The organism is Sphingopyxis sp., from assembly GCF_036675685.1.
Taxonomy (GTDB): Bacteria; Pseudomonadota; Alphaproteobacteria; order Sphingomonadales; family Sphingomonadaceae; genus Sphingopyxis.
Window position 1 is genome coordinate 1 of sequence record NZ_JAKFEM010000020.1, and the last position, 112738, is coordinate 112738.

Sequence of the window (112738 nt, forward strand, 5' to 3'; positions counted from 1 at the left end):
ATCGCCATCGTCGCGCTGAGCGAATTCGAGACAAGTTCTTCAGTGCGCATAGTCGCTTCCCCTTCAGGAACAGCCCCGCTTTAGCATTAGCTTGGTTGGCGCGGCAACGTCCGCAATCGGTCGCTTGCAGTCTTTCCTGCAGGTAAGGGGCGATTGACTGAAACGGGCGTTTCTATGCCATCCCATCCAGAATCGATTGCGCTTCAATGCGGATTTCGCTCATCTCGGGCGCGGCCAAGATTGCCTCGACATTCCCTGAAGTCTCATCGACAAGACTACAAAATTTTTCTGCCAAGGCGACGATCCTAACGTCCCAAGTCCCGAAAACGGGTCGTCCAGCTTTGACGTTGAGCGACAGGTTGCTGCTGAAAAGTATCGAATGGCATAGCTCTTCCGGCACGCACATCACACTCTGATCGCGTCCCATCCAGTAATAGTCTTGGAAGTCTTTGTCGCTCAGCTCCTGAAGAGCCTCCAGCACAATCCCTTTGTTCGGTTTGGGCATGTTCGAAGTGCCTTGCTGCGATGGTTCTCGGCGGCATCTTGGCCAATAGGCCGAATGTCCGCAAGCGGTCGAAAGCAGTCTTCATTTTTCGGACCACCAATCGCCAAGCAAGTGATCAGCGGACGCCGTCGGCAGCGACGACCGCCTTGACTAGGTTCGCAATGTCGAGGCGGTTCTTGTCGTCGTCATAGCCCTGACGGACGATCACGAGCCCGCGCGACGGGATGACGACCAGATATTGGCCGCGATTGCCGAAGGCACCAAAAGCGTCGGCGGGAATGCCCTCCGATTTGTTGAGCAACCAAAAGCCCGCGCCATAGCCGAACGCGCCATCGGGTTGCGGTCCGCTGGGCGTCGTGACGAAGGTCCGCCAGTTTTCAGGTAGCAGGCGCTTGCCGTCCCACAGACCGTCGTTCTGGTAGAGCAGCCCGAGCCGCGCGAGGTCGCGCGCGGTCGTCCAGACCTGGCTCGACAGGATATAGTCGCCGTCCTTGTCGTGCTCGGCGAACGTGCGCGTCATGCCGATCCGGTCGAAGAAGGCGCCGGGGTTCAGCGCCCCTCCCGCTTTTGCCTGCGCGGCTTTCAGCGAAAGTATCGCGAGCATCGTATCATTATTGGCATAGCGATAGCGCGTGTTCGGCGGGTTCAGCAGCGGCCATTGCGTGGTCCACTGCCGAACCGATGCGCCGCCCATATAGATCGCATCGGTGCGATTGCCCGCGGTGTCGCTGGTCAGCCCGCTCGCCATGCGCATCAGCTGTTCGGTGGTGATCGCCGCGCGCGGGTCGCCGGGCGTCTTCCATTCGGCGATCGTCGCGGGCTTCGTCACGTCGATCTGACCCTGATATGCTGCATGACCGATCAGTGTGGCCGCCATCGACTTGGCGACCGAAAAGGTCCGCTGCGCCGTGTGCCTGTCATGGCCGGCCCGATAGCGTTCGACCGCGATCTTGCCATCTTTGACGATCAGCACCGCGCTCGTCCGCCCGCCAAAACGCGCTGGGTCCGCCACGGCATTTTCCAAGGCGGCGGGCGCCCGCGGTTTCTCGGCGTGGTCGCCCAGCGGCCACGGCCGGTCATCGATGTTGGGGCGCTGCTGGTTCGAGAGACCTTCAATCTTCGTGGGCTGTGCGCCGATCGGCAGCGTGACGCAGCCTTCGCGGCTATCCCATGCTGCGATGCGCGGCGGCATGTCGTCGCGGTAGCGCACGCTCACGCGCTTTGCCTTGTTGTCGACGTCGGCCTTCAGCGCGCGGACGTCGGGCTCGATCTCGGGATAGATGCCGGTGAGTTCGTCGCGTTCGATGTCGGCGAGCGATTTTCCGCCGCCGTTCCACAGCGACGAACAGGTGAAAGCCGCGCGATAACCTGCCGCCCAGGCCCGGTTGAGTTCAGCATTCGCCGGCGGGGTTTGCGCCTGCGCCGGGAGCGCGCAAGCGGCGAGCACAAGACCCAAGGCCAGCCGCCGCAGCATATCAGGGCTGCTCGCCAAAAGCTTGCCGCTGCGCCTTTTTCGCGCGCGCCCACCAGGCGCGGCGAATGACGTTGGCGACGCGTTCGGGATCGTCCGAACCGAAGCGGACGAGCAGCGCGTGCCAGCCTTCATAATGCGGGGTCTGCCAGAAAGTGTCGGGATCGGTTTCAAGCAGGATTTCCTTCTCGTCGGGCGAACACATTACAGCGAAACTCCCCGGCTCGCGCCCTGGCGAAGCGAGCGCCTTGCCATTGAGCTTGGGACAGGGCGTGCCATAGAATGACAGCATTTCGACATCGGGAAGCGCGCAGGCGAAGGCGACCACATCGTCCCAGCTGTCGAATTTCGGCGTCATTCGCCGCCCCGTGCCCGGCGTTGCTCGTCCCACCAGGCGATCCGTTCGGCGATCCTTTTTTCAAAGCCGCGGTCGGTCGGGTGGTAATAGGTCTGCGCCCCCATCCCCTCGGGCCAGTAGTCGGCGCCCGAAAAACCCTCCGGCGCGTCATGGTCATATTCATAACCCGCGCCATAGCCGAGATCCTTCATCAGCTTGGTCGGGGCGTTGAGGATATTCGCCGGCGGCGCGAGCGATCCGGTGTCGCGCGCCGAAGCGAAGGCTGCCTTTTGCGCGGCATAGGCGGCGTTCGATTTGGGCGCGGTCGCAAGATAGAGGCAGGCCTGCACGATCGCGAGTTCGCCCTCGGGCGAACCGAGGAACTGATAAGCGTCCTTTGCTGCGAGGCATTGCACGAGTGCCTGCGGGTCGGCGAGCCCGACATCCTCGCTCGCAAAGCGCACAAGCCGGCGCAGCACGTACAGCGGCTCCTCGCCCGCGACGAGCATCCGCGCCATATAATAGAGCGATGCCTGAGGGTCCGAGCCGCGCAGCGCCTTGTGCAGCGCCGAAATGAGATTGTAATGGCCGTCGCGGTCCTTGTCGTAGACCGGCATGCGGCGATGGAGGAATTGCGCAAGCTCGGCGGGATCGAGCGGTTCGGGTATCGCCGCCGCGAACAGCGTTTCGACCTGATTGAGCAGGAAACGCCCGTCGCCGTCGGCGCTCGCGACCAGCGCCGCCTTGGCATCGTCGGTGACGGGCAGGACGCGCCCGACTTCGGCCTCGGCGCGCTCGACCAGCATCGCGAGCGCTTCCTCGCCGAGCCGGTTGAGCACCAGCACCTGCGCCCGCGACAGCAGCGCGGCGTTCAGCGCGAAGCTGGGGTTCTCGGTCGTCGCACCGACGAGCACCACGGTGCCGCGCTCGACATAGGGCAGGAACCCGTCCTGCTGCGCGCGGTTGAAGCGGTGGATTTCGTCCACGAAGAGCAGCGTGCGCTTGCCCGCCGCCGCCATCTTCTCGGCATCGGCAAAGGCTTGCCGCAAATCGGCGACGCCCGAAAAGACCGCCGAGAGCGGCGCGAAGCGCATTCCCACCGCCTCGGCGAGCAGGCGCGCGATCGTCGTCTTGCCCGTACCCGGCGGACCCCAGAGGATGATCGACGACAATTGTCCGGCGGCGACCATGCGGCCGATCGCGCCCTCGGGACCGGTCAGATGCTCCTGCCCGACGACATCGGAAAGGTCACGCGGGCGCAGCCGTTCGGCGAGCGGGACGGGACCGGTGGCGCCGCCCTGCCGCGCCGCGGGAGCCTCATCGCCGAACAGATCCCCGGCCATGGCGGTCTCAGGTCCTGCGCCGCTGTTTCTGGCGGATCAGGCGCACATAAGTATCGGCGACCGCCTGGTTGATCGCATCCCATTGATAGGCGCCGCTTTCCAGCGTCGCCGCCGCGCCATGTTCGGCGCGAAGCTGGATGTCGCGGCAATAACGCTCGAGATGGTCGGCAAAGCCCGTGATCGAACCGGGGGCGACGAGATAGCCGGTCTGGCCATGCTTGACGATGCTGGCGCTGCCCGTCGCGCGCGCCGCGACGACGGGCAGGCCGCACGCCATCGCCTCGAGGGTTACATTGCCAAAGGTTTCGGTGACCGACGGGTTGAAGAAAATGTCGCACGACGCTAGCGCATGGGCGAGATCCTCGCCGCCCTGGAAGCCGACGAAATTGGCATTCGGCAAGCGCGATTCGAACCACTCGCCCGCAGGTCCTTCGCCAATAACCACAACCTTATGCGGCACCCCCCGCCGCGCGAGCACGTCGATCGCGTCGGCGAACACGTCGAGCCCCTTTTCCATCACCAGCCGGCCGAGGAAGGCGATGGCGGGGACGTCGTCGGCGATGTCGAGCGAGCGACGCCATTCCATGTCGCGGCGGCCCGGGTTGAAAATCGCCTGCTCGACCCCGCGCGTCCAGATGCCGATGTCATAGTTCATCCGCTGTTCGCGCAGCACCTGCGCAAAGCTTTCGGATGGTGCGATCAGCGCGTCGCATTTGCGGTAGAGCTTGCGCAACCAGGCAACGACCACGGGCTCGAGGAAAGACAGGTTGTAATAGCGGAAATAGGTTTCGAAGCGCGTGTGCACCGAACAGGCGACTGGGAGCCGGCGGCGCCGCGCCCATGCCGCCGCCTGCCGTGCCACGCGGTCGGGGCTGGAAATATGGACGATGTTGGGTGCGAAATTGACGATGTCCTCGCGGACGCGCGACGAGAAGGATACCGGAATGCGATATTCGCTGCGGCCGGGAATCGCGATTGACGGCACGCTGACGAGGTCGCCGGTGGGTTCGAAATCAGGATGCGCGACGGTCGGCGAATAGACGCGCACCGCGGCGCCATGCGCCAGAAGATAGCCGACAAGGCGGTTCAGCGCCTTGTTCGCGCCGTCGACCGTCATATTATAATTGCCGCTGAACAGAGCGATGCGCAGATCCGAAACGTCCATCCGGCCTCAGCTAGTCCCTTGGACGGGCAAAGGCAATTGCGTCAGAACTCTTGGCTCCGTTCCGACGGGGCCTCCAGATCGACCTCGACCGGCGGGTGGAGCCGCAGGCGATGGACGCGACGTTCGTCGGCCTGGGTGACCTCGATGCGCCAGCCGCTCGGGTGGAGCAGAATTTCGCCGACCTCGGGCACATGGCCCGCCAGCACCGCCGCAAGGCCGCCGAGCGTGTCGACATCTTCCTCGACCTCGGCGAGCCGCGGGTCGATCGCCTCGCCAATATCGTCAAGCTCGGCGCGCGCCTCGATCTCCCAGCAGCCATTTTCGCCCGGGACGAACAATGGCTCGGGCTCATCATCATGCTCGTCCTCGATCTCGCCGACGATTTCCTCGACCAGATCCTCTATCGTCAGTAGCCCCTCGGTCCCCGAATATTCGTCGATGACGATGGCAAGGTGCGTACGCTTGGCGCGCATTTCGGCAAGCAGGTCGAGCACGCCCATCGATTGCGGCACATAAAGCGGCTCGCGGATCAGGTCGATCAGCGGCGGCGGCGGCCGCCCCTCGGCGAGCACCGCGAACACGTCCTTGACGTGGATCATCCCGACGACCTCGTCGAGCGTTTCGCGATAGACCGGCAGGCGGCTGTGCCCCGCCTCGGCAAAAAGCGCGACGATGTCGGTGAAGCTCGCGCTTTCGGCGATCGCGACGATGTCGGCGCGCGGCACCGCGACATCGTCGACCGTTTGCTCGCCGAAATGGAGAAGGTTGCGCAGCATCTTGCGCTCGATCGGCGCGAGGTCGCCGACGATATTGCTGCCGCGCCGCCGTTCCTCGCCCTCTTCCTCGGCCTCGTCGATGACCTCTTCGATCTGCTCGCGCAGCGACGGTTCGTTGTTGCCGCCGAACAGCAATGCCTTGAGACCGGCCAGCAGGCCGGTTCTACTGTCCTCTTCCGATCGGTTCGAAGATCCCTGGTCGTCGGGCATGTGCGTGGCGTTTCCTAAGCTAATCCAGGTCCGCATATGGATTGGCGATGCCCAGCGATGCAAGCGCTTTCACTTCGAGCGCCTCCATCGCGGCGGCGCTGGTGTCGTCGATATGATCGTATCCGACGAGATGGAGCGTGCCGTGGACGATCAGATGCGTCGCATGATCCTCCAGCGAAATCCGCTTCTCCTCGGCCTCGCGCGCGCAGGTTTCGCGCGCGAGCACGATGTCGCCGAGCAATATTTCACCGTCGTCGCTGTTCGCGAGTCCTTCGAGCAGGTCGTCCTGCACCTGCGGGAAGGAAAGCACGTTGGTCGGCTTGTCCTTGCCGCGGAAATCGCGATTGAGCGTATGGACCTCGGCATCGTCGGTCAGCCGCACCGCGATCTCGACGAGCGGCGCGGCGTCGGCGAGCGAGGCATAAGGGGTCAGCGCGAGCGCGGCAGCGACCGCCTCACCGGCGCGCGCTTCCCAGTCGAGCGCATCGGGCCATGGTGTTGCGGCGTGGGTTTCGACGCTCAGCATGGAAAATCGCCCGAATAAAAAGTGGCGGAAAACTGCGCAACTTTACTCTGGAATCGCATTTTTTGCGAGAGCAGAACGGTGCCGGCGGTAAGGATATGAGTGAGGCGGGTCATCGCTGTCACGCTATCGCGGTGCGCTTTTGTAGGACAGCGATATTTGTCACGGATCGAGGATGATCGCGTTGTTGATATGCGCCCGCGCGGCCGCTACCTCGGTCGCCGCGGCGTCGCACAGCCAGTCGCGAAAGCGCGCGATCTTCGCGCTCTGCAATCGCGCGACGGAATAGACGAACCAGAAGGCGCGGCCGTCGCCCGCGACCAGATCGTGCGCCGGAACGAGGCGGCCGGCGGCAATCTCGTCGCGGAACAGGATCGGCGAGCCGATCGCGATCCCATGCCCGGCAACCGCGGCCGCAATATCGAGATGTTCGGCGGCGAGGCTGGTGCCGAAGCGTTCGGGCGAAGGGCCCGCGGTCACGCCAAGCGCGCGATACCAGATATCCCACCAGTCGGGCCGGCCGAGCAACGGAACGTCGAGCGGCTTGCCCGGATTCTCCAGACCCGCCGCGGCGTCTTTGAGCGCGGGGGCGCAGAGCGGTATGAACAGGATCGGGAACAGCCCGACACTCCTGAGCCCACGCCATTCGCCAAGCCCGTGACGGATCGCCCCATCGAACCGGCCGTCGCCCAGCGCGTGCGGTTCCGCCGACAGTTCGAGTTCGATCGATATATCGGGATGCCGGGCGCGAAACAGGCCGAGACGCGGGGTCAGCCAACTGGTTCCCAGCGTCGGCAAGGTCGTGAGCGAAAGCCGCGCCTCGTCCTGGTCCTGCGCCCTCATGAAACTCTCGTGCAGCGCCGCAAAGGCAGCGCTCGCCTCGCGCGCGATCGCGGCGCCGGCCGCGGTCAACGCAACCTTGTGCGGATGGCGGACGAACAGGTGGAGCCCCGTCTGCCGCTCGAGTTGCCGGACATGATAGCTGACCGAGGCAGCGGTCGTCCCAAGCTCCTGCGCCGCCTTGGCGAAACTCTCCAGCCGCGCGGCCGCCTCAAAGGCGCGGATCGAGGGCAAGGGCGGAAGTTTGTCGCTGCTAACCATAAATGTGACTTAGCCTCTATGCCGATTCTTCGCATCCCCAAAACATAACTCGTGGGGCAGACCGAGGCACACGTCCTCTGGAGGTCCGATGACCCATCTCCCCACTTCGCTCGACCGGCGCCACTTGATCGAAACGATGATCCTTGCCGGCGCCGCCGCGTTCGCCCCCGCATGGAGCCAGCCACGCTCTCCGGGCAGCAGCGAGGCGCATCGCCGCGACTGGCAATGGCTCGTCGGCAATTGGGACGTCTGGCACCGCCGGCTGAAGGAGCGGCTGGCGGGGAGCGACGATTGGGCCGAGTTCGGCGGTAAGAGCGCGTGCTGGCTGACGCTGGGCGGCCTCGGCACGATCGACGACAATATCCTCGACCTGCCGGGCGGCGAATATCGCGGCTTCGGTATTCGTGCCTTCGATCCGGCGACGCAAACATGGTCGATCTGGTGGGTCGATGGCCGCAACCCGACCATCATCGATCCGCCGGTTGTCGGGCGCTTCGACGGCGATGCGGGGGTCTTTACCGGCGAAGACAAGTTCAAGGGCCGCGACGTTGCGGTGCGCTTTCGCTGGCGCGATGTGCACGGTGTGCGCCCGAACTGGGATCAGGGGCTTTCGGTCGATGGCGGCGCGACGTGGGAGATCAATTGGCGCAACTATTTCACGCGCACCAGCGCGGTACCGGCACCCTTGCCTTTGCTGCACGACAAGGAGCCGGCACCGAACAGCCGCGATTTTGATTTTCTGGTCGGCGCTTGGAAGGTCCGGCATCGCCGCCTCAAAAAACGGCTGGCGGCAAGCCGCGACTGGGTCGATTTCGACGGCACGCTGGTCAACTGGCCGGTGCTCGGCGGCCGCGGTAATGCCGGCGACAATGTCATGAACTTCCCCGGCGCGCCGTTCCGCGGGGTCGGCATCCGCACACTCGACCCGGCGACGGGCGAATGGCTGAGCTGGTGGCTCGACGGTCGCAGCCCGGCGGCGATCGCCCCGCCGGTTCGCGGCGGGTTCAAGGGCGGAATCGGCACTTTTATCGGCGACGACAGTTTCGAAGAACGGCCGATCAAGACGCGCGTGCTCTGGTCGCGGATCACCAGGGCCTCGGCGCGCTGGGAGCAGGCCTTTTCGCCTGACAACGGGCTAAGCTGGGAGACGAACTGGATCAGCGATTTCGAACGGACGGCGTAAGATGTTCGGGATAGCCTTCCTCATCGCGGCGTCGGCGAGTGCCGATCCCCCGGTCGAGACCGTCGGCGAGGCCGAGCTTTTCGCCCCGGGGATCGCCTCGACCGACCATTCGGAAATTCGCCTGACGATCAGCCCTGACGGCCGGACCGCTTTGTGGTTCAGCCGCGACCGGCCCGGCGGCGGCGGGGGTTATGACATCTGGATGTCGCGGCGGAGAGATTCGGGGGCGGAAACAGGCTGGGGCGCGGCGACGCCGGTTTCGTTCAACGCGCCGGGACGCGATTTCGACCCGGCCTTCTCGCGCGACGGGCGATTCGTCTATTTCTGCTCCGATCGGCCCGGCGGGGTCGGCAAGGACGATCTTTACCGTGTCGCGGTGACGCGGGCCGGCTTCGGCACACCTAAAAATCTGGGGCCAAGCGTCAACAGCGCGGGAAACGAATATGCGCCGATGCTGTCGCCCGACGGCCAGTCGCTGCTCTTTTCGAGCGACCGGCCGGGCGGCGCCGGGCGGCATGACCTCTACACCGCGCGGGCTCGGGGGCGGGGTTTCGCTGCCGCCACGCCGCTCGGCGGAGCGACCAACACCGTTGCCGACGAGTTCGATGCGACTTTTCTTTCGGACAGCCGGACGATCGTCTTTGCGCGCGCGCCGAGCATGCAGGACGACCGCGTCGACCTGTTCGCCGCCGCATCGCACGGTAGCCGTTACGATGCGGGGATGATATTGCCGCCGGCGGTGAACGATCCGGTCGGAAACAGCTATGGTCCAATGCTCGACTGGTCGGCGCCGGACCGGCTGACCTTCTCGAGCCGGCGCGACGGCGCGGGGTCGATGGACCTCTACCGCGTCACCTATCGCCTGACGGCAACCGAAATTCTGGGAGGAAGATGATGCCCGATAATCTGGTGACTGGATTGAGCTTTGCCGCCGCGTCCGGCGCGGCGCTGGTAGGCGGCGTGTTCTTCGGCTTTTCGAGTTTCATCATGGCGGGGCTGGGACGAATTCCGTCCGAGCAGGGCGTTGCCGCAATGAATTCGATCAACGTCACGGTGATCAATCCGGGCTTCATGACCGCGCTGTTCGGGACCGGCCTGCTCTGCCTGGTCGTTGGCGCGCTGTCGCTGGGGTCGCTCGGCATGCTCGACGGCAAGCTGATCCTCGCCGCCGCGCTGTTCTATATACTCGGCTGCGACGCGGTGACGATGGTCTTCAACGTCCCGCTCAACAATGCACTCACCGCGGCAACGCCTGGAACGCCCGAAGCCGCCGCGTTATGGACGCGTTATCTGAGCGAATGGACGATGTGGAACTCGGTCCGAACGGCGGCGAGCTTTGTATCGGCGATCCTGTTCGTCGCGGCAGGCGCTCTCCGCGTCGCGGCCTAGTGCATGTGCTTTAGCTTGTCGGGGTTGCGCATGACATAGATGGCGGTGACCCGGCCATCCTCGATCTCGAGCGCGGTGGTCTGGAGTTCGCCGTCGGCCTCGCGCGTCACAAAGCCCGGCAGGCCGTTGATCATGCCGGCGTGGACCAGTGTCGAGCCATATTTGCCGAACAGCACCGCGAGGCTGCGGTGGAGCTTCATCACCGTGTCGTAACCCAGCACCGGCATCAGCGCCGCGGGGCGCTTGCCGCCGCCGTCGGACCACATGCCGACATCGGCCGCGAGCAGCGCGCCGAGCGTGGTCATGTCGCCGCTGCGCGATGCAGCGAAAAAGGCGTTGGCGATCTGGAGCCCCTGCTCCTTTTCGAGCTTGTAGCGCGGCCGCGCGTCGCGGACGTGGGTGCGCGCGCGCGCCGCAAGCTGGCGCGTCGCGGCGGCGTCGCGGTCGATCGTCCTGGCCACCTCCTCGAACTCGACGCCGAAAACGTCGTGGAGCAGGAAAGCGGCGCGCTCGAGCGGCGAGAGGCGTTCGAGCGCAAGCATCAGCGGCAGCGTGACGTCGTCGTCCTCTTCCTCCTCGACCAGCGGATCGGGGAGCCACGGGCCGACATAGGTTTCGCGCTGGTGCCGCGCCGATTTGATCTGGTCGAGGCAAAGCCGCGTCACGGTGCGGCGGAGAAAAGCCGCGGGCTCGCGGACCTCGCTGCGGTCGGTACCGAGCCAACGGATAAAGGCATCCTGCACCACATCTTCGGCATCGGCGACCGAGCCCAACATCCGGTATGCGACGCGGGTGAGGAGCGGACGCAGCGGGTCGAAACTGTCCGCCGCGTCCGCCGAATCATGATGTCCCCGCGGGGCCATCAGGCCGCCTTGGCCGCGGGCATTTCGTACCAAAGGTCGAAGCCGACCGCGAGGCGGTTCCAGCCATTGATGACGTTGATCATCAGCGTAAGATTCACCTGTTCCTCCGGCGTGAAATGCGCCTCGAGCGCGTCCTTGGCTTCCTTCTGTGTGTGGCCTTGCGACAGGCGGGTCAAGGCATCGGTCCACGCCAGCGCGGCGCGTTCGCGGTCTGTATAGACCGGGGCTTCGCGCCACGCCGCCAGCAGATAGATGCGCTGCTCGGTCTCGCCCGCGGCGCGCGCTTCAGTCGTGTGCATGTTGATGCAGTTGGCGCAGCCGTTGAGAATCGACGAACGGATCTTCACCAGCTCGATCAGGCTTTTCTCGAGGCTCTCCTGCGCGGCGAGCGACACGCCCATCCACTGCTTCATCAGCTGCGGCGCGGCGGCGAAGGGGTCGGTTACCTTGGTCATGTCCTATCTCCTTTGTGCGGGTTGTACTCACATGACGAGACAGGATCGGCGCGTGTGACATGGATCGCGAAAAAATTTCGCGTCGGCCGAAAAATCCGTTAGCCTGCCCGCCTCGACAATCGGAAAGAGGGGGGAAAATCATGAAATTTCTCGATGGTTTCGGCGAACAGACCTATGCGCTGCTGCGCATCGTCGCGGGCCTGTTGTTCATGGCGCACGGCGTGCAGAAATTCCTGGGCTTCCCGGTGGCATTCCCGATGCCGCTCAATCCTATGCTTTATGCGGCGGGCACGATCGAAATCGTCGCCGGTGCGCTGATCGTCATCGGTCTGTTCACGCGGCCAGCGGCGTTCATCGCCAGCGGCATGGCGGCGGTCGGTTACTGGGTCGCGCACGGCAGCCAGGGTCCCTATCCGATCGTCAATGGCGGCGAGACGATCGCGCTCTACTGCTTCATCTTCCTGTTCATCGCGACGCGCGGCGCGGGGATATGGAGCGTCGACGGGGCGAAGAAATAGGCAGCAGGAAAGGCCCTATGCGCCGATCCTTTCTGGGAGGCATCGCGCTTGGCGCGGTGCTCGCCCTTGGCAGCGTCATGGTCGCCGGCATATGGCTCAAGGATCAGCCCGAGCCGCTCTATCTGCGGATTGTGGACGATAATTTTCACGAGACGTTCGACGCCGAAAATCCTGAGTTCAAACCCGAGCATGGTCCGACCAGCGTGAGGCTGATCAGAGGCTGCAAAATTGCGGCCTTCACAACCGACAATATGGGCCTGGACCACACCGGGTCGTCATTCGTCAGGATCGACTCGACACCAAAAGCCAACCTGAATTGCCTGATTGGCGAAGCCCGAGCGCATTCGATGTCGCTGGCGATCACGCGCGGATTGGATACAACCGCGATCGAGTGCTTCCCGGGTTTGCCCACGCGCTTCCGGGACGACCCGCCTGCCGAATCCTGCCCGGCCGGCAATCCCGCACCGATATTCCGGGAGCCGCACAACAGAACGGACAAAAGGACGACAAAATAGGGGACGGCTCTCGCAAGCCGCCCCCAATTTCGGGCTTCAGGTCTTCAAAGCTTCCGCGTGTTCGTCTCGATCAGCTTCTTCGCCTCGGCGATCGCCTTGGCGGTGGTCAGCTTCTTTTCCTGAACCTCGTCGGCCATTTCGAGCAGGCGGCCGCTGATCACAGTGCCGGTTTGCGCTTCCTCGTTGATCGCGATGCCGCCCTTGGCCCTGGCGACACGGTCCCATTCGACGCGGACGGCGGCCCAATAATCCTTGGTCGCCGCCCAATAATCGTCGGCAGCCTTCACGTCATACTGGTCATATTTGATATAGGTGTTGAGGACATATTCCTGGACGATCGGCACCAGCTTGCCGTCCTTCGTCCCCATTTTCGTATTGTCCTGCCAATGGACCCAGCCGTCGGGCGAAGGCTGATGGCGGTTGATCGACAGATAGCGGTCGTAGACCGGGTTGCGGACCGCGTCGCGGCGCGCGAGCGGGCGCCACGTCCAGTTCGAGCGCCAGCGGCGGACGCCGCCCTGCGTTTCGAACTGGCCCCAGCCGGCGTAGCGCGGGCTGTCGTCGACCTGATAGACCGTCTGCGACCAGCGGCCGGTGCGCATCTTTTCGGGGACATCTTCCCAGCTCCACGCGTTGCGGTCCGAATAGACGAGCAGCTTCGCGGGCTCATATTCCCAGTCCTGCCGCCAATGCTTGATGATCATGCTCTTGTCGTCGTCGCCGGTGATGACGAGCATGTGCTGCAGCACGATCTTGCGACCGCTATCCTCGATTACGCGGACGACTTCGTTGCCGCCCGAGCGTTTCGGTTCGAGTATCTCGTAATTCGGATCCCAGCGCGTCGATTCCTGCATGTTGAAGCTGACGCGGTAATTGCCCGCCATCGCGAGGATGTCGGCGCGATCCTGTTCGAAATTGGCCGCAGCGGCTTCGGCGGCGATCGGCGGGTGTGCCAGCGCGGCAACCGGGAGCGCGGCCGACAAGAGCAACAGGCCGGCGGCGATTTTGCGACAGGGTTTCATCGGTGCAGTCCTTCTGTTTTAAAAGCGGTAGCTCAGCGACACGCTCGCGTTGCGGCCGGGCTGGGTATAGGCGTCGGTGATCGCCGATGTGGACGCGAGGCCGCGGACATCGCTCCACCAGCTGTATTTCTTGTCGAGGATGTTGAAGACGCCCGCGCGCAGGGTCAGCCCGTCGACGACGCGGAAAAATGCGGTCGCGTCGAGGATGGTGAAGCTGTCGGGACGGAAACATCCGGGGGTGCAAAGCCCGGCCGTGCGCGACGCTTCGTTGCGGCCGCTGTGCGTCATGATGACCTGGCCGCCGAAGCGCCCTTGTGGCTCGCGGTAACCGACGCCGGCGACGAGCTTGATCGGGTCGATCGTCGACAGCGGGGCGCGCGTGCCGTCGGGGTCGATCACGTCACCCTTCGCATAGGATAGGGCGAGCGTCGTATACAGGCCGGACGACGCTCGCCCCTCGAACCGCGCCTCGGCGCCTTTGACGCGGACGCGGTCGAGATTCACGAATTGGAAGATGGCCGGATCGTTCGGCAGGAAATTCCCGCTCACCTGTTCCTGGCTGATGAAATCCTTGTAGCGCGCGGAGAAGCCCGTCACGTCGAGGCTGATCGCATCGCTGGAAAGGCGCACGCCGCCCTCGAAACTCTGGCTGCGTTCGGGGCCAAGGTCGGGGTTGGGGATCGAGGTGTAACCCGACGCGAGGTTCGAGAAGAACTGGTTCACCTGTCCCGGCTCGGGCGCCTTGAAGCCGGTCGCATAATTGGCGAACAGCCGGACCTGATCGGTCAGCTTCCACACGGCACCGAATTTCGGGGAGACGCGCGAGCCGTCCTGCTTCGCCCCGGCAAAGGCCGGCAGCAGCGGGTCATCGTCGGGCGACAGGTCGTACCAGTCGAAGCGCAGCGCCGGATAGAGGAGCAGGCGGCCACCCGCGACCGAGATTTCGTCGCCGACGAACAACCCGGCGCGGGTAAAATCGGTGCTCGGGAAAGCACGCGTCGGGAAAGTCTCGCCGAACGGCGGGACGGTGCCGTCGCGCAGGCCGCGCTGGCGCGTCTGGCTGATGTCGCCGCCGAAAACGACGCGATGACCGATCGCGCCGGTCGCAAAGTCGGCGCGCGCGTCGGCCGAGGCACCGAGCACGCGGTTCTCGAAGGTGTTGAGGCGTGTGCGGTCGGCGGCGGGGGTACGATCCTCTTCGGTATATTGGCGGTCCGCGCCGTCCTGCCAGTACAGCGCGACGCGGGCGAAATCGATCGCCCCCTCGCCCTCCCAGCTCCAGTCCAGCGAGACGCGCTTGCGTGTCCCGGTGTCGATGGCTTCGAGGCGGTCGACGCTCGACGTGACGACTCCCGTCGCAGTGCGGGTCGCGGTGACGCCGGTCAGGCCGTTGGTGTAAAGGCGCGTGTCGAGATACTCGCCGGTCAGGCGGATCTTGTGGCCGTTCGCGGGATCATAGACGATGCGCGCAAGCGCTGCGTCGGAACGGCCATCCTGCGGGTTGGGAAGCGTGCGGAGCGGACCGGTGTTCGCATCCTTCCCCGAGGTGCCGTTTACGCCCGGAACACCGCTCAACAAGATACCGCCGGCGACGTTGCCCTTGTTGTCGAGTTCCTTGTAATCGCGGCGGGTATAGGCGGCCATCACCGACCAGTCGCCGCTGCGCCCTGCGAGGATCGCGGTTTCGCTGAACTCTTCGTCGGCGCTGCTGTAGCCGGCGCGGAGCAGGCCGCCGATATTCTTGCCCGCTTCGAGGAAATCCGTCGGATCGGCGGTGATGAAGCTGACCGCGCCAGCAAGGCCGTCGCTGCCATAAAGCGCCGACGATGGCCCGCGCAAGATTTCGACCGACTTGACGAGGCCGAGGTCGACATAGTCGCCGCGCCCCGACGCCTGCGCCCCGAAACTGAAGCCGTCGGGGACGCGGACGCCGTCGACCTGGATCAACACGCGGTTGCCGCCGATGCCGCGAATATTGAAGCTGTCGTTGCCCGCGCGCCCCGTCGCGCCGAGCGCGGCGCCGAAGCGGGCGGGCTGGCGCTGGACGCTGACGCCGGGTTCGAAGCGGACGAGATCGCGGATGTCGGTGACCATTTCATCGGCGATCTGTTCGTCGCTTTTGACGGTGACGGTGACGGGAATGTCTTCCACCTTCACCGCGGTACGCGTTGCGGTGACGACGATCTGGTTCTTGCGCTGGACCCAATATTCGCCGTCATTGTCCTGCGCGAAGGCCGGCTGAGCCGCGGCGGCGAGCGCGAGGCCCAGCGCAGTGCTCGCGGCGAGACGGGACACGGATGGCGAACGATGGTGGCTCAATTTTCTTCCCCTGATTCATTGCGACTGACTCGCAATAGCTGCGCTCTAGGCGCGCGAAATCCGGGGGTCAAGCTTTATGCTATTGCGAATCGTTTGCTAGAATAAAATAACGAGACCGAGGTTGAGCGACGGCAAAGTCACTCGTCATCCCGGCGCAGGCCGGGATCTCGGCGGTACGCCATTTACAGAGATTGAGATCCCGGCCTGCGCCGGGATGACGATGAGCAAAGGCGGCAGCGCGCTGCTCGCCTTAGGCCCCCGGCCCTTCATAGGCGTCGACGATACGCCCGACGATCGGGTGGCGGACGACGTCGGCGCTGGTGAAATAGCTGACGTTGATACCCTCGACGCCCTCAAGCCGCGCGACCGCGTCGGCGAGGCCCGAGCTTGCGGGGATCGGCAGGTCGACCTGCTTGGGGTCGCCGCACACGACCATGCGGCTGTTCATGCCGAAGCGCGTCAGGAACATCTTCATCTGCGGGATCGAGGTGTTCTGCGCCTCGTCGAGGATGATGAAGGCGTCGGCGAGCGTCCGCCCGCGCATGAAGGCGAGCGGCGCGATCTCGATCTCGCCGCTCGCAATGCGGCGCTCGACCTGTTCGGCGGGCAGGCAGTCGTGGAGCGCGTCGTAAAGCGGGCGCAGATAGGGATCGACCTTTTCCTTCATGTCGCCGGGCAGAAAGCCGAGTTTTTCGCCCGCCTCAACCGCGGGGCGCGAGAGGATCAGACGCTGGACGCTGCCGGTGATGAGCTGCGCGACCGCCTGTGCCACCGCGAGATAGGTTTTCCCGGTGCCCGCCGGGCCAAGCGCGAAGATGATGTCGTCGCGCGCGAGCGCCTGCATATAGGGGACCTGCGACGGGGCGCGCGGGACGATCGTCTTTTTGCGCGTGCGGATCATGATCGGCGGCGCTTCGTCCTTGTCGTGGCGGATGATGCCCTCGAGCGTCGGCTGCGCCGACATCGCGATCACACCGTCAACCATGCCGGCGTCGACCTCCTGCCCCTGTTCGATGCGGTTGTAGAGGTCGACGAGCACATCGCGCGCGCGCGCAGCGGCTTCGGCCTCGCCTTCGATCTGTACGCGATTGCCGCGCGCCGAAATGTAAACACCCAGGCGATTCTCGATACCGACCAGGTTGCGGTCGAACTCGCCGAACAAAATGCCCAGCAGCTGTGTCCTTTCAAACTCGGCCGTCAGTCGGACGCGGTCGCCGGGTTCGGCGGGAGTGGCAGCTGTCAGCGGGCGTTTGGACATATGGGCAAGGCTCCTTCGATCAAGGACACGACTGTACTCCCGCGAAAGCGGGAGTCCATCTCCTGTAGGTGCGGAATTCGACGGAAGGAGACGGAGTGTGTCTTCGCGGAGACACAGCTTTCTCCAGTCGCACTAGGCGACCTCTTCCATCAATGCCTCGGCGCCGAGGCTGTTGGGTCCGGCGGAGGTGATGCGCACATCGATCATGTCGCCGATCGCGAGCCCCGGCGCGATGACATGCACCGACTGGAGCCAAGGCGACTTGCCGATGAGCTGGCCGTCGAGCTTGCCCTTGCGTTCGAGGAGCAGCCGTGTCGTCTTGCCGACCGTCGCCGCGTTGAACGCCTGCTGCTGTTCGTTGAGCAGCGCCTGCAAGCGCTGGAGCCGGTCGTTCATCACCTCTTCGGAAATCTGCCCGTCCATCGTCGCGGCGGGGGTGCCGGGGCGGCGCGAATATTTGAAGCTGTACGCCATCGCATATTTCGTTGCGCGGATAACATCGAGCGTCGCCTCGAAATCGGTTTCACTCTCGCCCGGGAAGCCGACGATGAAGTCGCCCGAAATCGCAATGTCCGGGCGCACCTCGCGGACGCGTTCGATGACGCGCAAATAGCTGTCGACGCTGTGGCTGCGGTTCATCGCGGCGAGGATGCGGTCGCTGCCTGCCTGCACCGGCAGGTGGAGAAAGGGCATCAGCTTGTCGACCTCGCCATGCGCGGCGATCAGCCCGTCGGTCATGTCGTTGGGGTGGCTCGTCGTGTAGCGGATGCGCTCGAGCCCGTCCTCGCGCGCGAGTTCGCGGATCAGCCCGTCGAGACCGATCGCGCAGCCACGATCATCCTCGCCATCCCACGCGTTGACGTTCTGGCCGAGCAAGGTGATCTCGCGCGCGCCGCCCGCAACGAGCGCGCGCGCCTCGGCGATCAGGTCGGCGAAGGGCCGGCTGATTTCGGCGCCGCGGGTATAGGGCACGACGCAATAGGTGCAGAATTTGTCGCAGCCTTCCTGCACCGTCAGGAAGGCGGTCGGGCGCTGGCCGCCCGCGCGTTTCGGCAGTGCGCCGAACTTGCTCATCGCGGGCATGTCGAGATCGACCGCCTTTTCGCCGCGCGCGGCGCGGGCGATCAGGTCGGGGAGGCGGTGATAGGCTTGCGGGCCGACAACGACATCGACGCTCGGCGCGCGGCGCGCGATCTCGGCGCCTTCGGCCTGCGCGACGCAGCCGGCAACGGCGATCGTCGGGCGGCTGCCGTCGGCGCGCTTCAGCCGGCCGATGTCCGAATAGACTTTCTCGGCCGCTTTTTCGCGGATGTGGCAGGTGTTGAGCACGACGAGGTCGGCGTCGGCGCCCTCGGCGGCCGCGACATAGCCTTCGGCGCCCAGCATCTCGGCCATGCGCTCGCCATCATAGACGTTCATCTGGCAACCGAAGGATTTGACGTGAAAAGTCTTGGCAGGATTTTGTGGAGAGTCGGACTTCATCGGCTCGCTATAGGCGATGCAGCGCGGCGGCGGAAGACCGCGCGATTTCCCCCGCGATCGCGGCGCGCGCCGCCTCGCTGATCGCCTTGCGGTCGTGCTCGGCTTCTTGCGGAAGCGGGTCTAGATAGTGGATGGTCAGCGGGATGGGCCGCTTGCGCGCGAGGATACGCTTGAAATTGTCGAGCCCCGATTCGGGGTCGAGCCACGCGATGTCGCTCGCTTCGGCGCCATAATCGAGGAATACCGGCTGCACCCGCAGATTGGGCGGGGTCGGGATGATCGCCTGGAACAACGAGGCACGGAACGGCAGCAAGCCATCGCCCGGTCCGGTGGTGCCTTCGGGAAACAGCGTGACGGGGCGGCCGCGCACAAGCGCCTCGCGCAAGCTGTCGGCCTGGTTGTGAATCTCGCGCCGCGCTTCGCGCTGGACATAGATGGTGTGGTTCTGGTCGGCCAGCCAGCCAACGAGCGGGGTTGTTCCCACCTCGGCCTTCGACACGAAAGCCGAGCGCGCGGCGCCGCCAAGCGCGAGGATGTCGAGCCAGCTGACGTGGTTCGAGGCAAACAGGACATTGCGCCGCAGCCGTGTGCCGGTCGTGCGGACACGCAGCCCCGCGATCCAGCCGGCGGCGTTGAGGAACGCCATGACCATCGGCGAGGGACGGCCGACGGCGCGATAGCAAAGGTGCGGGACGATCAGGAAAAGCAGCGCCAGCACCATCAGCGTCAGGCGGGCGACCGTCCGCCAGGTGATCGTGGCGCGATCAGTCGCGCTTGCGATCGAGGGAGACACCATAAAGCTCCATGCGATGGTCGACGAGGCGGAAGCCCAGCCGTTCGGCGATCACCTTCTGCAACGCCTCGAGCTCGGGATCGACGAATTCGATCACCTTTCCCGTTTCGACGTCGATCAGATGGTCGTGATGTGCCTCGGGTGCGGCTTCATAACGCGAGCGTCCGTCGCCGAAATCGTGGCGGTCGAGGATTCCCGCTTCTTCGAACAGGCGCACGGTGCGGTAAACGGTGGCAATCGAAATGCCGCTGTCGACCTTCGACGCGCGTTCATAAAGCGTCTCGACGTCGGGATGATCCTCGGAATCCGAGATGACCCGCGCGATGATGCGGCGCTGCTCGGTGATGCGCAGCCCCTTTTCGTGGCACAGAGCTTCGAGATCGATAGTACCGGACATGCTGGCCTTTCCTGCAAGATGCAGCCGTGTCTTTGTTATGACAACTGTATAGGGTCGCGCCGCCGATAGGACAAGGGCGGCACCTGCCGGCACCGCCCCTCCCTACCCTGTGCGGGCGATCGACGGCAAAGCCTCAGACTTTCGGCTTGCGCTTGCGCCCGCCGCCACGGCCCTTGGTGCCGAGGCCGATTTCCTTCGCCAGCGCGCGGCGCTTTTCGGCATAGTTCGGCGCGACCATCGGATAGTCGGCGGGAAGACCCCATTTCGCGCGATAATCGTCGGGGGTCATGCCATAATGCGTCATCAGGTGACGACGCAGCATCTTCAGCTTCTTGCCATCCTCGAGACAGGTGATGAAGTCGGGCTTGACCGACGTGCGGATCGACACCGCCGGCACCAGCTTTTCCTCGGGAACCGGCTGGGTCCCCAAACCCGACAGCGCGGCATGGACGTTGTTGATCAATATGGAGAGATCCGAAATGGCGACACTGTTATTGCTGACATGCGCCGCGACAATGTCGGCCGTCAGTGTAACGAGCATCTCATTGGTATCGGCTTGATCGGACATGAGACTATTCCTTGTTTTATTTACCCAGAAGAGCGGCCAGCGAATATTGGTATTCTTCTTATGCCGACTGGATTACTGCCACTTTGGATGCAATTCCGCAATGACCGAGTCAGGTGCCTTTGCCATTATGGCACGACCGTCGCATCGTCACCGCGTCGCGAACCATGCCGTCATTGCCGCGGTAATAAGCTGAGCGGCGGCCGCATTCCGCAAATCCGGCGCGCTGATAGAGGGTCACCGCATCATTGTCGGCGCGCATTTCCAGAAAATAATCCTCGGCGCCCTGCTGCGCAGCCCAAGCCTGCCAGTCGTCCATCAATAACGCGCCAATACCGCGGCCGCGGTACAGCGGATCGACCGCCAACAACAGCAGTTCGCTTTCGGGTCCGGCGATGCGTGCGGCGGAAAAGCCGCACGGCTGTTCGGCGTCCCACGCAACGCAGACGCGCGCCGAGGGCAGCGCGAACAGCGTCAACAATTGCGCGCCGCTCCACGCCTCGCCATAGGTCGGGTCGAAGGCCGCATCCATCACGCGCATCACCGCCGCGAGGTCGCCGACACGCGCGGTCGCGAGGCGAATGTCGCCCGTCATACCGCCGCCATTGGTTTGGCGTCAGGCGCGCGGCCGTAGATCGGGCTGGGCTGGTCGAACAGTGCCGCGGACGGCAGGCGCAGGAAGGCGCGGGCGTCGGGAAGCGTCGGCAGCGCCCGCCCCGAACCGCGGCGCGCGACGAACGGCTCGGCGCGGTTGCCGACGACCAGCTCGTCGGTCAGCGCGGCGGCCGCTTCGGGGACGAGCGAGCGGACGTCGGCGCGCGGCGAGAGATCGGCGGCAAAAGGCTGGACGAACCATTGGCCATGACCGCCTTCCATGACCACCAGCGCACCGTCTGCCGCCACGACCGCATCGGCGGCGCTGGCTGCGACGAGCGCGAGCGTCGAGAAACCATGCACCGGCACTTGCCAGCCGATCGCGAGTGCGCGCGCCGCGGCGACGCCGATGCGCACCCCGGCAAAGCTTCCAGGCCCGCATCCCACGATGATGACATCTGCGCGGCCCCCGTCCGCCAGCTCGGCGATCAGCGGGACGAGCCGCTCGGCGTGGCCGCGGCCGATGACTTCGTGGCGATAGTCGACGACCTCGCCCGCCTCCAGCAGCGCCACCGAACAGGCTTCGCTCGCCGAATCGATAATCAGGTGCCGCATGGAATTTGGGACGGGTCGTTCAGGCGATGCGGTTGAAGCGGCCGAAGTCCGGGCGCGGACTGCGCCCGAAAATCGTCGCCGGATCGCCATAGCCGAGGGTCGAGATGAAATTGCTCTTCACATTGGGCTCGTCGGCGAAGAAGGCTTCGTCGACCCCCGCATTGTCGAACCCCGACATCGGCCCGGTATCGAGCCCGAGTGCGCGCGCCGCGAGGATGAAATAAGCGCCCTGCAGGCTGGAATTGCGGAAGGCGGTCGCTTTCGCATGCTCCTCGTTCCCCGCGAACCAGCTGCGCGCATCGGTGTGCGGGAAGAGTTCGGGCAGAAGCTCGTAAAACATGTTATCCATCGCGATGATCGCGGTGACCGGTGCACTCAGGATCTTTTCGGCGTTGCCGGGAATGGCGAGCGCGGCAAGCTTTGCCTTCGCTTCGTCCGACGTGCACCAGACGATCCGGGCCGGCAGGCAGTTGGCACTGGTCGGGCCGAATTTCACCAGGTCCCAGATCGCGTGCAACTGCGCTTCCGACACCGGCTGGTCGGTATAGCCGTTATAGGTGCGCGCGGTGCGAAACAGCTGGTCGAGGGCGCTGTCGGAAAGCGGCTCGCTCATCGGGCAATCTCCTGGATTTGGGGTGTTCAGACGGCGTGGACCGCGGTCACTTCGGGGACATAATGTTTGAGCAGCGACTCAATGCCATTCTTGAGCGTCGCGGTCGAGGACGGACACCCCGCGCACGCGCCCTGCATCTTGAGGTACACATTGCCCTTGTCGAACCCGCGATAGATGATGTCGCCGCCATCGTTGGCGACCGCCGGGCGGACGCGCGTTTCGATGAGTTCCTTGATCTGGTCGATGATGTCGGCATCGGCGGGATCGTCGGCAAAGCCGCCCTCATCCTCCGCCGGGACCGCGAAGCCCGCGCTCGCGGGATGGAACAGCGGCATGTCGGCGAGGAAATGATCCATGACGATGCCAAGCACGTCGGGTTTCACATCGCTCCATTCGGCACCTGGTGCGATCGTCACCGAAATGAAGTCGCGCCCGAAAAAGACGCCGGTGACGTCGCCGAGCGTGAACAGCGCGGTCGCGAGCGGCGATGCTTCGCCCTCTTCGGGGGTGGCAAAGTCGCGCGTGCCCGCGTCCATCACCGCCCGGCCGGGCAGGAATTTGAGCGTCGCGGGATTGGGCGTCGATTCGGTTTCGATCAGCATGGGGTGCATGTGGGACGCCATCGCCCTTTGTGCAAGATAACATAGATGCGCTAGACGCCAGCGATGCGCCGTTTCACCCATTTCGCCGCCCTCGACTGGTCGGGCGCCCGCGGCACGCGCCAGCGGGGGATCGCACTGGCGGTCGCGAGTAGCGCCGCAGCGCCCGAACTGGTGCGGCCGGGACATATCTGGTCGCGCGCCGAAGTGCTGGATTGGCTCGAAGGCATCGCCGCCGCGGGCGAGAATATGCTGATCGGTTTCGATTTTTCCGCCGCCTTCGCCTTTGCCGACCACGACGCCTATTTCCCCCTATGGGCCGAGAGCCCGCCCGACATCGTGCGGTTATGGGCGCTCGTCGAGGAGCTCGCGAGCGGCGATCCGCACTATGAACCCGGCGGATTTCTGGTCCATCCCGAAGCGCGGCGCCATTTTCGGCATGGTCGCGGCGATGTCGGCGATCTTTTTTTGCCCGGCGCGGGACGACTTCGCATCGTCGAACAATATCAACGCGCGACGAAACAGGCAGCAAGCGTCAGCAATTTCAACCTCGTCGGCGCCGCGCAGGTCGGCAAGGCGAGCCTCGCGGGGATGCGCCTGCTCCACCGCCTGTCGGGCCGGATACCCCTGTGGCCGCTTGATCCGATGCCCGCCACGGGCCCGGTGCTGGTCGAAATCTACACCAGCCTCGCCGCGCGCGCGGCGGGCATACCGGCGGGTCGCAGCAAGATCCGCGACGGCGAAGCGCTCGATGCCGCGCTCGCCGTGCTGGGTTCGCCGCCGGCCGGGATGACCGGCCCGGTCAGCGACCATGCGAGCGACGCGCTGCTCACCGCCGCGTGGCTGCGTGCGATCGCGGCGGATAGCACGCCTTGGTCGCCTTCGCCGCTGACCGACAATCTCGCACGCACCGAAGGCTGGACCTTTGGCATAATTTGAAGATTTCTTGTTTGCCGCATTTTCGCGACGTCAGATGTTTCCATCCGGCTGAAAAATGCTTAGGGGGCGGTCAGCCGTGCCGGCTTAGCTCAGTTGGTAGAGCAACCGCCTTGTAAGCGGTAGGTCGTCAGTTCGAGTCTGACAGTCGGCACCAGTTCCCCGCGGCCGGATCGCTATATGTCAGGGCCCCGGGAAACCATGGCGGCTATCGCGGCGCGCCCGCCAGCAAGGTCGTGCGAAGCCGGTCGATCGCTGCATCGTCCAGACCGAGCCCATCACGAACATAGCGGTCGAATGATCCGTAGCGTTTTTCGACTTCGGCAAAGGCCGCCTCGATATAGGCAGCGCGCACGCCCAGCACCGGCTCGAGATTCTCGCGCGCTATCGGCGTCGACGCGCTGCCGGCCGCGCCGATTATGGCCTCGTTCTTGGCGCGCAGATAATCGTTGCTGGCCAGATAATCGGCCATCACCGTTTCGCGCGGCACGCCAAGAATCGTCAGGATCACCGCGCTGGCCCAGCCCGTGCGGTCCTTGCCCGCGGTGCAGTGGTACAGGGTCGGTCCCGCGTCTTCGGCGCCGATCCGGCCGAGCAACGCGCTATAGGCGGTGCGCGCGCTGTCCAATGCGACGAATTCGCGATTGGCCTCGGTCAGCATCGCCGCGCCCTTGCCCGTCGTGATCATCGTCATCGCCTGACGCATGTCGCCGCCAAGGCCGCGGCTGTCCGCGGCGACATCGAGCACGAGATGCTCGGCGCCTGCGGGCACCCGGTCGGGTTCGCGGCTGCGTTCGCTTGCCGTCCGCAGATCGGCAACGAGCGCGATCCCGAGACCGCCCATCGCGGCGAGGTCGTTGTCGCTCAGCCGGTCAAGCTGATCCGAGCGATAAAGCATCCCCATCTTCACCCAGCGGCCGTCCGCCGTGCGGTAACCGCCGATGTCGCGCAAATTGGGGATCGTCTTGAGGTAGAGCCCGCGATCCGCGATGACCAGCGGCGTGCCCCGGTCGGGAACCAGCGCGAAGAACCAGCGCTTGCCGGGTGCCAGACCGGACACCCGGATACGGCCCGTCGCATCGCCCCGCCCCACGGGATTCGTTCGATCGCTCACCGCGGGATCGGTGCCCGCAAAAACCGTAACCCTGCCCGCGCCGGGCGCCGACCAGTTGACCGTGCCGTCGGCCGACACAGCGGCGGCCGTGAAGGGAATGGCGCCCGCCTGCTCGGGCACTGCACTTGCAACCGGCGTTTCGTCGATCGCCGCGCACGCCGGCAACGTCAGGATCAGGGTTGCCGCAAGCGCCGCGTGCAGGGCACGCTGATGATGGTCATTCCGCATTTTCCGGCTTTCCTTCCCGAACTCAGACGCGCTGCGAGGAAATATTGCCGCCATCGACGACGAGCTCGGCGGCCGTGATATAGCTCGCCTCGTTCGAAAGCAGGAAACGGACGACGCGCCCGATCTCTTCCGGAACCCCGATGCGTTCGAGCAAGATGCGCTTTTCGAAATATCCCTCGGGCAAATTGTCGACCGCGGGCTTCATCATTGGGGTCATGATCTGCCCCGGCGAAACCGAATTGATCCGGATATTGTCGCGCGCCAGCCGGTCGGCGAGCGAGCGTACAAGCGAAAGCATCCCGCCCTTGGCCGCGCTGTAGATGGGGTTGACCGCGTTACCGAGTGTCGCGTTGATCGAGGTGATCGCAACCACCGCCGAACCCGGATTGGCCGCAAAATCGCCGTGAAGCTGCTGCGTCAACAGCGCGAGCGGGCGCAAATGCGTATTGATGCCCGCCGCCCAGCTTTCGGGGGTGATGCCTTCGAGCGAGCCCGTATCGACGATGCCGGCGGCGTGGACCAGCCCGCCCAGCGCGCCAAGCGCACCGCGGCTAGCCGCGATCGCGGCGGGATAGGTTTCCAGATCGGTCAGATCGATGCCGATGCCAATGGCCTCTACGCCGAACTCCCGCGCGATCGCCGCGGCTTCGCCCTCGGCCTTCCCGGCGTTGATATCCCAGAGCGCGACCGCCCGGCCGATCGCGGCCAGCGCGCGCGCCGAGGCCCGTCCGATCCCGGACGCCCCTCCGGTGACGATGACGGCAGTATGGGGGGCGCCGAGCGCGGGCGAAAGATCAGTAAAATTCATTGCGGAACAATCTCCATGATGTGGGTCGATTTGATCAGTCAGGATGGGCGATCGGGGCTGGCCCCTTTTTCCCGAAAAAGCCGTCGAGCTTCAGATTGCTGACGCGCGGGGCGCCATCGGCCACCGAAACCCACATGATGTGATCGACCGCCGCCGGATCGTCGGGGCCGGCACCGGGCATCCCGCCGGTGGTGCCGAGCTGGACATAGTCGGTGCCCTCGCGCGTTTCATAAGCATATTTGTGATAATGACCCGCGAATATGGTGTGCGGACGCCCGCGCAGCATGGCTTCGATCTCGCGAAATGCGGGCGAATCGACCTTCCACGCCGGACGGTGCATCAGCACGAAGGTCCAGCGCGCCTTGGGGTTTTTGGCGAGCGCATCGCGGACCATTTTCACCTGTTCGGCGCTGAAGGCGACATTTTCAGAACCACGGATTTTCGCTGCGAGTTCGGCGAGCTTGGGGTCGCTGGCGAACAAGGCCTCGGCCTTTGCCGGATCGCCCTGAAGCACCTCGAACACGCGCTTCATCGCATCGCCGCCATATAACTGGAACAGCTTCATTCGCGCGATCCTGGGCTGCGGCGGATCCTCGGTGTTGAGGACAAGGAACAGCGCGTTCTTGTAGGTGAAGCTGTAATAGTCGGCACCCAGCCGCCTTCGCCAGTCGGCGCGCTGGACCTCGTTGGTCAGGTCATGGTTGCCTGGGACATAGAAGAAGGGAATGCTCAAGCGGTCGATCGCGGCATTAACCTCGGTCCATTCGCTGTCGAGCTGCGCCTGATCCTCGGTATTGCCCTCGATCAGATCGCCGATGTTGATGACGAAATCGGGACGCAGCCGTTCGACCTTGTCCATCGCGTCCTCGAACACCCCCGGACGATGCTTGCCGGTGCGGTCGCCAATGACGACGAAGCGGAACTCGCCCGCGTCGCCCGCAAAATCCTTTTGCGTGCGCGCAACATCGGGAGCGCCGGGGCGATAATCCTTCGCCTCCCGCCCAGCGCCGGTCGCGGCGCTGGACAGGGAGAGCGCAAGAAGGCCCAGCGCGATTGCGGAAGCTCTCATCGTAGACCTTCCGCTCAGAATTCGACGCTCAGGTCGACACCATAGGTGCGCGGTTCGCCGAACAGCGCGCCGGGGCGGCCGATGTTGAACTGCATGATGTAATATTCCTTATCGGTCAGGTTGCGACCCCACAGCGCGAGGCGCACGCCGTCGAGACCGGGAATTTCCGCCAGCGTCAGCCGCGCGTTGAGCAGGCCATAATCGCCGATGACAAATTTGCCGCCCGTGATGCTCGAACCCGAAAACTTGTCGCTCTGCATCGTGTAGTTGACGTTGGTCGACAGCGTTCCGATCGGCAGCGCGGGCAGGTCATAATTGGCGTCGAGCGCAAGCGTATGCTTCGGCGCATTAGTGAAGCGGAAATTGGCCGCCACATCATTGCCGACCGCATCGATCACTTCATCATATCTGGCATCGAGAAAGCCGTAATTGACCGAAAAGCGCAGCGCGCGTGTCGGCGCCAGCGTCAGGTCCGCCTCGATGCCCTTCACCGTTGCCTTGCCGGCGTTCAGCACGTCGGTGATCCGAGCGTTGGTCGGATCGGACTGGACGTTGATCTGGATGTCCTCATATTTCGACACGAAGCCCGCGACGTTGAAACGGACGCTGTTGTCCAGCCACTGGCTCTTCAAGCCGACCTCGTACGACCACAGGGTTTCGGAATCGAAGCCATCGTTGAAGCGCGAGATCGAGCTGGCGCGGATGTTATAGCCGCCCGATTTATAGCCCTTCACCGCCTTGGCGTAGAGGTTGACGTTGTCGGCGGCGTCAAAGGCGAGGACGACGCTGGGGCTGAAATCGGTGAACTTGCGGCTGCCATCACCAACGCCGGGCACCGGTGCGATCGGCCCTTCATTGACCTGGGTCTGCCGCGCGAGCGTTGCCGCGCGCTGGTCCCAGCTATGCCGCGCACCGACCGTCAGATGGAGACGCCGGTCGAGCCATTCGGGCGACCAGGTCGCCTGACCGAAGACCGCCCAGCTTTCATTCTCGATCGTCGCCGTGGTAAAGCTGCGCGTGCGCGTCGGCGGGCTGAAGCTGTTCGAGAAGTTGCTGCCTTCTTCGGAGAACCAGTAACCGCCGACAACATATTCGACCTGGCGGTCGAACGCGTCGCCGACGAGCTGGATTTCCTGGCTCCACTGATCCTGCAACGCCCGGCTGCTGTTCTTCTGGAGCGGGAGCGGGCTGATCGCGCCGGTCAGATAATCCTGGTTCTGGAAATTATCGAGCTTGCGATAGCCGGTGATCGAACGAACGGTGAGCGTATCCGTCGCATTCCATTCGGCGATCAGGCTGTGCCCTTGCGAGGTCACGTCATTGGCGAGAAGGTCGCGAACCAGCGGGCTGCCGGCCTTGGGCCGCGCCACCGTCAGCGGGTGGAGCGGCGAAAGGGCGACATAGATCGGCGTGTCCTGAATCTCCGAACGATCATAGCTGTAGCGCAGGCTGAAGGCGTCGAAAGGCTGCCACAACAGGTCGGCGCGCATCGCCTGACGGTCCTTGTCGCCCCAGCGCTTTACGCCGGTGCCAGGATTTTTGACGAAGCCGTCTTGCTGGATATTGGCATAGGAAAAGCGCGCGGCGAGCGTGCCCCCGATCGGCACATTGACCGCGGCCTTGAGGCGGCGATTGTCGTAATTGCCGAGCGTCACCTGTCCCTTGAAACCGAAATCGCCGAGTTCGGGTTTCTTGGTGATGAAGTTGATCGCCCCGCCCGTGGCGTTGCGGCCATAAAGCGTGCCCTGCGGGCCGCGCAGTACTTCGACGCGTTCCAGTTCCGCCACTTCGAGCGCCTGCCCCTGGCTGCGCGCGACATAGACGCCGTCCATATAGACCGCGACACCGCCGTCCTGCGTGATCTGATCGTCGCTCAGCCCGACGCCGCGCATGAAAATCTGCGTTGTCGCGGCGCTGTTCGGATGCGGGGTGAGTTGGAGGTTGGGCACATTGGCGCGCAGATCGGTCAGCCCGCTGATGCCCCTGGTCTCAAGATCTTCGGCGGTGAAGGCCGCGATCGAAATCGGCGTATCCTGGAGCGATTCGGCGCGCTTTTGCGCGGTGACGACGATTTCGCCGAGACCGCTCGCTTCGTCCGCCGCCGGTGCGGCGTCCTGTGCCAGCGCGGGATGCGCCGCGGTCATCGCGAGCGTACAAAGCAACAGGCGGGCCTGTGGCCCGGAAATCTTTTTCATCGTCTTCCCCTCCATGGAATATTCACGAGCGCTTTTTCGCCCCGCCTCTTGATTCTACCTTCGTGTAGGTAGATTTCTACCTTCATGAAGGTAGATTGCAAGCGTGATTTGATTGCGCCAAAAGGAAGCGCGCCTGCCGGGCGCTGATACGGAAGGTTTTTGAGCGTTGGACATAAAGCCCATCAGACACGCGCGCGGCGAAGCGACGCGCCAAGCCATTCTCGAGGCGGCCGAAACGGTTTTCGCCGATGTCGGTTTCACCACCGCGCGGCTCGAGGACGTCGCCGCCGCGGTCGGAATCCGCCGTCCGTCGATCGTCTATTATTTTTCCAACAAGCAGGAACTGTATGACGCGGTCGAGGAGGATATTTTCGCTTCGATGCACCGCGTTGCCCTCGGCGGCATCGCCCAGCACGCGAAGCCGATCGACAGGCTGCTCGCGCTGTTCGACGAATGGCTCGACTTCCTCGTCGCGCGGCCGTCGGCGGCGCGGATCATCCAGCGCCTTGTCGCCGACGTCACGCCGCGCGCCGGCAATCCCACGCAATTCTCGAATGTGCTGCTGCGCGATGTCGAGACCGTGGTGAACGAAGGCATCGCCACCGGTGACTTTCGTCCGCTGCCGCCGATGCACGTCGTCAACGCGGTGGGATCGAGCTCACTCTTTTATGTCTGCAACAGCAAGCAGCTCGGTTCCAACCGCAGTTATGACGCCGCCGACCCTGCGGAACTCGAAAGCTTCCGCGAACTGCTCCATTTGCTGACCCGCGCTGCCGTCGCCCCGGAGCGGCCCGGCTAGCGCCCGCCACCCACGCCTCAATCGGCCTGCGCGAGGTTGAGAAAGATCGGCCGTTCACCGCCACCGTGCACGGCAATCCTGGCGCCGCTGACATAAGCGGCATCGCCCGACGCCAGGAAACTGACAACCCCTGCGATGTCGGACCCGCGCGCCATGCGGCCGAGCGGCAGCATCGCGTCGATACGCTTCATCCCCGCCTCGCCGCCATAATGATCGGCCGCGGCCTCGGTGGCGACCAGCCCGACGATGACCGCGTTGACGCGCACCTTAGGCCCCCATTCCATCGCAAGCGATTCGGTGAGGCTCAGCAGCCCCGCCTTGGCCGCGCCATAGACCGCAGTGCCCGGCGAGGGCCGCGCCCCCGAAACGCTCGCGATATTGACGATGCTGCCGCCATCCTCCTGTGCCTGCATGATGCGATTGGCGGATTGCGCTACATGGAGCGGCGCGAGCAGGTTGAGCGCGACGACGCGTTCCGAAAACCGCGGCGAAGCCGAAGCCGCATCGGCTTCGGGCGATCCCCCGGCATTGTTCACGACGAGATCGAGCCGGCCGTGCCGCCCGAAAATGCGGTCGATCATCGCTTGAACCTCGTCCGCCGAACGCACGTCGCATGCCTCGAACTCCGCGGCCGCGCCATGATGGCGCGGCAGATCATCGGGGGCGTTGCGGCCGCAAATGACAACGCGCATCCCGTCTTCCAGAAGACGCTCGGCGATCGCGCGGCCGATCCCGCGGCTGCCGCCGGTCACGAGCGCCACGCGCTGTTTCTCGTCCGCCATGTCCATCTCCATATCTCGTCCGCCTCTCTCTCCTACCGGGCGGCGCGAAAGTCTCTCTCCATATGGTGGTATCGGGCGAACGGCCAGCGCGCCTATCCCTCTCGCAACATCGCGGGTGCCCTTGTGCCCGGCGTCTGGTGGCTGGAGAGTGGATTGAACAAGCAATTGACCGTCGAACAGTTCGTCGCCTCGCTGCAGAGTGGGATGACGATCGGGATTGGAGGCTGGGGCCCGCGCCGCAAGCCGATGGCGCTGATCCGCGCCATCCTGCGCTCGGACCTCAAGGACCTGACGATCGTCACCTATGGCGGCCCCGATGTCGGCATGCTCTGCGCCGCGGGCAAGGTGAAGAAGCTGATCTTCGGCTTTGTCTCGATGGATGCGATCCCGCTCGAGCCTTATTTTCGTAAAAGCCGCGAAGCCGGAACGCTCGATATTCTCGAACTCGACGAAGGCATGCTGCAATGGGGTTTGAAGGCCGCGGCGTTCCGTCTGCCCTTCCTCCCGACCCAAGTCGGCATCGGCACCGACGTGATGACGCACGGTGGTTTCAAGACTGTGCAGTCGCCCTATGACGATGGCGAGGTCGTCCTGGCGATGCCGCCGCTGAAGCTCGATGCTGCGCTCATCCACGTCCACCGCGCCGATAAGCTCGGCAACATCCAGGCGCTCGGCCCCGATACCTATTATGACGAATGGTTCGCGCGCGCCGCCGACCGGACCTTCGCATCGGCCGAGGAAGTCGTCGAGCGGATGGACTTGAGCTATCCCGAGGATGCGCGCGCCAACATCGTCGAGCGCTGCTTCGTCCACGCCGTCGTCGAAGCGCCGCTCGGCGCGCACCCGACCTCGATGCCGCCATCGTACGGCTGGGACATCAAACATCTCAAGGCCTATGCCGCGAGCGCGCGCGAGGAAGGCGGCTGGGACGCCTATGCCGCCGAAACGATCGGCGCCGACGAGGCGGGCTATCTCGAGCGCGTCGGCGGCAAGGATGTCGTCTCCAGCCTCCCCCTTCCCATTTTTTGAGGCGGACGAAGCCCATGACCACCGCACCCGAATTTTCGCTCTGCGAACAACTGATCGTCGCCGCGTCCGAAGCGTGGCGCGGCAATGGCGAACTCGTTGCCACCGGCATCGGCACCGCGCCGCGCCTCGCCGCCTCGCTCGCCAAGGTGACGCACACGCCCGAACTGATGATGACCGATGGCGAGGCTTGGCTGGTCGAGGACCCCGTTCCGCTGGGGCCGCGCGGGTATGACGATCGCAAGCCTTCGGGCTACCTGCCCTTCTCGCGCTATTTCGACGCCGCGGTCTGGCCCGGCAAACGCCACGCGATGGTGTCGCCCAGCCAGATCGACCGCTTCGGGCAGACGAACATCTCCTACCTGGGCGGCACCTATGACCAGCCCAAGGTCCAGATGCTCGGCGCGCGCGGTTTTCCGGGCAACTCGATCTATCACATCAACTCGATGTTCGTTCCGGCGCATTCGAAGCGCGTCTTCGTCGAGGGCGAGGTCGATATGGTGTCGAGCGTCGGCTATAATCCGGCGCGGCGCCTCGCGGGCGCAAATTTCGACCGCGTTGACCTGCGGCTGGTCGTCACCGACCTTTGCGTGATGGATTTCGGCGGCGCCGACAAGGCGATCCGCGTCATCATGCTCCACCCGGGCGTAAGCTTCGATCAGGTGCAGGAGGCGACGGGCTTCGCGCTAAGCGCCGCACCCGACCTCAAGGAAACGCCCGCACCCACCGCCGAACAGCTCGCGATCATCGCGCGGTTCGACCCCCACAACCTGAGGGCAAGCGTGCTCAAGGACAATCCAGCAGGCAAGAGGAGCTGACCATGGCCGACATCGTCTACGAAACCGACGAACCCGTCCTCTATCGCGCCGAAAATGGCGTCGCCTGGATCACCATGAACCGGCCGACCTTTAACAATGCGCAGAACAGCCAGATGACCTATGCGCTCGACGACGCCTTCCGTCGCGCGGTCGATGACGATGAGGTCAAGGCGATCGTGCTCGCGGGCACAGGCAAGCATTTCTCGGCCGGCCACGACATCGGCACGCCGGGCCGCGACGTGACGAAGACCTTCGATCGCAAGCTGCTGTGGCCCGATCATGTGAACAAACCCGGCGCCGAATTTCTCTACACGCGCGAGCAGGAGGTTTATCTGGGCATGTGCCGCCGCTGGCGCGAGATGCCGAAGCCGACGGTCGCGATGGTGCAGGGCGCGTGCATCGCGGGCGGGCTGATGCTCGCGTGGGTGTGCGACCTGATCGTCGCGTCGGACGACGCCTTTTTCCAGGATCCCGTCGTCCGCATGGGTATCCCCGGCGTCGAATATTTCGCGCACGCCTTCGAACTGCCACCGCGCATCGCCAAGGAATTCCTGCTGCTCGGCGAACGGATGCCGGTCCAGCGCGCCTATGACCTTGGCATGGTCAACCGCATCGTCACGCGCGATGAGCTCGAAGGCGAGACGCGCAAGGTCGCCGAGAAGCTCGCCGAAATGCCGCGCCTCGGCCTTTCGCTCACCAAGCAGGCGATCAACCATGTCGAGGATCTGCGCGGCAAGCGCACCGCGATGGATGCGGTCTTCCACATGCACCATTTTGCGCACGCGCAGAATGATCTGGTGACGGGTAACAGCCTGGCGGGCCTGACCGGCAAGGCGATGGCCGAAGCCAACAAGAAGGACGCAAAGGAAGGCTGATGGCCGATCCGCTCGTCACCCTGCTGACCGAACGGCTCGGCTGCCGCCTGCCCGTGATTCAGACCGCGATGGGCTGGATCGCGACGCCGAGGCTGGTGATCGCGTCGAGCGAGGCGGGTGCCTTCGGCTTCCTCGCGGGCGCGGTGATGCAGCCCGCCGAGCTCGAAACCGCGATCCTTGCGGTCAAGAAAGGCACCAAGCAGCCCTTCGGCGTCAATTTCCACATGTTCCAGCCGGGCGCGGCGGAGATCGTCGAGATCATCCTGAAGCACCGCGATCAGGTGCGCGCGGTCAGCTTCGGGCGCGGGCCAGATGCGAAGATGATCGGCCGTTTCAAGGATGCCGGCATTCTCTGCATTCCCACCGTCGGCGCGGTGAAACATGCGCAGAAAATGGTGCAGCTGGGCGTCGACATGGTGACGGTGCAGGGCGGCGAAGGCGGCGGGCATACCGGATCGGTCGCGTCGACGATCCTGCTGCCGCAAGTGCTCGACAGCGTGAAGGTGCCGGTGATCGCCGCGGGCGGCTTCGGCGACGGCCGCGGGCTCGCCGCGGCGCTGGCCTATGGCGCGGTCGGCATCGCGATGGGGACGCGTTTCCTGATGACGCGCGAAAGCCCGATCCCCGACCTGACCAAGGCACGCTATGTGAAGGCGAGCACCGACGATATTCTTGTCTCGACCAAGGTCGATGGCCTGCCGCAGCGGATGATCAAGAACGCATTGCTCGACCGGATCGAACGCTCGTCGGGCATCGGCATCTGGCGCCGCGCGATCGAGAGCGGGTTGCAGATGAAGCGCCAGACCGGCGCCTCCTTCGGCGAATTGTTCAAGGCGGCCAGGGGCATGACCAGCCACGGCGGCCTGACGCTGCCGCAGGCGATGATGGCGGCCTCGGCGCCGATGCTCATCCAGAAAGCGGTGGTCGAGGGCGACCCCGATCAGGGGCTGATGGCGACGGGACTGGTCGCCGGGCGGCTCGATGACCTGCCGGGCTGCGCCGACCTCGTCACATCGATCGAAACCGAGGCGCGCGCGCGTCTCGCCGCCCTTTCCTCCCCCTCGAAAACGGAGGCCTGAACCATGCCGATCCACACCGAAATCAAGGACCGCATCGCCGAGATCGTCTTCGACGTTCCGCCGGTCAACGCGTTCGACAGCACCACCTGGAACAGCCTGCCCACGATCATCCGCGCCGCCGGCAACAATCCCGAGGTCAATGTCGTCCTGATCCGCGCCGAAGGTCGCGGTTTCTGTGGCGGCGTCGACATCAAGGAGATGCAGGCGCATCCCGAGCGCATCACTTTGCTCAACCGCGGCAATTATCTGACCTTCAAGGCGGTGCGCGACTGCGAAGTGCCCGTCGTCGTTGCGGTGCATAAATTCGTGATCGGCGGCGGAATCGGCATTTGCGGCGCGTCGGACACGATCATTGCCGCCGATGATGCCTATTTCTCGCTGCCCGAGGTCGATCGCGGCGCGATGGGCGGTGCCTCGCATCTCTCGCGCATGTTGCCGCTCCACAAGGTCCGTGCCGCCTTCTTCACCGGCGGTAATATCTCCGCCGAGGAAGCGTACCGGCTGGGGGCGGTTGAAAAGATCGTGCCGCGCGCAGCACTGGTGGAGGAAGCGCGCGCCTTTGCCGCGATCATCGCGGGCAAGTCGCGCAAGGCGCTCGTCCTCGCCAAAGAAGCCTTGAACGGCCTCGAGCCGCGCGACGTCGATCACGGTTATCGCTTCGAACAGGGCTTCACGCTCGAAATGTACATGCACGAAGACAGCCAGAAGGCGCGCGACGCCTTTGTCGAGACGGGCAAGGCGGCCGAATTCTGATGGATCTCGCCTACACCCCCGAACAACAAGCCTTTCGCGCCGAGGTCCGCGCATGGATGGAGGCCAATGTCCCCAAGGAACCCCTCGTCACGCTCGAGCGCGAGGAAGGCTACCATCAGCATGTCGAATGGGAGCGCAAGCTCGCCAGCGGCAACTGGGGCATGGTCACCTGGCCCGAGGCTTACGGCGGGCGCGGGCTCGACCTCATCCAGTGGCTGATCTTCGAGGAGGAATATTACCGCGCGGGGGCGCCGCTGCGCGCCAACCAGAACGGCATCTTCCTGCTCGGCCCGACGGTCATGGAGTTTGGGACCGACGAACAGAAGGCGCGTTTCCTGACCCCAATGGCAAAGGGCGAAGTCATGTGGGCGCAAGCCTGGTCCGAACCCAATGCCGGGTCGGACATGGCGGCGATCACGTCGAAGGCGATCCGCGACGGCGACCATTATATCATCAGCGGGCAAAAGACCTGGTCGAGCCGCGCGAGCTTCGCCGACTGGGGTTTCGGTCTGTTCCGCACCGACCCGGAATCGAATCGCCACAAGGGGCTGAGCTTCATCCTGTTCGACCTGAACGCCCCCGGCGTCACGCGCCGCCCGATCCGCCAACTCCACGGCGACCCGGGCTTTGCCGAGCTGTTCTTCGACGAGGTGCGCGTCCCGGTCGCGAACCGCATCGCGGGCGAAGGCGAAGGCTGGAATGTCGCGATGGCGACCGCGGGCTTCGAGCGCGGGTTGATGCTGCGCTCGCCCGCGCGTTTTCAGGCGGCGGCCGAACGCCTCGTCGCGCTGTTCCGCGCGCATGAGGCAACGGCATCGCCGGCCGCGCGCGAGCAGGTCATGCAGGCTTGGATGGACGCGCAGGCCTATGCGTACAACACCTATGCCGTCGCCTCGAAGATCATGACGGGCGGGCATATCGGCGCGGAGGCGAGCCTCAACAAGATATTCTGGTCCGAACTCGACCGCGCGGCGCACCGCACCGCGATGCAGTTACTCGGAGCGTCGGCTGAGCTGCGCCATTTCGATGGCGGCGCGCTCAATATGTGGCTCGAAGGCTATATCTTCTCGCTCTCGGGCCCGATCTACGCCGGGTCGAACGAGATCCAGCGCAACATCATCGCCGAGCGCCTGCTCGGCCTGCCGAGGTAAGTCGCCATGGATTTCACGATCACCGAAGATCAGGCGACACTGACCCAGGGCGTCCGCGACTATCTGGCGGGCGTCCACGGCCCCGAATTGCTGCGCGCTCTCGACGGGGGAGACAGCCGTCGTTCGGCCGACGTCTGGCAGGGCCTCGTCGAAATGGGCCTCCCCGGCCTGCTCGTTCCCGAGGCGCAGGGCGGGCTCGGCCTGTCGCTGCTCGACGGCGTGCTGATCGCCGCCGAGCTCGGCCGCGCCGGGGTCGCCGAACCGCTTGCCGACACCGCGCTCGTCGCCGCGCCGCTTCTCGCCAAGGCGGGCGGGCAGGATGCGCTGCTCGCTGCGATTATCGCGGGTGAAGCGAAGGTCGCGCTCCAGCATCCGGTCAATCCGTGGGTCGCCGACATCGATGGCGCCAGCCATATATTGTCGGCCAAGGATGGTGCGCTGCTGCTCGCCGAACGGAGTGACGGCGCCGAACTACTCGACAGCGTCGACCCGCTCCGCCGCCTCTATGCGCCCGTCGCACCGACAGGCGTCGAAGTCGGGACGGCCGACACTCTCATTGACCATGCCGCGCTGATCGCCGCCGCGCAGCTTGTCGGCATCGCCGACGCAATGCTGAGCCAAGCCACCGAATATGCGAAGAACCGCAGCCAGTTCGGCCAGCCGATCGGCGGCTTTCAGGCGGTGAAGCATCATCTGGCAAGCGCGGTCGTGAAGATCGAGTTCGCCAAGCCGGTGATCCAGCGCGCCGCGATCGCGCTGGGTGAAGGCAACGCCAGCGCATCGGTGCATGTCAGCCACGCCAAGATCGCCGCCACCGACGCCGCCTGGGCGATGAGCGAGACCGCGATCCAGGTCCATGGCGCAATGGGCTATACCTATGAAGTTGACCTGCATTTCTGGATGAAGCGTTGCTGGGCGCTCGCGGGCGCGTGGGGCGACCGCGCCTTCCATCTTCGCCGCATCGACGCCGCCGTCATCGGGGGCACGCTCCCGATCGGCCCCGGCCATAGTTTCGCATAAGGAAAAAAGAATATGGCTGAAGCCTATATCATCGACGCCGTCCGCACCCCCATCGGGCGCAAGAAGGGCAGTCTTGCGGGCGTTCATCCCGCCGATCTCGGCGCGCATCCGATCAAGGCGCTGGTCGAACGCACCGGCATCGACGGGGGTCTCGTCGACGATGTCGTCTGGGGATGCTGCGACACGATCGGGCCGCAGGCGGGCGATATCGGCCGCACCGCGTGGCTCGTCGCGGGGCTTCCCGAGCATGTCCCCGGCACAACGATCGACCGGCAATGCGGTTCGTCGCAACAGGCGGTCCATTTCGCAGCACAGGGCGTGATGAGCGGGACGCAGGACCTGGTCGTCGCGGGTGGCAGCCAGGCGATGAACGCGATCCCGATTTCGGCGGCGATGTTCGCGGGCCAGCCCTATGGCTTCGACAATCCGTTTCTCAGCTCGCCCGGCTGGCTCGCGCGCTATGGCGATGAGGAGGTCAACCAGATCAAGTCGGCCGAGATGATCGCCGATAAATGGAACATCAGCCGCGAGGCGATGGAGCTGTTCGCGGCGGAATCGCACCGCCGCGCGCAGGCCGCGATCGACAATGGCTGGTTTGCCGCCGAGATCGCCCCGCTCGCCGGTCTGGCGCAGGACGAAACCGTTCGACCCGCCACAACGCCCGAGGGTCTGGCCACGCTCCGGACCGTCAACGAAGGCGGGGTGATCACCGCCGGCATCGCCAGCCAGAATTGCGACGGCGCCGCGGCGATCCTGATCGCGAGCGAGGCGGCGGTGAAGGCGCACGGCCTGAAGCCCCGCGCGCGCATCCATCATATTTCGGTCCGCGCCGACAATCCGGTGTGGATGCTCACCGGCCCGATCCCCGCGACGAAGTACGCGCTCGAAAAGGCCGGCATGTCGGTGGACGACATCGACCTGTTCGAGTGCAACGAGGCCTTTGCTTCGATCCCGATGGCGTGGATGCAGGAACTCGGTGTCCCGCATGAGAAGGTCAATGTGCAGGGCGGCGCGATCGCGCTCGGCCATCCGATAGGCGCCACCGGCGCGCGGCTGATGACCACCTTGCTCGGCGCGCTCGAACGCACCGGCGGCCGCTACGGCCTCCAGACCATGTGCGAAGGCGGCGGCCAGGCCAACGTCACCATCATCGAAAGGCTGTAAGACCCATGGGTATCTGCGACGGACGGACCGTCATCATCACCGGCGCGGCGCGCGGGCTCGGGCGTTCCTATGCGCTCGCCTTCGCGGCCGAAGGCGCCAATGTCGTCGTCAACGATATCGGCACAAGCCTGTCGGGCGAGGGCCGTGATACGTCGGCAGCCGACGGCGTGGTGGCCGAAATCAAGGCGGCGGGCGGCAACGCCATCGCCAATTATGAGGATATCACCGACTGGGACGCGGCGAAGCGCATCGTCGATGCCGCCGTGGAAGCGTTCGGCGGCCTGCATGTCGTCGTCAACAATGCCGGGATCGTGCGCGATCGCATGTTCGTGTCGGCGACGCCCGAGGAATGGGACGCGACGATGCACGTCCATCTGCGCGGCCATTTCTGCGTCGCCCGCCATGCGGTCGATTATTGGCGCGCGCAGCAAAAGGCGGGCCATCCCGTCGATGCGCGGATCATCAACACCACCAGCGGCGCGGGGCTGCAGGGGTCGATCGCGCAAGCGGCCTATTCGACCGCGAAGGGCGGCATCGCCGCGCTGACTTTGGTGCAGGCGGCAGAGCTTGGGCGGTATGGCATCACCGCCAACGCCCTCGCCCCGGCCGCGCGCACGCGGATGACCGAAGGCGCCTTTGCCGACAAGATGGCCGCGGTCGAAAGCGGTTTCGACGCGCAGGACCCCGACAATATCGCCCCCACCGTGGTGTGGCTTGGGTCGGAGCAGTCGAAGCATGTCACCGGCTGCGTCTTCGAGCTTGAGGGCGGCCGCATCACGATCGAAGATGGCTGGAAGCTTGGCCCGACGGTCGACCAGCAGGCCAAATGGGCGCCGGCCGATGTCGGCGCGGCGGTCGATGCGTTGCTGGGCGAACGGAGCGAGCCGCGCCGGGTCTGGGGCAACTGAGATGCATTTCGCCTTCACCGACGAACAGGGGATGATCGCCGAAACGGCGAAGGCATTTTTCGCGGAGAATGCGACGAGCGAACGCACGCGCGCCGCGATGGCCGACACCGGCGTCGATCGGGCGCTGTGGCAGGCTTTTACCGGCGAGCTCGGACTCGCCGGCGTCGCGATTCCCGAGGCGATGGGCGGCGTCGGGCTCGGCATGGTCGAGCTCGCGATCCTTGCCGAGGAAGCCGGGCGACACACCGCCGCCCTTCCCTTCCTCGCCAGCCTTGGCCTTGCCGCGCCCGCGATCCTCGCCGGGGGTAGCGAGGAACAGAAAGCACGCCTGCTCCCGAAGCTCGCCTCGGGTGAGCTGGTCGCAAGTTTCGCGGTTGCCAGCGCCGACGGCGCGCCGGGTGCAACGCTCGGCGACGACACGCTCACCGGCGCCGCGCTCCATGTTCCGCACGGCGCGGCTGCTGACCTGTTCGTCGTCGTCGCCACGAATGGCGTTGCGATCGTCGAACGCGGCGCGCCCGGACTTGGCATCACCCCGCTGACCAGCATGGACCAGACGCGCCCCTATGCGCGGCTCGATTTCGGCGGCGTGGCGGCCGAGGCACTTGCCGATCCACGCGCGGCGGCGAACGCGGCCTTCGCCACGGGCTGGCTCGCCATCGCCGCCGATGCACTGGGCGGCGCGCAGGCGTGTCTCGACCGGACGGTCGCCTATGCGCAGGAACGCGTCCAGTTCGGCCGCGCGATCGGCAGTTTTCAGGCGGTGAAGCACCGGCTCGCCGACATGATGGTCGCGATCGAACAGGCGCGATCGGCGGTCTATTGGGCCGCGTGCGCAATCGACGAAGGGTCGGACGAAGCCGAGTTCGCGGTTCATGCCGCCAAGGCGTTCGCATGCGATACCTACAGTCACTGCGCGGGCGAGATGATCCAGCTTCATGGCGGCATCGGCTTCACCTGGGAGCATGATGCGCATCTCTATTTCAAGCGCGCGCGCAGCAATGCGAGCCTGCTCGGCACCCCCGACTGGCACCGCGAGCGGGTGGCCGGGCTGACCGGATTGGACGAAGCGGCATGAAGCTGGGATTCTCTCCCGAGGAAGAGGCTTTTCGCGCCGAAGCCGCGGCATGGCTCGCGGCCGAGTTGGACGGCCCCTTCGCCGACGTGCGCGGGCTGACGAGCCTGATCGCTAGCCCCGAGCGCCGCCGCGACTGGGAACGCCGGCTCGGCGAAGCGGGATGGAGCTGCGTCGGCTGGCCCAAGGCCTATGGCGGCCGCGACGCGACGCTCGCGCAGCAGGTGATCTTCGCCGAGGAATATGCGCGCGCGGGCGCCCCGCCGCGGCTCAACCATATCGGCATCGAACTCGCCGGCCCGACCATCCTCGCCTTCGGCACCGAAGAGCAGAAGGCGCGCTTCCTGCCCGCGATCGCGCGCGGCGAAGAAATCTGGTGTCAGGGCTTTTCGGAGCCGGGTGCCGGCTCCGACCTCGCCAACGTCCGCACCAAGGCGTGGCGCGACGGCGACGAATGGGTGATCGAGGGCCAGAAGGTCTGGACCAGCCTCGCGCAATTCTCCGATTGGATCTTCGCGATCGCGCGCACCGAGGAAGGATCGAAAGGTCCCAAGGGCCTGTCCTTCCTGCTCGTTCCGGTCGACCAGAACGGCGTCACCGTCCGCCCGATCCATCAGATCACCGGCGAGGCCGAGTTTAACGAGACTTTTTTCGATGGCGCGCGCACCGGCGCGGCCAACATCCTCGGCGCGCCCGGCGATGGCTGGCAAGTCGCGATGGGGCTGCTCGGCTTCGAACGCGGAGTCTCGACGCTCGCGCAGCAGATGGGCTTCCGCAACGAGCTCGACGCGGTGATCGACGCGGCGCGCGCCAATGGCGAAGCGAAGAACCCGCTGATCCGCCAGCGCATCGCCAAAGCCGAAATCGGCCTGAAACTCATGCGTTACGGCGCGCTGCGCATGCTCTCCGACGCCGAGGGCGGCAGGCTCAATCCTTCGGCGCTCACTTACAAGATCCAGTGGGCAACATGGCGGCGCGATCTGGGCGAACTCGCGATGGATGTACTGGGGCAAGCGGGCGAAACCGTGGCGGGGCATGACTATGCCTTCCCCGCGCTGCCCAACCTGTTCCTCTACAGCCGCGCCGATACGATTTATGGCGGCACCAACGAGATCCAGCGCAACATCATCGCCGAACGCGCGCTGGGGCTTCCCCGCGAACCGCGCGGCGACCTCAAATGAAGGAGCCAAATGTGGCACGACCCGCCCCCGAATATCCGACCCCCACCGGCCTGCTGAAGGGCAAAACCGTGCTGATCACCGCCGCCGCAGGCAGCGGCATCGGCGGTGCGGTCGCGCAGCGTGCGGCGGAGGAAGGGGCGACGCTTTTCCTCTCCGACATGCACGAACGCCGCCTCGGCGAAACCGCCGACCGGATCGCCGCGCTCGGCTTCGCACGCCCCGGCACACTCGTCTGCGACGTCACCGATGAGGATCAGGTGCAGGCGCTGGTTTCGGGTGCGATCGGCGCGATGGGGCATGTCGATATACTCATCAACAATGCAGGCCTTGGCGGCGCAGCATCCGTCGTCGAGATGACCGACGATCAATGGCACAAGGTGCTCGACGTCACGCTCACCAGCGTCTTTCGCATGACGCGCGCGATCCTGCCGCACATGTACGAACGCCAGAAGGGCGCGATCGTCAACAACGCCTCGGTGCTCGGCTGGCGCGCGCAGAAGCTGCAGGCGCATTATGCCGCGGCCAAGGCGGGGGTGATGGCCTTCACGCGCTGTTCGGCGCTCGAAGCCGCCGAACAGGGGGTGCGCATCAACGCGGTTTCGCCCAGCCTCGCGATGCACGCCTCGCTCTCCAAGGTCACCCCGCCGGGGCTGCTCGAAGAACTGACCGAGAAGGAGGCTTTCGGCCGCTATGCCGAGCCGTGGGAGGTCGCGAACGTGATGCTCTTCCTCGCCAGCGACCTGTCCTCCTACATGACCGGCGAAGTGCTCGCGGTTTCGAGCCAGCAGGCATGAGTGCGCGTGTCTTTGAAACCCCGAACGCGCTGCTCGCCGCGGTGGGCGAAAGCTTCGGGCCGACCGGATGGATCGCGATCGAGCAGGATCGTATCGACCTGTTCGCGCGGGCGACCGACGATCACCAATGGATCCATGTCGATCCCGCGCGCGCGAAGGACGGCCCCTTTGGCGGCACGATCGCGCATGGTTATCTAACGATGAGCCTCGTCAACCGCTTCCTCCCCGAACTGGTCGAGGTGCGCGGCGTTTCGATGGGGGTCAATATCGGCACCGACAATCTGCGCTTCCTGAACCCCGTCCGGGCGGGCAGCCGGATCAGGGGCAAGGGCGAACTGGTCAAGGCCGAGGAAGCGAAGGGCGGCGTTCAGGCGGTGGTCCGGGTGACGGTGGAGATCGAGGGCGCCGAGAAGCCCGCTTGTGTGGTGGATACGATCAGCCGGTTTTATCCGGAAAGCTGAGATTTTGCGCTGCGGCCAATGGTCTGCTTTGGGGTGGTGAACCGCCGCTGCCTTCTTTCATCATCCCGGGTTGGATCCGGTCGGCGCAAGGATCGCGTCATCATTCCAAAGTTCAGGAAAGTTCAGCCTTATGCATCGCCGGATTTCGACCTTGGGGCCTGCTGGACGCGCCCGGCACGCCGCGTCGTGACCGCACCCGCGAGCCAGGCAGCGACCGCCTTTATCCACCAAATGAAAGAGCCGGGTGAAGGCTGGCATAGCCGGATAATGTAGGAAAGGCTTATTTGAAGGCGACGCATGCCTTTGGGGCGGGGAGCAGCCATTCCCTAACCTTCGTCATTCCCCTCCGGTCGCGCACCTATTCCACCGGGTCGCGCAGAAGGAATTTCTGTACCTTGCCCGCCGCGTTCACCGGCAGCGCGTCCATAATCACCACCTGACGCGGCACTTTGTAATTCGCCATATTCTCGCGGCACCAGGCGACGATCTCCTCAGGCGTCGCGCTCGCACCGGGGCGGAGGACGATATAGGCCTTGGGCACTTCGCCCAGCCGTTCGTCGGGAACGCCGATCACCGCCGACTGCATCACCGCCGGGTTGGCTGCGAGCAGCCCTTCGATTTCGGCCGGATAGGCGTTGAAGCCGCCGACGATGAAGATGTCCTTGGCGCGGTCGGTGATCTTCACATTGCCGCGCGCGTCCTGCACCGCGATGTCGCCGGTGCGCAGCCAGCCTTCGCTGTCGATCGCCGCTGCGGTCGCCGCCGGATCGTTGAAATAGCCGCGCATCACATTGGGTCCGCGCACGAGCAATTCTCCCGCCTCGCCCGGCGCCACCACCTTGCCCGCCTCGTCGATGAGCTTGACCTCGATCCCGGCCAGCGGACGGCCCGCAGTGTTGGCGATCGTCGCCGCATCGTCGCCGGCGCAGCACATCGTCACGACGCCGCAGGTTTCGGTGAGGCCATAGGCGGTGAGCACGACCTCGATCCCGAGCTTGCCGCGCATTTCCTCGATCAGCGTAACGGGTACCGACGCGGCGCCAGTGATCGCGACGCGCAGCGACGAAATGTCGAACCTGTCATAAGGTCCGGCGAGCAGGCTCTGAAAAATGGTCGGCGGCCCGGGGAGCAGCGTGACGCGCTCGCGTTCGATCCGTTCGAGAACCTTGTCGGTCTGGAAGACCGCGTGGGGCAATACGGTCACCCCGCGCATCAGCGCGACCAGCCAGCCCGCCTTGTAGCCGAAGCTGTGGAAAAACGGATTGATGATCAGGAAATTGTCGCCCGGCCCGTAGGTCAGCGTCTCGCCATAGCTGAGATACAGCCGGACATTCTGGCCGTGCGTCGTCACCGCGCCCTTGGGGTTGCCCGTGGTGCCCGAGGTGAAAAGGATGTCGCAGACCTGATCCTCGCCCAGCGCATCCATCCGCGCGTCGACCGCGGCATCCGAAAGCGCCGCGCCGCGATCGAGGAAGCTCTGCCACGGCAAGCCGCCCTCTTCGCCCTCCATCAGCACAATGCCGCTGAGGTCGGGCAGATCCTCGCCCGCGAGCAATTGCGGATAGGCGGTGCCAAGGAAATCGGCGACGGTGAGCAGCAGCTTGGCGCCGCTGGTGCGCAGGATATAGCCCGCCTCGCGCCCCTTCAGCCGCGTGTTGAGCGGCACGATCGCGGCCCCCGCCGCCTGCGCGCCGATAGCAGCGATGATCCAGCCCACCGCGTTGGGCGCCCAGATCGCAATCCGGTCCCCTTCGGCGATCCCCGCCGCGATAAAGCCCTTGGCCGCCACGCGCGCCAGCCGTTCGAGATCGCGGTAGCGGACCTCGGTCCCGTCCTCGCCCCGGATCGCGACGGCATCGCCATGTGCGCGTACCGCGGCGAAGATTTTATGGGGTATCGTAAACTTCGCTTCGGCCACGACAGATCGTCTCCTGCGCCGGGCATCGATGGACACGCCATCCATCCGCCCGGTCGATTGTTCCTTGTTGCGTGACGCGTGGGCGGGGCCGCGACAACCCCTATTCGGGGGGCTTGCGTACCCGCCCCTTGCCGCGCGGGCCCCGACAGGTCATTGCCGGATGGAGCCCGACTCCTCATAATTATCGGGCGACTGGGTGCGAATGGGAAGCGAAGCCGGAATGCGGATCGGGAAACCTCTGGCCGAAGTCGATGAGCTGGTAACACTGCTCTATCGCGGGCCGCTCGAAGCGACGCCGTGGCTGGGCTTCCTCGAAGCGCTGAGCCGGCGGATGCGCTGCGCCAGCGCGGCGATCACGCTGCGCCTCAGCCGGCAAGGCACACCGCCGCTGATCATCTGGGGACCACCTCCCGTGATCGACGAGCGCGAGGCGCGCCGGATTCACGCGGTCCATGCCGAACTCGGCGATCTCGACCCCTTGCGCAACGCGCTGACGAAGGCCGGCGACATTTACCGGCTGAGCGAAGTGATCTCGCCCGACGATCTTCGCGGCAATCGCTTCTATCGCGAGATATTGCAGCCCTATGGCATCGAATATCAGCTCGGCATGTATATTTCCGAACCCGGCGGGTGGGAGGGCAATGTCGGGCTCACCAACGGTCCGGGCGAAGAAGACTTCACCGACGACGACAAGCAGGTGCTGCTCGCGCTGCGCCCGCATCTCGAACAGTCGCTCGCGCTCTTCTCGCGCATCCGCCGCGACGAGACCGAGCTTCAGGTGATGATCGACACGCTCGACCGGCTGACGCTCTGCACCTTCATCCTCGACGGCGCGGGCCGCATCCTGCGCACCAACAGCGCGGGCCGCGCGCTGATCAAATCGAGCAGCGCGCTGCGCGCCGCCGATGACCGCCTCGTGCTCGCGAGCAAGACGGGCAACACGCAGCTCCAGCAACTGATCGGCAAGGCGATCTCGGCCCACCGCGATGGCGGCAGCTTCGCCGAAGGGCTGCGTATCGAGGCGGATATTGACCGGCATCTGGGCGTGCTCGTGCGCACGATCGAGACCCCCTCGCGCTACAGCAACGAGGCCGGCCCAGCCGCGGTGGTCTATGTGTCGGGGCTCGACAACAACCAGCCGCTCGAACGACTGGTCAGCCAGATTTTCGACCTCACGCCCTCCGAGGCGCATCTGGCGGCGCTGCTCGCGACCGGGCTCAGCCTGGCGGAAGCGGCCGCCAAGCTGGAGCTGACCGAGAATACGGTGCGCAGCTATTGCAAGACGATCCTCAGCAAGACCGGGGTCAGCCGCCAGGCCGATCTGGTTCGCCTGATCCTGCGCAGCGTCGCCGTCCTCGGCTGACCCGCCCCCATAAGGGGGTGGCGGCGCGCCGGGCAAAGCCGCAATCCAGCGTCCTATCTAGTCCAATTGAGCGATGCGCGGCCGGGACCGGGCGATAGGGTCGATATGTACCCGCCCATCAGACGCGGCCGGATGAGGAGCAAAAAAGGTCATGGCCGCCAATTCCGACGCCATCGCATTCCGGAGCGCGCTCGGCGCGTTCACGACCGGGGTCACGATCGTCACGACGCGCGACGGCGCGGGCGTCGATTGCGGGCTGACCGCCAACAGCTTCAACTCGGTCTCGCTCGATCCGCCGATGGTGCTGTGGAGCCTCGCGCGCACGTCGCAGAGCATGGATGCGTTTCGGGGTGCGTCGCATTTCGCGGTGCATATCCTCGCCGCCGATCAGGAGGCGCTGTCCAACGGTTTCGCCAAGCGCGGCGCGGACAAGTTTGCGGGGCTCCAGATCGAGCGCGGTGCAAGCGACGTGCCGCTGCTCACCGGCTGCACTGCGCGCTTCCAGTGCCGCACCGCCTATCAATATGAAGGCGGCGACCACATTATCTTCGTCGGCGAGGTGATCGCCTTCGACCATGAAGATCGCGGGCCGTTGCTTTTCCATGGTGGCCGCTATGCGCTGGCCGCGCGCAAGGCCGCGATGCTCACCGCCTGCGACACCGGCGCGCAGCCCGCCGGCAGCTTTGGCGAGGATTTTCTCGGCTATCTGCTCGGCCGCGCGCATTTCCAGCTCTATGGGCGGATGCAGAAAAGCCTGAGCGAACATCATCTCGACGCCACCGATCACTTCATCCTGAGCGTGCTCGGCATCAACGACGGACGCACCGCAGCCGAGATCGAAGGCGTGATCGGCTATACCGGCGCGCACATCACGCCCGATCGCATCGCATCGCTCGCGGCACGCGGCATCGTCCGGACCGATCCGACCGACCGGCTCTGGCTGACCGGGACCGGCCGGCGCACCCTCGTCGAACTCGCCGCCGCCGCCAAGGCGGCCGAGGAGGACGCGCTGGGCGCTTTCGACGAGAATGAGACCGCGCTGCTCAAGCATCTGCTCAAGCACGTCATCCGCAGCACCGATCCCGGGCTTCCCGATCCGTGGGCGGCGCAGGAGACGCCGTAAACGCAACGCACAAAAACAAGGAAAGCGCCGAGAATGGAGAGGATACAAACAATCGCGGGCCACGGCCCGATCGGCCAGATCGCCTGGCTGACCGAGGATCTCGATCGCGCGATCGACCAATGGCGCCTGCTCGCGGGCGTCGGCCCCTGGACCGTCTATCGCAACGTCACGCTTGACGGCCACTATCGCGGCGCGCCCGCGACGGTCCGGATCGATGTCGGACTTGCCTATCAAGGCGAGACGCAGATCGAGTTGATCGCCCCGCACGGCACCGGCCCCTCACCCTATCATGACGCAAATGGCCGCGTGCGCGTGGGCATGCACCATGTCGCCTGGCTGGTCGACGATGTCGCGGCCGCCGCGACGGATGCCGCCGCCGCGGGCCTCGTTCCCGTCTTCAGCGCCGAGAGCGGGGGCGGCGCAACGCGCGTCGCCTATCTCGAGGCGCCCGACGAACCCGCGATCCTGCTCGAACTGATCGAGGCGACGCCGACGATCCGCGAAGGCTTTGCGACCGGAACAGCGGCGGCCCGCGATTGGGACGGCAGCAATCCCGTCACCATTTTCGACTTCGCAGCCTGAGGGAGCATTATGGAAAAGGTCATTTACGCGCTGTGGAAAGACCGCGCGGAGGAAAGCGCGCGCTTCAACGCGCGGCTGCTAGGCGATGCCGCTTCGCGGCTTGGCGGACTGGCGCACGCGGTGCGCATCAATGTGCAGGATGAACGCGTCGCGACCGGCAATTCGCCGCGCATGACCTCGACCCGCCCGCAGATGGACGCCGTAATCCAGCTTTGGCTACCGAGCGCGAACGATCCCGAGCGCGCCGCCGCGGACGCGATCGTCGCGGACGCCGCCCCGCGTCACGCCGCCTGGCTGGCGAGTGAATCCACCATTATCGCGAACACATTGCATCCGCCGACGCCCGGCGCGCGGACCGAAGGCTTTTCCCAGATCGTGTTTCTGGGCCTGCCGCCACGGCTGAGCTGGGATGGCTGGCGCGACGCCTGGCAGCGCCAGCATTCGGCGATCGCGGTCGATACGCAAAGCAACTTCGAATATATCCAGAATCTGATTGTGCGGCCGCTGAGCTATGGCGCGCCCGCCTATGTCGCGATGGTGGAGGAATGCTTCCCCACCGCTGCGCTGGCCGACGAGGCGGTCTATTTCGACGCGGTGGGGGACGCCGCGCGGCTGGCGGAGAACCAGCGGCTGATGATGGAAAGCTGCGCGCGCTTCATCGATTTCGACCGGATCGACTGCATCCCGACCAGCCAGTTCGATATTCGGCCCTTCGCCCGCTAGAACCCCGAAAACCGGAAAGGATAAGCCATGCGCGATGTCGATAAATCGCTGACCCGCCTCGATCCCGATGCCATCGTTCGCTCGGAGCGCGTCGAAATCGACGCCCCCGCCGCGATCGTCTGGGAGATATTGGTCGACCTTCCCCGCTATGGCGAATGGAACCCCTTTTGCATTGCGGCGGAATCGACGCTCGCGATGGGCGCACCGGTCAACATGACGCTCAAAAGCTATACCGAACCCGATACGGTCTTTCCCAATTGCGAATATGTCTGCGCGTTCGAACTCGAACGGTTGCTGTCATGGGAGCTGCCGCATGACGACGCCTGGCCCTATCCGGCGCGGCGCGATCAGGTCATCGAGCCCCTGGGCGACGACGCCTGCGCCTATCATTCGACCGATGCCTTTCTCGGGCCCCATGGAATTCACGTCATGCGCTTTGCCGGCCCCTGGGTGAAACGCGCCTTCGACGACACCGCGCACGCACTCAAAGCCCGCGCCGAAGCGATGTATCGGACGCGGAGCGGCGTCGCGGCTTCAGCACCGAAATAGCGAAAGCCGGGCGCCGCCTATCGGCGACGCCCGGCTTGCCCAGATCAGTGCTGGCAAGCCCCTAGAATTTGAAGCCGAGCTCGACGCCATAGCTGCGCGGATCGCCATACATGACGCCGGCAAAACCCAGCGAGCCGAAGTCGATCCCCGAGAGCAGATAATCTTCCTTGGTCAGATTCTTGCCCCACAATGCGATCGAGGCACGCGCACCGCCGACCGCGATGTCGGTGATCGAGAGCCGCGCGCTCAGCAGCCCGACCCCGCCGTCGGAGATTTCCTCGTTGAACGGATTGACCGGGTGCCAATAGACCTTGCTGCGATAGCTCCAGTCGGTGCGCGCAATGAGTTTCCCGAAATTGCCGAGCCCGGTTTCATATTGCGCGCCGACATTGGCGGTCGTCGCGGCCGAATATTGGAACTTGGCAACATCCGAAATGTCGGCGGGGACGCCGGTCATCGGATCGACGAAGGTGAACTTCTTATATTTGCGGTCGGTATAGCCGAACGACGCGTCGACGGTGAACCCGTCGGCAATCTGGGCCAGAACCTCGGCCTCGATGCCGGTGTAGGTGGCCTTTGCCGCGTTGACCGTCGTGCTCGCTGCCCCGCCCGTACCGGCAAGGAATTGCTGCACCTGAAGATCGTCGTAGATGGCGTGAAAGGCCGCGACGTTGAACCGCAGGCGCCGATCGAACAGCTCGCTCTTGAACCCGACTTCATAGGAGACGAGATCCTCGGGATTGAAACCGTTGTTATCCGCCGCACGGGCATTGAAGCCACCCGCCTTGTAGCCCGTGCTCACACGGGCATAGGTCATGATGTCGTCGCTCCAGTCATAGGAGATGTTGGCGAGCCAGTTCAGACGATTGAACTTGCGCGTCAGATCGCGCGGCGCGGTTGGCAGCGGCGCCGACTGGGTCAGATGCTTCTTGTCTTCGGTATAGCGAATGCCGCCGGTGATGCTCAGCCGGCTGTCGAGCGCGGTGGGTTTCCAGGTAACCTGGCTGAACGCCGCCATCGAACGCGAGACGTGGCGATAGGAAAGCAGCGTGTCGAGGTTGAGCCCGATGCTGTTCAGCGTGATGCCCGGCGCGATAGGCAGCGCGGGGACGCCGGGGATGACGGCGGACACCGGCAGAATGATCGTAAAGCCCTGCGGATTATTCTCTGTCGCGCGCTCGCGGAAATAATAGCCGCCGAGGACATATTCGAAATCGTCGCCGATCGAGCCGATCAGGTTGAATTCCTGCGAGAATTGCTTCTGGTGCCGTTCGTTGCTGGTGTGGAACAGGTCGATCGGTGCGACCCCGAAGGTCGGCGCGGCGATAAAGCCCATCAGCCCGCCATTGCCGTCGAGATCCGAGCTCTCGCTCACATTGTCCCATTTGCGATAGCCGGTGATCGAACGCAGCGTCGCGTCGCCGATCTCGAGGTTGAGCGTCAGCGCATGGCCCTGCACCTTGTCATGGGCATTGCCGTCGCGATCGAGGCGAATCTGCGACAGTCGATCCGGTGAAACCTGCGGCGCGGTCCCGCCGAACGCGGGCGAGAAGTTCAGATATTCGAGGATGTCGGGGCGGATCGCACGCAACTGGAACGCGTTGGCGCGGCCGTTCCGGTCGCTGGAGTCGAAAACATAGTCGACCGTGAAGCCGGTGCCCTTGTCAAAGCGCACCGCGGCGCGGACGGCGTCGGTGTTGCGCGCGCCGGGATCGCGCTTGTCCGACGGTTCAAGCAGATTGTCGACGGTCCCGTCACGCTGGCTGTGCAGGAAGCCGAGCTTCAGCGCCAGGCCCGTGTCGCCCAGTTCGCCGGTGTCGAGCAGCGCTTTCACCATATATTCGTCGAAGCTGCCGTAACCGACCTGCAGGCGGCCGCCGAAATCCTTCGACGGCTTGGCCGAGATCAGGTTGACCGCGCCGCCCGTGGTGTTGCGGCCATAGAGCGTGCCCTGCGGCCCGCGCAGGATTTCCACGCGCTCGAGGTCCATCATGTCGAACAGCGCGCCGGCCGACCGGCCGACGATGACGCCGTCGACATAGAGCCCGACCGCGGGATCGGCGGTCAGGATGGGGTCGTTGTCGACGATGCCGCGGATCGAAATCGAGGGATTGGCCGTTGCCGACGGCGTTTCGGTGATGATGAGGTTGGGGGCCGCGCTGCCCAGCGCCGCGACGCTGGTGATGCCGCGCTGCTCGATCATTTCGGCGTTGATCGCACTGATCGCGAGCGGCGTGTCCTGCAGGCTTTCCGAACGTTTCTGCGCCGTGACAATGATTTCGCTGAGCCCTTCGGACGCGGCATCCTCGGCCTGCGGCGCCTGTTCGGCCTGCTGCGCTTGCGCGGCGCTGGCGATCCAGGGCGCGATCAGCGCGATGGCGGCCATCTGCGTGCGACGATGTGTGCGTACCTTCATCAGTCCCATCCCTTTTGCTTATCGATTATGGCGTATTATGCGCCGTTTTTTGATCAAATATCATGTGATGCGTAATATACGCAATATATATCTACGCATGAAGGTAATCCAACACCCCCTTTTGGTGGTGTGGTGCGCAGACAAAAAAGGGGCGGCAAAAGCCGCCCCAGTTTCCGCCCTTAACCCGTTTAAATCCCGGGCTGTTCCTTGGGGACATGAACCCGCAGCCCGTCCAGTTCCTCGGTGATATGGATCTGGCAACTCAGCCGGCTGCCCGGCGTGACCTCGATAAAGTCGGCCAGCGCATCGAGCATGATGGCCTCCTCCTCGCCCGGCGGCCCGACTCGCTCGACCCAGGCGTCGTCGACATAGACATGGCAGGTGCCGCATTGGCGCACCCCGCCGCACAGGGCATCGATCCCGTCGACAAGATTGCCGATGGCAAGGTGCATGACCGCCATGCCTTCAAAGTTGGTGCAGGTCTTTTCGCTGCCGTCGGGCTGGACATAAGTGACGCGCGCCATCAGTTTTTGCCTTTCGCGTGCGCCGGGCATCCCGCCGCCGCAGCAACCCCATCCAGATCGGCGGGCGCGCGCGCAGCCATGGTCCGGCGCTTGTAACGCACCCGGCAGGGCTGTTCGGGCCAATAGGTGCCCGCCCCGGCGATCGGGCGCGGCGTGTCGATCAATTCCATGTCGTAGCGCTGGAGCAGGATGGCGATCAGCGCCTTCATCTCCATCCGCGCGAAGTTAACCCCGGCGCAGCGGTGCATGCCGCCGCCAAAGCCGATCAGGCTGTTCGATTCGACCTTGGTATCCGCGCGTTCGGTGTTGAAGCGTTCGGGATCATAGTCATCGGGGCGGTCGAAAATTTCGCTCATCCGGTGGCTGACCGAGGGTGCGAGCAGGATCCAGTCGCCTTCGCGGATCTGGTAGCCGTCGCGCTGGAAGTCGGCGGCCGCCTTGCGGATCATCGTGAAGGCCACCGGGTGCAATCGTTCGGTTTCGCGCAGCGCCAGATCCATCTTCTGCATCGCGATCGCCTGTTCCCAGCTGAGATCGGCCCCCGATGCCGAGCCCAATATGGCGGCGATCTCGCCCCGCAGCACATCCTGATATTCGCGGTTCTGGAGAATATCGATCATCGCCCAGCTGACCTGCCCCGCGGTTGTTTCATGCCCCGCCCAGACCAAGAGCAGGATCATGTGGATGATCAGTTCGTCGGGGATCGGGCGGCCGTCGGGATAGGTCGACGCCACCATGTCCTGAAAGAAATCGGCCGGCTCGACCGGACGCGCGCGCCGCTGCCTGATCCAGTCGCCGAGGATCTGGTGCAGCTTTTTCTTGGCGGCCTGGCTGCGGCGCATCTTCTTCGTCGGGAGCCAGAGCGGCAGGACAAATTCCATCCCGCCCGAAAAGTCGCGGAACAGCTCGAAGAATTCATGGCCGAGCTTTTGCTTGAAATCGCGCCCCATGAAGCTGTGCGCCGCGATGTCCATGACGACCGGCCCGAGGGTCGAGACGAGATCGAATTCGCCGCTGTCGCCAAGGCGATGACAAAGCGCCATCGCCTCTTCGGCCATCACCGGCACATATTGCTTCATCGCCGAAGCCTTGAAGCGCGGCATGATGACCGCGCGCTGGTTCAGATACTCCTCCATCTCGGCGAAGGAGTAGAAGTTGGGCGAGAACATCTTGTGGAAAAAAGGCATCGATTCGCGGATCGACAGCAGCTTGTCGGTTTCCTGAAAGACGAAGCGATTGTTGTCGGGGCCGAGCATCACGACCATGTTCCGCCCGCCCATGCGGAACGAATAGATCGGGCCATGGTCCTGATAGCCCTTGCGCAGCAAGCCGACGGGGTCCTTGAAGAAATCCGTGAGGTGACCGAGGAACGGGACACCCCCGCGCATCGCAGGCGGCTGCATGGCGATTGCCGACATCAAATTTCTCCCTCCGACGCCGGCATCGAGACCGACTTGCAGCCGGTATCGCGCCACTGCTTCGTGCCGCCGAGAGGATCGCATGATTGTAGCGAATTTTAATCCTTGAAGGAGCGGCGTTCGCGACTTTCCGAACCGAACGCCCCCGCCGCGACATCGCGCGCGACCATCGGCAGCGGGATCGGGGTCGACGCGATCAGCAGGCCGACATTGGTCTTGACCGCCGGCGGCAGCAGGGCATCGCGCGCGATCAGGTCGCGCACTTCGCGAAACAGGCTGACAAGCCGGCGTTCGAGCAGGATGCGCGAGGCGTCGGACAATTCGCCAATCTCGAACTCCCAGATCGATCCCTGGGCCGAGAAGTCATATTGGAGAAACTCCTCCTTCACCCGCCGGTCGAAGAAACGCCGCATCGGCCCGCCCCGGCGCCAGCTGATGCTGCGCGCGGTCATCAGGCGGATGACGTTGCCGGGGAGCAGCTGGATCAACCCGATGCGCTCGAGCTTCAGCAGCGCGGGGACCAGCACCGTCTGGTCGATCGCATAGTCCCCCTCGATCCGGTCGACGGTCCAGCCGCCGAGCGCGAGGTGAAAGCAGAACAGCGCCAGCGGATCGTCGACCAGCGCCTGCTCCTGAACGTCGGAGAGTGTGTCGGGCATCGCCGGCCGCGCCGCGTCGGCCAGCCGCGCAAGCTCGAGAAAATTGATCCCGGCGAGTTCGCAGATTTCGCCGATCCGCGCGAGCGTGAAGCTATGCTGCGCGAAGGTACGGCGAACGCTGGCATGGCTGATCCCGAGCGCCGCAGCGACATCGGCATAGGTCAGCCCGCGCTCTTTCAACACGCGCTTTAGCGCCTCGACCAGATAGTTGCTCTGCGTATGCAATCGCTCTGCCGCCGTCATTCGCGCCGCCTTTCGTCGCGGTCACCATGCCCGCGGATCGATGCCGGCGCCATGCGATTCAAGGATGCGGCTACAGGACGGATGCTTCCATCGCGCAAAAACTGTGGCAGAGCCGCGCGTCGACGATGCGGTCGGGGCATTCGGGGTCGAACCAGCGATCGATCCGCGCCCAATGATAAGGGTGCATCATATATGGCCCCATCAACCCGCCGGCATCGGCATATGCCTGTTCCCAGACGTGCGTCCAACGGCGCGCGCCGATCGCGTCGTCGGCGCGGCTGAGCTGCCAGTTGCGGATCGCGGGGATGTAATGCGGCATCATCCGCGTTTCGGCCTCGAAACGCGCGACGACGGCGGGGTCGGTGCCTTCGTCGATGCTGAGCAGCAGCACGCGGTAGACGCCGTTCGCAAGCTCCGGATCGGACCGCCCGCCTGCCCCACCCTCATAGGCGACGCCATCGACCGAAGCGACTGCGGGCGCGGCGAGCAGCAGCGCGAGCGCCGCGTCGAAGTCCGCGCGCTTCGCCGCATCGTCGAACGCAAAATGCGCGATCAGGTCGCCGCCGAAATGGCTACCGGGCAACGCCGGAGCGACAAGCTGGCGCGATGCGAAATGCGCCGCCGCCAGCGCGTGTATCTCATCGGCCAACGCCGACGCACTCGCGGGGTCGGCGAGAGTGACGAGCCGGGTCAGCTTATACATCGCAAAGCCTTTCGATGTCGGCGGGGTCCGACGCGAAGAAGCGGCGACGGCTGACCGCGCACGCATCGACGTCGGCCCACCATGCGGCGACATCGGGGTCGTTTCCGCCGACAAAGCGCATCTGCCACCACGCCCCCGCACCGGCGAGCGACCAGCGAAAGACGAGAGTGTTGGACTGGTCGTCGAGCCACATCGGCGGGCTGACGAGAATCTGTTCGAGCGCCATCCCGCGCGCCCGCGCGCCGGGCGCATAGCGTGCCAGATAGTCGTCGAGCAGAGCCTTGCCCTCGCCCGGTTTCGTCACGATCTCGTCGATCGCATGAACCAATGGCGCGGCGGCGGCGTTACCAGTCGTCATGCGGCGTTACCTCCAATATGATCTTGCCGCGGACGTGCTGCCCTTCGATGCGACGATGTGCCTCGGCGGCGTCGCCCAGCGGCATGATCTCGATCGCGGGCGGCTTCACCCCGCCTGTAGCGCATAGCGCGGCCAGTTCCTTCAGATGCTGCGGCAGGCGCATCACCGCGTTCATGTTCGACAGGATGCTCACCCCGCTCGCAGCAGCCCGCGCGACCTCATCGGCGCTCGCCTGCGATGCCAAAGTAGCGATTTCGACATAGCGGCCGCCCGGCGCGACAATATCGACGGCGGACGGGAGCAAGCTGTCGAGCCCGACCGCGTCGAGCACAAGGTCGACCCCGCCCGGCGCCCATTTGCGCACCGCCTGTGCAACATCGCCGGCGCGATAATCGATTGCATGATCGGCGCCGAAACCCCGGACATAGGACATATTGTCGGGCCCGCAGGTGACGGCGACACGCGCACCGAGCGCGTGCGCGATCTGGATAGCGAGGCTGCCGACGCCGCCCGCGCCGCCGTTGATGAGCACGGTCTGCCCCGCCGACAATCCGCCGACATCGACAAGCCCGCCATAGGCCGTCGTCCCCGCGACCGGAAGCGCGGCCGCCTGCGCGAAACTCCATCCGTTCGGCAGGGGGGCGAGGAACGCCGCGTCGGCGATGCAATATTCGGCATAGGAGCCATCGCGCCCCTGCCCCTGCTTCGACATGCCGAAGACGCGGTCGCCGGGCGCAAAACCATCGACCCCCTCGCCGACCGCCTCGACGATGCCGGCGAAGTCGAAACCGAGCACGAACGGAAAATGATAGTCGATATAGGCCGACAGCTTGCCGACCCGCGTTTTCCAGTCGGCGGGATTCACCCCCGCGCAAAGCACCCGGACCAGCACCTCGCCCGCCGCCGGTTCGGGCATCGGCAGGTCGTCCCACACCAGCTGTTCGGGACCCCCGAACCCGTTGATCACTATCGCGCGCATCATTCCGCGCCGACCTGTTCCATCACCGGGGCTTGCCGCGCCCTGAAATGCGGGATGACGTGGGTTCCGATGTTGCGGATGGTTTCCATGATCGCCTCGTGCGGCACCGCGCCCATCTGGAAGAGGAAGAGGATCTCGTCGGCGCCGGCATCGAACAGGCGCTGGACATAGCGGATGCAGTCGTCGGCGGTGCCGTAAGCGTCGGCGACCTCCTCATAAGCGCCGGTATGCTCGGACCCGATGCTGATCTTTTCCTCCGAGAGATAGGCGACGACCGCCGCCTTTTCCTGCTGGAGGATCGCCGCCTGTTCGTCGCCCGACAAATCCTCGACCGTCGGCTTGGGGCCGCCCTGATACCAATAGCCGAGCGATTCGACGAAGAATCGCTGACCGCGGAGGCCAATGCGCCGCGCCTTTTCGCGGTCGTCGAGCACCAGCGCCGGACAGAGCGCGGCGAGATGTTCGGTCGGGCGAAAGCCGACCTGGTCCGCGGCCTTGCGATTGGCCCACGCCGCGCGATAGATCGCATTCTTGCTCGCGATGTCGTCGGGCCCAGCAAAGCCGAGCACGAGCGCACCGATGCCGCGCGCCCCGGCGGTCGTCAGCGCATCGGCGCGGGTGCACGCCATATAAAGCGGCGGGTGCGGGTCCTGGTACGGCTTGGGATGGATCGGACGGCGCGGAATCTGGATATGTTCGCCGTTATGCTCGATCTCGTCCTGCACCATGATCTTGGGAATCAGGTACATCGATTCATCGATCATCGGCTGAAGCGCGCCGAGGTCATAGCCGAAAGTTCCCGCCTCCTGCTGCGTGCCGCCCTTGCCCATGCCGAAATGGACGCGGCCCTTGGAGAGAATATCGAGCGTCGCGATGCGCTCGGCGACCTTGACCGGATGGTTCATCGCGGGCGGCAGGCAAACGACGCCATGGCCTATGCCGAGGCGCGTCGTCTTGCCGGCGAGGAAGGCGAGGAAGGTCTCGGGCGCCGACATATGCGCATATTGGGTTAGCGCGGTGTGTTCGACCGCCCAGACGGTGTCGAAGCCCATCGCCTCGGCGAGCAGCGATTGTTCGACGATCTCGTGAAAGCAGCGCGCTTCATTATCGCGCGAGGTGTCCACCATCTGCGCTTCGTAAATGATCGAGAATTTCATGGCTGTCCGGTCCTCTCCGCTATCCCGAATTTTTCGCGAGCATAAGGCGCCGCCTCGCGGCCGTTCCTCGTCCAATTGGATCAATTCGCCGGGGCCTGCCGGTGCTACGAAATCGGGCAACGATGGATGGAGAGAGGATCGCAATGGGCATGTTCGAGGGCAAGGTTGCGCTGGTAACCGGCGGCGCTTCGGGAATCGGCGTCGCGGCAGCGCTGCGCTTTGCCGAAGAGGGCGCCGCGGTCGTGGTTGCCGACCTCAACGAAGCCGGCGCCGAGGCGATCGCCGCGGCGATCCGCGCCAAGGGCGGCCGCGCGCGCGCCATTCGCTGCGATGTCGCGAGCGCCGCCGACAATGACGCGATGGTTGCCGCGGCGAAGCAGGATTTCGGACGGCTCGACGCCGCCTTCCTGAACGCCGGCGCCTATGCGCAGACGGGTTTCGAGGAATCGGGCACCGCGACCTTCGACAATATGGTCGCGATCAACCTCAAAGGCGCATGGCTGGGGTTGCAATCGGTATTGCCCGCGCTCGAGCGTGGCGGCGCGGCGGTGGTAACCGCATCGACCTCGGGCGTCATCGGGCTGAATGTGGCGGCCGCCTATAGCGCCGCCAAACATGGCGTGATCGGGTTGGTGCGATCGACGTCGCAGAGTTTCGCGGCGCGCGGCCTGCGCGTCAACGCGATCTGCCCGGGGCCGGTCGCGACCGCGATCCTCGGGGTGGCCGAGCAGGCCCCGATTCAGCCGGCCGACACGCTCGCGCTTCCCGATTATGGCGGCGTGTTGCTGCCGCAGCATATCGCCGAGGTCGCGCTATTCCTCGCCAGCCCGCGCTCGGGCGGAATCAACGGGCAGTCGCATGTCGTCGATGCGGGCTATCTGGCCAGTTATCCGCCGATGCCCGAATGAGCCGGAGCGCGCGTCAGTCGCGCTCGACGCGGATGCGGCTGAGCCGGGTTCTGGCGATCAGCCAGCGTCCGCGCGCCTTGCGGTAGCAATCGTGATAATGTCCGAACCCGTGGCGCGAGCGGCCGGCAAGGTCGCTTCCCTCGCCCGCCCAGAAATGATCGTCCATCGCCCAGATGCCCTCGGCGTCGCGCGCGCCGGTGAAGCGGATTTCGAAGCTGTGGACATGATGGACCGTCGTGGCATTTTCCAGCGTGGCGGCGACCCCTGTGACAAAGGCCTCGGCACCGGTGGTCAGCAATCCCTCATCGGTTTCACCCGGCATTTCGCGAAAGTCGCCGATCATGTCGTCGGTGAGCAGGCTGCGCAGCAGCGCCCAGTCCTTGGTATCAAGCGCGCGCACATAGCGCGCCTTGAGCAACCGGATCTCTTCGATCGCAGCGAGATTGACGGCTTCGGTCATCATCTATTCCCCCTCCAGGAAGGCGGCTCGATAGGCCGCGAAACGCTGTTCTACATCCGAGCGGACCAAGCCGAAATCCTCAAGCGCATATTTGTGCGGCGCGCGATCCTCGCGCTTGTTCGCTTCGATCCATTCGGCCATGCCCGCACGCACCGCGTCGGTGACATCGACCCCCGCGGCCTCAAGCACGCGCACGCCCTCACCGATCGGATCGCCCAGCAGGTCGGCGTAGCGGACATCGATAAAATTCTGCCCCGCGACCTGTCCGCGCACCGCCATGAAACGATCGAGCAGCTCGGCAAGGCGCGGCACCCAGAAAGCGGCGACGCTCGCCGGATCGACGCTGTCCGACACCATTTGGTACAGGCTGTGCTCCATGCTGCAATAGCTCGGCACCGTCGCGACCGGATCGCGGTGCGTCATCACGATCTTCGCCTCGGGGAACACCTCGATCACCGCGTCAAGCGCGAGCAGGTGGCCCGGCGTCTTGAGTACCCATTTCGCATCCGCGCGGCTCTGGTCCTGCCATTGCAGCGACTGGAGGATCTGCTTGAGGTCGCGGTAGCATTGGATGCGGTCGTTTTCGGTCAGCCAGCGCGCATAGCCCGGGACATGGTAAGTCCCCTCTATCATCGTGCTCGAATAGAGCTGGCCGAGGATGATCAATTCCTCGTCGGGCTGGTCGATGCTCATCGGATGGATCGACATCAGATCGGGGATCGTCGCCAGCATATAGTCGAGGAAACCGCGTGCCGCTTCGCGCCGCGGTTCGGGGTTGCCATGCTCCTCCCCCGGGAAGGGGGCGTAATTTTGCGTCTCGAACCAGCGCGTGCCGGTCATCCCCGGCGCCGATGCGAGCATGCGGTGCAACATGGTGCTGCCTGTCCGCGGCAGGCCGACGACCACCGCAGCGACCTCGACCTGCTCACCCAGGATTTCGGGATGGCGCTTGACGAGGTCGACATGGCGCAGGCGATTGACGAGGCCGTTCACGATCATCGCCGAGGCGCTTGCAACACCCGCCTCGCTGAGCCGCGCTTCGGTATTGAGCGCGGGGATCAGCGCGTCGATATTGGCGAAGAACCAGGTGTCACCGAAATCCGAAAGCCCTGCCTGCTCGCACGCTCGCGCGACAAGCACGTCGCGATTCGGCACCTGGCCAATTGCCTCACTCACGGCACATCCTCTCTGCATTATGATAGCATTTTTATATATTACGCACGATATTCGTATTTTTGTATGCTATCATCCACGCAGAAAGATGCAACACCCTTAGCTGGAACCTCCCAATTCGGTCATTCCAGCGTGGAGCAGGTGCACAAGCTGCGATTGCCGCCGTGCCCCTGTCTTGGCGAAAATCGATCGCAGGTGCGACCGGGCGGTGTTGTGCGCGATGCCCAGACGGTCGGCGGCTTCGACCAGCGAACCGCCGCCGGCGAGCGCCGCGGCCAGCATCGCCTCCATCCGCGTCAACTGGAACAGGTCGCGGATCGCCTCGGGATCGGGCGTCGCATCCTGCCCCGGATCGCTGATGAACAAAGCCAGCGCCGCGCCCTTGCCGCCGCGCATGAAGGCCGGCGTCGTCACCGCCTTGGCCACAACGCCCAGATCGCGCTGTCCCGACGGCCGCTCGATGCGGAAGCGCTGGGGCGGCGAGGCGGCGGGATCGGCCTCCGCGCTCAGCAATTTCAGCAGCTTTTCGAGCGTGCGGTGCGCATGGCCCGCCGCCAGGCGGAGGCGCCCGCCCGCCAGCGTCAGCCCGTCTCCCCCGGCAAGCAACCGCTCGGCAACCGCGTTGGTGCGGATCACCTTGCCATCATGGTCGAGGGTGATCGCGGCCACGCCCATCTGTTCGACCACGCCGCGATAGACGCCATGTTCGGCGCCCGACGCCTGCAGCCGTTCGAACAGCTGGATCGCATGGCGCAGATGCGGGACGAGCGCCTGCAGCGCATCGCGCTCGGCGGCGCCGAAGTCGCTGCGGCTGTTGTCGCGCATGACGCGAAGCCGCGCCTCGAAACCGCTGTCGAAACGCAGGTCGACGCCAAGGATCTGGTCCCCCCCGGCGGCTTCGAGGAAATCGCGCCAGAAATCGCTTGCACGCGCCGCGCCCTGCACGAAGTCGGTGAAGGACAGGACCTTGCCTTCGGGCAACCCCTTGAACGGATCGCTGGCGAAAAAACTTTCGACATACTCCTCGCTCGTTTGCGGGTCGGCGTCGGGCGTCACAATCGTCCCGGGCTTGCTCGTGCCGGGCATCGTCAGGATCAGCGTCGCATAGGTGCCGTCGAGATAGAGCGCGAGACGGCGCAGGAAATCCTCCCACGGCACATCCGCCAGCAGGCCGCCGAACAGGTCGGACAGCAGCCCCGAAAATTCCGCCGTATCGCCGTTCGCCCTCACCATCGTCCCTTCATTCCGGTCCATTCCATCCCACAAACAGGAGAGCTTTGCCATGCCCATTGACCCCGCCCTTGTGCCGTTGCTCGATATGATCAACACCCTGCCGCACATGAATCCGCCTTTCGATGCCGCGGCATTCCGGCTGGGGGACGAACAGCCCATGCCGGCGTTCAAGGCCGATATCGCCGAGGTGCGCGACGTCACGCTCGATACCGCCGCGGGACCCGTTCGCGCGCGGCTGTACCATCCGGCGCCGGGCGAAACGCTGCCGCTGCTTTTCTTCATGCACGGCGGCGGCTGGGTGTTCGGGACCATCGAGACCCATGACCCGCTGTGCCGCGCGCTTGCCTCGGCAGCCGAAATCGCGGTGCTCTCTGTCGAATATCCGCTGTCGCCCGAACATCGCTATCCCGTGGCGCTCGATACGATGCGTGCCGCGCTGACGGCAGTGGCGGACCGGGCCGATGCGCTGGGCATCGACCCCAGCCGGATCGCGGTTGGCGGCGACAGCGCCGGCGGCAACCTGTCCGCCGCGCTGTGCCTTTCCGCGCGCGACGAGGGCGGTCCCGCGATCGCGCACCAGCTGCTCCTTTATCCTGTCATCGACAATGATTTCAGCCGCGCATCCTATACCGAAAATGCCGCCGGCTATCTGCTCAGCGGCGCGATGATGCAGTGGTTCTGGGCCCAATATCTGGGCGATGCCAATGCCGCGCCCGAACCGCTTGCCGCCCCGATCCGCGCCGGCAGCCTTGCCGGCCTGCCATCGGCAACGGTCATCACCGCCGAATTTGATCCGCTGCGCGACGAGGGGAACGCCTATGCCGAGCGCCTGAAGGCCGCCGGCGTCGCCGTGCGGCACAGCCAGGTTCCCGGCGTGATCCACGGTTTCGCCAGCATGCTGGGAATGCTGCCGCAAGCCGACATCGCGGTCGGAACCGCGGCGAAGGGTCTGCGGGAAGCGTTCGGAATGGAGGCCGTGACGGCGTGATCGGGTCCGGGGTCCGGCCGTTCGATCAGACCCCGTAACCCCCCGCGACCGCAATTTGCTGACCTGTGATGTAGGCGGCTTTGGACGAGGCAAGGAAGACAGCGGCATGACCAATTTCCTCGGGACGACCCCAGCGCTTGAGCGCGAGGTTCTTGTGGACCTCGGCGGTCCATGCGTCGTCGAACACGCCCTGTTTCGACAGTTCGAGAAACATGCCGGCCTCGATCACGCCGACAAGGATGCTGTTGGCGCGGATGCCATATTTCCCCTCCTCGCGTGCGATGCCCTTGACGAGCGCTTCGTTCGCGGCCTTGGGCGCGACCGACAGACCATCCTTGTCGGGCCAGCGCAGGGCGCCCGCCGAACCCAGATGGACGAACGAGCCGCCGCCCTGCTCGCGCATGTGCGGAAGGATGATGTGCGCGGCGCCGAAAAAGCCATGCACCTCGACATCGACCGCGCGGCGCCATTGTTCGGGCGTCGTTTCGGCGATGTGGACCTGCGCGACGAGCGGGCCGGCGCCCCACAGCACAGTGTGGATACGGCCGTGCGCCGCGACGGCGTCGGCGATGGCAGCGGCCAGCGCGGCGTCGTCGGTGACGTCGCACCGGTGCAGGCTCGCCTTGCGGCCCGACGCCTCGATGCGGGCGGCCAGTGCCTCGGCATCCGCCTGTTTCGAGCGCCAGACGATCGCGACGTCGCTTCCCGCCGCCGCGAACTCGCCCGCGACGGCGGCACCGATGCCGCCGGTCGCGCCGAAAATCAGCGTCGCGCCGTCGGGAAACTGCGAACCTTCACCCATCTCCACCCTCCTTGAACCACAAAATATTGCATAATGTCGATAATAGTGAGATATGTTATCGAAATGCGATGATATTACAAGTTTTCAAAACGCATAGTGACAATGCTCAATGCAAAACCGGGCATGAATGGGAGATTTCCGATGGCGACAACCGCAGACTATGGACTGGGCGACCAAGCGTTTCCGCGCGGCTGGTTCATGATCGCCGCCGCCGCCGAACTGGAAGGGACGACCCCGCTCGCCGTCCGCTTTTTTGGCCGCGACCGCGTGCTCTACCGCGGCGAGTCGGGGCAGGTTTATCTGGTCGACGCCTATTGCCCGCACATGGGCGCGCATCTGGCGAAGAACGAGACGAGCTTCGTCATCCGCGACAATGAGCATGTGCAGGGCGAATCGATCCGCTGCCCCTATCATGGCTGGCGATTTGGCCCCGACGGCAAGTGCAACCAGATCCCCTATTCGCCGCAGAAGATCCCCGCGGCGGCCAAGCTCGAAAACTGGCCGGTAATCGAGCGCGCGGGCTGCATCTGGATGTGGCACGATCCCGAAGGGCTCGAGCCCGAATATGACCTGCCGACGTTCGAGGAATATTATCAGCCGCATTGGGTGAAATGGGATCTCGACCGGCTGGGCGAACTCGCCAGCCATCCGGTCGAGATCCTCGACAATATGGCCGACCGCGCCCATTTCGAACCCGTCCACGGCAATGATGCCGTCGATGTCTTTGAAAATGATTTCGACGGCCACCGCGTCGTCCAGCGGCTGCGCGCGGGGCATCGCACGCTTCAGGGCGACGCCCCGCTCGAAACCGACACCTGGTACACCGGGCCGGGCATCCTGCAATCGCGCATGTCGGGGCAATTCCCGTCGATCATCATGATCGCGCACACCCCGGTCGACGACGGGGTGGTGAAGGTTTGGCACGCGCTGCTGGTCAAGGTGCCCAATGCCGAACCGACCGCCGATGATGTCGCGATGGCGCGCGCCTACCAGGCCGCGGCCTGCGCCGCTTTTGCGCAGGATTTCGAAATCTGGTCGAACAAGAAGCCGTGCATCAATCCGATGGCAGTGCAAGGCGACGGCCCGATCGGCAAATTGCGCATCTGGTATCGCCAATTCTACAACCCGCGCGCGCGCGCCGAGGAATTCCAGAAGCGCGTCAACGGCACGCACGTCACCCGCGGCACCTTGTCCGCGCCGTTCGAACAAAAGGTCGCCTGAGGGCGGCAGCACAAACAGAAATCAGGAGAAAATGCGTGGCAAGACTCGCAGGTAAAGTTGCGATCGTAACGGGTGCGGCCCAGGGCATGGGCGCCGCGACCGCCCGGCTCTTCGCGGCCGAGGGCGCCAAGGTGGTGCTGTGCGACGTGATTGAGGACAAGGGACGGGAAACCGCGGCCGAAATCGGCGAGAGTGCCGTCTTCCAGAAGCTCGACGTGCGATCGGACGCCGACTGGGAACGCGTGGCCGCCGAAACGGTCGCGCGCTTCGGCAAGCTCGACATCCTGATCAACAATGCCGCGATCGTCCATTTCAGCCCGATCGAGGCGATGCCCGCCGAGGACATCGAGCGCGTCCTCGCGATCAATGTGATGGGAACGATGCTCGGCGCGAAATATGCCGCGCGCGCGATGATCGAGGCCGGCCGCGGCGTCATCGTCAACATCTCGTCGGTCGACGGTCTGCGCGGCTGCAACGGCCTGTCGGCCTATACCGCCAGCAAATGGGCAGTGCGCGGGCTGTCGAAATCGCTCGCCTATGAGCTGGGGCCGCGCGGCATTCGCGTCTGCACCGTCCATCCCGGCGGTGTGAACACCCAGATGGGCAACCCGACCGGGCTGACCGGCGACGCGGTCAATGTCGGCTATGAGCGCGTGCCGCTCCAGCGGATCGGCGAACCCGAGGAAATTGCGCGCGCCAGCCTGTTCATCGCCTCCGACGATGCGAGCTATATCAGCGGCGCCGAGCTGGCGGTAGATGGCGGCTGGTCGGCGGGCTATTACCAGCCCTTCCTTCCCGGCGCGCCGGCAAGCCTGATGGGGCAGCCCTGATGCGCGCGAAGCTCGGCTGACGGGCGGGCGGCGATGCAAACGGCCGTGGGTATCGCCGATCCCTTCGACCCGGTGCGGATCGGGCCGATCACCTTGCGCAACCGCTTCATCCGTTCGGGCGCGAACGAGATGATGAGCAAGGCGACCTTCCCCACCCGCGCACTCATGGATTTTCACCGCGCCTATGCGCGCGGCGGCGTGGGGATGACGACGCTCGCCTATCTCGCGGTCTCGCCCGACGGACGCACGCTGCCCGGGCAAGGGATGCTGAGCAGCGAGAGCGTGCCGCATTACCGCGCGGTCACCGATGCGATACACACCGCGGGCGCGAAGGCGTCGGTGCAAATCACCCATGGCGGCAGCTTCTGCCAGATCGACGACCTGTCGACCCCGCGCGCGATGTCGGCGTCGGCGGGGATCGACAAGATGGGAGTGCTCAAGGGCCGCTTTTTCCAGCGCGCGATGACGCGCGCCGACATGGAGATGGTGGCGGGCGAGTTCGTGCGCGCCGCGGAGCTGGCCGAGCAGGCGGGTTTCGATGCGCTCGAAATCCATATGGGGCATGGCTATCTGCTCAACCAGTTCATCTCGCCGCTCTCCAACTTCCGCAAGGATGGCTATGGCGGATCGGCCGCGAACCGCGCGCGCTTTCCCGCCGAGGTGCTGGCGGCGGTCAAGCAGGCGACCGGCGGGCGGCTCGCGATCCTCGCCAAGATCAACCTGACCGATGCGGTGCCAAAGGGCGCGACGGTGGACGACGCGATTGTGACCGCGCGCGCGCTCGAAGCGGCGGGGGCGGACATGCTGATACTGTCGGCGGGGCGCAATATCGAAAGCACCTGGGCGATGTTCGGCAGCGCGCTGCCCTATGACGACCTTGCCGCGATGCAGGGCGGGCTGCTGGCAAAGCTGCAATTCGCGATCCTGAAACGCAGCGTGCCGAAGCTGCCGCCGTTCCGCGAAAATTATCTGATGGAATCGGCGCTGAAGCTGAAGGCGGCGCTGGGCCCGACGCCGATGAAGCTCGCCTATCTGGGCGGCATCCAGTCGCTCGCCGGGGCGCGGCAGGCGGCCGCCGAAGGATTTGACGCGATCGCTTTGGCGCGCGCGTTGATCCACGATCCGGCGATGATCGCGAAATGGCAAAGCGGGGCAAGCACGGTTTCGGGCTGCACCGCGTGCAACCGCTGCGTCGCCGCGATGTATGGCCCGTCGGGTACGCACTGCCCGGAGGTCGGCAACGCGCTCGATCCCGGACTCAAGGACATATTTGCGGGAGAAGAATATGCCGAGCCTGCTTGAGAACAAGGTCGTCATCATCAGCGGGGTCGGCCCCGGCATGGGGCAGGCGATGGCGCGGATCGCCGCCGCCGAGGGCGCGAAAGTCGGGCTCGGCGCGCGCAACAGGGATTTCATCGATCAAGTTGCCGACGAGATCCGCGCGAACGGCGGCGAGGCCGTCGCGGTGCCGACCGATGTCGGCGATGCCGGCCAGTGCTCGGCGCTCGCCCAAACGACGGCCGAGGCGTTCGGGCGGATCGATGGGCTGGTCAACACCGCCTATATCCACGGCGCGTGGGTGACGGTGGACGAGGCCGATCCCGAGGATTGGGCGAGGGTGTTCGACGTCAATTGCCTCGGCGCGCTGCGGATGACGCAGGCGGTGCTTCCCGCCATGAAAACACAAGGCGGCGGCGCGGTGGTCAATGTCGCCACCATGTCGCAGGTCAATCCCTTCCCCGGCGAGGGCGGCTATGCCACCGGCAAGGGCGGCCTCACGACCATGACCAAACATATGGCCAAGGATCTTGGCCGCTATAACATCCGGGTCAATGCGACGCGGATGGGCTGGATCGGCGGCAAGCCCGTCTATGACTATATCGACCGCGCCGCCGCGGGCGGACAGGACCGCGACACGGTGATCGGCGAGATCACCGGGCGCATCCCGCTCGGCGTCATTCCGCCCGAGGAGGATTGCGCCAAGAGCGTGCTTTTCTTCCTCTCCGACTATGCGAAAATGGTCACCGGCGCGACGCTCGACGTCAACGGCGGCCAATATATGGCGCCATGACGATGACAAACGACCGCATCCTGTCGCCCAATGTCTGGAGCGATTTCTGCCGGCGGCTGGAAGCCGCCGGCGAGATCGTCACCGGCGCCGAGGCCGCCGCCAACCCGATCGACCGTGCCGAGGGCTATCGCTACCTCACGCGGCTGCTGCGCATCGCGCTCGACATGCAGCTCGAGCATGCCGATCCCGATTTCCCGAGCTTCTACGCCGCGTCGCACGAAACGGCGAAGATCGGCGCCGACAATCCCGACAATATCTATATGAACGCGACCATATCGGGGGCGCGGCGCTACCGCATCCGCGGCCAGCGCGGCAGCGTGCCGATCCTGAGCTTTGGCACCAAGGCCAATCGCTATGCCGTCGACGGGACGATGGCCTCGACGGGCGAGATCGATTCGGCCGATATGGTTGTCGCCCCCGACGGATCGTTCGAGATCATCGTCAGCCGCGAGAAGGCGGACGGCAACTGGCTGCCGCTTGCCGACGACAGCTCGATGGTGATCGTGCGCCAGACCTTTCTCGACCGCGCGAACGAAGTGCCCGCGACGGTCGCGATCGAGGCGATCGGCGGCCCCGCCTACCCCGCGCCGCTGTCCGCCGACACGCTCACGGCGGCACTCGAACGTACCACCGCCTTTGTTGCCGGCACCGCGCGGACCTTCGTCCAGTGGACCGAGGACTTCCGGGCGAACCAGATGAACCAGCTGGCGACAATCGAGCAGTCGCCCTTTTTTCGCGCGGGCGGCGATCCGACGATCTTCTACCTCCATGGCTGGTGGCAGCTCGAACCCGGCGAGATGCTGCGCATCGATACGCGCGTGCCCGCATGCAGCTTCTGGAATTTCCAGCTCGACAATTACTGGATGGAATCGCTCGATTATCGCTACCACCGCATCCATGTGAACGGACATAGCGCGCGGCTGAACGACGACGGCACGCTCACGCTGATCGTCGCACCGCGCGATCCGGGCTTCGGCAACTGGATCGATACCGCGGGGCACCATCAGGGCACGATGTTGCTGCGCTGGATTGGCGCCGACGACCATCCCATCCCCGAAACCAGGATAATCCCCATCGATGACCGATCTTGAATCCCGCGTCGCGCGGCTGGAAGCCGAAAGCGACATCCGCCGCCTGAAGGCGCGTTACCTCAATGCCTGCGACGCGAAGGATGTGGGCGCGATCCGCGCCTGCTTCACCGTCGATGCGGTGATCGATTTCCCGCCCATCGGCGAATTCGACCTCGACGGGCTGATCGGTGTGTTCACGCAGATGGCGGCGACCACGCCGATCACCGACGTGCATCAGGGGCATAATGCCGAGATCGAGATCGACGGCGACGAGGCCCATGCCCGATGGAATCTGGGCTATGCGACCTTTGACCCGCGCACCGGGGATTTCCGGCTGCTCGCCAACTTCTATCACGACCGCTATCGCCGCACCCCCGAAGGGTGGCGGATCTGCTACACGCGGTCTGAACCGCGCGCGATCGTCGACGGTACGTTGGTCGAAGAGGGGGTCAAGGCAAGCTGGGTGGGGATGTAAGACGACCGGAACTAGCCGTCGCCCCCGCGAAGGCGGGGGCCGCTGGAGAGGTGGCGCAAGGCCGATGGCGGCCCCCGCCTTCGCGGGGGCGACAGCTATTTGCTATGTCCGCTCCCTACCCCTTGACGGCCATTCCCTGGCGCTCTTTGCAATCGATGCAGCGAGGGTCTTCAATCGACCAGCGCGCACCAGCGATAGTCGTGCTTGATGAAATTCTGCCCGAGGCTGTAGCGAACCCGCCGGACACCCGGAATCTTGTCGATCGTCTGATGCAGGAAATCGGTCAGTTCATTGCCGTTTTCCACCAGCGTCATCGCGAGCACGTCGGCGCGGCCGAGCGTGGTCGCGACAAAACCGATTTCGGGCAGGCGTGCGAGGCTCTCCGCAACAGCCTCAATATCCGCGGCGCTGTCCGCCTCGACCCAGAGATAGGCGAGGATCGGATTGCGGAGCCGGTTGGCGTTGGTCACCGCGGCGACGCGGATCACCTTGTTGTCGAGCAACCGCTTGAGCCGCGAGCGGATCGTGCCCTCGGTCAGATTGAATTCGCGGCCGATCTCGCGGTTCGAAACCCGCGCATCATGCCCAAGCCGCTCGATGATCTTGTGATCGAGCTCGTCGAGGCTGATCTTGGTGCTCATAGCGGCGCCCATTCCGGATTATATTTGAGAACCTTGAGCGCGAGGCTGGGAAACAGCCGCTCGACCCCGTCGATCTTGGCGATCACGCTGGTCAGGAGATGCTGCATCTCCTCCAGCGTTTCGGCCACCACCTGGATTTCCAGATCATGCGTTCCGATCGCGACATTCACGGTGATCACCCGCTCCAGTTCGGCGATCTCGGCGCCGACATCGCCCGCGGACCGGCCCTTCACCTGCACCCCGACGGGCGCCAGATAGCCAAAGCCCATCGCCGACAGATCGCGCATCGCGACGACGCGGACCATCCGCGCATCCTCGAGCCGGCGCAGGCGCGTGCGCACCGTCGCTTCGTTCAGCCCCATCTCGCGCGCGATGTCGCGGTTCGCGATCCGGCCGTTCTTGCGAAGCGCGGCGATGATCTGCTCGTCGACATCGTCGAGCGCAAGCAGCCCGTCACCCTGGTTCGCGTTCGCGGCCTTGCCCCGCGTCCTTTTCCCGGCCTTGGTTGCGGTGCGCAACGCCTATTCTCCCAAGCTGAACCAGCATCCTGTGCGATGGCGCGTCGACGTCATCGATCCGGCGTCCCACAGACCGTATCGCCGCGCCACTGTCAACATTCATCGATTGCGGCGCATAATATATAACAGTTTGCGTAATTATTTCCTCTTTCAAAAACGCAATCATTATGTAGAACCGGACATAGACCGGAAAGCGCGAGTTTCCCGAGGCAGGCACCGCAGGAGCAACATGAGTGGCCGTTCACGAAGTCGATATCCTGGTGATCGGATCGGGCGCGGGGGCGCTGACCGCGGCCTTCACCGCCGCCGATGCCGGCGCCGACGTGCTGGTTGTCGAGAAAAGCGCACGCTATGGCGGGACCTCGGCGACATCCGGCGGCGGCATCTGGATTCCCAATAGCGACGACGCGCGCGCCAAGGGCCATGCCGACGATCCGGAGGAAGCGCTGGGCTATATCAAGACGCTGATCGGCGACGATGTGCCCGAAACCAAGCTCGCGACCTATGTCGACAATGCGCACCGGATGCTCAGCTATCTCGAAGAGCGCTCACAGGTCCAATATACTGCCTACGCCTATTCCGATTATCATATGGACGTGGAAGGTGCGCGCGACGGGTGGCGGACGCACGACCCCATCCCGCTGATGGCCGACAAGCTGGGCGCCGATTTCGAGCGGATGGAGCCGCCGCACACGCTGACGCTGACCTTTGGGCGCTTCACCTGGACGATGGAGGAGGCCAAGCTCCTCCTGACCATGAGCCCCGGCGCCAAGCCGCTGCTGTTCAAGCTGATGCTCAAATATATGTTCGATCTGCCCTGGCGCTTCAAGACGAAGCGTTCGCGGCGGCTGACCGGCGGCAATGCGCTGATCGGACGGCTCAAGCTGTCGATCGACGAAAAGGGCGTACCGCTCTGGCTGAATGCGCCGATGGTCGAGCTGGTCCGGGACAAGAGCGGGATCACCGGCGCGATCGTCGAACGCGACGGCCAGCGGATCGAGGTTCGCGCGCGCTGCGGCGTGATCATCGCAAGCGGCGGCTTCGACCATGATGCCGCGCTGCGCGAGAAATATCTGCCGCAACCGACCTCGGCCGATTGGAGCGCGGGGGTGCCGAGCAACACCGGCGACGGCCTGAAGGCCGGGCTCGCAGCGGGCGCCGCGACCGCGCTGATGGATTCGGCCTGGTGGGGTCCCGGCTTCCTGCTCGAAGGCGAGGACCGCGCGCGGATCATGTTCGTCGAACGCGCGCTCCCCTCCTCGATCATCGTCAACCAGGCGGGCAAGCGTTACATGAACGAGGCGGCATCCTATCACGTCGCGGGGGGCGAGATGCACCGTTGCAACACCCCCGAGGCGCCCACCGCCCCCTCGTGGTTCGTGTTCGACGCGCGCTACCGCGGCAAATATATGCTCGGGCCGATGATGGCGGGCAAGCCGTCGGCCGACAGCCGCATCCCCGAGCCGATGCGCAAGATATTGAAGAAGGCCGGAACCCTTGCCGGGCTGGCGAAGGAAATCGGCGTCGACGCTGCGGTGCTTTCCAAAGAAATTGCACGCTTCAACGCCCACGCGCTCAAGGGCGAGGATCCCGATTTCGGCCGCGGCGCGTCGGCCTATGACCGGCATTATGGCGATGCGTCGGTGACGCCGAATCCGACGCTCGCGCCGATCGCCGAGGCGCCCTTCTATGCCATCCCGATCTATCCGTGCGACCTTGGCACCAACGGCGGGCTGCTCACCGACGACAATGGCCGGGTGCTCGGCGAGGATGGCAGGCCGCTGGACGGGCTCTATGCGATCGGCAACGCTTCGGCCGCCGCGATGGGGCGGACCTATCCGGGCGCGGGCGCGACGCTAGGCCCGGCGATGACATTCGGCTGGCTTGCAGCGCGGCACGCGATGCGGGTGAATCAATAAAAACAACGTCATCCCGGCGAACAAGGAAACCGCCGGTCACGGACGAAGGCGGCAAGACGGCTTTCGCCGGGAACAGGAATAACGGCTGACGACCGGTTGCGGACATTCTCCATCATCGTCACCCCGGACTTGATCCGGGGTCCATGACGACGGTGCAACTATGGATCCCGGATCAAGTCCGGGATGACATAAGTCTGAATCCAACCGAGAGTTGCTGTTCCCCGGCGAAGGCCGGGGTCCAGAGCGTGACTAGCAAACGCTTGCTCTTTAATGCCTGGACCCCGGCCTTCGCCGGGGAACAAGATTGCGCTAGCGTCCGCTCCCCTCCCCAAAGCAGGCGTCGCCTTCTAATAGGCCTTTCCTACATTATCCGGCTGTGCCAGCCTTCGTCCGGCTCTTTCATTTGGTGGATAAAGGCGGTCGCTGCCCGACGTGCGGGTGCGACCACGGCAGGGCGCGCCCAGCACGCCGCGACGTCCAAATCGGGCGATGCATAGGGCTGAACTTTCCTGAACTTTGGAATATTACGCGGTCCTTGCGCCGACCCGATCCCGGATCCAATCCGGGATCACGAAAGAAGGTAATCCGATGAAAGCCCGGTGGCGGCTGTTTGCTCAGCGCGCCAGATAGCCGCCGTCGACCGCGAGCGGGTGGCCGGTGATGAAGCTTGCCTTGTCCGAGCAGAGGAAGATCACCGCGTCGGCGATTTCATGCGCTTCGCCGATGCGGTTCATCGGGTGCATTTCGGCCACGAAGCGTGCCGCGGCTTCCTCTTTCACCACCGCATCGACCATCGGGGTACGGATCGCGCCGGGGCAGACCGCGTTGATACGGATGCCCTGCGCGGCGTAGCGCATCGCCGCTGAGCGGGTGAGCCCGACGACCGCATGCTTCGATCCGCAATAGCCGGCGCCCCCGGCGCCCGCCATGCCCGCGATCGACGCGGTGTTGACGATCGCGCCGCGCCCGGCCTTTTCCATATGGCGCAGTTCGGCCGCCATGCAGAGCAGCAACCCGCGCTGGTTGACCGCGATCGTGCGGTCATAGGCGGCGAGGTCGCCCCATGGGGTTTCCATCCCCTCGAGCGAGACTCCGGCATTATTGAAGGCGCAATCGAGCCGTCCCCAGCGCTGCGCGACATCGTCGACAAAGGCGTCGACCGCGCGCCCGTCGGTGACGTCGAGCGCGCCATGATGCGCCTCACCGCCCTCAGCGCGGATCAGCGCGGCGGTCTCGGCGGCACCATCGGGATTGAGATCGCCGATCGCGACCTTCGCACCCTCGGCGGCAAAGGCCAGCGCGGCGGCGCGGCCGATGCCGCTGCCCCCGCCGGTGACGAACGCGGTTTTTCCTTCGAACAACAGCGTCATCACCGCCTCCTTCTGGTTCAGACGATTTCGAACAGGCCGGCGGCGCCCATGCCGCCCGCGACGCACATCGAGACCACGGCGTATTGAACACCGCGACGCTTGCCCTCGATCAAAGCATGGCCGACGAGGCGCGAGCCCGTCATCCCGAACGGATGGCCGATCGCGATGCCGCCGCCGTTGACGTTGAGCTTGTCGGGATCGATGCCGAGCTTGTCGCGGCAGTAAAGCGCCTGGCTGGCGAACGCCTCGTTGATTTCCCACAACCCGATGTCGTCGATCTTGAGGCCGTTGCGTTCGAGCAGCTTGGGGATGGCGAAAACCGGGCCGATGCCCATTTCCTCGGCCTTGCAGCCCGCAACCTGAAAACCGCGATACAGCCCCAGGATCGGCAGGCCTTCCTTCTCGGCCATCGCGCGGTCCATCACGACCTGCGCCGATGCGCCGTCGGACAGCTGGCTCGCATTGCCCGCGGTGACATGGCGGCCTTCCTTGACGACCAGCCCGTCCTTGAACACGGGCTTCAGGCCCGCGAGCTTTTCGGCGGTGGTGTCGCCGCGCACGCCCTCGTCATGCGCCAGCGTCACCGCTTCCTTGCCGGTCTCGTGACCTTCCTTGTCGAACAGCGCCTTGGTGACGGCGATCGGCACGATTTCGTCGGCAAACTTTCCCGCGGCCTGCGCCGCGCCCGCGCGTTGCTGGCTGGTCGCGGCGAAGGCGTCCTGCGCCTCGCGGCTGACGCCATAGCGGTCGGCGACGATCTCGGCGGTCTCGATCATCGCCATATAGGCATGGCTGTCGGCGGCGCGGATGAACTCGGACCGGTTGCGGAAGGCGGGGGTGTGCTTGTTGAGGGTGAGCGAGATGCTTTCCATCCCGCCGGCCACCGCGACGTCGATCTCATTGCACATGATCCCGCGCGCGGCGAGCGCGAGCGCGTTGAGCCCCGACGAACATTTACGGTCGAGCGTAAAGCCCCCGGTCGAATCGGGGAGCACCGAACCATGAACCGTCAGCCGCCCGAGATTATAGCTCTGCGTGTTCCAGTGATTGCCGACGCCCAGATAGACGTCGTCGATCCGCGCCGGGTCGATCCCGGCACGCTCGATCGCGGCGTTGACGACATGCGCCGCCAGCACCGGCGCCTCGGTGTCGTTGAACGCACCGCGATAGGCCTTGCCGACGCCGGTGCGCGCGGTCGAAACGATGGCCGCTTCGCGCATGGTCATGATGCCTCGATGCCGCGCATGTTGGCCGGGCTCCAATAGGCGCGCATCTCGGTCACTTTACCCTCGCCGTCGAACTTGAAGGTGTCGATCACCTCGATCTCCTTCGGCCCGCCGAAGTCGACGAGCACGGTAAAGGCGAAGGCGGCATAATCGCCGCCGGTGCGAACGGGTCCGTCGAGGCGGAGCTTTGCATTCGCCTGCATCGAGACCGTGTAAAAGGCATGGATCGCGTCGCGGCCGCGATGGATCGGGGTGCCGATCGGATCCTCGACCGTCGCATCGTCGGCATAAAGGCCGGACGCCATCGCGGCATCGCCTTTGTCGAATGCCTCGACATAGCGTTCGACGGCGCGGACCATATCGTCATGGCTGGGCATATCTATTTCTCCAATGAAACGGAAACTGGCGGAATGACGAGGATGCGTCAGCCGCCGAAATCCCAATGATGACCCCATTCGTCTTCCTTGAGGCTGATCGTCGGGGTGAAGCTGGCCCAGTCAGGCTGGATGCCGCCAAAGCCATATTCGATGTCGAAGCCGCCGGGACTGCGCATGTAAAAGCTGACCATCTTGTCGTTCATATGCTTGCCGAGGCTCGACGAGATATGGACCTTCGCCGCCTGGGCGCGGTCGAGCGCGCGGCCGACGTCGTCGAGGGTCGGCACTTCGACCATCATATGGACAAGCCCGCTCGGCACCGGAAATTCGGCGAGCGCGACGCTGTGGTGCCGGGGATTGTCGCAGTGGAGAAAGTGGAGGCCGAGACCCGGGTCGTTGGGTCCGCCGCCCTGCATATAGACGCGCATCTCGTCGGTATCGCCGAAGCCGAGCAGGTCGATATAGAAAGCGCGCGTCTCCGCAAGCTTGGCCGCGGGGAAGACGACATGCCCCATTCCCATCTCGCCCGTGATGAATTCGGATACGCCCGCGGGCGAGACGAACGGGTTGCCGTCGACGACGCGCCCCCAGCCGAGTTCGAGCCGGTTGCCCGAGGGGTCGGCGCAGCGGACGAACTCGACGACATGGCGATCCTTCGCCTCTTCGGCGGACGCGGGCTCGACGGCGATGCCCGCGTCGCGAAGCCCCGCAATGCCGCGGTCGAACGCGGCCTTGTCGGGATAGACGAGCCCTGCGGCGTGAAACTGCTCGGCGTCGCCCGCCCGAATCAGCATGCGGAAGGGGCGCTCGTCCATCCTGAGGCGCAGCCCGCCCGCATGGTCGATCGCCTGCATGCCCAGCACCTGCTCGGCATAGGCGCGCCAGACTTCGACATCGGCCGTATCGACCACGACATAGGCCAGTGACCTGATCGCCATTCGTTCCATCCCCTACATTCATATGCGCGCATTCGGCGCTCCAGATTTGACGCAGGCTACAGGCGACAATTGCCCACATCAAGTGTAATACGTAGAAATAGTCGATGAAATTTACGCAAAGCGTGAATTTTGTAGCACCCTGGCCCGCAAGTCGCCATCCGACGGGTCGCAGCACCCTCGGGGGCAACCCCTCTGTGAGCAACGCTTTGCGTATCGCGGATGCGTCATCGATACGCAGCCCGGCCATCAGAGTCGTGCGGAGCGACATTTTGCATAGAAACCGGATTGACAGCTTGCGTAGGAAAATGCATCGTTCGCTACGAATATGGGAACAATATCGCAAAGCGGCCACCCGCAAGCGCACAGAATATCCGAGGAGAGCATATGGCCACCGCCCCGAAGCAAGCCGGCGACACCGCCCTGCCCACCCCCGAAGCGCTGATCGAACGCGCGCGCGCGATGATCCCGACGCTTCGCTCCCGCGCACGCCAGACGACGCTCGACGGCAACGTCCCGGCGGCGACCGTCGCCGAGATGCAGGCCGCGGGATTCTTCCGCATCCTGCAGCCGAAGCGCTGGGGCGGTTATGAAATGCATCCCAATGTCTTCTTCGAGGTGCAGAAGGCGCTCGCCGAAGGCTGCATGTCGACCGGCTGGATCTATGGCGTCCTCGGCTGCCACCCCTATGAACTCGCGCTCTTCCATGATGAAGCCCAGCGCGAGGTGTGGGGCGACAAGGACGACATGCTCGTCTCGTCGACCTATCAGCCCGTCGGCAAGGTCGAGAAGGCCGAGGGCGGCTTCTATCTTTCGGGCCGCTGGGGCTTTTCCTCGGGATCGACGCATTGCGGCTGGGTGCTGCTCGGCGCGCTCAACTTCGATACCGACGGCGGCCCGCCCGACATGCGCACCTTCCTCCTCCCGCGCGGCGACTATCAGGTCATCGAGGGAACGTGGGATGTCTTCGGACTGCAAGGCACCGGCAGCTTCGACATCTTGGTCGAGCGCGTCTTCGTCCCCGAACACCGCACCCACCGGGCCAGCGACGGTTTTGCCTGCACCAATCCCGGTCAGGCCGAAAATGACGGCCCGCTCTATCGCCTGCCCTGGGCGCAGATCTTCGTCCGGTCGGTGTCGACCGCGGCGTTCGGCGGCGCCCGCGCCGCGGTGAATGCCGCGATGGAGATCATGCAAGGCCGCATCTCGACCAACACCGGCAAGGCGTCGAAGGCCGACCCGCTGCTGCACGGCGCGATCGCCAAGGCGCACGCGCAGATCCTCGAAATGGAGCTGACGCACCAGACGACCTTCGACCGGCTGATGGCGAAGGCGACAAACGGCGAGCCGATCACCCTCGAGGAACGCGCGCTCTATGCCTATCAGAGCTCGACCGTCGTGCGGCGCCTCGCCGAACTGGTCGACGGCATGGTCCAGCTGCTCGGCGGCCGCGCCATCTATATGTCGAGCGCGATCATCCAGCCGTGGCTCGATCTCAACGCCGCGCGCGCGCACGTCGCGAACGATCCCGGCAATCGCACGACCGACGTCGTCATGACGATGCTCGGCGAGCCGCCCGCCTTCACATTCATGTAAGCAAGGAAAAGGTCGATGGGAGAGATGAAGGAGGCGACTTACCGGGTCGCGGGCGGATATGACATTCACGTCAAGGAGGTGGGCCAGGGTCCTGCCGTTGTGTTCATCCACGGCAGCGGCCCCGGCGCGTCGGGTCTCTCGAATTTCAAACAGAATGTCGCGCCCTTCGTCGATGCAGGCTATCGTGTCCTGCTGCCCGACATGATCGGCTATGGCGCATCGTCCAAGCCCGGAGGCATCGACTATACGCTCACGCTCTTCACCGACACATTGTTCGAAGCGCTGGATCAGGCCGGGGTGACCAGCGCGATCCTCGTCGGCAATTCGCTCGGCGGCGGGGTCGCGGTGCAGATGGCGCTCGACCATCCCGGCTTTGCGACCAGACTGGTACTGATGGCGCCCGGGTGTATCGAGGAACTACCCGTCTATTTCGCGATGCCCGGCATCGCCAAGATGGTCGGCGACTTCACCAGCCCCGATTTCACGGTCGAGGATCAGCGGGGGCTGGTTTCCAACCTCGTTTACGATGCCTCGGCGATCACCGACGAGCTGGTGGCCGAACGCTATGCCGTGGCGCGCACCCAGCCCAAGGAAGTGCTCGCCCGGATGCGCACCCCCAATCTCGCCCCGCGCCTCGGCGAGCTTCCGATGCCGATCCTCGGCTTCTGGGGGCTTAATGACGAATTCTGTCCCGCATCGGGCGCGCAGCGCTTTCTCGACGCCTGTCCCGACGCGCGCTTCATGACCTTCAACAAGGTCGGGCATTGGGTGCAGGTCGAGCGGACGCAGGAATTCAACCGTTATACGCTGGAGTTCCTGCGTGGCTGATATTGGTGCCCATGGTGCGGAGCTGTTCGCGGCGCTTCGCGAGCGCCGGACAGTTCCGCCGCTGAGCGGCCGCGATCCGTCGCTGACGATCGACGACGCCTATCGCATCTCGCTCGATTTCCTCGCGCGCCGCACCGCCGAAGGCGAGCGCGTCGTCGGCAAGAAGATCGGCGTCACGTCGAAGGCGGTGCAGGACATGCTCGGCGTCCATCAGCCCGATTTCGGCTTCCTCACCGATGCGATGCACATTCAGGGCGATGCGATCGGCATCGACGCGCATGGCCTGATCCAGCCGCGCGCCGAGGCCGAAATCGCCTTCATCCTCGACGCGCCGCTGAAGGGCCCGGGCGTCACCGCGGCCGATGTGCTCGCGGCAACGGCCGCCATCGCTCCCTGCTTCGAAATCGTCGACAGCCGCATCACCGACTGGAAAATCGGCATCGTCGACACGGTAGCCGACAACGCCTCGTGCGGGGTCTTCGTGGTCGGTAAGGAGCGACTCGACCCGCGCGCCTTCGACCTTCCGAACCTGCACGTCGCGGTGGCCAAAAATGGCGCGGCGCTTTCGGAAGGTTATGGCCGTGCGGTTCAGGGCGACCCGGCAGAGGCGGTCGCGTGGCTCGCCAACACGCTCGGCGCGCATGGCGTCACCCTCGATGCCGGCGACATCATCCTTTCGGGCAGCCTCGTGCCGCTCGAACCCGCGGCGAAGGGCGACATTTTCGAAATGATCCTTGGCGACGGCCGCCGCACGCTCGGCCACTGCGTCGCGCGCTTTGTATAAGGAATGGCAATGACACGGGTGAAGGCGGCGATCATCGGATCGGGCAACATCGGGACCGACCTGATGATCAAGATGATCAAATATCCGCAGAATATGGAGCTGGTGGCGGTCGTCGGTATCGATGCCGCGTCCGAAGGCCTCGCCATGGCGCGCGAGCGCGGCGTCGCGACGACACATGAAGGGATCGACGGGCTGAAGGCGATGGACGTTTATCCCGAGATCGGGATCGTGTTCGACGCGACCAGCGCCTATGCGCACAAGGTGCACGATGCGGCGCTGCGCGCCGACGGCAAGCAGGTGGTCGACTTGACCCCCGCGGCGATCGGCCCGTTCACCGTGCCCGCGGTCAATATGGAAGCGCATCTTGATCAGCCCAACGTCAATATGGTGACGTGCGGCGGCCAGGCGACGATCCCGATGGTCGCCGCGGTCAGCCGCGTCGCGCCGGTGCATTATGCCGAGATCGTCGCGTCGGTCGCATCGCGATCGGCGGGTCCCGGCACGCGTGCCAATATCGACGAGTTCACCCGCACCACCGCGAACGCCATCGAAGTTGTCGGCGGCGCGAAACGCGGCAAGGCGATCATCATCCTCAACCCCGCCGAACCGCCGATGATCATGCGCGATACCGTCTTCACGCTGTCGGACACCGTCGACGAGGCGAAGATCGAGGCATCGGTCGCCGACATGGTCGCCGAGGTGCAGAAATATGTGCCCGGATACCGGCTGAAGCAGAAAGTGCAGTTCGAGCGTTACGGCGACAACAACAGGCTGAAGATCCCCGGGCAGGGCGAGTTCACCGGCATCAAGACCTCGATCTTCCTCGAGGTCGAGGGCGCGGGCGATTATCTGCCCAGCTATTCAGGCAATCTCGACATCATGACCGCCGCCGCCAAGGCGACAGGCGAGCTGCTCGCGAAGAAAATTCTGGATCGGAGGGCCGCGGCATGAATTTCGATCCCACCACGATCAAGCTCTATATACAGGACGTGACGCTGCGCGACGGCATGCACGCGATCCGCCACATGTATGGCCTCGACCACGTCCGTTCGATCGCCAAGGCGCTCGACGACGCCGGGGTCGATGCGATCGAGGTCGCGCACGGCGACGGGCTTTCGGGCGCCAGCTTCAACTATGGCTTTGGCGCGCATACCGACTGGGAATGGATCGAGGCAGTCGCCGATGTCCTCAGCAAGTCGGTGCTCACCACGCTGATCCTGCCGGGCGTCGGCACCGTCGAGGACCTTCGCCGCGCCTATGACCTCGGCGTGCGCTCGGTCCGCGTCGCGACGCACTGCACCGAGGCCGACGTTTCGAAGCAGCATATCGGCATCGCGCGCGATCTTGGCATGGACGTCGCGGGCTTCCTGATGATGAGCCACATGATCGAGCCCGACGCGCTCGCGAGCCAGGCCCTGCTGATGGAAAGCTATGGCGTCCAGTGCGTCTATGTCACCGACAGTGGCGGCGCGCTCGACATGGATGGCGTCCGCGCGCGCTTTCAGGCCTATGACCGGGTGCTGAAGCCCGAGACGCAGCGCGGCATGCACGCGCATCACAATCTCTCGCTTGGCGTCGCCAATTCGATCATCGCGGTGCAGGAAGGCGGCATCCGCATCGACGCCAGCCTCGCCGGCATGGGCGCCGGCGCCGGCAACGCCCCGCTCGAGGTGTTCATCGCCGCCGCCGACCGCAAGGGTTGGAACCATGGCTGCGACGTGATGAAGCTGATGGACGCCGCCGAGGATCTGGTGCGCCCGCTGCAGGACCGCCCCGTGCGCGTCGACCGCGAGACGCTCGCGCTCGGCTATGCCGGGGTCTACTCCAGCTTCCTGCGCCACGCCGAAAAGGCGGCGGCCGATTACGGCCTCGACACGCGCGAAATCCTCGTCGAGCTCGGCCGCCGCAAGATGGTCGGCGGGCAGGAGGATATGATCGTCGACGTCGCGCTCGACATGCTGAAGGCGCGCGAAGCAGCCGCATGAACCCGCTGAGCGCAACCCGCCCCTTCCCGCACGATCAGGTCGCCCGCTGGGACAGCGAGACCGATGTCGCGATCGTCGGCTTCGGCGCCGCGGGCGCCTGCGCCGCGATCGAGGCCGCCGAGGCCGGCGCCAGCGTGACCTTGTTCGAGGCGGGATCTGGAAGCGGCGGCGCCTCGGCGCTTTCGGGGGGCGAAATCTATCTCGGCGGCGGCGGCGGCACCGACGCACAGCGCGACGCGGGTTTTACCGACACCACCGAAGCGCTCGAAGCCTATCTGACGATGGCGGGCGGCCCCGATGCCGATGCGGCGAAGGTCGCGCTCTATGCGCGTGAAAGCCTCGACCATTATCAGTGGCTCAAGGACCAGGGGCTCCCCTACAAGGGGACGTTCCTCCCCGGCAAGATCATCGAACCCGCCGAGGACGACACGCTGATCTGGTCGGGCAGCGAGGCGGCGTGGCCCTTTTCCGAAACCGCGGCCCCCGCGCCGCGCGGGCACACGATCCAGTTCATGGGCTGGGGCGGCGGGCGCAAGCTCGTCGATATCCTCGAAGCGCAGGTGCGCGCGCTCGGCGTCGACGTTCAATGCGATGCGCGCGTGCTGTCGCTCGTCGCCGACGCCCATGGCAGCGTAACCGGCCTCGTCGTCCGCATAGACGGCCAGCCGCAATATATTCGCGCGCGCAAGGGCGTGGTGCTCGCGACCGGCGGCTTCTGCATGAACGACGACATGCTCCGCCGCCACGCACCGCAGACGCTACGCCTCGCGAACCCGATCGGCGAGAATGACAATGGGTCGGGCATCTTGATGGGCATGGGCGTCGGCGGCGACGCGATCCACATGGACGAATTTTTCACCACCTGCCCGTGGATCATGCCCGAAAGCCTGGTGAAGGGCATTTTCGTCAACGAACGCGGGCAACGCTTCATCAACGAGGATTGCTATCACGGGCGCGTCAGCCGGACGATGCTCGACCAGCCCGGCGACCGCGTTTTCCTGCTCGTCGATAACGCGATTTTCGCACGCCCGCTCGATCTCGCGCGGATCGAAATCGCTGCGGTGGGCGACAGCTGGGAAGAGGTCGAACGCGAGCTTGGCCTGCCCGAAGCCACGCTGGCGCCCACCGTTCACACCTTCAATCGCTACGCCGCCGAAGGCCATGATCCGATCTTTCGCAAGGCGCCCGAATGGCTGAAGGTGCTGGACGAAGGGCCTTTTGCGGCGCTCGAACTCAACATCCGCACCAGCTTCTTTTCCTTCTTCACCCTTGGCGGCCTCAACACCCGTCCGTCGGGCGAGGTGCTCGATCGCGCCGGCAACATCGTTCCCGGCCTCTATGCCGCCGGCCGCGCCACGTCGGGGCTGCCGCGCTGGGGGCATGGCTATAGCTCGGGGCTCAGCCTCGCCGACTGTACCTTCTTCGGCCGCATGGCGGGGCGGCAGGCGGCAACCGCTACGCCCGACTAGTAGACGATCGCGGGGTTTGGCTCGCGCGGGCTACCCAGCATCTCGCGGTGCGAAGGCGGTGTCTTGCCGCGGTCGGTAATGCCATAGCGTCCCGCGATCTCTGCGCCGATGACCGTGTGGCCCGACAGATCGTCGCCCTGGGGATCGCTCGCGATCGCATGGATGATATGCCCGGTGAACTGCGGCATCTCGGCCATCGCCATAAAGCCTTCATATTGTTCCTTGTGGACCTCGGCCGCGCCCAACGCGCGTTCGGTGATCTGCGGCCCCAGCCAGACCGACACGGCGCGGACGCCATAGGGCTTGAAATCGACCGCCATGTCGTGCGCGAGCTTGTCGACCCCCGCCTTTTGCGCGCCATAGGCCGCACCGTGCATATAGCAGCTCGCGCCGAAGGAAGAGGTGAAGGCGATCAACCCCGATTTTTGGTCCGCCATGATCTTCGCGGCATGCCAGCTCGCAACATAGGCCGAGCGCAATCCCACGTTGAGAATCTCCACCGCCTCCAGCTCCTTTTCCCAGAAGGGCGCCTGCGTGATGAGCTGATGATGGATAAAGGTGGCGTTGTTCACCAGGATGTCGAGCCGACCCGAAACCTTGCGCACCCGGTCGAAAAGCGCTGCGACCTGCGTATCGTCGGCATGATCGCAGGGAACCGCGATGCCCTTGCCGCCCGCGGCCGTCACCGCCTCGGCGGTTTCATGGATGGTCCCCGCCAGCGGCGCGCCGTCCCAGCCCGTCGCGTCGCTGCGATCGCTGCTGCGGCCGGTGACATAGACCGTCATCCCCTTTTCGCCGAGACCGATCGCAATGCCCTTGCCCGCACCGCGGCTAGCGCCCGTCACGATGGCGATTGCCGGATTTGCCATTTCACTCTCCCGATTGGGCCTCGCCTTCAGGCGGCGACCTCGGCCTTCACCATTTCGAAATCGTCGAAGTCGGGCTTCGCCATCACTTCGGCGAAACGGCCATAACTCCACGGCCAGGTCATCGGCACACCATCCTTGCCGAGATACCAGCTGGAACAACCCGAAGCGAAGATCGTCCCCTTCGCCGCCGCGATACGCGTGTCTTCATAGCGCGCCATGGCATCGGCGCTCACCGAAATCTCGTCGCATTCGCCCGTCGCCACCTTGTCGAGGAGTTGCTCGACATAGCCCCACTGGCGTTCGGCGACATCGATCAGCGAGAAATTGCCGACCGGCCCGGTCGGCCCGTTGAGGAAGAGAAAGTTGGGGAAATCGGGAAGCGAGATCGCGTTGTAAGCGGTCGCATGCTTGCGCCAGACATCGTCGAGCGCGACGCCGCCGCGTCCGGTCACGACGGCGGGGCGGATGAAGCGATCGCTGTGGAATCCCGTCGCGAGGATGATGAGGTCGAGTTCGTGCAGCACGCCATCCTTCGTGCGGATGCCCTCGGGCTCGATCCGGTCGATCCCGCCGACGACGATGTCGACGTCATGTTCCTGAACCACTTGATAATAGTCGGGCGAGAAAATGAGCCGCTTGCACGCGGCGCGATAGTCGGGGCGCAGCTTTTCGCGCAGCACCGGATCGGTCACGCCCTGTTCCAGATAGCCGAGCACCATCGCCTCGATGATCTGCATTTCCTCTGAATCGGGCTTGATGATCCCTTCGGTGAAGCGCAGCACATTGGCGAGATATTCGGGGTCATAGCGGATCGCGTCGATCAGCGCCGGGTCGCGGCGGAAGGCTTCGCGCTGTTCTTCGTCATAAGGCTCGTTGAGCACCGGCATGATCCATTGCGGCGAGCGCTGGAAATGGCTGAGCTTGCCAGCGCGGCTGCCGAGGGCGGAGACCAGCTGCACGCCCGTCGACCCGTTGCCGACGACGCCGATGCGCTGTCCGTCGAGCGGAATCGTTTCGTCCCAGCGCGCGCTGTGGGCGATGGTTCCGGCAAAATCGTCGAGCCCCGCGATGTCGGGCATGCGGGGATGATGGAGGACGCCGGTCGCGGTGATGACCACATCGGCCTCGCACGCCATCCCTGCCTTGGTCGCGATCCGCCAGACGCCATCGGCATAGACGCAGCTTTCGACCTCCTGCCCGAAATGCGCGATGTCGCGCAGGCTGTAGTCGGCGGTCACGCGTTCGAAATAATCCTGGATCTCATGACCGGGCGCAAGATAGCTGCTCCATTCGGCATTGGGCGCGAAGCTATAGGTATAGGCGTGCGCGGGGACGTCGCAATTGAGCCCCGGATAGCGATTCTCGCGCCAGGTGCCGCCGACCGTCTGTGCTTTTTCGAGAAGCGTGACGTTGCGGTAGCCCGCCTCGCGCAGGCGGATCGCCGCCAATATCCCCGACATGCCGGCGCCGATGACGACATATCGCAGGTCCAGATTGCGTTGCACGGGCTTTCCACTCCATTTTCCGTTTGCTCTTGCCCCATTCCCTACGGCCGCTGCCGGACGCTCACATCACTCAAACGGACGAGATCGGGATTGGAGGAACAAGAGCCGCCGGTCGGGAGCGGTTGGCGCTATCTTGCGATGCTTTCGATCGCGCGGCGGTAGTGCGGCAGGGCCACCAGAAGCAGCGCCACGATCAGCGGCAGCACGACCGCGCCGGCGATCGCGATCGAATAGCCGAGCGCCGCCTGGTCGCCGAAACCGAAATCGGTGATCGCGGCGATCACGCTGGCGCCCAGCCCCATCCCCACCAGATTGACGCACAGCAACGAGATCGCCGTTACCTGCCCGCGTAGCTGATTGGGCGTCACATCCTGAATCGCCGTCAACATCACGCCTTGCGAAGCCTGCCCGATCAGCGTGCCGATCGCCATCATCGTCAGCGACCAAAAGGCGGTCGGCATCAGCGGCGCGACGATGAGCGGCACGCCCTTCAGCAACGTCGCGATCAGCACGACGCGCATATTGGCGTCCGCCCGCCCGCCCTGCATCAACCGTCCCGCGAGCCAGCCACCCGACAGCGTACCGACGGTGCCGCAGGTCAGCATGATCATCCCGTATGACATCCCCACCTCGGCGGGGCTCATGCCATAGCTGCGGATCAGGAAAGTCGGGAACCACAGCGCGGTGCCGATTGCCAAGAGCGCAATCAGGCTGAGCGAACCGATCAGCGAACCGAACAACGCCCAGCGTTCGGAAATATAGTCGAACCCTTCGCGAAGGCTGCTCTGCACCGGAAGGCCTGCCGCCAACTCCTGCCGCGCCGGCTCGCGGATCGTCATCATCGCCGCGGCGACGAGCAGCCCGGGCGCCGCAACGCACAGGAACACCATCTGCCACGGTTCGAAACTGCCCAGCCACGGCAATGTCACGCCGCCCGTTTTGGTGAAACGCGCGAGCAGCCAGCCGCCGATCAACAGCGCGAGGCCGCCGCCGATCGGATAGCCGATCGCATAGAAGCTGATCGCCAGCGCCCGCCGGCGCCGCTCGAAATAGTCGCTGATCAGCGAATAGGCGGTCGGGCTGAGCGTCGCTTCGCCTACCCCGACGCCGACGCGCGCGAGGAAGAGACCGATGAAGCTGCTGGTGAACCCGCAGGCGGCGGTCATCGCCGACCAGAACAGCACCCCCCAGACGATCAGCGTCGCGCGCCTTTTGGTCCGGTCGACGTAGCGGCCGATGGGCAGCGCGGCCATGCTGTAGAGCAAGGAAAAGGCGAAGCCCTGCAGCAGGCTGATTTCGAAATCGCTGAGGCCCAGGTCGCGCTGGATCGGTTCGACCATCAGCGTCAGCACGCGCGCATCGATCGCGCTGAAGCAATAGCCGACGAACAGGATCGCGACGACCAGCCAGCGATAGAAACCGCCCCCTGTCGCCGCGCCCTGCTGCTGCTTTTCGGACGCCGTGGCCGTCACCATGCCGACGGCGGGTCCCGCCGCGCCAATATCTGTTCGGTTCGCGCGGCGATCAGCACGTCATTCTCCTCGCTTTCGGGCAGCAGCCAGAAACGCCCCGCCCGGATGCCGGCGAGGGCGAAGGCGGATACCTCCCCGGGCTCGGTCAGCTTGAGCTTGAGCCCGGTCGTCCGTACCAGATCCTCCATCGTGCGATAGGCCACCTTGGTCTGGGCTTCATTCTCGACATAGTCGGCGGGGCGGACCTCGCCCGATGCCATGATCGCGGTGTTGACCGTGTGCGGCCCCGGGAAGAGCGTCGCCGCGCGCAGCTTGCCGCCCTCGCGCAGCAATTGCTGGTGCAGGACTTCGGAGATGCTGGTCACCGCCGCCTTGGTCGCGGCATAGATGGGGGTGTTGGGAAGCGAGCGCAGCCCGCCGTTAGTCGAACTGGTGTTGACGATCACGCCTTCCTGCCCCGCCTCGATCATCCGCGGCACGAACGCCGCGATCCCGTGAACGACGCCGAGCACATTGACATCGATGCCCCAGCGCCAGTCGCTGAGCGGGAGCGTCCAAAGCTTGCGCTGCGCCTCGCCCAGGCCGACGCCGGCGTTGTTGAACAAGATATGCACCGTCTCGAACCGGTCGAAGACCTGATCCGCCAGCGCGCGCACCGATGCTTCCTTGGTCACGTCGCAGGCGATCGCGAGCACCTGTCCCGAACCCAGCGCGTCGATCTCGCCGCGCACACTTTCGAGCCGCGCCGGATCGATGTCGGCGATCACCACATGCGCGCCGGCGCGGGCGAGGTCGGCGCACAGGCATTTGCCGACCCCGCTCGCACCACCCGTTACGACCGCTACCCGGCCGGTAAAATCGTCCATCAGGCGGCCTTCCGCTCGCCGATCTCGGCACCGACATTGCGCGGATCATCGTGTCGCCCGACCCAGTGCGGCGCGATCCACTCGCCCGGCACCTTGCGCAGCAGCGTGCCGCCGGTCGCGGTCCCGCCCTCGACATATTGCATGTCGACGAGGCGGCGAACGGGGATGTCGACGAGCGGATCGAAAGGCGAATCGCGCAAGATGATCGTCCCCGTCATCGCGCGCCGCGCGTCGTAATTGCGTTCCCAGTTGAGGCGGGTGAGGAAGACGTCGCCATCGAACTGGCCCGGCTGGTCGATCGAGGGCATGCCCTTGTAGCAGAACAGATGTTCTTCGAATTTCAGCGGCGCGTCGATCGCTTCGCCGATCGTGCCTTCGATTTCGAAATAGGTGATGCCGTGACGCGAACAGGTCGCGCGCAGGTGGTCGCCATTGCGTTCGAAATGCGTTTCCGCGATCTTTTTCGGCTCGCCGAAGCGTTCGCGTCCCGAGGTGACGACGGTTTCGCCCTCCATCGCCATGTGGAAGCAATAGGCGCCCGGCGCGCCCTCGTGGGTGCAATTGACCCCCATGGTCAGCGCGCCGATTTCGACCGTGTCGGTTTCGGTCACGTGCATCGAAACATGCGCCATCTGGAGCCAGATTTCGGGCCGTTCGGCCGCGACGAGCGGCTGCGGCAACAGCGCCGCGATGATTTCGGGATCGGTCTCATATGTCGCCCGTATCCCGTAAACGGTGTTGCGCAGCATGCCGGGCGCGCGGGTTTCGACGGGACCCTGGATATAACGCAGTTTGGACATCGCAATTCTCCCTATGGCGCCCAAGGCGCAGCTAGTTGACGGTGATAGTTTTCCGCGCGCGCGGAGGCCTTATTCGGCGGCTTCGACGAGACGGTTTCCGCCCGGCCCATCGCCATAAAATTGCTCGAAATAGCGGCGAAAACGGAGGATCGGACCGTCGCCATCGCACAGATAAGGCTGGGCGCGGTGGATCTTGTTATGCCAGATCGGAATGTCGCCCTCGACGCCCTTCTGGCCGCAAGTATTCTCGATCGCCGCCTCGATCGCCTTTTCCTCGGGCGAACCGGGCGCGACCTTCGGGTGCGTGAAACAGAAGCGCAGTTCGACGTCGTCGGCTTCGATCGGGGTAGCGATGACCAGCAGCGACAGTTCGACGAGTCCGCTCAACCGCGTAAACTTCTGCCCCGCCCCATTCTGGATCGTTTCGACCGAATAGGGCAGTTGCTTCCGCTCGCCCGACGGCAGGTCGATGGTGCGATGTCCGCGTGCAACGCTGCGCCGCCGCACACCCTCATAATCGGTCTCGCCCTCGGGCACCGCGTCCATCGAATGGACATAGGCGAAATGCGCGACATCGACGCCGTTTTCGGCTATTTCCTGCGGATTGCTGGCAAAACGCCATTCGCGCTTGATCGGCGCGGCCCAGTTCGCGTCGGTAAATTCGGGATAGTCGATGATATCGAACATCGGGGCGACATCGTCGGGGTGATACCAGGCCCAGATGACGCCGCTCTTTTCGGTCACCGGATAGGATCGGGCAAGCGCCTCGCGCTTCGCCCGCGGCGGGAAAGCCTTGGCATAGGGAATGCTGCTGCAAAATCCGTTGGGACGGAATGCCCAGTGGTGGAAGGGGCAGCGAATGCTGTCGCCTTCAACCGTTCCGCCATGCCCCAGATGCGCGCCGAGATGCGGGCAATAGGCATCGAGGAGTCCCGCCTCGCCCTGCTCATTGCGGAACAGCACGAGATCGCGGCCGAAATAGCGGACCGGCCGGACGTCGCCGACCGCGAGGTCGGAGCCATAGCCTATCCCGAACCAGCCATGCGGAATGGGCATCGGAAAGCGATCGACCTTTGGCAACGTCAGTCTCCCAGTTCACGCCATCTTTGAGCGATGGCCATTGTCCGGAAGTGTATCGCCTGTTCGCCAAGAGGTAAGACCGAAATCGCGCACAGTTTGTGCGTGCTCGCGAACAATGGCGAGACTTGAGGTCCGAACCCTAATAGCGCGCGACGAGCGACGCGGCCATCGACGGACGGATTTTCGTGCGCCCCGTCTTGCGCACCAGATAGTCGATGAAGGCACGCGTCGCCACCGACATGATGCCCGGCGAATAGACGACCCAGCATTCCCGGTCATAGAAGGACCATTCCTCCTCGAGCGCGACCATCCGTCCTTCGGCCAGATCCTGCCGAATGACCATGACGGGCAGGCTGGCGATGCCAAGGCCCTTTCGCGCCGCGCTGCGCAAGGCGATACCGCTGTTGCTGGCCCATTTGGGCTGGACCCGGATGCAGATATCGCCGTTGAAACTGATCGACCCGCTGCGGTCGGTCAGGCAGTCATGTTCCTGCAGGTCTTCGGGTGATTTCGGCCAGCCATGCGCCGCGACATATGCAGGCGTAGCGCACAGGCAATAGGCCAGATAGCCAAAGGTACGCGCACGCAGGCTCGAATTCGGCAACGCGCCATAGCGGATGACGATATCGAAGCTTTCCTGAACAATCTCATTCTCGTTCAGATAGGCGATCGGCTCGATCATGATCCCGGGATGGTCGGCGCTGAATTCGGCGAGCAGCGCCGACATATAATCCGAGCCGAAAATGTCGCTGAGCCCGATGCGCAGCCGGCCCACCGGATGGGTGCTATAGAGTCCGACCTGCTTTTCGACTTCGCTCAGGCGCTGTTGCAGCTGGGCGCATTCGCGATGGAAGCTTTCGCCCGCGCCGGTCAGCGAAAGGCGGCGCGTGGTGCGGACGAGCAGCTGGACGCCCAGCCGCTCTTCCAGTTCGTGCACCGTCTTGCTGATATAAGATTTCGAAACGCCGAGTTGATCGCCGGCAGCCGTGAAACTGCCCTGATCGACGACCGCCAGAAATTCCTCAATCCCGCGCCAACTCGACATCAACCCATCCTAAAGGACGGGATGTATCAGCCCCCATCGCTCTAATGCAATCGCCTATTCCCCGCGCTCGTCGCAGGGGCTCCTATTCGGCCGCCTGCTTGACGAACAATTCGCGGCGCGGTCCGATCTCCCCGGCGATTTTCCACAGCGCGTCGGCATCGACGTCATAAACGTCGAGCGCGTTGATGCCGAGCATCGCCTGAATATCGTCGTCGGGCAATCCGCCGAGGCTGGCCGACATTTTTTCGAAAGTGTGCGGCCAGGTTCCTTCCGGATGCGGATAGTCGGTGCCCCACAGGATGCGATCGACGCCGATGTCGTAATAAGCCTGCGTCGTTTCCTCATCGGGCAGCGCCGAACAGCCGACCCACACATTGCGCGCAAAATACTCGCTCGGCTTCATGCTCATATTGGCATAATAGTCGCCGAGTTTCCCGCTCGTATGCTTGGCCGAGGCGCGGACATCCATGAGCTGCATCACCCACGGGAACCAGAATTCACCGCCCGCCTCGGTGAAGCAGACTTTCAGCTTCGGATATTCCTCGAACACCCCGCCGAACGTCATCGCCCACAAGGGCCGCGTCATCCAGAAGGCGAACTCGCACAGGAAAGTGCCGATCCAGCCGGGCTGCGTCGTGTCATAGGCGGGCGCGGCGCCCGAGTGGAAATGAAGCGGCATGTTCATTTCCTGGAGCATCGCCCAGATGCGATGATATTTGGTGTGGTTGTAAAGATCATACCCGTCGGTCAGCGCCGGGAAAAATACGCCCTTCAGCCCGTGGCGCTTCGCCCATTCGATCTCTTTCGCGGTCTCGTCGATATCGTAGAGCGCCGGAATGACCGCGAGTCCGATGCGGCGGTGCGGATCGTCCTGGCAGAATTCGGCCAACCAGCGATTATGCGCCCGTGCACCGGCCCATTGCAGTTCGGCCCGCGCAGCCGAGGGCCGGAGGCCAATGTCCGCGCCAAAGGGCGGTGCGTTGCGTTCGGTAATCCCGTCGGGAAACAGCACCTCGGCCGCGACGCCGTCGCCGTCGAGCACGCGATTGCGGATGGTGCCGTCCCACGCGCCCTCGAGCCCGTCACCGACGCGGGCGCGCCACTTGTTGTTGAAGTCGTCGATCAGGAAGCGCTTTTCATGCTCCTCGCGCGCCTTGATCTCCAGCTCGACCGTCTCGTCGAACTGCTGATGATATTTCGATTCCAGATAGCCGCGATATTTTTCGGGAGGCAGACCGACATGACCATCCGACGAAATAACAAGATAACGATCCACACTCTCTCTCCAGTTTCTATTTCTGTGCGCGAACATCTTTTGCCGCCGCGATGGCTGGCTGGCCGTGCACGCCATGGTCCAACACTATGCGCTTCGCCCGCCGGATAAAGCGGGTCGGCGCGAACGATCTATCGCTCGTCATGGACAATATGCCGGACGAGCACGGGCAAAAGATGGCTCAACAGCAATGCGCCCCCGATCACCGCGGCGATCGCGAACGGCGCCGGCCGCCACCATTGATAGGCGGCGGACGCGATGACGGGCGGCAAGGTGATCGATGCCCCGGCGATGAAGGTGATGGCGGAAGCGATCGCGACCTGATCCTCGGTCGATCCCGCGAGCGAGGCCGCCGCGCTGAACCCCGGACGCGCGAGGCCGTAGCCGAAGCTGGCAAGGACAAAGCCCAGGACAGCGGCATGCACGCTTCCATGGAACACAGCCAAGGCATTGCCTGCAAAGGCAAAACCGGTGCCTATACGCATCATCGCGTGCGGCGAGGGCGAAAACAGCCGGACGAAACCCCATTGGCCGAGCAGCGCGGCAGCAGCGGCGATGGTCATGGCAATGCCGATCATCCGCTGCGCCGTCAGCGGATCGTCGGCCATCCGGTCGATGATCACAAAACCGATGGTATAGAGGTTGATCGCCTGCGCCGAGCAAAGCAGCAGCCCGAAGTTCAGATGCTGCCCGATCCCCCTGCGGCGCCACACAAGTGCGAGCGACATGTTCGGCGCGCCGCCGGGCACGGGCGCACCGCTACGCCGGTCGCGCGGGAGGCACACGAAGGCGCCGGCAAGAGCGAAACCGCCGAGGATCGCAAAGCCGAGCATCGGCCCGAGCGGCCCCAGCGGATCGACGATCATCGCGGGCGCGATCGCCGGCCCGACGATCGTGCCAAGGCTGAGCGCGCCGGCCAGCGTCGTGATCGCGCGCGTCCGCGCGGCGCCGGTCGTCTGGGCCGCGATCAGCGCCTGCGTCGCGGTGGCGGCCGCCGAACCAAGCAGGCCATAAGTCGAGCGCAATATCGAAAAGAGCAGGAAGGCGGCGAACGGCGTCAAGAGCCCCAGCAAGCCCAGCTCGACCGACAGCGCGCAGCCCCCCATCGACACGACGAAGCCGACGAGCCCTGCCCGAATATAGGGGTTCGGTCCCTTGCGCTCGATCCGCGACACCCAGAAGGGCGCGCTGATCGCCCAGGTCAGCGCCGAAAGCGAAAAGATGCCCGCGACCAGGAAATCCGGGATATGCAACAGCCGGCCGATCGTGGGCATCACCGATACCAGCCCGATATTGCCGATCGCGGTGAGGAAGGTCACCGCCCCGAGAAAGGGCAGGACCCACCGCGACCCGGTGCGCGGCGGGTCCAGAACCACTGACATATCGGCCTCGCCGCGATCAGAAGCGGATGCGAAGTTCGCCGCCGAAACTGCGCGGATCACCGTACTGGCCGAGCGTGAGGACGCCGAGGTTGATCGCGCTGACCTTATATTCCTTGTCGGTCAGATTCTTGCCCCACAGAGCAAGTTCTGCCGTCGCGTCGCCGCCAAGTTCGATCTCGGTGAGCGCAATACGCCCGTCGAGCAGCCCGTAGGACGGCATCTTGGCCAGCGGGTCGGGGGTGATCGACGAGAACTGGCTGCTGCGCCAGCTATAGTTCAGGCTCGTTTCCAGCCGGCCGACGCCAACCTCGTGCCGATAGAGCGCACCAAGCTGGTAATTCCATTTGGGTACGCGCGAGAGCACATAGGTATCGGTGACGTCGGTGCCGTCGGGCAGGATGAAATCGGTGTAGCGCGCATCTACATAGCCGCCGCCGAAATTGAAGCTCAGCCCCTCGACGGGGCGCAGCGTCCCTTCGACCTCGAAGCCGGTGAATTTCGCCTTGCCCGCGTTGATGATGTTGGTGGTCACCAGCGACGGCACGAACACCCCGGCCTGAAAATCCTTGTAGATCGAATGATAGACCGCGGCGCTCAGGTTGAGCGCATTGCCGAAGCCCCCATATTTCACCCCGAGCTCGAACGATGTCAGCTTTTCCGGATTATAGGGGGTCATGAAGGCGGCGTTGGTCGCGGCGGTATCGTTGATGCCGCCGCTCTTGAAGCCCGTCGCCACGCGCCCGTAGACCGAGAAATCGGGCTGGAATTTATAGAGGATATTGAGTTCGGGATTGAACCGTTTCCAGACGCCCGAATTTTCGAGCGGGCTGAGGTCGGTGTAGCCGATCCCGCCCGCACCCGGCCGCGCGCCGGCCGCCGGGCCGCCGCTGCGGGTGACCGGATTGCCGTTCGCGTCGCGCTGGAACACGCCCGACCCCGGGGCTGCCGGATTGACGCGATAAGCCGAATTGGAAAGCAAGAGCTCATAGGCGTGCTTGGATTCGCGGGTGTAGCGAAGCCCGACCGACGCGGTCAGTTTCTCGTCGAGCGCCTGCGGCGTCCAGGCGAGCTGGCCATAGCCGGCATAGGATCTGGACCCGCCACCGCGCTCGCTGATGTCGAAGCTATTGCCCCCGAACTGGAAGTTCCAGCGCGGGTTAAACACGTCATAATCGTCGTCGAGATAGAAGGCGCCGAGCGTGTATTTAAAGTCGCCGACGGTCCCGATCGCCTGCAATTCCTGGGTGAACTGCTTGTAATTATTATTGAGAATGATACGCAGCAGGTCGAGCGGACTGCCATCGAAATCGCTCGCCGACCGGGTCATCGCGGTCCGCCGCGCGGTGATCGACTTGAGCGTGAGGTCGCCGAGACCGGGCTGCCATTCGAGCGTGAGCGCGTGTCCGTTGGTGCGATAGTTGCTGTACAGCGCGCTTTGCGCCCCGATCTCGCGCGTCCGTCCGGTGACCACATAAGGCGCCATCAGCGCGTTGACGAACGCGGTCGCGCCCGACCCGGTGACCGCAGTGGCGGCGAGCTGGTTCGGGGTGCCGTTGCTGTCCGAAATATCATAGCTGTAGAGCGCGCTGAAGCTGCTCGACGGACGCCACAGCAGGTCGGCGCGCGCTGCCCACAATTCTTCCTCGCCGAAATTCTTCTTGCGCACCGAGTTGCGATAATAGCCGCCGTCGAGCTTCGTGATGACGCCGACCTTGGCGCTGAAACCGGCCACCTCGGGCAGGTCGACCGAGATCCGCTGGTTGAACTGGCCCCAGCTCCCGGCGCCGGCCAGATACTGGCCGCCGAATTCGCCGCTCGGCTTGCGGGTGATCAGGTTGACCGCGCCGCCGATCGTGTTCTTGCCGTATAAGGTGCCCTGCGGTCCACGCAAAACCTCGACCCGCTCGAGATCGACGGTGTCGAAGGCCGCGCCGGTCGATTTTCCGATCGGCACGCCATCGATATAAAGGCCGACCGGCTGGTCGCGGGCGAGGCTGGTATCGGCCGACGGGGACAGGCCGCGAATGGTGATCAGCGGGCCGAAACTGTTGCCGATCGTTTCGTTGATCTGGATGTTCGGAACGATGGTCGCAATGTCGGTGACGGTCCGGACCTGGGCGCGGTCGATCGCGGCACTGCTCACCGCCGAAACCGAGATCGGCACATCGATCAGCCGTTGTTCGCGGCGCTGCGCGGTGACGACGATCTCGCCCTCGCCGACCGCCGGATCGTCACCGCTCGCCGCCTGTGCGAATGCCAGTGAAGAGCTCAGCGCCGTCGTGATCATAGCCGCCGCCAGGGTGGCTTTCAGAATCGTCATAATATCTCCCTCGTCCCGCGACGGCCGGGTTCGACCGTCAATCTTCGGGCTTCTCCATGCTCGGCCCGATAGCTGTGTTCGAGGATAACCGACGCGCCACGGCGGTAAAGCGCGCCATGGTGGCCACACTGTTCACCTCCGTGGCGAATGGGACCCGCGCAAAGGATGCAATGCCTTTCCGCCCGGGTGCCTGAATTTGCCCCGGTGTCAGCGTTTTAGCAGGATGGCGATTGACCGCCATGGTCGCTAATCCGCCGATGTTCCGAAAGCGACAAAAAAATGGGCGGACCGCTTGGCGATCCGCCCAGTTTTCGACCGGCGTCAATCGGGGTCGTTGCCGGTCGCCCCGTTCGAATTAATTATTCGGCGGTTTCCTGCTGCTCGGCCGCCTTCTTGAGCTGACCCTTGGTCATGCCGGTCACGAGCACGTCGCCCGATCCCGCGAAGCTTGCGGCGGGAAGCGTCGCGACGCGGTTGCCGACCTCGACGGTCACCGCCTGGACGACGCCGCGCCCAGTCTGGCGCAGTTCCTGGACATAGCCGATCACCTTACCGCGCGGGTCGGTGACGGGCATGCCGGGGGCGACGGCGAACATGCCGTTGCCGCTCGCCGCGCCGCTGCCCGCTGCGGCAAGCTGGCCGAGGCTGCCCTGGAAGCCGCCCGCGACCGAGCCCGCGCCGCTGGCACTGCCTGAGACGCCCGACAGCGCGCCGCCGGCCCGATCGCGGACAGTCCCGACCGCACCGCGCGCGGTGCCCGTTGCGGTCGAAGCGGTGCCCTGTGCGGTGCCGACAGCGCCGCGCGCGGTCTGGCCGACGAAGTCGGTGCCGACGGCCTGCGCATCGAGGCTGCCATTACCCGACGCGCCGCCCGAACCATTGGCGTTGCCGCCGATCGTATTGCCGAGCAGATTGCCATTGCCGTCGACCGAACCCTTGCCGTTCGCATCGGCGCCGCCCTTGCCCTGCACGCGGCCCGAACGGCGGTCGACATTGGCCTCGCCGCGACCCGATCCGGTCAGGTCGCCGGCAGTACCCAGCGTGCCGCCGATCGGTCCGGTCGGATTGCCGAGCGTGCCGCCGAGACCGCCGCCCAATCCGCCGCCTAGCCCGCCGCTGCCACCGAGCAGCTGCGCCGACGCGGGCGCTGAAAATGCCATGGCCGACGCGGCGAGCGCGATGGCCGAAATGAAAATGCGATGTGCCATGATCCTTGTCCTTCATCTTGCGGCCCGGAGGGGTGAGCCTCGAAGGAGAACGATGGCGCTTTCGATTTTCTTCCGAATAATTCTGGAGAGGCCCGGCTTCTCTTAATCTGTGCCGGAGGTGCCGGTCAGCGGCGGCCGCAGGTGCCGCAAATCAGGCCATGGCCATAGATTTTGTCGCGGCCTTTTTTGCCGAGGTCGCGCGCCTCCATGACCAGCGCGGCAACCGCCGGTCCGATGCGGTCGATGGCCGGGGCGGGATAGCGGAGCGCGAGGCGCCCCGCCACCAGCGGCGCGGCAAAGGACGTGCCGCGCAGCCGTCCGGTCTCGCCGGGCCCGGTCGCCGCGAGCACGGCATCGCCGGGGGCGGCAAAGTCGACATCGAGCGCGCGGCCAGCCTCGGGCAGCGCGCGATCCCTGGCGTCGACGCCGGTCACGGCGAATACGCCTTTATAAGAGGCGGGATAGGCGGGCGGCGCCGCGGGGCCATCGTTGCCCACCGCCGCGACGATCAGCATGCCGCGCTGCTGCGCGCGCGAGACAGCCGTCGCGAGCAGCTTGTTGTCGGGGCCGACGAGGCTGATCGTCGTCACCGCGACCCCGCGACCCGCGAGCCAGCCGAGCGCGCGCGCGATCGCGCTGGCGTTGCCGCCCGCGGGGTCGGTGCCATACACATCCGCGGCAAGCAGGTTTTGCCCCGGCGCCGCGCCGCGCACCGGACCATTGCCGACCAGCAGCGATGCCACCGCGGTGCCGTGGCGGCTGGCCGCGGGCGCGCCGGCGGCGAACCCGCGCTGCTCGACGCGCCCGGCAACCGAGGGATGCGCCGCGACGCCGCCGTCGATCAGCCCGAGCGACGTGTTTCCGGAGACCGCGGCGGTAGCGAGCGCGGCGCCGGGCAGCGCCCCGCCGGGACCGCTCGCGAAATAGATATGGTCGACATCGACCTCGGCATCGGGGAGCAACTTGGCGAGCTGCTTCTGCGCGCGCGCTATGCTGCGCCCCTCCGGCACCGAAAAGCGCACGATGTCGATCGCGAGGCTTTCGATGCGCTCGCGGTCCAGCAGGGCGAAACCCTTTTCCGCCGCGCGCGCGATCATCGCGTCGTCGACGCCGGTTGCGATCAGGACGCCGCGCAGCGCGGGCTGGCCGTTGCGGTCGGGCTCTACGCGCGTACGATTTTCGCGCAGCAGGCTTGTGATCCGGTCGAGCCGAACCCGCGCCAGCGTATCGCCAACCGTCACCAGCGGTTCGATTCCAATGTCGGGCAATGAGGGCAGCGTGCGCGCCGCATCGGGAAGCTGAACGGGCGGGAGCGCAACCTGCGCGTGAACGCCCTGCCCGGCCCCCGGCAGCAGGAGGCTGATCATCAGCATCAGGGCAGTCAAAATTCGCATCATCTTCCTTGTCTCGACCGGATTGGCGCGCGGCGAACCGGCGGCACCCGAAAAATTTAGCATGCTGCGGAAGAAACGATAGAGTGGCGTCGTTTCTTCCTCGGACATGATGAAAAGGCGGATATGCGCTTCGAAGAGGAACTGGTTGAATTATTGCCACGCTTGCGCCGTTTTGCGCGCGGATTGACGCGCCATGCGAGCGATGCCGACGATTTGTGCCAGGCCGCGATCGAGCGCGCGCTGAAATCGCAGGGCCAATGGCAGCAAGGAACGAGACTGGATAGCTGGATGTACCGCATTACCCGCAACCTGTGGATCGACGAACGCCGCGCCGCCGGCCGGCGCGGGCCGCACGATCCGATCGACGATGCCGTCACGCAGGTCGCCGGCGACGGCGCGGCGGAGGTCGAAGCCGGCGCGCTGCGCGGCGATGTCGACGGCGCGATGGCGCGCCTGCCCGACGAACAGCGCGAGGTGGTCATGCTGGTGCTCGTCGAGGGCTACGCCTATCGCGAAGCCGCCGAGATATTGGACGTGCCGATCGGCACCGTCACTTCGCGCCTCGCGCGCGGACGCGAAACGCTGATGCACTATCTGGGAGAGGCGGCATGAGCTTTGCCCCCGAAACCGTCGCGGCTTTCGTCGACGGCGAACTCGACGACGTGACCGCGCGCCGCGTCGAACGCGAAGCCGCGGGCGATCCGGCGCTGGCAGCCCAGATCGCGCGGCACCGCGCGCTGAAGCGACAGCTGACGGCGCATTATGCGCCGATCGCCGAAGAAGTCGTGCCGGACCGGCTGCGTGCACTGCTTGTCGGGGACGCAAAGGTCGATTCCAGCCTGACCGATCGGCGCGAAGCGAAGCGCGGCCGGTTTGCGGCCATGCAATGGGGCGCGATGGCGGCGTCGCTGGCGCTGGGGCTGACGCTCGGGCTCCGGCCGTGGATGCCCGCCGCCGACGTGACGGCGGAGAACGGCAGGCTCGTTGCGGCGGGCTCGCTGGCCGACGCGCTCGACAGCCAGCTCGCTTCCAGCCAGCCCGGCGACGCGCGGGTTCGTATCGGGATGAGCTTCCGCGACCGGCAAGGGCGCTATTGCCGGAGCTTCGAAAGCACGGCGGTCGATGGCATATCCTGCCGCGAGGACGGTCGCTGGGCGCTGGAGCGGACGCTGCGCGGGCAGGCGCCGAGCGAATATCGCCAGGCGTCTTCGGGGGCGCTGGCCTCCGCGGTTGCCGAAATGGCGGATGGCGAACCGTTCGATGCCGCAGCCGAGCGCGCGGCGCGCGATGCGGGATGGAACCGCTGAGCCCCGATCAATTCCGGAATTGCTTCGGATCGATCCGGTGCCGCTGCATCTTGTCGTAAAGCGTCTTTCGCGGAATGCCGAGCCGCGCCATCGTCTCGGCGATATTGCCCTGGGTCTGAGTCAGCGTGTCGTGGATGATCGTCGCCTCGAACCGGCGAAGCCGTTCGGATAGCGACGCGTCGGCGGGCATCGACGACAGGCCAGGGTCCGACGGCAGGTCGAGAACGACGCTATAGGCGAAATTCTTGAGCTCGCGGACGTTGCCCGGCCAGTCATGCTCGACGAGGTGGCGGCGCACACTGTCGTCGATCTGGAAGCCCTGCCGCCCCATCTTCGCCGCGGCTTCGTCGAGAAAATAAGCGAAGGTCTGCGGGATGTCCGACCGGCGCTCGCGCAAGGGCGGGATGCGCAGCTTCACGACGTGGAGGCGGTAATAAAGATCCTCGCGGAACGTGCCCGCGCGCACGGCATCCATCAGGTCGGTCTTGACCGCGGCGACGACGCGCAGGTCAACGGGTTCGGGCGCCCCCGCGCCGAGCGGCTGGACCTCGCGCTCCTCGATCACGCGCAACAGTTTCGCCTGCACCGCGAGGTGCATCGTGTCGATCTCGTCGAGGAAGAGCGTGCCGCGATGCGCGCTGCGGACGCGCCCCGCCTGCCCCAGCTTGCCCGTTGTGCGGTCGACAAGGTCGCTGCCGAACAGCTCGGCCTCGGCCAGATCCTGCGGCAAGGCGGCGCAGTTCACAGCGACGAGCGAGGCGGCGCTGCGCCGACTCTGGCGGTGGAGCATATGCGCGACCAGTTCCTTCCCCGTCCCCGTCTCCCCCTCGATCAGCACGTCGAAGTCGGCCTGGGCCAATTGCATGATCGTCTCGCGCAAGCGCAACATCGCGGTGCTTTCGCCAATCAGCGGGCTATCGATCGCTGCTACGGCCGTGACGAGCCGGCGATTGTCGAGGATCAGCGCGCGGTGCGCGAGCGCCCGGCGTACCACCCCGACGAGGTGATCCGAGGCAAAGGGCTTGGCGAGGAAGTCGAAGGCGCCGTCGTGGAGCGCGCGGACCGCCATCGCGACATCGGCGTGGCCGGTAATCAGGACGACGGGGATGCCGGGGTCGATGGCGTGGATCGCGGCGCGCAGCTCGAGCCCGTCCATCCCCGGCATCCGGATGTCGGTGACAACGACGCCCGGGAAGTCGGCGTCAATGCGCGGCAGGACTTGCTGGGCATCGGAAAAGGTCTCGACCGCGAGCCCGGCGAGGTCGAGCGTCTGGACATTCGCCTCACGCAGCGCCGCATCGTCGTCGACGAAAAAGATCGTCTGCTCGTTGGTGAAGAAGCTCATGCCGGCCGCAATGTCAGGCGGAAGCCCGCGCCGCCGAGCGGCGACGGAATCAAGGTCAGCGTGCCGCCAAACTCGCCCATGATGTCGCTCGCGATGGCGAGCCCCAGGCCGAGCCCGTCGGGGCGGCCGGTGATGAAGGGGGTGAAAAGCTGCGGCAGCAGGTCGGCGGGGACGCCGGGACCATTGTCGCAGATGTCGATGCAAACGGGATCGCTGCCATGGGCGCGGAGTGCGATCCGCGGACCGTCGACGCCCTGCACCGCATCGGCGGCGTTCTGCAGCAGGTTGACGAGGACCTGTTCGAGCCGGACGCGGTCGGCATGGACGCGCTGCGCCGGGTTTTCGACATCGATGTCGAGCGCAATGCCCTGCGCCCGCAGCCGGTCGCCGATGAGGAGGCTGGTCCCCTCGATCGCCGATTGCAGCGCCACGGGACCGAGCGGAGTCGGCTTGCGCCGCGCGAAATTGCGCAGCTCGTTGGTGATCGCGCCGACGCGCGCGGTGAGTTCGACGATTGTGTCGAGGTTGCCGCGCGCCTTGTCGGGCTGCTCGCGTTCGAGATAGCGCAGGCTGTTCTCGGCGAAGCTACGGATCGCGGCGAGCGGCTGGTTGATCTCGTGCGCGACGCCGGCGGTGATCTGCCCGATCGAGCCGAGCCGGCTTGCCTGTGCCAGTTCTTCGCGCGCGGCGCGGTAGCGGCGGTCGGTGTCGGCCTGGCGTTCGGCCGCCTGCTGCAGTTCGGCATTGGCATCGCGCAGGTCCTGCGTACGCGCCGCGACCTCGCGTTCGAGCGCCGCGTGCGCCGCGTGCCGCAGCGCCTGTCGCTCGACGAGGCGGAGCAAGGCGAGGATCGTCGCACCAACGAAGATCAAGAGTATGAGGAAAAGGACTCGCGCGGTAGCGTTGGCGCCATCGCGCGTGGGCTGTGCGGGCTGCAAGACATGCAGCGTGCCGTCGGGAAGCGACACGCGCTGCGCCGCCTCGCGATACAGTCCATCGCGCCCCGCATCGACAATGCGGAGATCGCCGTCGGTATGGCGGATCGACAGCGGCGCCAACGTCGCATCGCCATAGCTGCGCGTATCGCGGAGGCGTTTTTGCGCGGTCGGCGCGATCGGGCCGAACGAGCGGAAGCGCCACGCGGGCTGGCTCGTCATGATGACGATGTCCGCATTGTCGGTGACCAGCGTCGTCGCGGACGAATCGGCCCATTTCGCCTCGAGCTTGTCGAACTCGACCTTGACGACGATCACCCCAAGCGGACGGCCGTCGACATCGACGCGGCGCGCGAGGAAAAGGCCGGGACGGCCGCTGACGGTGCCAAGCGCGAAAAGCTCGGCCTCGCCGCGCTGCATCGCGCCCCGGAAATAGGGGCGGAAGCGGTAGTTCTGGCCGACGAAGCTGGTTTTGGCCTTCCAGTTGCTTGCCGCGATGGTCATGCCATCGGCATCGATGACATAGATAACCGCGGCGTCGGTACGCGCCGCCAGCTGCTCCAGCTCTTGATCGAGCCGGCGCGATGCCGCGGCGCTGTTTTCGGCCAGCGCGAGGCGGACGTCGGGAAATTCGGTGAGCACGCGCGGGAGCAGGCGGAATTTCTGTAGCTCGCTTTCGAGCAGGCTTGCATGCGCGCGGGCATTCTGCCGCGCCTCGGCATCGGCCTGTGCGCGCGCATGGCCCGCCGCCCATTGGGTTAGACCGAGCGCGGCGACGAGAAGGATCAGCGCGCCGACAACCGTCGCGACCACCAGCCGCCGCCGGTCGAGGCGGGGAATGATCCGGGGCGACTCAGCTTGTGATGCCATGTGCGGATTATTGCACAAATTTTGATCGGAGCATGCGGTTTTTCGCACAAAATGCGAGCCGCTATGAAAGTTTCCGGAAAAAAATATAGTTATAACATATAGATAAAGAATATTACGCCATATTTGACCCTGCTCCATCCAGCCGCCTATTTTTGCCAGACAGCCGAAGAACGGTTGCAGACCGCGTCGAAACGGGCGCCTGACAAGGGAGAGGCCGTTGGCCGCGACGATCGAACTGAACGCGATGCCCGAAGCCGCGGGGCGCAAGCCCTGGTGGTCGCATCTCTATGTGCAGGTGCTGGGCGCCATATTGGGCGGGGTGCTGCTCGGGCATTTTTATCCCGACATCGGCGTCGCGCTCAAACCGCTGGGCGACGGCTTCATCAAGCTGGTGAAGATGATCATCGCGCCGGTGATCTTCCTGACCGTCGCGACCGGCATCGCATCGGTCGGCGAGGCCAAGACGCTGGGCCGGCTGACGATCAAGACCTTTGCCTATTTCCTCTTCTTTTCGACCCTCGCGCTGATCGTCGGGCTGGTCGTCGCCAATCTGATCCAGCCCGGCGCCGGGATGAACATCGATCCCGCGACGCTCGATGCCGGCGCGGTGTCCGAATATCAGGCGAAAGCGCATGAGGCGACGCTCACCGCCTTTCTGCTCGAAATCATCCCGACCACCTTCGTGTCCGCACTGACCGGCGGGTCGATCCTGCAGGCGCTGTTCGTCGCGATCATCTTCGGCATCGCGCTGTCGCGCACCGGAACCGCCGGCGCGCAAGTGCTCGGCGTGCTCGAAAAAGTGTCGGTCGTCTTCTTCCGCATCGTCGCGATGCTGATGCGCTTTGCGCCGATCGGCGCTTTCGGCGCGATGGCCTTCACCATCGGCAAATATGGCGTCGAATCGCTCGCCAATCTCGGCGTGCTGATCGCAACCTTCTACCTCACCTCGATCCTGTTCGTGGTCGTCGTACTCGGCGCAATGGCGCGCTTTTCGGGCTTCTCGATCTTCCGGCTGATAGCGTACCTCAAGGCCGAGCTGCTGCTCGTGCTCGGGACCTCCTCGTCGGAGGCCGCGCTGCCCAGTCTGATGGAAAAGCTCGAACAGGCGGGCTGCGCCAAGCCGGTGGTCGGCATGGTCGTGCCCACGGGCTACAGCTTCAATCTCGACGGCACCAATATCTACATGACGCTTGCGGCGCTGTTCGTCGCACAGGCGACCAATGTCGACCTCAGCCTCGGCGATCAGGTCGCGCTGCTGCTCGTCGCGATGGTGAGTTCGAAGGGCGCGGCGGGGGTCACCGGCGCGGGGTTCATCACGCTCGCCGCGACGCTGTCGGTCGTGCCCTCGGTGCCGGTCGCGGGGCTCGCGCTGATCCTCGGGATCGACCGCTTCATGAGCGAGTGCCGCGCGCTCACCAACTTCATCGGCAATGCGCTCGCGGCGATCGTCGTCGCGGGATGGGAAAATGCGCTCGACCGCGACGCGCTTCACCGCGCGCTGAACGGGGAGCCCGCAGCGGGGCTCGCCGCGCGACCGATCGAGACCGACACCGACTGACGCCAAAAGGCGCAGAAATTCGAACAATAAAATTGGGGAGAGTGACAATGAAACGCACAATCGGAACAATGCTGCTTGCGAGCACGGCGATCTGCCTTCTCGCGAGCGCACCCGCCCGGGCCCAGACGGTGGCGACCGATGCCCCCGACGAGCCGCAGGCCGATGGCGCGCCCGCCGACGAAATCGTCGTGGTCGGCACGCGCATCGAGGGCGCGCGCGTCACCGAAGCGCTGCCGGTCGTGGTGGTCGGGCAGGACAAGCTCGACGCGATCGGCGCGGTCAGCGGCGACGAACTGATCCGCAACATCCCGCAAATGGGCGACGTCAGCTTCAACCCCGGCAACAATGCGCAGACCAGCAATGCGGCGCGCGGCGACGTCGGATCGGTCAACCTGCGCTCGCTTGGCGTCGGCAACACGCTGGTGCTGCTCAACGGCCGCCGCATCGTCACCCATCCCGCCAGCCAGGGACTGTCGGACACCGGGACGGTGCCGGTGCTGAGCTATAACTCGAACGCGATCCCGACGACGGGGCTCCAGCGGCTCGAAGTGCTGCTCGACGGCGCGGCGGCGCTCTATGGCTCGGACGCCGTCGCGGGCGTCGTGAACACGGTGCTCAAGGACAATTACGACGGCCTCAGGCTGCAGGCCCAATATGGCGGCGCCGAGGGAACGCATCTTCGCGAGTTCCAGGGCAACATCCTTGCGGGCAAGAATTTCGATCGCGGCAATATCACCGTCTCGCTCGAATATACCGACCGCTCGGCCCTGCGCGCCGAAGATCAGGATTTCACCGCTTCCGCCAATCTTCGGCCACTGTTCGCCGACTATCCCGACTTCGCCGGCTCGCTGACCCCCGACGCGCGCGCGACGCGTGGCGCATGGCCGGCTTTGCAAGTTCCCGTCACCGGCGGCCGCCCGCGCCGCGGCGCGACAAACCTGACCACCGCAGCGGGCGCATTTACTGTGCGCCCGACCCGCCTCGGCGGCTGCACCCAGGCGCTCACCGCCGACCTCTGCCTCGTGAATACGGCGCTCGCAACCAACAACGCCTTTCGCGACCTGCGGTACGACACCGCGGTCGGCACCACCGTGATGCCGAGCGTGAAGCGTTACAATGCCTTCGCCAATGGCCATTACGACCTGACCGACGATCTGACCCTGTTCGGCGAGTTCGGCTATTATAGGTCGAGCACGATCCGCATCCAGCCGCCGGTGATCAACCTCAACCAGATCTGGATTCCGGCCAGTAACTATTACAATCCATTCGGCCCGACGACGGTGGGCGGCCAGCCCAATCCCAATCGCATCCCGGGCCTCGTCAACGTGCCCGCCGCGGGCCTGCCGGTGCTCCTCACCACCTATCGCTTCGTCGATACCGGGCCGCAGACGGTGAAAGTGACCGGCGAGCAATTGCGCGGCCTGATCGGCGTTCGCGGCGAGACCGCGGGCTTCAAATGGGACAGCGCCTTTGTCTATTCCGAAGCCTCGGCGGTCGACAGCAGCCTCGCCGTCCGCAGCTCGGCGCTCCAGCGGAGCCTCGCGCTGTCGACCCCCGACGCCTATAATCCGTTCAACGGCGGCTGCATCGACAGCCTGAGCTCGGGGGATTGCACCCCCAGTTCGCAGGCGGCGATCGATGCGATCACCTTTCAGCTCCAGCGCCGGTCGAAAACAACGCTGACGATGGGCGATTTCCGCGCCTCGCGCGCCGACCTGCTCGCGCTGCCCGGCGGCGACGTGGGCGTCGCTTTCGGCGTCGAAGTGCGGCGCGAGACCCAGCGCGACAATCGCGATTCGGCGGTCGACGGGTCGAGCCCCTTTGTCGATGCGGTCAGCGGAGCGGTGACGATCAGCGATGCCGCGGCAGTCAGCGACAATCCCGACACCTATGGCAAAAGGACGGTCGCCGCCGCCTATGCCGAACTCGCGGTCCCCCTGGTGTCGGAGGAGATGAACATCCCGCTCGTCCGGCGCTTCGACGTGCAGCTCGCGGGTCGCTACGAACATTACAGCGACTTCGGCAGCGTCGCCCGGCCGAAAATCGCCGCGGCGTGGGACGTCATCGACGGCCTTCGCTTCCGCGGCTCCTTCTCGCAGGGCTTCCGCGCGCCGAACCTCGAACAGGTCAACGCGGTCGAATATGCGCGGCTTGCGACCAGCCAGGACTTCCTGCGCTGCGAGGTTGACCTCCGCGCCGGGCGGATCCCCAACTTCAATGCTTGCGGCAACAATGTCGGCTACTCGCGCCGCGTCTCGGGCAATCCCGAACTCAAGCCCGAAAAGAGCAGCAACTATAACCTCGGTGCGGTGTTCGAGCCGACCTTCATTCCGTCCGACCTCGGTCGCATGACCTTCACCGTCGACTATTGGTCGATCAAGCAAAAGGGCATCGTCGGCATCCTCGGCAACGACACCGCCGTCGCGCTCGATTATCTGCTGCGTTTGCAGGGATCGTCGAACCCCAATGTCATTCGCGACGCCGCCAATGCCGACGACATCGCGGCCTTCGCCGGGACGGGCATCACGCCGGTCGGCCGCATCAACACGGTGCGCGATCAGTTCGTCAACCTGTTGCCGCAGACGGTCCGCGGGCTCGATTTCGCATTCTACTGGCAATCGCCCAAGACCGGCATCGGCAAGTTCGATTTTTCGGTCAACGCGACGCGGTTGCTCAAATTCTCGCGGGCACCGGGCGACGCGGTCGACCTGCTGGTCGCCGCGCGCGCGGCCGGCGACATCAACGCCGCGACACCTTTGCCCGAGACCGAGAATCTGATCGAGGCCAATGGCCGCCCGAAATGGCGCGGCACGGCGTCGCTCACCTGGTCGCTCGGCGACTTCCAGATCGGCGCCTTCGCGCGCTACACCGGCGCGGTTGACGAAACCGCGTTCGTCGATGCCGATGGCGATCCGTGGCGCATAAAGTCGCAGGTCACCGCCAACCTCTATGCTCAGGTCCGCATCAAGGATACCGGCGGCATCGGCGGCGACATGCGTTGGCGGGTCGGGGTCCGCAACATCACCAACGAAAAGCCCCCGCTCTCGTCCGAAGGCTATCTGGGGTCGCTCTACAACCCTTATGGTCGTTATTGGTACACCTCGGTCACAACGGAGTTCTGATATGAAACGCGGGCACGGCATCTGGCTTTTCATCGGCTGCGCCGCGCTCGCCGTCGCGCCGGCAGCAACGGCAAAGGAACGCGCGCCCGCGCCGACCGCCGCTGCCGGCGCGACCCCATCCGCTCCGCCGGCGAAAGCGGCACCGCGCACGATCCTGTTCATCGGCAACAGCTTTACCCAAGGCGCGCATTCGGCGGCGCGAAACTGGCGCGCCGGCACGGTCACCGACCTCAACAATGCGGGCTATGGCGGCGTCCCTGCGCTGTTCAAGCTCTTCGCCGAGCAGGCGGGGCTCGACTATGATGTCAGCCTCGAGACGCAGGGCGGAAAATCGCTCGGCTTCCATTACGACGAGCGGCGCACCTTGTTCGACCGGTCGTGGGACATCGTCGTGCTGCAGGAATTCAGCACGCTCGATCGCGAAAAGCCGGGCGATCCTACCGCCTATCTGCGCGACGTCGCACGGCTTGTTTCGCTTTTCAAGACGCGTAACCCCGCGGCCGACATCCGGCTTGCGTCGACCTGGACCCGCGCCGACCAGACATATAAACCCGGGGGGCATTGGTACGGCAAGCCGGTGACGGCGATGGCCGATGACCTCCGCGCCGCGGCCGACCGCGCACGATCAGCCACCCCGTCCGTGGCGGGCATCGTGCCGGTCGGCCAGGCTTGGAGCCGGGCAATGGCCGAGGGCGTCGCCGACCCCAATCCCTATGACGGGATCGGCTATGGCCAGCTCGATCTATGGGCCTATGACCATTATCATGCGAGCGTCGCGGGCTATTACCTCTCGGCTCTCGTGACGTTTGGCGCGATCACCGGCGTCGATCCCACGACGCTCGGCCCCAAGGAGAAGGGCGCGGACGAACTGGGGCTTTCGGACGCGCAGGCGGCGGCATTACAGGCCGTTGCGCGCGATACGCTGAAGGGCTCCAACGAACCGCATGGTTAAGGATGACGGCGAGTTCTCCTTGGGAATGAACTGAATTTCCTGTAGATTGTCTGCCTGCTGAGGAGAAAAGGCATGGCGGGCGGTCTCGCGATTGTGCTGAGCGGCGGCGGCGCCAAGGGCGCGTTCCAGGTCGGCGTCGTCCACGAACTCGTCGTCAATCGCGGTGTCCGGATCGACATCGTTGCCGGCGTCTCGACGGGCGCGATCCAGGCGCTCGGCGTTGCGCAGGACGATGTGCCGGGGCTGCTCGACGCATGGCTCGGCATCCGGGGCAACAGCTCGATCTACAAGGAGCGCCCGCTCGGTGTCGTCGGCGGCATCCTTGGCGAGGATGCGATTTATGATGCCGCGCCATTGAAGCGGCTGCTCAAAGGTTTTGCCGACGAGGCAAAGCTCGCCGCAAGCCGCCGCAAGCTGCTGCTCGGCGTCGTCAATTTGGGCACCGGCACCTATCGCAGCATCGACGAGAGCGTGCCCGGCATCCACAATTGGGTCTATGCGAGCTGCGCGATGCCGCTGTTTTTCGATCCGCTGCGGACCCGCGACAGTGACGGGACCGTCGAACAATGGGTCGATGGCGGTGTCCGCGACGTGACGCCGCTCAGCGCCGCGCTCGAAATGAACCCGCGCGGCGTCATCGCGGTGCGCGCCTCGCCCGCGCCGCAGCCGGGGCCGGTGCGGACCTTCGGCAACCTCATCAAGATCGGGCTGCGCGCGGTCGACATCCTCCAGTCCGAAGTTTCCGCCAACGACCTTGCCGGCGCCGCGCTGATCAACGACCTGATCGCGGCGCGCGAGGCGCAATTGCGCGCGCTCCAGAGCGAAGGCATCGGCGGCGCGCAGGCGGCACGCATCCTGCGCCCGCTCGACGTCCAGATCTCGCGCTACCGGTTCGCGCCGATCCGGATTATCGAGCCCGAAGAGGAATATTCCGAAACGCTCGAATTCAACCCGGCGAAAATCCGCAAGGCGATCGACGCCGGGCGAAGCGCGGTCGAGCGCGAATGGGACGCGCTCGAACCTTTGCTCAGCTGATCAATCGGCGGTGACGTCGATCTCGCGCTGCTGGCGAATATCGGCCGACGACGATCCCGCCATGATGCGATAGCGGCCGGGGACGACGCGCCACTGGCCGCGCTCGGCCTCGAACTGCGAAAAAGCCCGCGGGTCGAGCGTGACGGTCACCGTCCGGCGCGCGCCGGGCATGAGATCGATCTTGGCAAAGCCGCGCAGCGCGATTGGTGGATCGCCCGCCGCGGGTGCCAAGGGCGCGACGTAGAGTTGCACTACCTCCTTACCCGCGCGCTTGCCGTCGTTGCGGAGGGTGAGCTTCACCGAAAGGGCTTCGCCGCCCTTGACGCGCGCAGGTGCCGACAGCGCCGAATAGGCGAAGCTGGTGTAGCTGAGACCATGACCGAAGGCGAAAAGCGGCTTCACGTCGCGCGCGACATAGCCGCGATAACCGACGAGCAATCCTTCGGAATAGGGCGTCTTGGCGCCCTTGAGGTTGATCATGTCGTCCTCGGTGCGCACCGGGAAAGTCACAGGCAGCTTGCCCGACGGGTTGACCTTGCCGGTGAGGACATTGGCGAGCGCCACCGCGCCGCCCTCGCCCGGCAGCCACATGTCGACGATCGCGGGGGCCTTGTCGGACCAGGGCATGGTCATCGCCGCGCCCGCGTTGACGACGACCGCGGTCTTCGGATTGGCGGCAAGGATTGCCTCGACGAGCTTATTCTGGTCGCCCGGCATGTCGAGCGAGGAGCGGTCATACCCCTCGCCCTCAGTCGTCGAAGACGAGCCGACGAACACAATCGCGGCATCGGCGCCGCGCGCCGCCGCGACCGCTTCGTCGAACGAGGGCAGCGGCTCGCGGATGCCGAAGCTCAAATATTCATAGGGCGTCTGGCCGTTCACATAGTCGAGGCGGATCGGGTAGCTGCGCCCCGCTTCGAGTTCGACCGAGATCGTCCGCCGCGGGATCGGGAAGCCGAGCACGTCACGGATGTCGGGCTTCGACGGGCTTTCCTTCGACAGCACGGCATTGCCGTCGAGCGTGATCGTCGCATTGCCCGTGCCGCGCGTGCTGAACTCGTAGGTTCCGCTCTTGTCGGGCCAGAACAGCCCCTCCCAGCGGAATGCCGAATAGCCCGTGACCTGCGGCCCGGCGATATTGCCGCTGATCCGTTTCAGGAAGCTCGTCGCGGTCTCGCGCTTCACCGGCTCGCCGCTCATATCGGCACTGGCATAATAGGTCGCGGCAAGGCCGGTGACGCTGCGATCCTGCCCGGGGCTGAACCGTTTGGCATTGGCCGCGGGCGGCGTTTCCTCGTTATCGACACCCTTGGCGTAGACGATCTGCACCCCCGGCAGCGCGGCCTTGAGCGCCGCGAGCGGTGTGCTTGTCTCGAACGGCACCACAGCCGAGCTGCCGCCGCCTTGGATGCGCACGACATCGGCGTTCGGGCCGATGACGGCGAGCGTCTTGATCGACGCCGGGAGTGGCAGCACGCCGCTGTTCTTGAGGAGGACGATCGCTTCTTCGGCGGCGCTCTGTGCCAGCGCGGCGTTACGCGGCGTTTGTTCGGCGACGGGACGCGCGACGCCGCGCTCGATCGCGCCGCTGCGCACGATCAGCCGCACCATGCGGCGGGCATTGTCGTCGATCTGCACCGCCGTGACCTTGCCTTCCTCGACCGCCTTCTTGAGCTTGGGCCCGAAATGGTTCGGCGGGCCCGGCATCTCGAGGTCCATGCCAGCGTTGACCGTCGTCGCGGTCGAATGGACCGCCCCCCAGTCGGAGACAACGAAGCCCTTATAGCCCCACTCGGTCTTGAGCAGGTCGGTGAGCAGCCAGCGGTTTTCGGCCGCGTGGGTGCCGTTGATCTTGTTGTACGACGCCATCACCGACCAGGGATCGGCCTGTTTGATCACCGTCTCGAACGCCGGGAGATAGATTTCGCGCAGCGTCCGCGGATCGACGATCGAGTCGACGATGAACCGGTTGGTTTCCTGATTGTTCGCGGCGAAATGCTTGAGCGACACGCCGATGCCCGCGCCCTGCGCACCCTTCACATAACCAAGCCCGATCTGGCCGGCGAGATACGGGTCTTCCGAATAGGTTTCGAAATTGCGGCCCCAGCGCGGGGTTCGGACGATGTTCACCGTCGGCGCGAGCAGCACGTCGGCGCCGTGCGCGAGCGTTTCCTTGCCGATCGCCGCGCCGACCTTGGCCGTGAGATCGGGGTTCCACGTCGCCGCCATCGCGACGCCGACGGGGAAGACCGTCGCGGGCTTGCCCTCGGGCGAGCGGACGCCGGTCGGCCCGTCGGTCATGCGGATCGAGGGGATGCCGAGCCGTGGAATCGGGTTCAGCGTCATCGACGATTCGCCCGCGAGCAGCAGGATTTTTTCATCGAGCGTCAGCCGCCCCATTAGATCGTCGACGCGCGCCTCGATCGGCGCGGCTTTGTCCTTGTAGATCATGTCCTGTGCCTGAGCGCCGGACAGCGCCACCGTGGAGGACAGCAAACTTGCCGCCAGATAGGCCGTCCGGCTCTTCATCACTTGATCTCCGCCAGATCCTTGGCGGTCGCGGCCAGCATTTCGTCGGTGATCTTGCCATTCGAATAGGGCTGGAGCTGCGTCAGGCTGATCGCCTTGAACATCTCATATTCGGGCAGCGCGATCATGCCGGGGAAATGCTTTTCGATCACCGCCTTGCCCTTTTCGTCGGCGACGATGTCCTGCAGCGGGGTGTCGAGGTTGAACTTTGCGTCGCTGGCGGGCGCAGCCGGCGCCGGGGCGGGCGCGGGCGCCGGCGCAGCGGTACCCTGGGCAAAGGCGGGGGCGGCGGCCATCAGCGCCGCAACAAACATGGCAGTTTTCATTATGCTTCTTCCTTTCCGAGATCGGCGACCATCGCCTCTCTGATCAGATATTTCTGGACCTTCCCCGTCACCGTGGTGGGGAATTCATCGACGATACGCACGTAGCGCGGGACTTTATAGTGGGCGATCTGGCCGCGGCAGAATTCGCGTATGTCGTCTGCGCTCGCACTGGTTCCCGGCTTCAGCCGCACCCAAGCGCACAGCTCCTCACCCATGCGTTCGTCAGGAATACCGACCACCGCGACATCCTCGACCGCGGGGTGGCGATAGAGATAATCCTCGACCTCGCGCGGGTAGATATTCTCGCCGCCGCGGATCACCATGTCCTTGAGGCGCCCGACGATATTGCCATAACCTTCGGCATCGATCGTCGCGAGGTCGCCCGAGTGCATCCAGCCGTCTTCGTCGATCGATTCCGCGGTGCGCTGCGGTTCGTCCCAATAACCGATCATCACCGAATAGCCGCGCGTGCAGAGCTCGCCGGGTTCGCCCGAGGGCACGATGTTGCCATCGGTATCGACGATCTTGCATTCGAGGTGCGGCTGCACCTGGCCGATCGAGCCGACACGGCGCTCGAACGGATCGTCGGGCGCGGTCTGGAAACTCACCGGGCTCGTTTCGGTCATGCCATAGGCGATCGTCACATCGCGCATGTTGAGCCGCTCGACGACCTGCCGCATCAGCGGTTCGGGGCAGATCGCCCCCGCCATGCAGCCGGTGCGCAGCGACGACACATCGAAATCGTCAAAGCGCGGATGCGCGAGCACCGCGATGAACATCGTCGGCACGCCGTAGAGCGCGGTGCACCGCTCGGCCTCGACGGCGCGCAGCACCGCCTCGGGATCGAAGCCTTCGGACGGATAGATCATCGCGGCGCCGTGAGTAATGCTCGCCAGATTGCCCATCACCATGCCGAAGCAGTGATAGAGCGGCACCGGGATGCAGATGCGGTCACCCGCGCCGAGCCCCTGCGTACGGCCGACGAAATAGCCGTTGTTGAGGATGTTGCGGTGGCTGAGCGTCGCGCCTTTGGGCAGGCCGGTGGTGCCGCTGGTGAACTGGATATTGATTGCGTCGTTCGGATCAAGCGTCGGGCCGATGTCG

108 protein-coding genes and 1 tRNA gene (1 of these 109 cut by a window edge) are annotated in these 112738 nt (G+C 65.1%); 47 read left to right on the top strand and 62 right to left on the bottom strand.

Going from position 1 to position 112738, the window contains the following annotated elements; translation table 11 throughout:
- Positions 1–172: 172 nt before the first annotated feature.
- The 8 genes from V6M50_RS08585 to V6M50_RS08620 form a co-directional block, all read right to left on the bottom strand.
- Positions 173–505 carry a hypothetical protein gene (locus V6M50_RS08585; protein WP_332818140.1) on the bottom strand — a complete coding sequence of 111 codons (333 nt, stop codon included), beginning with the start codon at positions 503–505 and terminating at the stop codon, positions 173–175.
- A 115-nt stretch (positions 506–620) separates the two neighbouring features.
- A complete protein-coding gene (locus tag V6M50_RS08590; RefSeq protein WP_332818141.1) occupies positions 621–1979 on the bottom strand; it encodes a serine hydrolase domain-containing protein in 1359 nt (452 codons plus the stop codon).
- A 1-nt stretch (position 1980) separates the two neighbouring features.
- On the bottom strand, positions 1981–2334 hold the full coding sequence (locus tag V6M50_RS08595; protein ID WP_332818142.1) for an MmcQ/YjbR family DNA-binding protein: 354 nt from the start codon (positions 2332–2334) through the stop codon (positions 1981–1983).
- On the bottom strand, positions 2331–3656 hold the full coding sequence (locus V6M50_RS08600; RefSeq protein ID WP_332818143.1) for a replication-associated recombination protein A: 1326 nt from the start codon (positions 3654–3656) through the stop codon (positions 2331–2333). Before V6M50_RS08600 ends, V6M50_RS08595 begins: the two co-directional genes overlap by 4 nt.
- Before the next feature lie 7 nt (positions 3657–3663).
- Positions 3664–4821: a glycosyltransferase family 4 protein gene (locus tag V6M50_RS08605; RefSeq protein WP_332818144.1), complete on the bottom strand. Its 1158-nt coding sequence runs from the start codon at positions 4819–4821 to the stop codon at positions 3664–3666.
- A 41-nt stretch (positions 4822–4862) separates the two neighbouring features.
- Positions 4863–5807, bottom strand: coding sequence for a hemolysin family protein (locus V6M50_RS08610; RefSeq protein ID WP_332818145.1), 945 nt, complete (start codon positions 5805–5807; stop codon positions 4863–4865).
- Between the two features lie 19 nt (positions 5808–5826).
- Positions 5827–6333, bottom strand: a complete 507-nt coding sequence (ybeY, locus tag V6M50_RS08615) for an rRNA maturation RNase YbeY (protein WP_332818146.1) — start codon at positions 6331–6333, stop codon at positions 5827–5829.
- 159 nt (positions 6334–6492) lie between these two features.
- Positions 6493–7431 (bottom strand): LysR substrate-binding domain-containing protein, encoded by a 939-nt coding sequence (locus V6M50_RS08620; protein WP_332818147.1) that lies wholly within the window; start codon positions 7429–7431, stop codon positions 6493–6495.
- A gap of 88 nt (positions 7432–7519) precedes the next feature.
- Between V6M50_RS08620 and V6M50_RS08625 the strand changes: the two genes are divergently transcribed.
- From V6M50_RS08625 to V6M50_RS08635, 3 genes are read left to right on the top strand one after another with little or no spacing between them, the layout of a single operon-like run.
- A complete protein-coding gene (locus tag V6M50_RS08625; RefSeq protein WP_332818148.1) occupies positions 7520–8614 on the top strand; it encodes a hypothetical protein in 1095 nt (364 codons plus the stop codon).
- A gap of 1 nt (position 8615) precedes the next feature.
- Positions 8616–9509 carry a TolB family protein gene (locus V6M50_RS08630; protein ID WP_332818149.1) on the top strand — a complete coding sequence of 298 codons (894 nt, stop codon included), beginning with the start codon at positions 8616–8618 and terminating at the stop codon, positions 9507–9509.
- Positions 9506–10003 carry an anthrone oxygenase family protein gene (locus V6M50_RS08635; RefSeq protein WP_332818150.1) on the top strand — a complete coding sequence of 166 codons (498 nt, stop codon included), beginning with the start codon at positions 9506–9508 and terminating at the stop codon, positions 10001–10003. The genes V6M50_RS08630 and V6M50_RS08635 overlap by 4 nt, the downstream gene beginning before the upstream one ends.
- Here the strand turns inward: V6M50_RS08635 and V6M50_RS08640 are convergent.
- On the bottom strand, positions 10000–10866 hold the full coding sequence (locus V6M50_RS08640) for a sigma-70 family RNA polymerase sigma factor (protein ID WP_332818151.1): 867 nt from the start codon (positions 10864–10866) through the stop codon (positions 10000–10002). The two genes, V6M50_RS08635 and V6M50_RS08640, sit on opposite strands and share 4 nt — an antisense overlap.
- Positions 10866–11321 carry a carboxymuconolactone decarboxylase family protein gene (locus V6M50_RS08645; RefSeq protein WP_332818152.1) on the bottom strand — a complete coding sequence of 152 codons (456 nt, stop codon included), beginning with the start codon at positions 11319–11321 and terminating at the stop codon, positions 10866–10868. The genes V6M50_RS08640 and V6M50_RS08645 overlap by 1 nt, the downstream gene beginning before the upstream one ends.
- A gap of 140 nt (positions 11322–11461) precedes the next feature.
- On the opposite strand from V6M50_RS08645, the gene V6M50_RS08650 reads away from it, so the two are divergent.
- Both V6M50_RS08650 and V6M50_RS08655 read left to right on the top strand, forming a co-directional pair.
- Positions 11462–11839, top strand: coding sequence for a DoxX family protein (locus V6M50_RS08650; RefSeq protein ID WP_332818153.1), 378 nt, complete (start codon positions 11462–11464; stop codon positions 11837–11839).
- 17 nt (positions 11840–11856) lie between these two features.
- Positions 11857–12354 carry a hypothetical protein gene (locus V6M50_RS08655; protein WP_332818154.1) on the top strand — a complete coding sequence of 166 codons (498 nt, stop codon included), beginning with the start codon at positions 11857–11859 and terminating at the stop codon, positions 12352–12354.
- 44 nt (positions 12355–12398) lie between these two features.
- Here the strand turns inward: V6M50_RS08655 and V6M50_RS08660 are convergent, their stop codons facing one another.
- From V6M50_RS08660 to V6M50_RS08710, 11 genes are all read right to left on the bottom strand, one after another.
- Positions 12399–13376, bottom strand: coding sequence for a DUF6607 family protein (locus V6M50_RS08660; RefSeq protein ID WP_332818155.1), 978 nt, complete (start codon positions 13374–13376; stop codon positions 12399–12401).
- Positions 13377–13394: 18 nt separating this feature from the next.
- Positions 13395–15671 carry a TonB-dependent hemoglobin/transferrin/lactoferrin family receptor gene (locus tag V6M50_RS08665; protein ID WP_332818156.1) on the bottom strand — a complete coding sequence of 759 codons (2277 nt, stop codon included), beginning with the start codon at positions 15669–15671 and terminating at the stop codon, positions 13395–13397.
- A 274-nt stretch (positions 15672–15945) separates the two neighbouring features.
- A complete protein-coding gene (locus V6M50_RS08670) occupies positions 15946–16953 on the bottom strand; it encodes a PhoH family protein (RefSeq protein ID WP_332818157.1) in 1008 nt (335 codons plus the stop codon).
- Positions 16954–17085: 132 nt separating this feature from the next.
- Positions 17086–18435, bottom strand: a complete 1350-nt coding sequence (gene miaB / locus V6M50_RS08675; protein ID WP_332818158.1) for a tRNA (N6-isopentenyl adenosine(37)-C2)-methylthiotransferase MiaB — start codon at positions 18433–18435, stop codon at positions 17086–17088.
- Positions 18436–18442: 7 nt separating this feature from the next.
- A complete protein-coding gene (locus tag V6M50_RS08680) occupies positions 18443–19231 on the bottom strand; it encodes a lysophospholipid acyltransferase family protein (protein ID WP_332818159.1) in 789 nt (262 codons plus the stop codon).
- Positions 19200–19625: a Fur family transcriptional regulator gene (locus V6M50_RS08685; protein WP_095388819.1), complete on the bottom strand. Its 426-nt coding sequence runs from the start codon at positions 19623–19625 to the stop codon at positions 19200–19202. The genes V6M50_RS08680 and V6M50_RS08685 overlap by 32 nt, the downstream gene beginning before the upstream one ends.
- Before the next feature lie 133 nt (positions 19626–19758).
- Positions 19759–20193, bottom strand: coding sequence for a MucR family transcriptional regulator (locus V6M50_RS08690; protein WP_332818160.1), 435 nt, complete (start codon positions 20191–20193; stop codon positions 19759–19761).
- A gap of 109 nt (positions 20194–20302) precedes the next feature.
- Complete coding sequence (locus V6M50_RS08695; protein WP_332818161.1) at positions 20303–20785, bottom strand: GNAT family N-acetyltransferase; 483 nt, start codon at positions 20783–20785, stop codon at positions 20303–20305.
- Complete coding sequence (gene tsaB, locus V6M50_RS08700; protein WP_332818162.1) at positions 20782–21399, bottom strand: tRNA (adenosine(37)-N6)-threonylcarbamoyltransferase complex dimerization subunit type 1 TsaB; 618 nt, start codon at positions 21397–21399, stop codon at positions 20782–20784. The genes V6M50_RS08695 and tsaB overlap by 4 nt, the downstream gene beginning before the upstream one ends.
- Before the next feature lie 19 nt (positions 21400–21418).
- On the bottom strand, positions 21419–22012 hold the full coding sequence (locus V6M50_RS08705) for a malonic semialdehyde reductase (protein ID WP_332818163.1): 594 nt from the start codon (positions 22010–22012) through the stop codon (positions 21419–21421).
- A 26-nt stretch (positions 22013–22038) separates the two neighbouring features.
- A complete protein-coding gene (locus V6M50_RS08710; protein WP_332818164.1) occupies positions 22039–22614 on the bottom strand; it encodes a NifU family protein in 576 nt (191 codons plus the stop codon).
- 63 nt (positions 22615–22677) lie between these two features.
- On the opposite strand from V6M50_RS08710, the gene V6M50_RS08715 reads away from it, so the two are divergent.
- Together V6M50_RS08715 and V6M50_RS08720 are read left to right on the top strand one after the other, a co-directional pair.
- Positions 22678–23550, top strand: coding sequence for a hypothetical protein (locus V6M50_RS08715; protein WP_332818165.1), 873 nt, complete (start codon positions 22678–22680; stop codon positions 23548–23550).
- A 78-nt stretch (positions 23551–23628) separates the two neighbouring features.
- Positions 23629–23704 (top strand) — tRNA-Thr (locus V6M50_RS08720).
- 51 nt (positions 23705–23755) lie between these two features.
- Here V6M50_RS08720 and V6M50_RS08725 read toward each other — a convergent pair.
- Genes V6M50_RS08725 through V6M50_RS08740 form a run of 4 tightly spaced genes read right to left on the bottom strand, consistent with a single transcriptional unit; the run spans position 23756 to position 28961 of the window.
- Positions 23756–24889, bottom strand: coding sequence for a tyrosine-protein phosphatase (locus V6M50_RS08725; RefSeq protein ID WP_332818166.1), 1134 nt, complete (start codon positions 24887–24889; stop codon positions 23756–23758).
- Between the two features lie 22 nt (positions 24890–24911).
- Entirely contained in the window at positions 24912–25697 is a 786-nt protein-coding gene (locus V6M50_RS08730) for an SDR family NAD(P)-dependent oxidoreductase (protein WP_332818167.1), read from the bottom strand.
- Between the two features lie 34 nt (positions 25698–25731).
- Positions 25732–26766: a metallophosphoesterase family protein gene (locus V6M50_RS08735; RefSeq protein WP_332818168.1), complete on the bottom strand. Its 1035-nt coding sequence runs from the start codon at positions 26764–26766 to the stop codon at positions 25732–25734.
- A gap of 14 nt (positions 26767–26780) precedes the next feature.
- Positions 26781–28961 carry a TonB-dependent receptor gene (locus V6M50_RS08740; protein ID WP_332818169.1) on the bottom strand — a complete coding sequence of 727 codons (2181 nt, stop codon included), beginning with the start codon at positions 28959–28961 and terminating at the stop codon, positions 26781–26783.
- A 166-nt stretch (positions 28962–29127) separates the two neighbouring features.
- On the opposite strand from V6M50_RS08740, the gene V6M50_RS08745 reads away from it, so the two are divergent.
- Positions 29128–29760, top strand: a complete 633-nt coding sequence (locus tag V6M50_RS08745) for a TetR/AcrR family transcriptional regulator (RefSeq protein WP_332818170.1) — start codon at positions 29128–29130, stop codon at positions 29758–29760.
- A gap of 17 nt (positions 29761–29777) precedes the next feature.
- Here the strand turns inward: V6M50_RS08745 and V6M50_RS08750 are convergent, their stop codons facing one another.
- On the bottom strand, positions 29778–30542 hold the full coding sequence (locus V6M50_RS08750; RefSeq protein ID WP_332818171.1) for an SDR family oxidoreductase: 765 nt from the start codon (positions 30540–30542) through the stop codon (positions 29778–29780).
- 153 nt (positions 30543–30695) lie between these two features.
- Here V6M50_RS08750 and V6M50_RS08755 point away from each other — a divergent pair, with 153 nt between their 5' ends.
- The 13 genes from V6M50_RS08755 to V6M50_RS08815 are packed head-to-tail and all read left to right on the top strand — an operon-like array spanning position 30696 to position 42847.
- Positions 30696–31571, top strand: a complete 876-nt coding sequence (locus V6M50_RS08755) for a CoA transferase subunit A (protein WP_332818172.1) — start codon at positions 30696–30698, stop codon at positions 31569–31571.
- 14 nt (positions 31572–31585) lie between these two features.
- Positions 31586–32386 (top strand): CoA-transferase subunit beta, encoded by an 801-nt coding sequence (locus tag V6M50_RS08760; protein WP_332818173.1) that lies wholly within the window; start codon positions 31586–31588, stop codon positions 32384–32386.
- Between the two features lie 2 nt (positions 32387–32388).
- A complete protein-coding gene (locus tag V6M50_RS08765; RefSeq protein ID WP_332818174.1) occupies positions 32389–33261 on the top strand; it encodes an enoyl-CoA hydratase in 873 nt (290 codons plus the stop codon).
- Positions 33261–34340, top strand: coding sequence for an NAD(P)H-dependent flavin oxidoreductase (locus tag V6M50_RS08770; RefSeq protein ID WP_332818175.1), 1080 nt, complete (start codon positions 33261–33263; stop codon positions 34338–34340). The genes V6M50_RS08765 and V6M50_RS08770 overlap by 1 nt, the downstream gene beginning before the upstream one ends.
- 3 nt (positions 34341–34343) lie before the next feature.
- A complete protein-coding gene (locus tag V6M50_RS08775) occupies positions 34344–35093 on the top strand; it encodes an enoyl-CoA hydratase family protein (RefSeq protein ID WP_332818176.1) in 750 nt (249 codons plus the stop codon).
- Entirely contained in the window at positions 35093–36244 is a 1152-nt protein-coding gene (locus V6M50_RS08780) for an acyl-CoA dehydrogenase family protein (RefSeq protein ID WP_332818177.1), read from the top strand. Before V6M50_RS08775 ends, V6M50_RS08780 begins: the two co-directional genes overlap by 1 nt.
- 6 nt (positions 36245–36250) lie before the next feature.
- Entirely contained in the window at positions 36251–37264 is a 1014-nt protein-coding gene (locus tag V6M50_RS08785) for an acyl-CoA dehydrogenase (protein WP_332818178.1), read from the top strand.
- A 12-nt stretch (positions 37265–37276) separates the two neighbouring features.
- On the top strand, positions 37277–38428 hold the full coding sequence (locus V6M50_RS08790) for an acetyl-CoA C-acetyltransferase (RefSeq protein WP_332818179.1): 1152 nt from the start codon (positions 37277–37279) through the stop codon (positions 38426–38428).
- A 5-nt stretch (positions 38429–38433) separates the two neighbouring features.
- Positions 38434–39336 carry an SDR family oxidoreductase gene (locus V6M50_RS08795; RefSeq protein ID WP_332818180.1) on the top strand — a complete coding sequence of 301 codons (903 nt, stop codon included), beginning with the start codon at positions 38434–38436 and terminating at the stop codon, positions 39334–39336.
- A 1-nt stretch (position 39337) separates the two neighbouring features.
- Entirely contained in the window at positions 39338–40414 is a 1077-nt protein-coding gene (locus V6M50_RS08800; RefSeq protein WP_332818181.1) for an acyl-CoA dehydrogenase family protein, read from the top strand.
- On the top strand, positions 40411–41592 hold the full coding sequence (locus V6M50_RS08805; protein WP_332818182.1) for an acyl-CoA dehydrogenase family protein: 1182 nt from the start codon (positions 40411–40413) through the stop codon (positions 41590–41592). Before V6M50_RS08800 ends, V6M50_RS08805 begins: the two co-directional genes overlap by 4 nt.
- 11 nt (positions 41593–41603) lie before the next feature.
- Positions 41604–42386 (top strand): SDR family oxidoreductase, encoded by a 783-nt coding sequence (locus V6M50_RS08810; RefSeq protein ID WP_332818183.1) that lies wholly within the window; start codon positions 41604–41606, stop codon positions 42384–42386.
- A complete protein-coding gene (locus V6M50_RS08815) occupies positions 42383–42847 on the top strand; it encodes a MaoC family dehydratase (RefSeq protein ID WP_332818184.1) in 465 nt (154 codons plus the stop codon). The genes V6M50_RS08810 and V6M50_RS08815 overlap by 4 nt, the downstream gene beginning before the upstream one ends.
- Before the next feature lie 358 nt (positions 42848–43205).
- Here V6M50_RS08815 and V6M50_RS08820 read toward each other — a convergent pair whose 3' ends face one another.
- Positions 43206–44765 carry a FadD3 family acyl-CoA ligase gene (locus V6M50_RS08820; RefSeq protein ID WP_332818185.1) on the bottom strand — a complete coding sequence of 520 codons (1560 nt, stop codon included), beginning with the start codon at positions 44763–44765 and terminating at the stop codon, positions 43206–43208.
- Between the two features lie 220 nt (positions 44766–44985).
- On the opposite strand from V6M50_RS08820, the gene V6M50_RS08825 reads away from it, so the two are divergent.
- The 5 genes from V6M50_RS08825 (at position 44986) to V6M50_RS08845 (ending at position 49105) form a co-directional block, all read left to right on the top strand.
- Positions 44986–46128: a helix-turn-helix transcriptional regulator gene (locus V6M50_RS08825; RefSeq protein ID WP_332818186.1), complete on the top strand. Its 1143-nt coding sequence runs from the start codon at positions 44986–44988 to the stop codon at positions 46126–46128.
- Positions 46129–46279: 151 nt separating this feature from the next.
- A complete protein-coding gene (locus V6M50_RS08830; protein WP_332818187.1) occupies positions 46280–47251 on the top strand; it encodes a flavin reductase in 972 nt (323 codons plus the stop codon).
- A 33-nt stretch (positions 47252–47284) separates the two neighbouring features.
- Complete coding sequence (locus V6M50_RS08835; RefSeq protein ID WP_332818188.1) at positions 47285–47833, top strand: VOC family protein; 549 nt, start codon at positions 47285–47287, stop codon at positions 47831–47833.
- A gap of 9 nt (positions 47834–47842) precedes the next feature.
- Positions 47843–48556 (top strand): hypothetical protein, encoded by a 714-nt coding sequence (locus tag V6M50_RS08840; protein WP_332818189.1) that lies wholly within the window; start codon positions 47843–47845, stop codon positions 48554–48556.
- 27 nt (positions 48557–48583) lie between these two features.
- A complete protein-coding gene (locus V6M50_RS08845) occupies positions 48584–49105 on the top strand; it encodes an SRPBCC domain-containing protein (RefSeq protein WP_332818190.1) in 522 nt (173 codons plus the stop codon).
- Between the two features lie 61 nt (positions 49106–49166).
- On the opposite strand, the gene V6M50_RS08850 is transcribed toward V6M50_RS08845, so the two are convergent.
- The 8 genes from V6M50_RS08850 to V6M50_RS08885 form a co-directional block, all read right to left on the bottom strand.
- Complete coding sequence (locus V6M50_RS08850; RefSeq protein WP_332818191.1) at positions 49167–51521, bottom strand: TonB-dependent receptor; 2355 nt, start codon at positions 51519–51521, stop codon at positions 49167–49169.
- 188 nt (positions 51522–51709) lie between these two features.
- Positions 51710–52045, bottom strand: a complete 336-nt coding sequence (locus tag V6M50_RS08855) for a 2Fe-2S iron-sulfur cluster-binding protein (RefSeq protein WP_332818192.1) — start codon at positions 52043–52045, stop codon at positions 51710–51712.
- Entirely contained in the window at positions 52045–53463 is a 1419-nt protein-coding gene (locus V6M50_RS08860; RefSeq protein WP_332818193.1) for a cytochrome P450, read from the bottom strand. Before V6M50_RS08860 ends, V6M50_RS08855 begins: the two co-directional genes overlap by 1 nt.
- 98 nt (positions 53464–53561) lie before the next feature.
- Complete coding sequence (locus tag V6M50_RS08865; protein ID WP_332818194.1) at positions 53562–54365, bottom strand: helix-turn-helix domain-containing protein; 804 nt, start codon at positions 54363–54365, stop codon at positions 53562–53564.
- A gap of 70 nt (positions 54366–54435) precedes the next feature.
- On the bottom strand, positions 54436–55068 hold the full coding sequence (locus tag V6M50_RS08870; protein WP_332818195.1) for a Dabb family protein: 633 nt from the start codon (positions 55066–55068) through the stop codon (positions 54436–54438).
- A complete protein-coding gene (locus tag V6M50_RS08875) occupies positions 55061–55426 on the bottom strand; it encodes a hypothetical protein (RefSeq protein ID WP_332818196.1) in 366 nt (121 codons plus the stop codon). Before V6M50_RS08875 ends, V6M50_RS08870 begins: the two co-directional genes overlap by 8 nt.
- Positions 55413–56408 carry a quinone oxidoreductase family protein gene (locus tag V6M50_RS08880; protein WP_332818197.1) on the bottom strand — a complete coding sequence of 332 codons (996 nt, stop codon included), beginning with the start codon at positions 56406–56408 and terminating at the stop codon, positions 55413–55415. Before V6M50_RS08880 ends, V6M50_RS08875 begins: the two co-directional genes overlap by 14 nt.
- Positions 56405–57562, bottom strand: a complete 1158-nt coding sequence (locus V6M50_RS08885; protein WP_332818198.1) for an LLM class flavin-dependent oxidoreductase — start codon at positions 57560–57562, stop codon at positions 56405–56407. The genes V6M50_RS08880 and V6M50_RS08885 overlap by 4 nt, the downstream gene beginning before the upstream one ends.
- A gap of 143 nt (positions 57563–57705) precedes the next feature.
- On the opposite strand from V6M50_RS08885, the gene V6M50_RS08890 reads away from it, so the two are divergent.
- Positions 57706–58470: an SDR family NAD(P)-dependent oxidoreductase gene (locus V6M50_RS08890; RefSeq protein ID WP_332818199.1), complete on the top strand. Its 765-nt coding sequence runs from the start codon at positions 57706–57708 to the stop codon at positions 58468–58470.
- 13 nt (positions 58471–58483) lie between these two features.
- On the opposite strand, the gene V6M50_RS08895 is transcribed toward V6M50_RS08890, so the two are convergent.
- The 3 genes from V6M50_RS08895 to V6M50_RS08905 all read right to left on the bottom strand — a co-directional run bounded on the left by V6M50_RS08895 (position 58484) and on the right by V6M50_RS08905 (position 61387).
- The gene (locus V6M50_RS08895) at positions 58484–58933 is read right to left on the bottom strand and encodes a nuclear transport factor 2 family protein (protein ID WP_332818200.1); all 450 of its coding nucleotides are present in this window, start codon (positions 58931–58933) and stop codon (positions 58484–58486) included.
- A complete protein-coding gene (locus V6M50_RS08900) occupies positions 58934–60106 on the bottom strand; it encodes a sulfotransferase family protein (protein ID WP_332818201.1) in 1173 nt (390 codons plus the stop codon).
- A gap of 96 nt (positions 60107–60202) precedes the next feature.
- Positions 60203–61387, bottom strand: a complete 1185-nt coding sequence (locus V6M50_RS08905) for a helix-turn-helix transcriptional regulator (protein ID WP_332818202.1) — start codon at positions 61385–61387, stop codon at positions 60203–60205.
- Between V6M50_RS08905 and V6M50_RS08910 the strand changes: the two genes are divergently transcribed.
- On the top strand, positions 61386–62324 hold the full coding sequence (locus V6M50_RS08910; protein WP_332818203.1) for an alpha/beta hydrolase: 939 nt from the start codon (positions 61386–61388) through the stop codon (positions 62322–62324). The genes V6M50_RS08905 and V6M50_RS08910 overlap by 2 nt on opposite strands.
- A gap of 25 nt (positions 62325–62349) precedes the next feature.
- On the opposite strand, the gene V6M50_RS08915 is transcribed toward V6M50_RS08910, so the two are convergent.
- Complete coding sequence (locus tag V6M50_RS08915; protein WP_332818204.1) at positions 62350–63126, bottom strand: SDR family NAD(P)-dependent oxidoreductase; 777 nt, start codon at positions 63124–63126, stop codon at positions 62350–62352.
- Between the two features lie 141 nt (positions 63127–63267).
- Between V6M50_RS08915 and V6M50_RS08920 the strand changes: the two genes are divergently transcribed.
- From V6M50_RS08920 to V6M50_RS08945, 6 genes are read left to right on the top strand one after another with little or no spacing between them, the layout of a single operon-like run.
- On the top strand, positions 63268–64347 hold the full coding sequence (locus V6M50_RS08920; RefSeq protein ID WP_332818205.1) for a Rieske 2Fe-2S domain-containing protein: 1080 nt from the start codon (positions 63268–63270) through the stop codon (positions 64345–64347).
- A 35-nt stretch (positions 64348–64382) separates the two neighbouring features.
- The gene (locus tag V6M50_RS08925; RefSeq protein ID WP_332818206.1) at positions 64383–65177 is read left to right on the top strand and encodes an SDR family NAD(P)-dependent oxidoreductase; all 795 of its coding nucleotides are present in this window, start codon (positions 64383–64385) and stop codon (positions 65175–65177) included.
- A gap of 33 nt (positions 65178–65210) precedes the next feature.
- Positions 65211–66479: an NADH:flavin oxidoreductase gene (locus V6M50_RS08930; protein WP_332818207.1), complete on the top strand. Its 1269-nt coding sequence runs from the start codon at positions 65211–65213 to the stop codon at positions 66477–66479.
- On the top strand, positions 66463–67248 hold the full coding sequence (locus V6M50_RS08935) for an SDR family oxidoreductase (protein ID WP_332818208.1): 786 nt from the start codon (positions 66463–66465) through the stop codon (positions 67246–67248). The genes V6M50_RS08930 and V6M50_RS08935 overlap by 17 nt, the downstream gene beginning before the upstream one ends.
- On the top strand, positions 67245–68339 hold the full coding sequence (locus V6M50_RS08940) for a DUF1214 domain-containing protein (RefSeq protein ID WP_332818209.1): 1095 nt from the start codon (positions 67245–67247) through the stop codon (positions 68337–68339). The genes V6M50_RS08935 and V6M50_RS08940 overlap by 4 nt, the downstream gene beginning before the upstream one ends.
- Positions 68326–68793 carry a nuclear transport factor 2 family protein gene (locus V6M50_RS08945; RefSeq protein ID WP_332818210.1) on the top strand — a complete coding sequence of 156 codons (468 nt, stop codon included), beginning with the start codon at positions 68326–68328 and terminating at the stop codon, positions 68791–68793. Before V6M50_RS08940 ends, V6M50_RS08945 begins: the two co-directional genes overlap by 14 nt.
- A 170-nt stretch (positions 68794–68963) precedes the next feature.
- Here V6M50_RS08945 and V6M50_RS08950 read toward each other — a convergent pair whose 3' ends face one another.
- Both V6M50_RS08950 and V6M50_RS08955 read right to left on the bottom strand, forming a co-directional pair.
- A complete protein-coding gene (locus V6M50_RS08950; RefSeq protein ID WP_332818211.1) occupies positions 68964–69434 on the bottom strand; it encodes an Lrp/AsnC family transcriptional regulator in 471 nt (156 codons plus the stop codon).
- Entirely contained in the window at positions 69431–69952 is a 522-nt protein-coding gene (locus tag V6M50_RS08955; protein ID WP_332818212.1) for an Lrp/AsnC family transcriptional regulator, read from the bottom strand. Before V6M50_RS08955 ends, V6M50_RS08950 begins: the two co-directional genes overlap by 4 nt.
- 233 nt (positions 69953–70185) lie before the next feature.
- Between V6M50_RS08955 and V6M50_RS08960 the strand changes: the two genes are divergently transcribed.
- A complete protein-coding gene (locus tag V6M50_RS08960) occupies positions 70186–71871 on the top strand; it encodes an FAD-dependent oxidoreductase (RefSeq protein ID WP_332818213.1) in 1686 nt (561 codons plus the stop codon).
- 614 nt (positions 71872–72485) lie between these two features.
- Here V6M50_RS08960 and V6M50_RS08965 read toward each other — a convergent pair.
- The 4 genes from V6M50_RS08965 to V6M50_RS08980 are packed head-to-tail and all read right to left on the bottom strand — an operon-like array spanning position 72486 to position 75782.
- Positions 72486–73241 carry a glucose 1-dehydrogenase gene (locus V6M50_RS08965; RefSeq protein ID WP_332818214.1) on the bottom strand — a complete coding sequence of 252 codons (756 nt, stop codon included), beginning with the start codon at positions 73239–73241 and terminating at the stop codon, positions 72486–72488.
- 17 nt (positions 73242–73258) lie between these two features.
- Positions 73259–74461 carry a thiolase family protein gene (locus V6M50_RS08970; protein ID WP_332818258.1) on the bottom strand — a complete coding sequence of 401 codons (1203 nt, stop codon included), beginning with the start codon at positions 74459–74461 and terminating at the stop codon, positions 73259–73261.
- A gap of 2 nt (positions 74462–74463) precedes the next feature.
- Positions 74464–74844, bottom strand: a complete 381-nt coding sequence (locus V6M50_RS08975) for a nuclear transport factor 2 family protein (protein WP_332818215.1) — start codon at positions 74842–74844, stop codon at positions 74464–74466.
- A 47-nt stretch (positions 74845–74891) separates the two neighbouring features.
- Complete coding sequence (locus V6M50_RS08980) at positions 74892–75782, bottom strand: VOC family protein (protein WP_332818216.1); 891 nt, start codon at positions 75780–75782, stop codon at positions 74892–74894.
- A gap of 384 nt (positions 75783–76166) precedes the next feature.
- Here V6M50_RS08980 and V6M50_RS08985 point away from each other — a divergent pair, with 384 nt between their 5' ends.
- Genes V6M50_RS08985 through V6M50_RS09010 form a run of 6 tightly spaced genes read left to right on the top strand, consistent with a single transcriptional unit; the run spans position 76167 to position 82441 of the window.
- Complete coding sequence (locus tag V6M50_RS08985; RefSeq protein WP_332818217.1) at positions 76167–77375, top strand: acyl-CoA dehydrogenase family protein; 1209 nt, start codon at positions 76167–76169, stop codon at positions 77373–77375.
- Between the two features lie 15 nt (positions 77376–77390).
- Positions 77391–78203, top strand: a complete 813-nt coding sequence (locus V6M50_RS08990; protein ID WP_332818218.1) for an alpha/beta fold hydrolase — start codon at positions 77391–77393, stop codon at positions 78201–78203.
- A complete protein-coding gene (locus V6M50_RS08995) occupies positions 78196–78987 on the top strand; it encodes a fumarylacetoacetate hydrolase family protein (RefSeq protein WP_332818219.1) in 792 nt (263 codons plus the stop codon). Before V6M50_RS08990 ends, V6M50_RS08995 begins: the two co-directional genes overlap by 8 nt.
- A gap of 9 nt (positions 78988–78996) precedes the next feature.
- Complete coding sequence (locus tag V6M50_RS09000; RefSeq protein WP_332818220.1) at positions 78997–79938, top strand: acetaldehyde dehydrogenase (acetylating); 942 nt, start codon at positions 78997–78999, stop codon at positions 79936–79938.
- Positions 79935–80972: a 4-hydroxy-2-oxovalerate aldolase gene (gene dmpG / locus V6M50_RS09005; RefSeq protein WP_332818221.1), complete on the top strand. Its 1038-nt coding sequence runs from the start codon at positions 79935–79937 to the stop codon at positions 80970–80972. Before V6M50_RS09000 ends, dmpG begins: the two co-directional genes overlap by 4 nt.
- Positions 80969–82441 carry an FAD-dependent oxidoreductase gene (locus tag V6M50_RS09010; protein ID WP_332818222.1) on the top strand — a complete coding sequence of 491 codons (1473 nt, stop codon included), beginning with the start codon at positions 80969–80971 and terminating at the stop codon, positions 82439–82441. Before dmpG ends, V6M50_RS09010 begins: the two co-directional genes overlap by 4 nt.
- Here the strand turns inward: V6M50_RS09010 and V6M50_RS09015 are convergent.
- The 12 genes from V6M50_RS09015 to V6M50_RS09070 all read right to left on the bottom strand — a co-directional run bounded on the left by V6M50_RS09015 (position 82438) and on the right by V6M50_RS09070 (position 97763).
- On the bottom strand, positions 82438–83310 hold the full coding sequence (locus tag V6M50_RS09015; RefSeq protein WP_332818223.1) for an SDR family NAD(P)-dependent oxidoreductase: 873 nt from the start codon (positions 83308–83310) through the stop codon (positions 82438–82440). The two genes, V6M50_RS09010 and V6M50_RS09015, sit on opposite strands and share 4 nt — an antisense overlap.
- Positions 83311–83336: 26 nt before the next feature.
- The gene (locus tag V6M50_RS09020) at positions 83337–84815 is read right to left on the bottom strand and encodes a flavin-containing monooxygenase (RefSeq protein ID WP_332818224.1); all 1479 of its coding nucleotides are present in this window, start codon (positions 84813–84815) and stop codon (positions 83337–83339) included.
- Between the two features lie 128 nt (positions 84816–84943).
- Positions 84944–86290 carry an MFS transporter gene (locus tag V6M50_RS09025; protein WP_332818225.1) on the bottom strand — a complete coding sequence of 449 codons (1347 nt, stop codon included), beginning with the start codon at positions 86288–86290 and terminating at the stop codon, positions 84944–84946.
- On the bottom strand, positions 86284–87153 hold the full coding sequence (locus V6M50_RS09030) for an SDR family NAD(P)-dependent oxidoreductase (protein ID WP_332818226.1): 870 nt from the start codon (positions 87151–87153) through the stop codon (positions 86284–86286). The genes V6M50_RS09025 and V6M50_RS09030 overlap by 7 nt, the downstream gene beginning before the upstream one ends.
- Positions 87153–87953 (bottom strand): acetoacetate decarboxylase family protein, encoded by an 801-nt coding sequence (locus V6M50_RS09035; protein ID WP_332818227.1) that lies wholly within the window; start codon positions 87951–87953, stop codon positions 87153–87155. Before V6M50_RS09035 ends, V6M50_RS09030 begins: the two co-directional genes overlap by 1 nt.
- A 69-nt stretch (positions 87954–88022) precedes the next feature.
- Entirely contained in the window at positions 88023–89009 is a 987-nt protein-coding gene (locus V6M50_RS09040; protein WP_332818228.1) for a Rieske 2Fe-2S domain-containing protein, read from the bottom strand.
- 163 nt (positions 89010–89172) lie between these two features.
- Positions 89173–90078: a LysR family transcriptional regulator gene (locus tag V6M50_RS09045; RefSeq protein ID WP_332818229.1), complete on the bottom strand. Its 906-nt coding sequence runs from the start codon at positions 90076–90078 to the stop codon at positions 89173–89175.
- A gap of 82 nt (positions 90079–90160) precedes the next feature.
- On the bottom strand, positions 90161–91354 hold the full coding sequence (locus V6M50_RS09050; protein ID WP_332818230.1) for an amidohydrolase family protein: 1194 nt from the start codon (positions 91352–91354) through the stop codon (positions 90161–90163).
- A 128-nt stretch (positions 91355–91482) separates the two neighbouring features.
- On the bottom strand, positions 91483–92733 hold the full coding sequence (locus V6M50_RS09055) for an MFS transporter (RefSeq protein WP_332818231.1): 1251 nt from the start codon (positions 92731–92733) through the stop codon (positions 91483–91485).
- Positions 92734–92749: 16 nt separating this feature from the next.
- Complete coding sequence (locus V6M50_RS09060; RefSeq protein WP_332818232.1) at positions 92750–95053, bottom strand: TonB-dependent receptor; 2304 nt, start codon at positions 95051–95053, stop codon at positions 92750–92752.
- A gap of 359 nt (positions 95054–95412) precedes the next feature.
- The gene (locus V6M50_RS09065; RefSeq protein ID WP_332818233.1) at positions 95413–96261 is read right to left on the bottom strand and encodes a hypothetical protein; all 849 of its coding nucleotides are present in this window, start codon (positions 96259–96261) and stop codon (positions 95413–95415) included.
- A 125-nt stretch (positions 96262–96386) separates the two neighbouring features.
- Positions 96387–97763, bottom strand: coding sequence for a S8 family serine peptidase (locus V6M50_RS09070; RefSeq protein WP_332818234.1), 1377 nt, complete (start codon positions 97761–97763; stop codon positions 96387–96389).
- A 15-nt stretch (positions 97764–97778) separates the two neighbouring features.
- Between V6M50_RS09070 and V6M50_RS09075 the strand changes: the two genes are divergently transcribed.
- Positions 97779–98267 (top strand): RNA polymerase sigma factor, encoded by a 489-nt coding sequence (locus tag V6M50_RS09075; protein WP_332818235.1) that lies wholly within the window; start codon positions 97779–97781, stop codon positions 98265–98267.
- Positions 98264–98962 (top strand): anti-sigma factor family protein, encoded by a 699-nt coding sequence (locus tag V6M50_RS09080; protein WP_332818236.1) that lies wholly within the window; start codon positions 98264–98266, stop codon positions 98960–98962. Before V6M50_RS09075 ends, V6M50_RS09080 begins: the two co-directional genes overlap by 4 nt.
- A gap of 7 nt (positions 98963–98969) precedes the next feature.
- Here the strand turns inward: V6M50_RS09080 and V6M50_RS09085 are convergent, their stop codons facing one another.
- Positions 98970–100307 (bottom strand): sigma-54-dependent transcriptional regulator, encoded by a 1338-nt coding sequence (locus V6M50_RS09085; RefSeq protein ID WP_332818237.1) that lies wholly within the window; start codon positions 100305–100307, stop codon positions 98970–98972.
- Positions 100304–102112 carry a sensor histidine kinase gene (locus tag V6M50_RS09090; protein ID WP_332818238.1) on the bottom strand — a complete coding sequence of 603 codons (1809 nt, stop codon included), beginning with the start codon at positions 102110–102112 and terminating at the stop codon, positions 100304–100306. The genes V6M50_RS09085 and V6M50_RS09090 overlap by 4 nt, the downstream gene beginning before the upstream one ends.
- 244 nt (positions 102113–102356) lie before the next feature.
- Between V6M50_RS09090 and V6M50_RS09095 the strand changes: the two genes are divergently transcribed.
- The 4 genes from V6M50_RS09095 to V6M50_RS09110 all read left to right on the top strand — a co-directional run bounded on the left by V6M50_RS09095 (position 102357) and on the right by V6M50_RS09110 (position 108779).
- On the top strand, positions 102357–103670 hold the full coding sequence (locus tag V6M50_RS09095) for a dicarboxylate/amino acid:cation symporter (RefSeq protein WP_332818259.1): 1314 nt from the start codon (positions 102357–102359) through the stop codon (positions 103668–103670).
- A gap of 47 nt (positions 103671–103717) precedes the next feature.
- Complete coding sequence (locus V6M50_RS09100; RefSeq protein ID WP_332818239.1) at positions 103718–106792, top strand: TonB-dependent receptor plug domain-containing protein; 3075 nt, start codon at positions 103718–103720, stop codon at positions 106790–106792.
- A gap of 1 nt (position 106793) precedes the next feature.
- Positions 106794–107744, top strand: coding sequence for a DUF4886 domain-containing protein (locus V6M50_RS09105; RefSeq protein ID WP_332818240.1), 951 nt, complete (start codon positions 106794–106796; stop codon positions 107742–107744).
- Between the two features lie 72 nt (positions 107745–107816).
- Positions 107817–108779, top strand: coding sequence for a patatin-like phospholipase family protein (locus tag V6M50_RS09110; RefSeq protein ID WP_332818241.1), 963 nt, complete (start codon positions 107817–107819; stop codon positions 108777–108779).
- On the opposite strand, the gene V6M50_RS09115 is transcribed toward V6M50_RS09110, so the two are convergent.
- The 3 genes in view from V6M50_RS09115 to V6M50_RS09125 are tightly spaced (each overlapping or abutting the next) and all read right to left on the bottom strand, a layout consistent with a single transcriptional unit that may run on beyond the window.
- Positions 108780–111308, bottom strand: coding sequence for a beta-glucosidase (locus V6M50_RS09115; RefSeq protein WP_332818242.1), 2529 nt, complete (start codon positions 111306–111308; stop codon positions 108780–108782).
- Positions 111308–111634 (bottom strand): hypothetical protein, encoded by a 327-nt coding sequence (locus tag V6M50_RS09120; RefSeq protein ID WP_332818243.1) that lies wholly within the window; start codon positions 111632–111634, stop codon positions 111308–111310. The genes V6M50_RS09115 and V6M50_RS09120 overlap by 1 nt, the downstream gene beginning before the upstream one ends.
- Positions 111634–112738: the 3' portion of an AMP-binding protein gene (locus V6M50_RS09125; protein WP_332818244.1), read on the bottom strand. Its footprint extends 569 nt past the window's final position; 1105 of the gene's 1674 nt are visible here — the last part of the coding sequence; the start codon falls outside the window, past its right edge; it ends in the stop codon at positions 111634–111636. Before V6M50_RS09125 ends, V6M50_RS09120 begins: the two co-directional genes overlap by 1 nt.

What these genes read in the sequence shown, in the direction of transcription:
- V6M50_RS08880 (WP_332818197.1), bottom strand. Translation starts at nt 56,408, where the DNA reads ATGATGCGCGCGATAGTGATCAACGGGTTCGGGGGTCCCGAACAGCTG.
- V6M50_RS08835 (WP_332818188.1), top strand. Translation starts at nt 47,285, where the DNA reads ATGGAGAGGATACAAACAATCGCGGGCCACGGCCCGATCGGCCAGATC.
- V6M50_RS08705 (WP_332818163.1), bottom strand. Translation starts at nt 22,012, where the DNA reads ATGAGCGAGCCGCTTTCCGACAGCGCCCTCGACCAGCTGTTTCGCACC.
- V6M50_RS08840 (WP_332818189.1), top strand. Translation starts at nt 47,843, where the DNA reads ATGGAAAAGGTCATTTACGCGCTGTGGAAAGACCGCGCGGAGGAAAGC.
- V6M50_RS09055 (WP_332818231.1), bottom strand. Translation starts at nt 92,733, where the DNA reads ATGTCAGTGGTTCTGGACCCGCCGCGCACCGGGTCGCGGTGGGTCCTG.
- V6M50_RS08795 (WP_332818180.1), top strand. Translation starts at nt 38,434, where the DNA reads ATGGGTATCTGCGACGGACGGACCGTCATCATCACCGGCGCGGCGCGC.
- V6M50_RS09120 (WP_332818243.1), bottom strand. Translation starts at nt 111,634, where the DNA reads ATGAAAACTGCCATGTTTGTTGCGGCGCTGATGGCCGCCGCCCCCGCC.
- V6M50_RS08595 (WP_332818142.1), bottom strand. Translation starts at nt 2,334, where the DNA reads ATGACGCCGAAATTCGACAGCTGGGACGATGTGGTCGCCTTCGCCTGC.
- V6M50_RS08845 (WP_332818190.1), top strand. Translation starts at nt 48,584, where the DNA reads ATGCGCGATGTCGATAAATCGCTGACCCGCCTCGATCCCGATGCCATC.
- V6M50_RS08635 (WP_332818150.1), top strand. Translation starts at nt 9,506, where the DNA reads ATGATGCCCGATAATCTGGTGACTGGATTGAGCTTTGCCGCCGCGTCC.
- V6M50_RS08645 (WP_332818152.1), bottom strand. Translation starts at nt 11,321, where the DNA reads ATGACCAAGGTAACCGACCCCTTCGCCGCCGCGCCGCAGCTGATGAAG.
- V6M50_RS08790 (WP_332818179.1), top strand. Translation starts at nt 37,277, where the DNA reads ATGGCTGAAGCCTATATCATCGACGCCGTCCGCACCCCCATCGGGCGC.
- dmpG (WP_332818221.1), top strand. Translation starts at nt 79,935, where the DNA reads ATGAATTTCGATCCCACCACGATCAAGCTCTATATACAGGACGTGACG.
- V6M50_RS08870 (WP_332818195.1), bottom strand. Translation starts at nt 55,068, where the DNA reads ATGTATAAGCTGACCCGGCTCGTCACTCTCGCCGACCCCGCGAGTGCG.
- V6M50_RS08910 (WP_332818203.1), top strand. Translation starts at nt 61,386, where the DNA reads ATGCCCATTGACCCCGCCCTTGTGCCGTTGCTCGATATGATCAACACC.
- V6M50_RS08860 (WP_332818193.1), bottom strand. Translation starts at nt 53,463, where the DNA reads ATGTCGGCAATCGCCATGCAGCCGCCTGCGATGCGCGGGGGTGTCCCG.
- V6M50_RS08765 (WP_332818174.1), top strand. Translation starts at nt 32,389, where the DNA reads ATGGCCGACATCGTCTACGAAACCGACGAACCCGTCCTCTATCGCGCC.
- V6M50_RS08590 (WP_332818141.1), bottom strand. Translation starts at nt 1,979, where the DNA reads ATGCTGCGGCGGCTGGCCTTGGGTCTTGTGCTCGCCGCTTGCGCGCTC.
- V6M50_RS08620 (WP_332818147.1), bottom strand. Translation starts at nt 7,431, where the DNA reads ATGGTTAGCAGCGACAAACTTCCGCCCTTGCCCTCGATCCGCGCCTTT.
- V6M50_RS08885 (WP_332818198.1), bottom strand. Translation starts at nt 57,562, where the DNA reads ATGAAATTCTCGATCATTTACGAAGCGCAGATGGTGGACACCTCGCGC.
- V6M50_RS08750 (WP_332818171.1), bottom strand. Translation starts at nt 30,542, where the DNA reads ATGGCGGACGAGAAACAGCGCGTGGCGCTCGTGACCGGCGGCAGCCGC.
- V6M50_RS09100 (WP_332818239.1), top strand. Translation starts at nt 103,718, where the DNA reads ATGAAACGCACAATCGGAACAATGCTGCTTGCGAGCACGGCGATCTGC.
- V6M50_RS08815 (WP_332818184.1), top strand. Translation starts at nt 42,383, where the DNA reads ATGAGTGCGCGTGTCTTTGAAACCCCGAACGCGCTGCTCGCCGCGGTG.
- V6M50_RS09110 (WP_332818241.1), top strand. Translation starts at nt 107,817, where the DNA reads ATGGCGGGCGGTCTCGCGATTGTGCTGAGCGGCGGCGGCGCCAAGGGC.
- V6M50_RS08670 (WP_332818157.1), bottom strand. Translation starts at nt 16,953, where the DNA reads ATGTCCAAACGCCCGCTGACAGCTGCCACTCCCGCCGAACCCGGCGAC.
- V6M50_RS08710 (WP_332818164.1), bottom strand. Translation starts at nt 22,614, where the DNA reads ATGCTGATCGAAACCGAATCGACGCCCAATCCCGCGACGCTCAAATTC.
- miaB (WP_332818158.1), bottom strand. Translation starts at nt 18,435, where the DNA reads ATGAAGTCCGACTCTCCACAAAATCCTGCCAAGACTTTTCACGTCAAA.
- V6M50_RS08610 (WP_332818145.1), bottom strand. Translation starts at nt 5,807, where the DNA reads ATGCCCGACGACCAGGGATCTTCGAACCGATCGGAAGAGGACAGTAGA.
- V6M50_RS08735 (WP_332818168.1), bottom strand. Translation starts at nt 26,766, where the DNA reads ATGAGAGCTTCCGCAATCGCGCTGGGCCTTCTTGCGCTCTCCCTGTCC.
- V6M50_RS09015 (WP_332818223.1), bottom strand. Translation starts at nt 83,310, where the DNA reads ATGGCAAATCCGGCAATCGCCATCGTGACGGGCGCTAGCCGCGGTGCG.
- V6M50_RS08685 (WP_095388819.1), bottom strand. Translation starts at nt 19,625, where the DNA reads ATGTCCGGTACTATCGATCTCGAAGCTCTGTGCCACGAAAAGGGGCTG.
- V6M50_RS09075 (WP_332818235.1), top strand. Translation starts at nt 97,779, where the DNA reads ATGCGCTTCGAAGAGGAACTGGTTGAATTATTGCCACGCTTGCGCCGT.
- V6M50_RS08650 (WP_332818153.1), top strand. Translation starts at nt 11,462, where the DNA reads ATGAAATTTCTCGATGGTTTCGGCGAACAGACCTATGCGCTGCTGCGC.
- V6M50_RS08780 (WP_332818177.1), top strand. Translation starts at nt 35,093, where the DNA reads ATGGATCTCGCCTACACCCCCGAACAACAAGCCTTTCGCGCCGAGGTC.
- V6M50_RS09035 (WP_332818227.1), bottom strand. Translation starts at nt 87,953, where the DNA reads ATGTCCAAACTGCGTTATATCCAGGGTCCCGTCGAAACCCGCGCGCCC.
- V6M50_RS09105 (WP_332818240.1), top strand. Translation starts at nt 106,794, where the DNA reads ATGAAACGCGGGCACGGCATCTGGCTTTTCATCGGCTGCGCCGCGCTC.
- V6M50_RS08775 (WP_332818176.1), top strand. Translation starts at nt 34,344, where the DNA reads ATGCCGATCCACACCGAAATCAAGGACCGCATCGCCGAGATCGTCTTC.
- V6M50_RS08800 (WP_332818181.1), top strand. Translation starts at nt 39,338, where the DNA reads ATGCATTTCGCCTTCACCGACGAACAGGGGATGATCGCCGAAACGGCG.
- V6M50_RS08695 (WP_332818161.1), bottom strand. Translation starts at nt 20,785, where the DNA reads ATGACGGGCGACATTCGCCTCGCGACCGCGCGTGTCGGCGACCTCGCG.
- V6M50_RS08975 (WP_332818215.1), bottom strand. Translation starts at nt 74,844, where the DNA reads ATGCCCAGCCATGACGATATGGTCCGCGCCGTCGAACGCTATGTCGAG.
- V6M50_RS09115 (WP_332818242.1), bottom strand. Translation starts at nt 111,308, where the DNA reads ATGAAGAGCCGGACGGCCTATCTGGCGGCAAGTTTGCTGTCCTCCACG.
- V6M50_RS09065 (WP_332818233.1), bottom strand. Translation starts at nt 96,261, where the DNA reads ATGGCACATCGCATTTTCATTTCGGCCATCGCGCTCGCCGCGTCGGCC.
- V6M50_RS08905 (WP_332818202.1), bottom strand. Translation starts at nt 61,387, where the DNA reads ATGGCAAAGCTCTCCTGTTTGTGGGATGGAATGGACCGGAATGAAGGG.
- V6M50_RS08740 (WP_332818169.1), bottom strand. Translation starts at nt 28,961, where the DNA reads ATGAAAAAGATTTCCGGGCCACAGGCCCGCCTGTTGCTTTGTACGCTC.
- V6M50_RS08865 (WP_332818194.1), bottom strand. Translation starts at nt 54,365, where the DNA reads ATGACGGCGGCAGAGCGATTGCATACGCAGAGCAACTATCTGGTCGAG.
- V6M50_RS08850 (WP_332818191.1), bottom strand. Translation starts at nt 51,521, where the DNA reads ATGAAGGTACGCACACATCGTCGCACGCAGATGGCCGCCATCGCGCTG.
- V6M50_RS08805 (WP_332818182.1), top strand. Translation starts at nt 40,411, where the DNA reads ATGAAGCTGGGATTCTCTCCCGAGGAAGAGGCTTTTCGCGCCGAAGCC.
- V6M50_RS09080 (WP_332818236.1), top strand. Translation starts at nt 98,264, where the DNA reads ATGAGCTTTGCCCCCGAAACCGTCGCGGCTTTCGTCGACGGCGAACTC.
- V6M50_RS08680 (WP_332818159.1), bottom strand. Translation starts at nt 19,231, where the DNA reads ATGGTGTCTCCCTCGATCGCAAGCGCGACTGATCGCGCCACGATCACC.
- V6M50_RS08785 (WP_332818178.1), top strand. Translation starts at nt 36,251, where the DNA reads ATGGATTTCACGATCACCGAAGATCAGGCGACACTGACCCAGGGCGTC.
- V6M50_RS08625 (WP_332818148.1), top strand. Translation starts at nt 7,520, where the DNA reads ATGACCCATCTCCCCACTTCGCTCGACCGGCGCCACTTGATCGAAACG.
- V6M50_RS08970 (WP_332818258.1), bottom strand. Translation starts at nt 74,461, where the DNA reads ATGCGCGAAGCGGCCATCGTTTCGACCGCGCGCACCGGCGTCGGCAAG.
- V6M50_RS09045 (WP_332818229.1), bottom strand. Translation starts at nt 90,078, where the DNA reads ATGTCGAGTTGGCGCGGGATTGAGGAATTTCTGGCGGTCGTCGATCAG.
- V6M50_RS08980 (WP_332818216.1), bottom strand. Translation starts at nt 75,782, where the DNA reads ATGGCGATCAGGTCACTGGCCTATGTCGTGGTCGATACGGCCGATGTC.
- V6M50_RS08825 (WP_332818186.1), top strand. Translation starts at nt 44,986, where the DNA reads ATGCGGATCGGGAAACCTCTGGCCGAAGTCGATGAGCTGGTAACACTG.
- V6M50_RS08920 (WP_332818205.1), top strand. Translation starts at nt 63,268, where the DNA reads ATGGCGACAACCGCAGACTATGGACTGGGCGACCAAGCGTTTCCGCGC.
- tsaB (WP_332818162.1), bottom strand. Translation starts at nt 21,399, where the DNA reads ATGCGGCACCTGATTATCGATTCGGCGAGCGAAGCCTGTTCGGTGGCG.
- V6M50_RS08930 (WP_332818207.1), top strand. Translation starts at nt 65,211, where the DNA reads ATGCAAACGGCCGTGGGTATCGCCGATCCCTTCGACCCGGTGCGGATC.
- V6M50_RS08630 (WP_332818149.1), top strand. Translation starts at nt 8,616, where the DNA reads ATGTTCGGGATAGCCTTCCTCATCGCGGCGTCGGCGAGTGCCGATCCC.
- V6M50_RS08640 (WP_332818151.1), bottom strand. Translation starts at nt 10,866, where the DNA reads ATGGCCCCGCGGGGACATCATGATTCGGCGGACGCGGCGGACAGTTTC.
- V6M50_RS08770 (WP_332818175.1), top strand. Translation starts at nt 33,261, where the DNA reads ATGGCCGATCCGCTCGTCACCCTGCTGACCGAACGGCTCGGCTGCCGC.
- V6M50_RS08730 (WP_332818167.1), bottom strand. Translation starts at nt 25,697, where the DNA reads ATGAATTTTACTGATCTTTCGCCCGCGCTCGGCGCCCCCCATACTGCC.
- V6M50_RS09060 (WP_332818232.1), bottom strand. Translation starts at nt 95,053, where the DNA reads ATGACGATTCTGAAAGCCACCCTGGCGGCGGCTATGATCACGACGGCG.
- V6M50_RS08915 (WP_332818204.1), bottom strand. Translation starts at nt 63,126, where the DNA reads ATGGGTGAAGGTTCGCAGTTTCCCGACGGCGCGACGCTGATTTTCGGC.
- V6M50_RS09090 (WP_332818238.1), bottom strand. Translation starts at nt 102,112, where the DNA reads ATGGCATCACAAGCTGAGTCGCCCCGGATCATTCCCCGCCTCGACCGG.
- V6M50_RS08760 (WP_332818173.1), top strand. Translation starts at nt 31,586, where the DNA reads ATGACCACCGCACCCGAATTTTCGCTCTGCGAACAACTGATCGTCGCC.
- V6M50_RS08940 (WP_332818209.1), top strand. Translation starts at nt 67,245, where the DNA reads ATGACGATGACAAACGACCGCATCCTGTCGCCCAATGTCTGGAGCGAT.
- V6M50_RS08935 (WP_332818208.1), top strand. Translation starts at nt 66,463, where the DNA reads ATGCCGAGCCTGCTTGAGAACAAGGTCGTCATCATCAGCGGGGTCGGC.
- V6M50_RS08950 (WP_332818211.1), bottom strand. Translation starts at nt 69,434, where the DNA reads ATGAGCACCAAGATCAGCCTCGACGAGCTCGATCACAAGATCATCGAG.
- V6M50_RS08890 (WP_332818199.1), top strand. Translation starts at nt 57,706, where the DNA reads ATGGGCATGTTCGAGGGCAAGGTTGCGCTGGTAACCGGCGGCGCTTCG.
- V6M50_RS09010 (WP_332818222.1), top strand. Translation starts at nt 80,969, where the DNA reads ATGAACCCGCTGAGCGCAACCCGCCCCTTCCCGCACGATCAGGTCGCC.
- V6M50_RS08585 (WP_332818140.1), bottom strand. Translation starts at nt 505, where the DNA reads ATGCCCAAACCGAACAAAGGGATTGTGCTGGAGGCTCTTCAGGAGCTG.
- V6M50_RS08605 (WP_332818144.1), bottom strand. Translation starts at nt 4,821, where the DNA reads ATGGACGTTTCGGATCTGCGCATCGCTCTGTTCAGCGGCAATTATAAT.
- V6M50_RS09095 (WP_332818259.1), top strand. Translation starts at nt 102,357, where the DNA reads ATGCCCGAAGCCGCGGGGCGCAAGCCCTGGTGGTCGCATCTCTATGTG.
- V6M50_RS08690 (WP_332818160.1), bottom strand. Translation starts at nt 20,193, where the DNA reads ATGTCCGATCAAGCCGATACCAATGAGATGCTCGTTACACTGACGGCC.
- V6M50_RS08965 (WP_332818214.1), bottom strand. Translation starts at nt 73,241, where the DNA reads ATGACGCTGTTGTTCGAAGGAAAAACCGCGTTCGTCACCGGCGGGGGC.
- V6M50_RS08945 (WP_332818210.1), top strand. Translation starts at nt 68,326, where the DNA reads ATGACCGATCTTGAATCCCGCGTCGCGCGGCTGGAAGCCGAAAGCGAC.
- V6M50_RS08660 (WP_332818155.1), bottom strand. Translation starts at nt 13,376, where the DNA reads ATGAAACCCTGTCGCAAAATCGCCGCCGGCCTGTTGCTCTTGTCGGCC.
- V6M50_RS09070 (WP_332818234.1), bottom strand. Translation starts at nt 97,763, where the DNA reads ATGTCCGAGGAAGAAACGACGCCACTCTATCGTTTCTTCCGCAGCATG.
- V6M50_RS08715 (WP_332818165.1), top strand. Translation starts at nt 22,678, where the DNA reads ATGCGCCGTTTCACCCATTTCGCCGCCCTCGACTGGTCGGGCGCCCGC.
- V6M50_RS09000 (WP_332818220.1), top strand. Translation starts at nt 78,997, where the DNA reads ATGACACGGGTGAAGGCGGCGATCATCGGATCGGGCAACATCGGGACC.
- V6M50_RS08875 (WP_332818196.1), bottom strand. Translation starts at nt 55,426, where the DNA reads ATGACGACTGGTAACGCCGCCGCCGCGCCATTGGTTCATGCGATCGAC.
- V6M50_RS08830 (WP_332818187.1), top strand. Translation starts at nt 46,280, where the DNA reads ATGGCCGCCAATTCCGACGCCATCGCATTCCGGAGCGCGCTCGGCGCG.
- V6M50_RS08655 (WP_332818154.1), top strand. Translation starts at nt 11,857, where the DNA reads ATGCGCCGATCCTTTCTGGGAGGCATCGCGCTTGGCGCGGTGCTCGCC.
- ybeY (WP_332818146.1), bottom strand. Translation starts at nt 6,333, where the DNA reads ATGCTGAGCGTCGAAACCCACGCCGCAACACCATGGCCCGATGCGCTC.
- V6M50_RS09040 (WP_332818228.1), bottom strand. Translation starts at nt 89,009, where the DNA reads ATGCCCATTCCGCATGGCTGGTTCGGGATAGGCTATGGCTCCGACCTC.
- V6M50_RS09025 (WP_332818225.1), bottom strand. Translation starts at nt 86,290, where the DNA reads ATGGTGACGGCCACGGCGTCCGAAAAGCAGCAGCAGGGCGCGGCGACA.
- V6M50_RS09085 (WP_332818237.1), bottom strand. Translation starts at nt 100,307, where the DNA reads ATGAGCTTCTTCACCAACGAGCAGACGATCTTTTTCGTCGACGACGAT.
- V6M50_RS08895 (WP_332818200.1), bottom strand. Translation starts at nt 58,933, where the DNA reads ATGATGACCGAAGCCGTCAATCTCGCTGCGATCGAAGAGATCCGGTTG.
- V6M50_RS08725 (WP_332818166.1), bottom strand. Translation starts at nt 24,889, where the DNA reads ATGCGGAATGACCATCATCAGCGTGCCCTGCACGCGGCGCTTGCGGCA.
- V6M50_RS08985 (WP_332818217.1), top strand. Translation starts at nt 76,167, where the DNA reads ATGGCCACCGCCCCGAAGCAAGCCGGCGACACCGCCCTGCCCACCCCC.
- V6M50_RS08855 (WP_332818192.1), bottom strand. Translation starts at nt 52,045, where the DNA reads ATGGCGCGCGTCACTTATGTCCAGCCCGACGGCAGCGAAAAGACCTGC.
- V6M50_RS08600 (WP_332818143.1), bottom strand. Translation starts at nt 3,656, where the DNA reads ATGGCCGGGGATCTGTTCGGCGATGAGGCTCCCGCGGCGCGGCAGGGC.
- V6M50_RS08990 (WP_332818218.1), top strand. Translation starts at nt 77,391, where the DNA reads ATGGGAGAGATGAAGGAGGCGACTTACCGGGTCGCGGGCGGATATGAC.
- V6M50_RS09030 (WP_332818226.1), bottom strand. Translation starts at nt 87,153, where the DNA reads ATGGACGATTTTACCGGCCGGGTAGCGGTCGTAACGGGTGGTGCGAGC.